Below are 113,951 nucleotides of genomic sequence, written 5' to 3'. Positions count from 1 at the left end.
GAGTTGCGGGCTCGGAGGGCATCGGCCACCGCCAACAGCGGGTTGACGTGCCCGGCAGTGCCACCACCGGCAAGAAGGTACGTCGTCACCGGGCAAGTTTACCCGTCGGCAGATGCCGGAACCCCGGTCACCGCGCGCGAGCAGGGGCGGCGGCGCGTTGCCGGCGCGCGGCCGCGCGTTCGATGGCAGCCTGCCGCCGGGCCTCCGCCGCGGGCAGGGTGCGCGCGAACGAGAGCAGCACGCCCGAGGCCAGGAGCACCGACACGAGGGATGTGCCGCCCTGCGACATGAAGGGCAGCGGCACGCCGAGCACCGGGAACACCCGCAGCACGACGCCGATGTTGATCAGCGCCTGACCGACGATCCACACCGTGATGGCGCCCGAGACGATCCGCACGAAGGGGTCGTCCGTCTTGCGGATGACGTGGAAGGCGCCGACCGCGAAGAGCGCGAAGAGGGCCAGGACGACCGCGCAGCCGATAAGGCCGAGCTCCTCGCCGACGATCGCGAAGATGTAGTCGTTGGCCGCCGCCGGCAGCCAGTCGTACTTCTCCTTGGAGTTGCCCAGACCCAAGCCGAAGACGCCGCCACCCGCCAGCCCCCAGATGCCGTGCAGCGGTTGGTAGCAGCTGTTGAAGTAGTCCGCGAGGCAATCGGGGTCCAGGAAGCTCATGATGCGCCGCATGCGGTCGGGACTGGTCACGGCGAGGGCTGCGACGGCTCCGACCGAGACGATCAGAGGCAGGATGAAGATCCGCAGCTTGACGCCGGAGAAGAACAGCGCCCCGAGCAGGATCAGGACCAGGATCATCGCGGTGCCGAGGTCGCTGCCGGCGAGGACCGTCGCGATCACGAGGGCGCCGACCGGGACGACCGGAATGAAGACGTGGCGCCACAGCCCGAGCAGCGTCCGCTTGCGGAACAGCACGTAGCCCATCCAGAGGGCGAGTCCGAGCTTGAGGAACTCCGCGGGCTGGAACTGGATGCCCGCGATCATGATCCAGTTGCGGTTGCCGTTGGCTTCGACACCCAGACCGGGCACGAAGACGAGCAGCTGGAACAGGACGGCGCCGATGAGGGCCGGCCAGGCCGCGCGCTTCCAGAAGCTGATCGGCAGGCGGCTCGCGATGAACATCATCGGGATGCCGATCACCGCGAACACGGCCTGCTTGATCGCCGCTTCGTACGGGGGGTCGCCCGCGGCGGTCGCGGTCGCCGAGGTGGCAGACAGCACCATCACCAGGCCGAAGCCGGTCAGCAGCAGCGCGGTAGAGGCGATCAGCAGGAATTCGCTCGGGACGGGAGCGAACACCCGGCCGAGGGACACCCGGGCCGCAAGTCCGCGGCGTGCGGGCTGGTCAGGCTCGATCTGCGGAGGGCGGGTCTGCTGCGGGGTCGGTCTGGGAGTCGTGGTCGTCACCGCTGCCCCTTCCGATCCGCTCTCTCACCGCGGCGGCGAATCGACGGCCACGGTCGGCGTAGGAGCTGAACTGGTCGAAGGATGCCGCGGCGGGGGCGAGCAGTACGACGTCCCCGGCACGAGCGATCCCGGCCGCCAGTTCGACAACCTGCGCCATGATCTCTTCAGTCTCATCGGGGTCCACCTCGAACAGGGGAACTGCGGGCGCGTGTCGCGAGAACGCCGCGACCACGGCCGTCCGGTCCGCGCCGATGACGATCGCGGCCTTCGCGCCGCCACCGCGCGCGGTGACGAGCTCGGAGATGTCCACACCCTTCAGCATCCCCCCGACGACCCAGACCGCGCCGGGGTACGCAGCGAGGGAGGATGCCGCGGCGTGCGGATTCGTCGCCTTCGAGTCATCGACCCAGGTCACCCCCTCCACCACCTCGACGACCTCGATGCGGTGCGGGTCGAGGCGGAATCCGCGCAGCGATTCGCGGATCGCTGCCGGGGAGACATCCAGAGACCGGGCCAACGCACCGGCAGCGAGGATGTCGGCGACGAGGTGCGGGGCCGCCAGGCCGTCCGCCGCGAGCTCGGCCACGGTGGTCAGCTCGAGCGCGCTCGTGTGCCGGTCGGCCAGGAAGGCGCGATCGATGAGGATCCCGTCCACCACGCCCAGATCGCTCGGCCCGGGCACACCGAGATCAAACCCGATCGCGCGTGCGCCCTCGACCACCTCGGCGTCCTCGACCATCGCTCGCGTCGCGGCATCCGCCTTGTTGTACACGCACGCCACGCGGGTGTGATCGTAGACGTGCGCCTTGGCATCGCGGTACGCCTCGGCCGATCCGTGCCATTCGAGGTGGTCGTCGGCCAGGTTCAGGCAGACGCTGGCGTAGGGCGAGACGGGGTCGGGGCCGGTCTGCAGCCCCAGGTACCAGAGCTGGTGGCTGGAGAGCTCCACGACCAGCACGTCGAAACCGGCCGGGTCGCGCACGGCGTCCAGCACGGGGGTGCCGATGTTGCCGACGGGGGCGGCACGCAGCCCGCCCTCGACCATCATGGTGGCAGCCAGCCGTGTCGTGGTCGTCTTCCCGTTCGTCCCGGTGATCAGAACCCACTCGGCAGGGCTGCCGTCGGGGCGCGGCACCTTGTCGCGCACGCGCCAGGCGAGTTCGATGTCGCCCCACAGGGCGATGCCGGACGCGCGCGCCCACTCGATCACCGCATGACGCGGCGCGAACCCGGGAGACGCGACGACCACCTCGGGAGCGAACGCGATGAGCTCATCGGGGACGCCGTCGAGCGGACCGACCCATGACCTGACGCCGATGACCGGCAGCAGGCGCTCGTACTCCGGGTCGGCGGACTCCGAGACGACGAGGACGTCGGCGCCCAGTTCGGCCAGGGTGTCGGCGACCGAGAATCCCGTGACCGACAGTCCGAGCACGGCGACGCGCAGACCCTTCCAGTCGGCACGCCAACTGGTGAGGGCATCCAGCCGAGGCGTGCTCATGCGCGCGAGAGCCATTCGACGTAGAAAAGTCCGACGGCGGAGATGGCCAGCATCCCCGAGATGATCCACATGCGCACGACGATCGTGATCTCGGGCCATCCGCGCATCTCGAGGTGATGGTGGAACGGGCTCATCAGGAACAGACGCTTGCCGCGGGTGAGTTTGAAGTACAGGCGCTGGGCGATGACCGAGCCGGAGGCGAGGGCGTAGGCGCCTGCGACCAGGACCAGCAGGATCTCGGTGCGGGTGAGGATCGCCATCGCCGCGACGACGCCGCCGATTCCCATCGACCCGACATCTCCCATGAAGATGCTCGCCTTCGGCGCGTTCCACCACAGGAACCCGATCAGGGCGCCCGCGAACGCGGCAGCGACGATCGCCAGGTCCAGCGGATCTCGTGTGGGGTAGCACGCGCTCAGGAATTCCGGCCCGCCCGTGCAGACCTGCTGGAACTGCCAGAAGGCGATCAGGCTGTAGGCGCCGACCATGAAGATGCCCGCGCCCGCGGCAAGGCCGTCCAACCCGTCCGCCACATTGGCGCTGTTGGATGCCGCGACCCCGATGAAGGAGATCCATGCCAGGTAGAGCAGCCAGCCGAGGATGGGCCCGAGCGCCATGAACGAGAGCGCTTGGACGTCGCGGAACACCGACACGTATGCCGCGGCAGGCGTCTGGCCGACTCTGTTGGGGAAGTTCAGCGCGATGATCGCGAAGGGCACGAGGACGATGACCTGACCGACGACCTTCCGCCAGCCGCTGAGGCCGAGGCTGCGCTGGCGGTGCACCTTCATGTAATCGTCGATGAACCCGACGGCGCCGAGTCCGACCATGAGCCAGAGCACCAGGAGCCCGGACACCGTGGGCGGATTGTTCCCCGTCCACGTGCCGACGAGGTAGCCGACGATCGTGCCGACGATGAAGATCGTGCCGCCCATGGTCGGCGTGCCGCGCTTCTCGCCATGACTGGGGTTGTGGACGTTCTCGGGGGTCCGGATCACCTGACCCCAGCCCCACTTGCGGAAGAGCCGGATGAAGACCGGCGTCAGGAAGAGACTGAATGCCAGGGAGATCGCCGCCGCCGTCAGAAGTGATCTCACGAGAACGATTCTCCCAGACGATCGCCCAGGAACCGCAGACCTGCCGCGTTCGAGGACTTCACCAGGACGCGGTCTCCGTCGCGCAACTCGCCGAGGAGATACTCGTACGCCTCGTCGTCGGTGGCGAAGAACACGGCCTCCGCGTCCCACGAGCCCTGCGCAATGGCCTCGAGGTACATGCGGCGCGCTGCGGTGCCGACCACGACGATGCGCTGGATGCCGAGGCGAACGGCGAGCAGTCCGATGCGGTCGTGCTCGTCGTCCGCGTATTCGCCCAGTTCGTTCATCGCGCCGAGAACCGCAACGGTGCGCTCTGTGGGACCGGTGATCTGTGCGAGGGTGCGCAGCGCCGCGGACATCGAGTCGGGGCTGGCGTTGTACGCGTCGTTGATGATGCGCACACGGTCCGAGCCGAGGGGCTGCATCCGCCACCGTTCGGCCAGCTCCACCGTCTCCAGGCGCGCGATGCAGTCCACGAGCGACACACCCAGGGCGGTGGCTGCCGCGATCGCGGCGAGGGCGTTCATGACGTGATGCTCCCCCAGGACGCGCAGGTGCAACGGCGCCGAGACCCCGTCGGCGGTGATCACGGAGCGGGTGCCGTCGCCGGCGACCTGGACGTCATCCGCCCGGACGTCCGCGCCGGGGCCGCGACCGAACCAGCGCACCGAGGCGGAGCGCTCGGCGGCGATCGGTGCCATCGCCGCCACGCGTGGGTCGTCGGCGTTGAGCACCGTCAAACCGCCGGGACGAATCGCCCGAACCAGTTCGGATTTGGCTTCGAACGTCGCTTCTATCCCGCCGAATCCACCGGCGTGGGCCATGCCGACCATCAGGACGACGCCGACATCCGGCTCCACCAACCCGGCGAGCCGGGCGATCTCTCCCGGCGCGCTGGCGCCGAACTCGCTGACGAGGAATCGTGTGGACTCCGTGACGCGCAGCATCGTCAGGGGCGCGCCGACCTCGTTGTTGAACGATGCGCGGGGCGCGACGGTCTCGCCCTCGTCCTCGAGGATGCGGGCGAGCAGGTTCTTGGTGGTGGTCTTGCCGTTCGAGCCGGTGATCCCGACGATCCGGAGGGCGCCGGCATCCCGCACCTGCGCAACGACATGACGTGCCAGGTCTGCCAGCGCGCCGATGGCGTCGGGGACGACGACCTGGCTGACCGGCGCGTCCACGAGGCGCTCCACGATCGCGACAACGGCACCGCGCTCGACGGCAGCACCGACGAACAGGTGGCCGTCGGTGACCTCACCCGGCTTGGCGACGAAGATGCCGCCGGGCTGGATGAGGCGCGAATCCGTGTCGACGTCGCCGGACACGACCGCGTCCGACGCGATGCCGGGGGCGAGTTCGAGCCGTCCGTTCAGGACGCGGGCCAGCTGAGCAAGAGTGAGGGCGATCATCGATTCTCCGGCCGGAAGGGATGCCGCTCGTGTGCCGGCAACGTCAGCCGAACTTCGGAAGCAGCGTCGCCGCCGTCGTTGCGGGCATCACCCGGTAAGTCTTCAGGACCTGCGTCATGGCCTTCTGGAACGCGGGGGCGTTGGCCGCAGACGATGTTACCTTGGTCGGCTCGTCGAGGGTGACGACGACGATGTACTTCGGGTCATCGGCCGGTGCGAAGCCGATCATCGTCGTGAAGTACGCGCCCGCCTTGTAACCGCCGTTGCCGTCGGACTTCTCGCCGGTACCGGTCTTGACCGCGAGGCGGTAGCCGGGCACTTCGATCTGCTTCGCGTAGTTGGCCTGGATCGCGACGTTCTCGAGGATCTCGCGGGTCTGCGCGGCGGCCTGCTCGCTGATCACGCGCGTGGGTTCCGGCAGGGTGGGCTCGACCACGGTGCCATCCGGCCTCAGGCATGACTCGACGAGCGAGAGCGGCATCCGAAGTCCGTCGTTGGCGATCGCGTCGTACGCGCCGACGAGCTCCGGCACGGTCGTGGTCAGTCCCTGACCGAACGCGGTGTTGTACGTCGTCTGGTTGTCCCATTCGGCGGCCGGCCGCAGCCAGCCGCTCTGCTCGCCCTCGAATCCCACGGCGCTGCCCGCGCCGATGCCGAACCTCTTGAGGTAGTCGAAGCGGGTGGCCGAATCGACGCGCTCGCTGAATTTGGAGATGCCCGCGTTCGAGGAATCGATGAGCACGCCGGCGAGCGTGTACGTGTATGCCTCGTGGTTGAACGCATCGCTCACGCGCGCGCCGTTCGCGAAGGTCTCACGACTGGAGGCGACCACCGTCGAGGTCGGAGTCTGGCCGCCTGCGTCCAGGACGGTCGCGGCGGTGAGGGCCTTGAAGGTCGATCCGGGCTCGAAGAAGTTGCGGAACAGGCGGCTGCCGCGGTCGGCGTCCGCGGACGCGTCGACGTTGTTGGGGTCGACGGTCGGGTACTCGGCGACGGCCCGGATCTTGCCGGTCTCCGCCTCGACGACCATGATCGAGCCGCTCTGGGCGACCATGTCCTGCACCTGCTCGGCGATCAGCTGCTGCAGGTACCAGGACAGGTCGCGGTTGATCGTCAGCTGGAGTGTCCCGCCGTTGATCGCCGGCTGCTCGAGCTCGGTCCCCGGGATCACGACCCCGTCCTTGCCCTTCTGGAACGACAGAGCGCCGTTCGTGGCGAGCAGGCAGTCGTTCTGGCTCTTCTCGATGCCGGCGAGAGGCTCGGCATCGATGCCCATGAACCCGACGAGGTTGCCGCCGACTGCCCCGTCCGGGTATGTGCGGGCCGGGTGCGAGTCGAACGTGAGGAACGGCGCGCCGATGTCGACCAGCGCCCGGTACTGCTCAGTGGTCAGCCCACGCTGAAGGTATGCGAACTGCGAGTCCGGGTCTTCTGCGCGTGCGTCGGCGACGATCTTCTGCACGTCCTGCGCCGTCTGCCCTGTGATCGCGGCGATCTCACCGGCGATCTGGGACCACGGCACTTGGACGCGTTCGCCGTCGTCGTCCGTGCGGGTGAGCGGTCCGACGTTCTTCGGATCCAGCACTCCGTCGTAGAGCAGGATGCTGCCGGCCAGGGTCTGCCCGGTCTCGTCCACGATCTCGCCCCGTGTGCCGTACAGGGTGCGGGAGGCGCCCAGCGCGACCTTCATCGAGTCCGCGATGTGGGTATCGGCGTTGACCACCTGGATGTCGACCAGCCGGATGATGAAACCGGACAGTACCGCGAGCACGACGGCGAGTGCGATCACCGTGCGACGCCGAGGGCTTCGGGTGCTTCTCGTGGTCATGTGATCAGTGTGTGCTCGGGGTGGGCAGTCCGTCGGTCAGCGGCGGCGGAGTGTTCGAGACTCCGCCGTCGGTGACCACGACCTCGGGCTCCACGGGCGCGCCCTCGATCGTGGCGCCCGGGGCGGTCACGAGCGGAGTGTCCGTGATGAGGGCATTCGGGACGGCGGCGCGGCCGATGGCATCGACCGAGGAGGCGCCGAGCGAGACCTGACCGGCTCCCAGGAGCGCGCCGTCACTGAGTCTGAGATAGCTCGGCGACTCGTTGATGACCATCCCGAGAGCGGAGGCATTGGCCGCCAGATACTGCGGGGAGCTGAGGCCGGCCACGTCGTCGAAGAGGATCTGCTTGTGCCAGGTGAGCTCGCGGGACTCCTGCGCCAGGGTGGACAGTTCGTAGGAACTCTGTGTCGTGAGGATCGACAGCGCCATCTGTGCGGTGCCGATGCTGAGCGCCCCGACAAGCGCCACGATGCCGTAGATCAGCTTCGGACGGCGGCGGCGGGAAGGCTCTTCGACGACCCGCAGTCGCCGGTTCGGTGAATCGACGGGAGTGGGAGCGACGACCGCGGCCTGTGGGAGAGCGCTCATTCGGCATCCCTCAATCGCTCGGCAGCGCGCAGCCGCACCGGCGTAGCGCGGGGGTTGCGCTCACGCTCTGCTTCGGACGCGAGCTCGGCGCCCCTCACCAGAAGGCGGAAGCGGGGCGCGTGCTCGGGCAGTTCCACGGGCAGTCCCGCGGGCGAGGTCGAGGCCGCCGCGGCTGTGAGGGCGCGCTTGACCAGACGGTCCTCGAGGGACTGGTAGGACAGCACGACGATGCGGCCGCCGACCGGCAGGATCTCCAGTGCCGCGGGAACGGCACGCTCCAGAACGGTGAGCTCGCCGTTGACCTCGATGCGCAGAGCCTGGAACACCCGCTTCGCCGGGTGACCGGTGCGCTGGGCCGCGTACGGCGTGGCCGCGATGAGGATGTCCACGAGCTGCCCGGACCGTTCGATCGGGGCGCTCTCGCGCGCCTTGATGATCGCCCGGGCGTACCGCCCGGAGAGCTTCTCTTCGCCGTATCGCTCGAAGATGCGGCGCAGTTCGCCTTCGCTGTAGGTGGCGAGGACGTAGGCCGCCATCGGGCCGCTCGTCTGGTCCATCCTCATGTCCAGCGGGGCGTCCTTCGAGTACGCGAAGCCGCGATCGGCCACATCCAGCTGCATCGAGGAAACACCGAGGTCGAAGAGGATGCCGTCCGCGGCGTCGAATCCGGCCGACTCGACAGCGGCCGCGATGCCGTCGTACACGGTGTGCACGAGGGTGATGCGGTCGGCGAAGCGCTCGAGGCGCTCCCCTGCGATCTTCAGCGCGTCCAGGTCGCGGTCAAGCCCGACCAGGTGGATGCCGGGGAACCGCTCAAGGAAGGCCTCCGAGTGTCCGCCCATGCCCAGCGTGGCGTCGACGAAGACGGCGCCGTCCCGCTCGAGGGCAGGCGCGAGCAGCTCGATGCATCGGTCGAGCATCACCGGGGTGTGGATGTCGCGCAGGTTCATGGTGTTCAGGACCCTGGTCCCCAGATCCTGATCCCCATCCGCTCTGACCTGACACCGGGGAAGTGTGTCAGGGGCGTGAGCGGCTGGGAGTCAGGGTCGGGGGCTCAGAACAGGCCCGGGATCACCTCCTGCTCGAGTTCGGCATAGCTGGATTCGTTGCCCTCGGCGTACGCGTTCCAGGAGTCGGCGTTCCAGATCTCCGCATGCGCGCCTACGCCGGTGACGACGAGGTCCTTCTCGAGCCCGGCGTAGGCGCGCAGCGAAGGGGGGATCGTGATGCGGTTCTGTCCGTCGGGCTTCTCGGCGCTCGCGCCGGACAGGAACATGCGCAGAAAGTCGCGGGCTTGCTTGTTCGACAGCGGTGTCTCGCGGATGCGCTCGTGGATCCGCTCGAACTCGTCAGAGCTGAAGACGTAGAGGCACCGCTCCTGGCCGCGGGTGATGACGATGCCGTCGCCCAGATCGTCCCGGAACTTCGCCGGCAGGATGACGCGGCCCTTGTCGTCGAGCTTGGGAGTGTGCGTGCCCAAAAGCATCAGTGCACCACCCCCTTCGTCCGGCCCCCGCGAGGTTGGTCACCACTTTACTCCACTTCCCTCCACTTTGTCACTCGATCCCGGCAGAACGAACCCCTTTTGCTCCCCCGGGCCCGTCGACGGACGTCCACAGCGCAAAACAAAAGCACCGACCCGCAGGTCGGTGCTTGGCGTTTCGTCACTGGTGACGGATCAGGACCCCCCTTGCCGCCGGTCCCACCGCTCGTTCATGCGATCCATGAACGAGGAGTTGGCACGCGGCTTCGATGCCGGCCGCGCCGACGCATCCATCGGAGCGCGCGCGAGGCCGCGGGTCGGCGTGACCGCGAGGACCACACCCCCCAGCATCACCACGAAACCGATGACGCCGACGACGATCAGCTGCGTCGACACCCCCACGACGAGTGCGCCCAGACCGACGAGAACGAGAATCGTGCCGTACACGATATTGCGGTAACTCAAGGTGCGGCCGTCGCGGGGCGCGCTGACCACATCGGCGTCATTTCGCATGAGATGGCGTTCCATCTCGTCGAGCAGACGCTGCTCCTGTTCGGAGAGTGGCATGCATCCCCCTCTGCTTGCTCGGACGCGTTGATTCTACGCGACCCCTCGATCACTAGGCTAGGCCCGTGTCACCCTCCCCGGATGCCGTTGAAGCGGTTTCCCAGCGTCTGAACATATTCCTCTCGGCCCAGGCGAGATCTGCCGTCGATCTCGGCCCAGAGGCCGAGCTCGTCGTGCGTGCCGGAGCTTCCGCGCTCGACGGCGGCAAGCGCCTGCGCGGACGGTTCTGCGTCGCCGGGTGGAGGGCAGTGGAGGATGCGTCCAGCGCGTCCGCGGTGCCGGGCGCCGACGTGGTCGCGGCGGCCGCCTCGCTCGAGGTGTTCCATGCCGCCGCGCTGGTGCACGACGACGTCATCGACAACTCCGACACGCGTCGCGGCCGCCCTGCCGCCCATCGCGCGCTGGAGGCTTCGCACCGCACGCAGGGATGGGTCGGGGATGCCGCTGCCTTCGGCCGATCCGGCGCCATCCTGCTCGGAGATCTCCTGGTGGCCTGGAGCGACGATCTGTTCGAGGAGGGACTGCTCGAGGCAGCGCCTGTCCGTGCCGCGTCCGCACGCCGGGAGTACGCGAAGATGCGCCGCGAGGTGACGATCGGCCAGTTCCTGGACATCGCCGAAGAGTCCGCGTACGCCACCGAACCCGGCGAGCGTCACGCCGAGAGGGCGCTGCGTGTCGCGTCCCTCAAATCCGCCCGGTACAGCATCCAGCAGCCCCTCCTGATCGGCGCGGCGCTCGCCGGCGCCGATGACGCCCAGCAGGCCGCCCTGGCCGCGTTCGGGCACCCGGTCGGGATGGCGTTCCAGCTGCGCGACGATGTCCTCGGTGTCTTCGGCGATCAGGCTGCCACGGGCAAGCCCTCGGGCGACGACCTGCGAGAAGGAAAGCGGACCGTGCTGGTGGCCTTCGCGCGCGAGCGGCTCGCTCCCCCGGCGCGGCGGATCGTCGACGAACTCATCGGCGATCCAGAGCTGGACGCCGCGCAGATCGCATCTTTACAGCGGACCATCATCGAGACGGGAGCGCTCGACCGCGTCGAGCAGCTGATCTCCGACTACTCGCGCGAGGCCGAGCGGGCGCTGTCCGGCGCACGTCTGGGCAACGCGGCCGTCGGCGAACTGCGCGATCTCGCGCGTGCCGCGACGATCCGCACGACCTGAGGGACGAGCTCGGCTCAGCCGATCGATTGGGCGACGCGACGGACTTCGCTCTTACGTCCGGCGCGCAGAGCCTCGATCGGGGGGATGCCGATCGATTCCTCCGAGGTCAGCAGCCAGTCGATCGCCTCGTCGTCGGTGAAGCCGGCGTCGTGCAGCACGAAGAGCGTGCCGCGCAGCGACCCGATCGGCTCCCCGTCCTGAATGAACACGGCAGGGACTTTCAGCCCTCCGTGCCGGCGCGAGCCGACCAGATGCAGCTCGTCGAGCAGCCGCCGCACGCGGCCCAGCGGTTCGCCGAGCACCTCGGTCAGGTCGGCAAGAGTCAGCCATTCGGCTTCTATCTGGGGCGTGGCGTCAGGTGTCACTCAGCAACTATCTCATTCCTGCGCCGGTCCTCGGCAAGCCCTCGGTCTCATCGATTGGAATCACTTCTGTCACATCAGAATCAACAGCCACTCCTATACCTCTAGTTGACACGAATTCACTTCCGTGACACGGTTTTCGGAGTCTATAGAGGGGGGTTCGCTTGCGACCCGACATCCGCTCAGCCCGAGCTCAGACCCGCCGCACGCTGTCGGCCGGCGTCCCCGTCGCCCTCGCAGGATCGCTCGCGATCCTGATGAGTGCGGGATCCGCGCACGCTTCCGAACCGATGCGAGGCGAGCACGCGACTCCACGGATGCAGTCTCCTTTGGACAGTTCGGGAGCAGGCCTCGCGATCGCGCAGATGCAGGTCGCCCCGACGGCGACCACCTACGCCGTCCAGGCAGGCGACACCGTGACGGCCATCGCCGCACGCCATGGCCTGCGCACGGTCGATGTCCTGGCGCTGAACGGCCTCGATTGGTCGAGCGTCATCCACCCCGGTCAGGTCCTCACTCTCGCGGCAGCGGCACCCGTCGCCGACGCGCCCGAGGCCCCGCCCGCACCTGCGCCATCCTCCGGGACCTACGTCGTGGACGGCGGCGACACCATCAGCTCGATCGCCCAACGGCACGCCGTCTCGATCCAGGACGTGCTCGCGGCGAACGGGCTCGGCTGGTCCTCGATCATCTACCCCGGCCAGACCATCGTGATCCCCGGCTCCGCGCCGGCCGTCGAAGCCGCTCCTGTCGAGATCGCGCCGCCTGTCGAAGCGGTCGCCCCCGCCCCTGGCGCTCCGGCCGCAGGCGCCTACGTCGTCGTCGCCGGCGACACCATGAGCGCCATCGCCGCACGACACGGCGTGACGACCCAGGCCGTCCTGGACGCCAACGGCCTCACCCGATCGTCGATCATCTATCCCGGCGAGACCATCGCCATTCCCAGCGCCGCCGCTCCGGTGCTCGTGGCGAACGTCACGCCGATCACATCCGGCGCCGTCAGCGGCCTCGATGCCGAGCAGGCCGCGAATGCGCAGATCATCATCGGCGTAGGACGGGAGCTGGGCGTCCCCGACCGCGGGATCGCGATCGCATTGGGCACCGCGATGCAGGAGTCGTGGTTGCGCAACCTCGACTGGGGCGACCGCGATTCGCTGGGACTCTTCCAGCAGCGACCGAGCACCGGGTGGGGCACCGAGGCCGAGGTGAGCGACCCGCACCGCGCGGCACGTGCGTTCTACGGCGGGCCGTCCGATCCGAACGGATACGTGACACGCGGGCTCCTGGACATCAACGGCTGGGAGAACCTGTCATTCGCGGATGCCGCGCAGGCCGTGCAGATCTCGGCGTACCCCGATCGCTATGCACAGTGGGAGCAGCCCGCGTCCACGTGGCTCGCCGCCCACGGCTGATGCCTCCCGCACGCGCCTCAGCGCGCGTTCGCCCGAGCAGCCCGGGGTGAGCCGCTCCGCGGCCTGGCAGGTACCCGTCCGTAGACTCAGATCGTGAGCACGAGTCAGCAGGCAGACCCGCTGATCGGACGTCTGGTCGACGGCCGATACCGGGTGCGCGCGCGCATCGCGCGTGGCGGCATGGCGACCGTGTACGTGGCGACCGACCTGCGCCTGGAACGGCGCATCGCGCTCAAGGTCATGCACGGGCACCTGAGCGATGACACGGTCTTCCAGAGCCGGTTCATCCAGGAGGCTCGCTCGGCCGCACGTCTGGCCGACCCGCACGTGGTGAACGTGTTCGATCAGGGCCAGGACGGCGACATGGCGTACCTGGTCATGGAGTACCTGCCGGGGATCACGCTGCGCGAGCTGATCCGCGAGCAGCGGCGCCTGACCGTGCCACAGACCGTCACCATCATGGACGCCATCCTGTCCGGCCTCACGGCCGCCCATCGGGCCGGGATCGTGCATCGGGACGTCAAGCCCGAGAACGTCCTGCTGGCCGAAGACGGGCGCATCAAGATCGGCGACTTCGGACTGGCCCGCGCCACGACCGCGAACACCGCGACCGGCGCGCAGCTGCTCGGCACGATCGCCTACCTCGCCCCCGAGCTGGTCACGCGCGGGATGGCCGACGCGCGCAGCGACATCTACTCGCTCGGCATCATGCTCTACGAGATGCTCGTGGGTGAACAGCCGTACAAGGGCGAGCAGCCCATGCAGATCGCCTTCCAGCACGCGACCGATTCAGTGCCCCGCCCCAGCGTGAAGAATCCCGGCGTCCCCGAGCAGCTGGACGAGCTCGTCCTGTGGGCGACCGAGAAGTCGCCGGATGATCGTCCCAACGACGCGAAGGAGATGCTGGACCGCCTGCGGGCGATCGAGCACGAGCTCGGCATCGCTCCGCAGGTCGCGCGTACGATCTCGGCGGGGATCATCCGCGACGAGAGCAGCGGCACCGGTGATGTGACCCAGGTGCTCCCCGCCGCGATGACCGCGCCGACCACTGCGGTGGAAGACGTTGACAACGCGACGCGCTTACGGACGGCGACGAAGCGCCGCGCGGTCAAGGGCGGCTGGCTGTTCGCCATCGTGATCCTGCTCGCGGCTCTCGCCGCCGGCGCCGGCTGGTGGTTCGGGTCCGGCCCCGGCTCGCAGGTCGCGGTCCCGGATGTGACGAATCGCTCCTTCGCGGAGGCCCAGCAGATTCTGGCGGAGCAGTCGTTCCAAGCCGTGCAGAAACCCGTCTTCGACCTCGAGATCCCCCCGGGCGTCGTCGTGGGCACCGATCCACCGGCGGGCGCCCGCTTGGACAAGGATGCCACCGTCGCCGTGCTGGTCTCGCAGGGTCCGCAGCCGCACGAGGTCCAGGCGCTCGCCGGGGCGAGCGCGGGCGAGGCGCGCGGCATCCTGCTCGGGCTGAACCTGCAGGTCTCGGAACCGGACGAGGCATTCTTCACCGATGCCGCGGACGGGACGGTCATCGCGGTGTCGGTCGCACCGCGCGCCGGCGGCGATGCCGTGGACTGCTCTCAGGGCTGCACCGCGCTGGAGGGAGACACGGTGACCCTCTCGGTCTCGGTCGGCCCGGTACCGGACGTGAGCGGGCTGAGCGTGGAGTCAGCCACCGCCACGCTCGGCGAGAAGGGCCTGTCGGTCGGAGGCACCGTCGAGGAATTCACCGGCGACTTCGCCAAGGGGCAGGTCATGTACATCGCCGACCGCGACGGCGGCGGCAGCTGGCGTCCGGGCGAGTCCGTCACACTGGTGGTCTCGGCGGGCCCACCGCTGTTCCCGGTGCCGAACATCGTCGGCATGACCCGCGACCAGGCCAAGGCTGCGCTGAAGAACGCGGGCTTCGAGTACGAGTACGCGACGCTGTGGGATGCGGTGCTGGACGAGATCACGAAGGTCGAGTCGCAAGTGCCCGCGGCGGGAACAGAGCGCGCCAAGGGGACCGTGGTCTCGTTCCGGATCCAGGGCGCGTTCTAGCGGGTTCGGGCGACGACCGACGGATGCCGCGACGCGGCCGGTATGGGATGCGGCCGCCCCGCGCCGGCGTTCGATGCGGCCGAGCGCGGCGCCACCGGTTGTCGGGAGCGGCGAAGCCGCGTATCGAGACATGACACGGATCGCATCACCGCGTGCTGCGCACGCAGTGATCCGATTCGCCCAGGGAGGTCTCGATACGCCGCCTACGGCGGCTACTCGACCTTGACAGGGATCGCATCAACGCGTGCTGCGCACGCATTGATCCGATACCTGTCAACGCTTGTCGAGCTCCTCGGCCACCAGGAACGCGAGCTCGAGGCTCTGCATGTGGTTCAGGCGCGGGTCGCACAGGCTCTCGTAGCGTGTCGCGAGGGTGGCCTCGTCGATCATCTCCGAGCCGCCAAGGCACTCGGTGACGTCGTCGCCGGTGAGTTCGACGTGGATGCCGCCGGGGTGCGTCCCCACCGCGCGATGTGCGTCGAAGAACCCGCGCACCTCGTCCACGACGTCGTCGAAGCGACGCGTCTTGTACCCGGTCGGGGTCGTGATGCCGTTGCCGTGCATCGGGTCGGTGACCCACAGCGGCACGGCACCCGAATCGCGGACGGCCTCCAGCAGCGGAGGCAGCGCGTCGCGGACCTTGCCGGACCCCATGCGCGTGATGAACGTCAGCCGGCCGGGCTCGCGCTCCGGGTCGAGCTTGTCGATGAGGTCCAGCACGGTCGACGGCGTGGTCGACGGTCCGAGCTTCACGCCGATCGGGTTGCGAATCTTCGAGAAGTAGTCGACGTGCGCACCGTCGAGGTCGCGCGTGCGCTCGCCGATCCAGAGGAAGTGGGCCGACGTGTTGTACGGCGTTCCGGTGCGGGAGTCGATGCGCGTCATCGGACGCTCGTAGTCCATCAGCAGGCCTTCGTGGCCCGTGTAGAACTCGACACGGCGCAGCTCGTCGAAGTTCGCGCCGGCGGCCTCCATGAACTTGATCGCGCGGTCGATCTCGTGCGCAAGGCCTTCGTACCGCTGGTTGGCGGGGTTCTCGGCGAAGCCCTTGTTCCAACTGTGCACCTCGCGCAGGTCTGCGAATCCACCCTGGGTGAAGGCGCGGATGAGGTTCAGCGTCGACGCGGCGGTGTGGTAGCCCTTCAGCAGTCGCGCGGGGTCGGCACGGCGGGAGCCCTCGGTGAAGTCGAAGCCGTTGACGATGTCGCCGCGGTAGGCAGGCAGCGTGACATCGCCGCGTGTCTCGGTGTCGCTGGAGCGGGGCTTGGCGAACTGACCGGCCATCCGCCCCATCTTCACGATCGGCATCGAGGCGCCGTACGTCAGCACGACCGCCATCTGCAGCACCGTCTTGATGCGGTTGCGGATCTGCTCGGCCGTCGCACCGGCGAACGTCTCCGCGCAATCGCCACCCTGCAGCAGGAATGCCCGACCGGATGCCGCCCGCGCCAGCTGGTCGCGGAGGTTGTCGACCTCGCCGGCGAAGACGAGCGGCGGCAGCGTCGCGATCTCAGCCGAGACCGCTGCAACAGCATCCGCGTCGTACCACGTCGGCTGCTGCTTGATCGGGAGGGTGCGCCAGTGGTCGAGGGCGTCGAGCTGTTGAAGCATCGGACCAGTCTATCGGGGCGCGAACGACGCGGCCGCCGCCGTCGGGCGTGCTCGTGCCCGCCGGCCCGCCGATGGCACGGGGCGACGGTCGGCGTCCGCGCCACCTGCGATCAGGGGAAATTCGCGATCGTGCCATAGAGGGGGTAGGCCTCACGCAGCTCCCGCGAATCGGACTCGATCGCGAGCTCATCGCCGGCCGATGCTGCGAAGTCGACCGTGCCCACGATCTCGAACGCCTCGAGGACGAACGGCAGGCTCTTGCCGACGAACAGATCCGGCTTGTCGAGCAGGCCGAAGTGCAGGTGCGGTCCCTGGGAGGGGCCGGTGTTCCCGAGCCGTGCGAGAGTATCCCCGGCCTTCACGCTGTCGCCGACCTTCACGGCGAGACTGCCCGGCTGCAGGTGCCCGTATGCCGCATAGACGTCCGGGGCGATCTCGAGGACCACCTGGTTGCCACCGAAGCCGGCCTTGGACTCGGGGGGCACGGAAGCGAACGGCGTCGACTCCTCGACGCCGTCCTGGACGGCGACGACGGTGCCGTCGGCGACGGCGAGCACATCCGCCCCGAAGCCGTAGAACGCCTCATTCGTGCTCCCGGTCCCGTCGTAGACGCGGTCCCCCTTCACCATCGCCCAGTCGGCGGCGAACGTCTCCGCAGTCGCGATGCGCAGCCCGTCAGCGGACAGTCGGAGGTCGCGGTGCACGTTGGGCGTGCAGCACGCGGACGTCGCGAGCCAGCCGTCGCCCGCGAGCGGGGGTTGGATCACGATCGCTTCGCTGGGGTCGACCGCGATCTCCGGTCCGTGCACGACACGGTCATCGATGATCACCGCGCCGGCCACGTCCGGCAGCGTGTACTCGATCCGATTCGACACCCGCGCCGGCACCTCCCCTGGCGGCAGCACCAGGTCCACCTCCACCGCAACGGCCGCGGATGCCGCGACGACCGGCGAGGGGGCGTGGGAGTAGAGCGACTGGGTGGCGGCGGCGAGCGTCTCCCCCTCCACCTGCATGAGCTCATCGCCGGCGGCATCGAGGACCGTGACTTTCGTCAACGTCACCGGATCACTGAACATGTTCACGACGAGGAGGCTGTACTCGACATGGTCCATGTCGTCGCTGCCGCGCACGACCTGGGCGGTGTTGATCGGCTGCACCAGGATCGCACTCACCAGATCTGCCGCCTCGGCTGCCGGGTCGAGCATCAACGCCACCTCCGTCGGGTCGGCCGTCGGCGACGATTCACCGGCACCAGCAAACGTGCACGCCGCGCTCGTGAACATGATGGTCACCACCGTGGCCGCGAATATCAAGCGTCGCCAATTTCGCATGTGGCCGTCCCCCGTCGTGAGCAGCCCGCCATGCCTCGTCGCTCGACCGGGCAGCCGAGCGACAGCCCCCGTGCAGCACGACAGGGCCGCCGATCGATAACGATGGGCACGTTACCGGTTCCGGAGGGAGTGCGCTACGACGCTCGGCAACGCGCTACGACGTGCGATGACACTACGGCGACGTCGGCTTGCGGTCCTTCACCGTGGAGGCGTACACGTCGTCATAGGTCTGCTCGCCGAGGCGCTGCAGCGCCACCATGATCTCGTCGGTCACGGAGCGCAGGATGTACCGGTCACCCTCCATTCCGGCAAAACGCGAGAAATCCAGTGGCTCACCGATCACGACACCCACCCGCCCCACCCGCGGGATGCTGCGGCCGATGGGCATGATCGCGTCTGTGTCGACCATGACGACCGGGATGACCGGCACGTGCGCCTCCAGCGCCATGCGCGCGATGCCGGTGCGTCCGCGGTATAGACGCCCGTCGGGGCTTCTCGTGCCCTCGGGGTAGATCCCGAGCAGGTCGCCCCGGCCCAGGACCGACAGCCCGGTGTTCAGCGATGCTTCGGAGGCTCTGCCGCCGGAACGATCGATGGGAATCTGACCGGTGGCCTTCATGAACATCCGGGTCGCCCAGCCTTTGAGGCCCTTACCGGTGAAGTAGTCGCTCTTGGCGAGGAATGACATGGGCCGATCGATCATCAGGGGCAGGAAGATCGAGTCCGACACCGAGAGGTGGTTGCTCGCCAGAATCGCGGCTCCCTCGACGGGTACGTTCCTGCGGCCGACGATCCAGGGACGGAAGATCGCTTTGACCAGCGGTCCGATCACGACGTACTTCATCAGCCAATAGAACATCGCGCTACGCGCTCGCAATCGGATCGGCGATCGCGAGGTCGGCGGCACCGATCAGTCCCGCGTCGTTGCCGAGCTCTGCGATGGCGAACGCCGCCACCGGGCGATCTCCATAGCCCGGGAGCGACGTCTCGTACGCGATCCGCACCGGTGCCAGGAGCTCGTCGCCCAACTGGGCGACTCCCCCGCCGATCACGAAGAGCTCGGGGTCGAGCACGGCCTGGAACCCGCCGCACGCCTCCCCCAGTGCCGTCGCGACCCGGCGCAGTGCCTCGACCGCGCCGGCATCCCCGGTCAATACGAGACGTGAGATCGCGGGGCCACCCAGTGTGCCCTTGTCCGCGCGTACTTCCGCCAGGGCGGCGCCGATGCCGCCGGCATCCGCGATCGCGTTCGCTTCGCGCTGCAGTGCGCGTCCGGACGCATACTGCTCGAGGCATCCATGCTGTCCGCAGCCGCAGAGGAGCCCATCGCGAGTGAACCGAGTGTGCCCGAGTTCCGCGGCGATCCCATGACCCCCGCGGAAGAGCGCGCCGTCGAGGACGACAGCGCCACCGACGCCGGTGCCCATCGTGAGCATGACCATGTTGTCGACGTCTCGGCCCGCGCCGAAGCGGAACTCCGCCCAGCCTGCGGCGTTCGCGTCGTTCTCGATCGTGACCGGGACGTCGATGCGGGCCTCGAGGATCGCCTTCAGCGGCTCATTGCGCCACGCGATGTTGGGCGCGTGGATGACGGACGCGCGGTCGCGGTCCACGAAACCGGCCGCCGCGACACCCACGGCCGAGACGTCGTGGGATGCACCGAGGTGACGTGCCATGTCGATCACGGCATCAGCCAGGGCCCCGGTGTCGACCGGCGTGTCGACGCGGAGCTTTTCGACGATGCGACCCGCCGCGTCGACGACTCCCCCGGCGATCTTCGTCCCGCCGATGTCGATCCCGACTTTGAGCACTGCACTCCCTCTCCGCCGGCGCTGCGGCGGCGGCGCCTTGCAGTCTAGTGGCGCGCGTCAGCGAGCCGGGGGTTTGGGGTGGAACCCCATCGAGTAGCGCGCGTCAGCGAGCCGGGGGTTTGGGGTGGAACCCCATCGAGTAGCGCGCGTCAGCGAGCCGGGGGTTTGGGGTGGAACCCCATCGAGAGGCGCGCGTCGGAAGTGGCGCGCGATGGGTTCCCGCTCCACGTCGTGGGAGGCGCCGCTCGGATAGACTCGGAAAGGGATCCACCCGAGAACGTAACCGGTACCGAAGGAGTTGCCGTGGTTGAATTCGAAGTACCTGCGATCGTCCCAGCTGACCCGCAGGCGAACATCACCGACCTCCTGGTCGCCCGAGTGAAGGCGACGCCGCAATTGGCCTTGTTCGCCGTCCCGGACGGCGAGGGATGGCGTGACATCACGGCCGCGGAGTTCCACCGCCAGGTCATCGCCCTGGCGAAAGGCTTCGCCGCGGCGGGGGTCGAGCCCGGAGACAAGGTCGGGTTCATCGCCCGGACGACATATGACTGGACGCTGGTCGACTTCGCGCTCTTCTTCGCGGGTGCGGTGATGGTGCCGATCTACGAGACGAGCTCGCCCGCGCAGATCGCATGGAACCTCACCGACTCCGGCGCCGTCGCGTGCATCATCGAGTCGGCAGACCACTCGGCCCGCCTCGATGAGATCCGGGCTGACGTCCCACTTGTGCGCTCGGTGTGGGAGATGCACCGTGGCGACCTCGACAAGCTGGTCGAACAGGGCGCCTCCGTCCCTGACGAAGAGATCGAACGCCGCCGGAACATCGCCAACGGCGCGGACATCGCCACGCTCATCTACACCTCGGGCTCGACCGGCCGACCGAAGGGGTGCGTGCTCACACACAGCAACTTCGTCGAGCTGATCCGCAACTCATCGAAGGCGCTGAGCGAGGTCGTCGAGACGCCTGGGGCATCGACGCTCCTGTTCATCACGACGGCGCACATCTTCGCGCGGTTCATCTCGATCCTCGACATCCACGCGGGCGTCAAGACCGGTCACCAGCCCGACACGAAGCAGTTGCTTCCCGCGCTCGGGTCGTTCAAGCCGACGTTCCTGCTCGCGGTGCCTCGCGTCTTCGAGAAGGTGTACAACTCCGCCGAGCAGAAGGCTGAGGCCGGCGGCAAGGGCAAGATCTTCCGCGCCGCGGCACACACCGCGGTCGAGCATTCCACGCTGCTGCAGGACGGCAAGAAGATCCCGTTCGGGATGAAGATCAAGTTCGCCCTGTTCGACCGGCTCGTCTACAGCAAGCTGCGCGCCGCGATGGGCGGCAACGTCGTCTACGCCGTTTCCGGATCCGCACCGCTCGGACCCCGTCTGGGCCACTTCTTCCACAGCCTCGGCGTCGTGATCCTCGAGGGCTACGGCCTGACCGAGACGACGGCGCCGGCAACGGTGAACCTCGCCACGAAGTCCAAGATCGGCACGGTGGGCCCCGCGCTGCCGGGCGTAGGCGTTCGCCTGGACGATGACGGCGAGATCCAGGTTCGTGGCGTCAACGTATTCAAGGAGTACTGGCGCAACCCGGAGGCAACGGCCGAATCGTTCGACGGAGACTGGTTCAAGACCGGCGACCTGGGCTCGTTCGACTCGGAAGGCTTCCTGACGATCACGGGTCGCAAGAAAGAGATCATCGTGACGGCGGGCGGTAAGAACGTCGCGCCCGCCGCGCTCGAAGATCCCATCCGCGCCAACCCGATCGTCGGTCAGGTCGTCGTGGTCGGCGATCAGAAGCCGTTCATCTCCGCGCTGGTGACCCTCGACGGCGAGATGCTGCCGACGTGGTTGGGCAACAACAACCTGCCGCGGGACATGTCATTGAAGGATGCCGCCAGCAACGGCGCCGTGCGCGCCGAGGTCCAGAGCGCTATCGACGCGGCGAACGCGAACGTGTCGCGTGCGGAGTCGATCCGGAAGTTCACCATCCTCTCCGACGAATGGACCGAGGCCAGTGGGCACTTGACCCCGAAGATGAGCATCAAGCGCAACATCATCATGGAGGACTTCGCGGACGAGATCACCGCGCTGTACGCCGTGCCGGTGACCACCTCGAACGTCGCGCTCAGCTGAGCTGACAGAGACGAAAGGCCCGGGGCGACCCGGGCCTTTCGTTCGAACGCGGTCGGATGCGGAACCGACGACTCCGACGAATCCGCCGGTCAGACCTGGATACGCTCGCTGGCGCTCGCTACTCGATCTTGCCACGGAGCGGACTCAACGCTGCTTCGGAGCATTGAGTCCGCTCGTGTCAAAACCAGTCGCTCTCGCGGATCTCGCGCATCGCGATGCGCCGTGTCTCCGAGGGCAGCCGGTCCAGAAAGAGCTTGCCGTCGAGGTGGTCGGTTTCGTGCTGCAGCGCCTGTGCGAGCAGGCCCTCGCCCTCGAGCCTGACTTCGTTGCCGTCCAGATCGATGCCGGTCACGGTCGCGCGAGGATGACGCAGGGCGTCGTGCCACAGCCCCGGGACGGAGAGACACCCTTCTCCGACCAGTTCGGGCTCACCGGACACCTCGACCAGCACCGGGTTGAGGATGTACCCGATGTCCCCGTCGATGTTGTAGCTGAATGCACGCAGGCCGACGCCGATCTGCGGCGCAGCGACTCCGGCGCGGCCGGGCAGCTCCACCGTGTCGACGAGATCCTTGACGAGAGCACGTACGCCGTCGTCGATCTTCTCGATGGGCGCGCTCGGCGCCCGCAGGACGGGGTCGCCGAAGATGCGGATGGGACGGACAGACACCGGCGGCCCTACGCTGCCGGAGTGAGAGCGCGCAGACCCTCGACGACGGCGGCGGCGAGGTCCCGCGCCGCGAGGCGGGTCGCCGGCTGCAGCTCGCGGAACGAGATCGCACTGCCCGCAGCGATGTGCGGGTCGTAGGGCACGCGCACGACGGAGCGCACGCGAGTTCGGAAATGGCCCTCGAGCTCATCGATCTGCACGAGCGGCGCACCGGGCCGGGCCGTGTTCAGGACGACGATGGCGTCGCGAACCTGCTCCGCGTATCCGTTGGTCTCGAGCCAGGTCAGGGTCTCGGAAGCCAGACGCGCCTCGTCGACGGTGAGGCCGGCAACGACCACGACCTGGTCGGCCAGGTCGAGCGTGGCCCCCATCACCGAGTGGACGATCCCGGTGCCGGTGTCGGTCAGGATGATCGAGTAGTAGTGTGCGGCGATGCTCGCGACATCGTGGTAATCGCGATCGTTCAGCGCCTCGGACACGCGCGGGTCGGCATCCGATGCCAACACGTCCAGCCGTGTCTCGTCGCGCGCGACGATATTCGAGATGTCGTTGTAGCCGGTCACCTCGGCACGCACCTTCACCAGGTCGCGCACCGTCTTGCCACTCGTGCGGGAGATGCGCTCGGCGAGGGTCCCCCGGTCGGGGTTCGCGTCCACCGCGATGATCCGATCGTCGCGGGCATCGGCCAGCGCCATGCCGAGGAGTGTCGTGACGGTGGTCTTGCCGACACCACCCTTTCGCGACAGCACCGGAACGAAGCGGGCGCCACCGGTGAGCGGCGCGGCGATGCGGCGGTCCAGCTCCTTGCGGGCACGGGCGCGCTTGCCGTCACCGAGGTTGATGCGGTGCCGGGTGATCGAGTACACGAAGTGCTGCCAGGCACCCTCCGGCTCGGGGCGGACGACCTGATGCGGGTCCAGCAGACGATCCGCGGTCAACAGGTCGGCGCTCTCGCGGCCCGCCTCGAACTCGCCGAACCGCTTGGAGGTCATGGTCACGTCCGCGCGCGGGATGACCCGCTCGACGGCGTGCGCACGCTGCGGGCGCTCTTCGATCTCGGGATGCTGTGCCTCGCGCCGCGTGGCCGGAACCGACCCCGTCGACGTCGGAGTCGAGCTGGCGCCGTTCGGCTGGACCGCCGCGGCTGCCGGGCTGAACGCCGGAGCCGTCTCCGGCAGCGGAATCGGGTCGGCGGCGACACCGGACCGCGTCGCCGGCGTGGGGCCGGTGATCGACATCCCCCCGCGAAGCGGAGCACCGCCTGCCGGCGAGGAGTCCTCGGCGCTCGACGCGGTGTCCCCCGAGGCCGGGGGGTGTTCGATGACGGTCTCCTCGATGACGGCATCCTCGATATTGCCGCTCTCGTCACGCGAGGCCTCGGAGTACGCCGACTCGGTCAGCTCTTCGAGTTCGCCGGTCTCGACGTTCTCCTCTTCGAAGTCCGTCGCATCCTGGGTGATCTCGTACTCCAGCTCGTCGTCCACCACGCCGTCGTCATCGACCAGGTCGTCGTCCGATGCGGAAGGCAGCTGAACGCTCACCTGTTCGGTCTGCCCGCCCAGGATGCCGAACCCCGACGTGTCCAGGTTCCCCGCGTCAGAGAGCACGCCGTGCTGCTCCGGATCAGGGTCGTCGGAATGCGTCTGGTCGGTGCGATCGGGCGTCACTGCAGTACTCCAAGAGGCTGAAAAAAGGTGCGCGGGGAAATCTCGCACCCTCCAGGCTACTGCGCGGGACGGATGACGACCAAAAGGTCCCCGGCATCGACCTGCTGGGTTTCGCCGATCGCGAGCCGTTCCACGACGCCGTCGATGGGCGAGGTGATCGCGGCTTCCATTTTCATCGCCTCGATCGACGCGACCGGCTGACCGGCGGTGACGGTGTCACCGACCGCCGTTTTCAGGGTCACGACACCGGAGAAGGGGGCCGCCACCTGGCCGGGTTTGGACGTGTCGGCCTTCTCCACCTGGCGGGTCTCGACGCTGATGCTGCGATCACGGACGTACACGGGCCGCAGCTGCCCGTTGAGCGTCGTCATGACCGTCCGCATCCCCTTGGCGTCCGCTTGACCGATCGCCTCGAGCCCGACATAGAGCTGCACGCCCGGGTCGATCTCTGCCACGTGCTCTTCGCCCGGCTTCAGCCCGTAGAGGTAGTCGGGCGTTCCGAGGGACGACAGGTCGCCGTATGCCTCGCGGTTGGCCTCGAACTCCTTGGCCGGACCGGGGAACAGCAGGCGGTTGAGCGTCTTGCGTCGCAGCGCGGCGTCGCCGGCCAGTCCGTCCCGCTCCGCGTCGGTCAGCGGCGGTACCTCGATCGAGATCTGTCGCCCGGCGAGCACCTTCGTGCGGAAGGGCTCCGGCCAGCCACCCGGCAGGTCGCCCAGCTCGCCCGCCATGAAGCCGACCACCGAGTCCGGAATGTCGTAGTTCTGCGGGTTCTCGGCGAAGTCGGCGGGATCGGCCTTGGCCGCCACGAGAGCCAGGGCGAGGTCGCCGACGACCTTCGAAGACGGGGTCACCTTGGGGATGCGCCCCAGAATGCGGTCAGCCGCGGCGTACATGTCCTCGATGAGCTCGAAGTCGTCGGCCATGCCCAGTGCGATCGCCTGCTGGCGGAGATTCGAGAGCTGTCCGCCCGGGATCTCGTGGTGGTACACGCGCCCGGTCGGGCCCGGAAGCCCCGATTCGAACGGCGTGTAGAGGTGCCGCACGCCCTCCCAGTAGGGCTCGAGGTCACTGACGGCGGCGAGGTCGATGCCGGTGTCGCGCTCGGTGTGGGCGAGTGCGGCGACGAGCGCCGACAGCGACGGCTGGCTGGTCGTGCCCGACAGCGGTGCGGCTGCGGCATCCACCGCGTCCACGCCCGCCGCGCTCGCCGCGAGCAGCGTCGCGAGCTGTCCGCCCGCCGTGTCGTGCGTGTGCAGGTGCACCGGAAGGTCGAAGCGCTCCCGCAGCGCGGTCACCAGCTTCGCGGCGGCAGCCGGGCGGAGCAGCCCCGCCATGTCCTTGATCGCCAGGATATGAGCGCCGGACTCGACGATCTGGTCCGCGAGACGCAGGTAGTAGTCCAGGGTGTACAGGGTCTCGCTCGGGTCGAGCAGGTCGGCGGTGTAGCAGAAGGCGACCTCGGCGACGGCGGTGCCGGTCTCGAGGACCGCGTCGATGGCGGGCCGCATCTGGCCGACGTCGTTCAGGGCGTCGAAGATCCGGAACACGTCGACACCTGTCGCCGCGGCTTCGCGCACGAACGCCTGAGCAACCTCGATCGGCCGCGGCGTGTACCCGACGGTGTTGCGGCCGCGCAGCAGCATCTGGATCGGGATGTTGGGGATCGCCTCCCGCATGGCAGCAAGGCGCTCCCACGGATCCTCCGCGAGGAAGCGGAGGGCGACGTCATACGTCGCGCCGCCCCACGCCTCCACCGACAGCAGTCCGGGCGTCATCCGCGCCACATGCGGTCCGACGCGCACCAGATCCCGCGTGCGGACCCGGGTGGCGAGCAGCGACTGATGCGCGTCGCGGTACGTCGTCTCAGTGACGGCGAGGGGCACCTGCGTGCGCAGCGCACGGGCGAAGCCTTCCGGGCCGAGTTCACGCAGCCGGTCGAGTGAGCCGGGCGGCGGCGGAGTCGAAAGGTCGATCTCGGGCAACTTGCTGCCGGGAGAGATCGACAGCGGCTTCTCGCCGTACGGCCGATTGACCGTGACGTCGGCGAGCCAGTTGATCAGCTTCGTGGCACGGTCCCGCGACGGGTGGCTCGTCACCAGCGCCGGGCGTTCCTCGATGAAGGCGGTGCTGAGGTCGCCCGCCACGAACGCGGGGTCGTCGAGCACGGCGCGCAGGAAGGGGATGTTCGTCGATACGCCGCGGATGCGGAACTCCGCGAGGCCGCGCTTGGCGCGTGCGACCGCGGCAGGGAAGTCGCGTCCGCGGCACGTCATCTTCGTGAGCATGGAATCGAAGTGGGGGCTGATCTGCGACCCCGCGGCGGTCGTTCCGCCGTCGAGCCGGATACCCGCGCCGCCGGGCGAGCGGTACGTCGTGATCCTGCCCGTGTCCGGCCGGAATCCCTCTGCCGGGTCCTCCGTCGTGATGCGGCATTGCAGAGCGGCGCCGCGCAGCACGATGTTCTCCTGGTTGAGCCCGAGGTCATCAAGCGTCTCTCCGGCTGCGATGCGGATCTGCGACTGCACTAGGTCGACGTCGGTGACCTCCTCGGTGACCGTGTGCTCGACCTGGATGCGGGGGTTCATCTCGATGAAGACGTGTTCGCCCGCGCGCTCCCCCGCGGTGTCCACGAGGAACTCGACGGTGCCCGCGTTCACATAGCCGATGGACTTCGCAAAGGCGACCGCGTCGCGGTGAAGGGCATCACGCAGCTCGTCAGAGATGTTCGGCGCCGGCGCGATCTCGATGACCTTCTGATGACGCCGCTGCACGGAGCAGTCCCGCTCGAAGAGGTGGACCGTGTGCCCGGTCGCGTCAGCGAGGATCTGCACCTCGATGTGACGAGGACGCACGACGGCCTGCTCGAGGAAGACGCGTGCGTCGCCGAACGCCGCCGCAGCCTCGCGCATCGCCTCGGCGATGGCGGGGGGAAGCGCCCCGGGGCTCTCGACGCGGCGCATGCCACGCCCGCCGCCGCCGGCGACGGCCTTCACGAAGATGGGGAACCCGATGTCGGTGGCCTGCGCGACGAGCGCGTCGACGTCCTCCGATGCCTCGGTGGAGCGGAGGACAGGCACGCCGGCCGCGATCGCGTGATGCTTGGCGGTGACCTTGTTGCCCGCCATCTCCAGGGCCGTGGAGGGCGGTCCGATGAACGTGATGCCGTTCTCGGCCGCGCGGGCGGCGAGCTGCGGATTCTCGGAGAGGAATCCATAGCCGGGGTAGATGGCATCCGCGCCGGATGCGAGCGCGACCCGGATGATCTCCTCGACGTCGAGGTAGGCGCGCACGGGATGACCCGGCTCTCCGATGACATAGGACTCGTCGGCCTTCTGCCGGTGGAGTGAGCCGCGGTCTTCGAAGGGGAACACCGCGACTGTGCGGGCTCCCAGTTCGTATGCGGCGCGAAACGCGCGAATGGCGATCTCTCCGCGGTTGGCGACCAGGATTTTCCGGAACATTGACACCTCACTGGACGGCCGACGAATCGGGCTGAGTGTGTTGTCAGCCTAGGGGAAGGTAACGTAGTCGCTTGTGCACGTACTCTCCGTCAGCTCGCTCAAGGGCGGGGTCGGCAAGACAACCGTGACTCTAGGACTCGCCTCCGCGGCATTTGCGCGGGGAGTTCGGACTCTCGTGGTGGATCTCGACCCGCAGTCCGACGTTTCGACCGGCATGGACATCCAAGTCGCCGGTCGTCTCAACGTCGCCGATGTCCTTGCCAACCCCAAGGAGAAGGTGGTTCGCCAAGCGATCACCTCCAGCGGCTGGGCCAAGGTGCACCCAGGCACCATCGACGTGATGATCGGCAGCCCGTCTGCGATCAACTTCGACGGCCCGCACCCCAGTGTGCGCGACGTGTGGAAGATGGAAGAGGCGCTCGCCACGATCGAGGCCGACTACGACCTGGTCCTGATCGACTGCGCCCCGTCCCTGAACGCCCTCACGCGCACCGCGTGGGCCGCCTCGGACCGCGTGATCGTCGTGACCGAGCCCGGCCTGTTCTCCGTCGCCGCCGCGGACCGTGCCCTCCGCGCGATCGAAGAGATCCGCCGCGGCCTCTCCCCCCGCCTTCAGCCGCTCGGCATCGTGGTCAATCGGGTCCGGCCGCAGTCCATCGAGCACCAGTTCCGCATCAAGGAATTGCGCGACATGTTCGGCCCGCTGGTGCTCTCACCCCAGCTGCCAGAACGCACCTCGCTGCAGCAGGCGCAGGGCGCAGCCAAGCCGCTGCACATCTGGCCCGGCGATTCGGCTCAGGAACTCGCGGCTGACTTCGACGCCCTGCTGGACCGCGTCATGCGCACCGGCCGAATTCCGGCTGCGGGCAACCCGGTCTGAGCCGCGCCGGCTCTGCGAAGACGGATGCCGCGGCATCCATCGCTGTCGACCGCGGCGTGCGCGAGTCGAGTGCGCGCCACTTCCCTGTCTGCGCGGCGCATATTCCCGTAGCGGAATCAGGAAACAGCAGCGCCGTCGGGGACCGCGACGCCACAGGAGCCGGCGAGAAGAGCTACGCGGTGCGCGCCGCGCGTCGTGCGGACAGCTCGTCCACGACCTCGGGTGCCTGCGCGTCGAAGTCGATCAGCGTCGACTCCACCTCGCGCAGCACCTTGCCCACCGCGATGCCGAAGACGCCTTGGCCGCGGCTGACCAGATCGATGACCTCGTCGTTCGACGTGCACAAGTACACCGACGCGCCGTCGCTCATCAGAGTCGTCCCAGCAAGATCACGGATGCCGGCCGCCCGCAGTTGATCGACCGCGATGCGGATCTGCTGCAGCGAGATGCCCGTGTCGAGCAGCCGCTTCACCAGCTTCAGCACGAGGATGTCGCGGAAGCCGTAAAGCCGCTGCGATCCGGAGCCGCTGGCTCCGCGCACAGTGGGCTCCACGAGCTCGGTGCGTGCCCAGTAGTCCAGCTGACGGTAGGTGATGCCTGCCGCCTTCGCGGCGACAGCTCCGCGGTATCCGACTTCGTCGTCCATCTCTGGGAGCCCGTCGGTGAACAGGAGGTCTGCGACGAACTTCGGTCCGTCCGCGTCGTGAGCGTTCATACGCTTCCTCCTTGATGATCGGACATGTCAACGCTAGATGAGGCCTGGCCGCCGGGCAACGACATCCGCGTTCCCGGGTCCGGCGTGTCGCGGCCGGTGCGCGTAATCACGCGGTTCAGGACAGCATGCGGTCCAGGGCCGCGCGCGCGAAGATCGCGCGCACCTCGTCCAGGCGCTTGGCAAGCTCCGGGGCGAGTTCGCTGGCACGGGCGCGGGATGCGGCATCCGTCCGTCGCAGCAGGGGCGAAAGAGCTGACTCGACCAGCGCGACGTCGCGCTCGGCGCTCTGCCGGAGGGTGCGCACGTGCCGCGGCTCGATCCCGTGGCGGTCCAGAGCCACCAGCGCGCGCAGGATCGCGACTGCCTGGTCGTTGTAGCCGTCCGTTCCGGTGATCACTCCGGTGCTGATCGCGTCGTTCAGCAGCTGCGGGGCGGCGCCGGACGCGGCCAGGAGCTCTTCGCGGCGATACCGACGCGGGGCGGGCACGATCGACGGCGGCGCGGCGGTCGGCTGAGCGGGGTCGCGGCCGGCGTCGATGTCGGCGAGATACTCCCGGATGACCATCAGCGGCAGGTACTGATCACGCTGCAGGGTCAAGGCCAGCCGCAGCCGCTCGAGGTCGTCCTGCGAGAACTTCCGGTAGCCCGACTCGGTGCGGGTGGGGGTGACGATTCCCTGCACCTCGAGGAATCTCAGCTTGCTGGACGTCAGGTTGGGAAACTCCGGGCTCAGCCGAGCGAGGACCTGACCGATGCTGAGAAGCCCCGCGGACGATGAACGTTCGCGGGCTGACGATTCCCCCATCAGCCGTCCGCCGGCTGAGACAGGTCAGCGGGCGAGACGAAGAAGTTGAGCCGGAATTTGCCGACGCGCACCTCGGAGCCGTTCGTCAGGACTGCGCGATCCGCGCGTTCTCCGTTGACGTACGTACCGTTGAGCGATCGCTGATCGACCAGTTCGAAGGACGTGCCGGTCCGCGTGATTTCGGCGTGACGGCGCGAAACGGTCACGTCGTCGAAGAAGATGTCGGCTTCGGGATGCCGGCCGACGGTGGTCACGTCGGTGTCCAGCAGATACCGGGCACCAGCGGTGGGTCCGGATCGCACGATGAACAGCGCGGAACGCGTCGGCAACGCCTCGATCGCATCGAGTTCGGCGTCGCTCAGATCGCTTCCGAAGGGCACGAAGGACAGGTCGGAGTCGTGTCCGAACGTCTGCGTCGTATCGACCGGGCCGTGCGAGTCACCCGCGTCGGCGCCCGCTCCTGACGCCCTCCGGATCTCGTCCGGCTCTGGTCGGCGGTTGTCCTCCACGGTGTTCCTCCTCTGAACTCCAGCGTAACGGATCGACCGCCTCCCGAAAGGTTCGGGTTCAGGGCCGGGCGCGGCATTGCGCAATGTTTCGCCTTGTGTCACCTGGGGTGACCGCCGGGGGCGCGTTGCCTAGCCTGGCGAGTACTGAACCTACTTCGAAGGAGACACCCGTGTCGAGCCCGCATCGCCATCTTCCGCCCGCTCCGGTGCGTGAGCGTGCGGCATGCATGTGCGTTCACGGGGACTCCTGCTCGAGCTTCGCGCCGGGCCATGCCCTCCACCTGATCCAGGCGCGACTTGCGTCTGCGACCCCCTCCGAGTGGGTGGACGCGATCGTCGAGTCGACGGATGCCGTTGCCGGCGTCGTCGTGTTGCGCACCGTCTCGGCGACCGAGCAGGTCGAGCTGTGGAGCGGTTCGGGCGCGGCCCACCAGGCCACGCCCGGTGCCCCGGTCGCGCTCCACGGTCGTTACGGCGTTTTGGCCGTGGGCTCGCTGCGCTTCAACGTTGCGGTGAGTCGGAGCAATGCCGCGCAGCGGCGTTGATGCGACTGCACCGCAAGATCGAGTAGCGCCGCGAAGCGCCGCGTATCGAGATCTCTCGAGTCGGAGCAATGCCGCGCAGCGGCGTTGATGCGACTGCACCGCAAGATCGAGTAGCGCCGCGAAGCGCCGCGTATCGAGATCTCTCGAGTCGGAGCAATGCCGCATAGCGGCGTTGACGCGACTGCACCGCAAGATCGCGTAGCGACGCGAAGCGCCGCGTATCGAGATATCCCCTGACGCAGGTCAGGCCATCTTCATCATGCTGTCCTTCAGCGCCATGCAGGCCTCGACGCACGCCTTGCAGGACTGAGCGCACAACCTGCAGACTTCGCTCTCGTCCGCGTGCTCCAGGCACTCGTCCATGCACAGCGTGCACATCGCGATGCACGCATCGAGCATCGACATCAGGACGGCGGGGGTCAAGCCCTGCATCCGCAGCATGGCGCGCATCATCGTGTTGCACATGTCGGCGCAGTTCATGCACGCCGGCGCGCACGACATCATCTGGGTGGAACACACCGTGCAGGCCTGCTCGCATGCCGAGCAGGCGTCCATACACGCCTGCACGAGCGACATGTCCATGGTGCTCATCCCGGCCATCGACATGCCGTCCTTGGACATCATGTCCATCATCATCGAGTCCACGAGACACTCCTTCCGATCTCCCTCGGACGGCGGCTGCCGCCCCTCGGAACGCTACTCTTCGAGCCGCCGCACGTCACGGGCATTCGCTCCCGGCCCCGCAGGAATTCCCCCACCCGTCACACACAGCGGGGCCGCGTAGCCTGGACCGGATGCGCACGACAACGACTTCCCCTCGCTCCCTCGCCCGCTCACTCACCACCGCGGCCGCGGCACTCCTGCTCGCCGCCGCCGGAATCCTGGTCGCTTCTCCGGCCAGCGCCCACGACGAATTGGTCTCGACCGATCCCGCGGCTGATGCCGCGCTCGACGCACTCCCAGCGCAGCTGACCCTGACCTTCAGCGGGGAACTCGCACCCGACCCCGGAGCGACCCAGCTGCAGGTGACGGATGCCGGGGGCACGATGCTCGCCGACGGCGAGCCCCTCGTCGAGGGCACCCTTGTGACGCAGCCGCTCACGGGCACAGCATCCGGACCCGTCACCGTGCTGTGGAAGGTCGTCTCGAGCGATGGACACCCGATCTCAGGCGAGTTCGCGTTCTCGGTGACGGCCTCCGCCACGCCCACAGCCACACCCACGCCGACGGGCTCCGCGACCAGCACGCCCAGCCAGAGCCCGACGCAGGAGCCGACGGTCGCACCGACCGAGGCGCCGGTCCCTTCGGACAGCGGCGACACGGCACTGCCGTGGATCATCGGCGGTCTGCTGCTGCTCGCGCTGGTGGGAGGCGCTGTGGCCTACCTCCTGGTGTCGCGAGCACGACGAGTCCGGGCCGAGGAGGCCCTGCGCTCGGGGTCTCCGGCGACGCCCGGCGAGGCACCTTCTGCCGGGTCCGCGCCCTCGGCCGACCGATAGGCTTAAGTCATGCCTCACTACGACGTCGCCATCCTCGGCGCCGGCCCCGGCGGTTATGTCGCGGCCGTCCGAGCAGCTCAGCTCGGCCTTTCCGTTGCGATCATCGAGGAGAAGTACTGGGGCGGTGTGTGCCTGAATGTGGGCTGCATCCCCTCCAAGGCGCTCCTGCGCAATGCCGACCTCGCGCATGTCTTCCTCCACCAGGCGGAGCTGTTCGGCATCTCGGGGGACGTCTCCTTCGACTTCGGCACGGCGTGGGATCGCAGTCGCAAGGTCGCGGATACGCACGTCAAGGGCATCCACTACCTGATGAAGAAGAACAAGGTGACCGAGTACGAGGGTCGCGGCTCGTTCGTCGATGCGAACACGATCGACGTCGCCAAAGCGAACGGCGAGACCGACCGCGTCACCTTCGACAACGCGATCATCGCCACGGGCTCGCGGGTCCGGCTGCTGCCGGGCGTGCAGCTCAGCGACAACGTCGTGACCTACGAAGAGCAGATCATGACGCGCGAGCTGCCCAAGTCGATCGTCATCGTCGGCGCGGGCGCGATCGGAATGGAATTCGCGTTCGTCATGGTCAACTTCGGCGTCAAGGTGACGATCATCGAGTTCCTCGATCGCGCGCTCCCCAACGAGGACGCGGATGTGTCGAAAGAGATCGCTCGTCAGTACAAGAAGTACGGGGTCGACATCCTCACCTCGACGAAGGTCGACTCCGTCGTGGATCACGGCGACAAGGTCACCGTCACCTACACGCCGAAGGATGGCGCGGTGGCAGAGATCGACACCGACAAGGTGCTCATGTCGATCGGTTTCGCGGCGAACGTCGAGAACTTCGGTCTCGAGAACACCGGTGTGAAGCTCACAGACCGGGGCGCGATCGACATCGACGACTTCATGCACACGAACGTTCCGCACATCTACGCGATCGGCGACGTGACCGCCAAGCTCCAGCTCGCCCACGTCGCCGAGGCGCAGGGCGTCGTCGCCGCCGAGACGATCGGCAAGGCCGAGACGATGGCTCTGGGCGATTACCGCATGATGCCGCGCGCCACGTTCTGCTCCCCCCAGGTCGCCTCGTTCGGCCTGACCGAGCAGCAGGCACGGGACGCCGGGTACGACGTCAAGGTCGCCAAGTTCCCGTTCTCTGCCAACGGCAAAGCCAACGGGCTCGGTGAACCGATCGGCTTCGTGAAGCTCATCGCGGATGGCGAGCACCTCGAACTGCTCGGCGGCCACTTGATCGGCCCCGACGTGTCCGAGCTGCTCCCCGAGCTCACGCTCGCGCAGAAGTGGGACCTCACCGCACTCGAGGCGGCCCGGAACGTGCACACGCACCCGACTCTCTCCGAAGCTGTGCAAGAGGCATTCCACGGCCTCGCCGGCCACATGATCAATCTTTGAGCCGGACCGGATCGATGCGGGCTAAGCCCGCGTCGATGCGGTCTCGACTCGAGGTCGTGTCTCGATACGCGGCTTCGCCGCTACTCGACGGCGCCGCAGGCGGCGTATCGGGACCGGGCCCACGAGTCGACTTCAGTAGCCCAGCGCCCGCGCGAGCTTGGACGTGGATGCCGCGGGTCGGCCACCGGCGGCGAGCACAGCCGCCTCGACCACGGTGAAGAAGGCGCGGGGATCCGCGGATGCTGCGGGCCCGAGTTCGATCTCCCACTCGCGCCACGAGCGGACTGCGCCGGTGCGCACGTCTGTCGCGGTGACCAGATCATCGACGAACTCGGCGACCAGAGCGCCGTCGGCCGAGAGCAGCGCGTAGGCCGTTCGCGTGTTCAGGATGCGCGCGATCGGTCGAAGATCGGCATCCGTCACCGTGGCGATGGCGGCCCGAACGCCGAGCGGCACCTCTTCGTCGGCTGCCTCGCCGAGGGGCCAGCCGAGTTCGGTGCGGCCCGCGCCGATGCGGGGGCCTTTGACATGCCAGCCCGCATCGGGCCCGCCGCTGCGCCGCCTCAGCGCGTACCCGGCGGAGGCCAGTGCATATTCCGCCGTGTCGAAGTAGCGCGCGTCGAGCTCCCGCCCTTCGGCGGCGCCGACCGACGCGACCCCGGGCAAGCGGGAGAGATCCGGCAACGGCGTCTCGTCGTCGGCGTCGAACTTGAGCTCGATCTCGACGGACCGGGACGGCTCCGAGCGCTCGGGGCTCGGCTCAGCGGCGGTCACGCGGCGAGTCGGCGTACGGGTCGATGTCGTCCTGCGCCTCGACGAACCAGAACTCCGCCTCGGTCGGCCCGTCGCTCTCGCCGGTGCGCTCCAGCTCGCCCTTGCGCAGGTAGACGACCTGCGTCTCGCTGTACGGGACGATGAGTCGGTCGAGGTCCGGGTTTTCGAGCGGCAGGAGCTGTCCGTCGAGGGGTCCGCCGTGCAGACGTGCGATAGCCATGCGCCGAGCCTAGTCCTGCGAACCCGGAATGGTCGGAGGCGGTCGGTCGCGGTTCAGTCCGTCGGCGCGAGCACCAGCAGCGAACTGGTCGCAGTCGCCACGACGCGGCCGGCGGCATCCGCGAGTTCGCCCTCGGTGAAGATCACCCTGCGGCCGGGCTTGATCACACGCCCGGTCGCTCGCAGCACTCCGGACGCGTGCGTGATCGGCCGGAGGTACCGCACGTTGAGGTCTACGGATGTGTAGCCCACACCCGCCGGCAACGTGGTGTGCCCGGCGCAGCCCAGGGCGGAATCCAGCAGGGTGCATGCGAGGCCGCCGTGCACGGCGCCGATCGGGTTGTAGTGGAACTCCGCCGGCTCGCACTCGAACAGCGCGAAGCCCTCGCTCACCTCGACGAGCGTGAAGCCCATGAGCCGGGCGATCGGCGGTGGTGGGATCGCGCCGTCGATCATCGCCTGAAGAGCTTCGAGTCCTGTACCGGCGCTGCGGGATTGCGCGAGAGCCTCTGCGGGATCTGCCCAGTCGAACGTGCGGGAGCGGCTGTCGGTCATGCACCGATCTTCCCGCACCACGAGCGACCGCGGGCGGCGACCGGCACTTGCAAGCGTTTGCAACGCGTGCAACTAGAATTCTGGCGTGAAGGCCATCCGAACGTTCACCGTCCGCCCCGTTCTCGCGGAGTCTCTCGCGCCGCTGAACCGGCTCGCCTCGAACTGGCGATGGTCGTGGAGCCGGGCGACGCACGCGCTGTTCGCGTCGATGGATCCGGACCTGTGGGAGCGCATCGGCGGCAACCCTTCGCGCATGCTCGGTGCGCTCGGGCAGGACCGCCTCGACGAACTCGCGCGCAACGACGAATTCGTTGCGCGCGTGGGCGCGGAGGACGAGCGACTGAACGCCTACCTCGGCGGGGACCGATGGTTCCAGCAGCTGGAGGGCGCGAAACCCACCGGCATCGCATACTTCTCCCCCGAGTTCGGCGTGGACGGCTCGCTTCCTCAGTATTCGGGCGGTCTCGGCATCCTCGCCGGCGACCATCTCAAGAGCGCGTCCGACCTCGGCGTACCCCTGACCGGTGTGGGCCTGTTCTATCGCGCCGGCTACTTCCGCCAGTCGATCGGAGACGACGGCTGGCAGCGCGAGAGCTATCCTCTGCTGGACCCGTACGGCCTGGGACTGACGCTGCTGCGTGACAGCGCCGGCTCTCCGGTCGAGATCACCCTCGACCTGCCTGGGGACCGGCAGTTGCACGCGCGCGTGTGGGTCGCGGACATCGGCCGGATTCCGCTGCTGCTGCTGGACTCCGAGACACCCGCGAATTCCGAGGAGATGCGCCGCGTCACCGACCGCCTCTACGGCGGCGGGGGCGAGCACCGGCTGCTGCAGGAGCTGCTCCTGGGCGTCGGGGGCGTGCGCGCGGTGCGCGCGTTCTGCGAGGTCACGGGCCGCGCGAAGCCGGACGTGTACCACACGAACGAAGGTCACGCGGGGTTCCAGGGCCTGGAGCGGATGTCGGAGCTCATCACTCAGGACCACCTCGGCTTCGACGCGGCGCTCGCCCAGGTGCGCGCCTCCACCGTGTTCACCACCCACACGCCGGTGCCGGCCGGCATCGACCGGTTCCCCCGCGACCTGATCGCCGACTTCCTCGCCAGCAACCTGTTCGCCGGCCTGGACCCCGGGCGGGCGCTCGCACTCGGGCTCGAGGACTACGACGGCGGCGACTCCGGCGTCTTCAACATGGCCGTGCTCGGGCTGCACCTCGGGCAGCACGCGAACGGGGTCTCGGTGCTGCACGGCGAGGTGAGCCGTGGAATGTTCGGCGCGCTGTGGCCCGGTGTGGACACAGACGAGGTGCCGATCACCTCGATCACGAACGGCGTGCACGCCCCCACGTGGGTGCACCCGTCGATCAAGGGGCTCAGCGAGCGTGCCTTCGGCGATGCGCACAGCGCCGCCCACGATTGGACCGACCGCGCCGCGATCAGCGACGGAGAACTGTGGGGCGTGCGTTCGCAGATGAAGAGCGAGCTGGTCGCCGAGGCCCGGCGGCGGGTCGGTGCGGCGGCGCGCTCGCACGGCAGCGGGGTGGCGCCGGCGTGGATCGAGGACTTGCTCGATCCCGACGTCCTGACCATCGGGTTCGCCCGCCGGGTGCCCACGTACAAGCGGCTGACGCTCATGCTGCGCGACCCCGAGCGTCTGACCAGGCTGCTCACCGACCCCGAACGCCCGGTGCAGATCGTGATCGGCGGCAAGTCGCACCCCGCGGACGATTCGGGCAAGATCCTCATCCAGCAGCTGGTGCGCTTCAGCCGCGACCCGAAGGTGCGCGGACGCATCGTCTTCCTGCCCGATTACGACATCACGCTCGCCAAGAGCCTCTATCCCGGATGCGACGTGTGGTTGAACAATCCGCTGCGTCCGCTCGAGGCGTGCGGCACGTCGGGAATGAAGGCGGCGCTCAACGGCGTGCTGAACCTCTCGATCTTGGACGGCTGGTGGGATGAGTGGTTCGACGGCGAGAACGGCTGGGCGATCCCCACCGCGGACACCGCCTCCAGCGACGAGGAGCGCGACGACGCCGAGGCGACCTCGCTCTACGACCTCATCGAGCATCAGCTCGTGCCGAAGTTCTACGAGCGGGAGGGCGGCATCCCCCTGGCATGGCTCGGGATGGTGCGGCACACGATGACCGAGCTCGGAAAGAAGGCCACGAGCGATCGAATGGTGCAGGAGTACGTCACCCGCCTGTACGTTCCCGCCGCCGAGCATGACGCCGCACTGCGCGCGGACGGGTTCGCCGGCGCGCGGGAGCTGTCCGCGTTCGTGACCCGGGTGAAGGAATCGTGGCGAGACGTCCGCATCGACAGCGTCGACAGTTCCGGCATTCCCGCGCAGGCGCAGGCGGGCGATGTCCTCGAGGTGAGCGCCGGCGTCCGACTGGACGGGCTCTCACCGGAGGATGTCGCGGTGGAGCTGGCGTACGGCCGCACCGACGAAGACGATGACCTCGCCCGGGACCATGCGCTCTACCGCCTCACCCCGGTGGGTGAGACGGTGGACGGAGTGACGCGGTTCACCGGCATCCTTCCCCTCACCGTGACCGGCAGTTTCGGATACACCGTCCGGGTCGTGCCGACGCACCCGCAGCTGGTCTCCCCCGTCGAGCTCGGTCTGATCACCTACGCATCCTGACCACTCGCCGATCACTCGCAGCCCGCGCCACCCGAAGCCGACCGCAAGCCCGAGGTACTCCATGAAGCCGTTCGTCCTTCTCGCAACGAGGGCTGAAGACCAGCCGGCCGACGAGGAGTACGCCCTCTTCCTGCGGTACGCGGGCCTGTCCGAGGACCAGCTCGTGCGCGTGCGCCTCGAGGCCGGGCCGATGCCGGATCTGGACCTGGACGAGCTCTCGGGGATCTTCGTCGGCGGCGGACCGTTCAACGCGTCGGACCCGCCCCAGGACAAGTCCGCCGTGCAGCGCCGCGTCGAGGCGGAGTTCGCGCGCCTGCTGAAGGAGGTCGTCGCTCGCGACTTCCCCTTCCTGGGCGCGTGCTACGGCGTCGGAACGGTCGGCGCGCACCTCGGTGCGGCGATCGACCGCACCTACTCCGAGGCCATCAGCGTGGTGCCCGTGACGCTCACCGAGGCGGGGCGGGCCGACCCGCTGCTCGAGGCGATGCCCGCGACGTTCTCCGCGTTCGTCGGCCACAAGGAGGCGATCTCGACGCTGCCCTCCCCCGCCGTGCTGCTCGCCTCGTCGCCCCTGTGCCCCGTGCAGATGTTCCGGGTCGGCACCAACGTCTATGCGACGCAGTTCCATCCCGAACTCGACCTGGCGGGCATCACGACGCGCATCCACGCGTACGCCGGCCACGGGTATTTCGGCGTCGATGAACTCGACCTCACCCTTGCCGCGGTGCATCGCGCGGCGGTTTCGGCGCCCAGCCGGATCCTGAAGACCTTTGTCGAGCGATACGCGCGTTAGGTCGTTTCCGCAGCGCAGCTGCCGAAGGTGATGTGCACTAGGTGCGGCGTACGACGCTCAGGCCTGCACGACGGCGGTGACGGATGCCGCGCCCGCCGGCTCCTGGCCGGCCAGAGCGGTCGTCAGGCCGAGGTCGACGAGCACGATCGCGCCCGTGCGCTCGGGTCCGCTCCCCGCGGTCAGTCCGGATTTGACGGCGCCGAACGTGACGGTGATGGATGCCGGCAGCACGACACCGTCGCTGGATCCGTCGTTGGGCTGCAACCCACTGGGCACATCGACGGCGATCACCCGAGGTCGTCCCGCACGCACGACCGGCAGGAGCTCTTGCACGACGGTCCGTGCCGTGCCGCGCAGAGCGGGATCGGCGGAGGCGCCGATCCCGAGGATCCCGTCCAGCACGAGGTCGTACCCGGATGCCGCGCTGATGACCTCAGGCAGGTCGACTTTGCGCGCGCCGGCGGCGATGGCCGCACCGAGTCCAGCCGCGTGAACCCGGTCGGCGGTGAGGAAGACGTCAACCACGGTGTCGCTGATCTCGGCGAGGTCGGCGGCGGCGAACAGCGCGTCGCCGCCGTTGTCACCGCTGCCGACGAGTACCAGGACGCGTCCGCCGTTCGGCCCGAGCTCGACGGCGGCGATGCGGGCGAGGGCGGCCGCAGCGCGGCGCATGAGCGGCTCCCCGGCGTCGAGCAGCGGCTTCTCCGCCGCGCGCACCTGCGCCGACGTGTACGTCGGGATGCGCTCAACCATTCGCCCCCACCCGTTCCTTCTCCTCTTCCGACCGCGCCACCGACAGCTCGTCCGTGGCCAGGCGCACCCCCAGTTCCGCGCGCTTGACGCGGCGCTGGGCGAAGGTGGATGCGCCGAACCGGGCGCGCACCCGGTCGCTCTCCTCGTCGACGCCGGTGATGATGTAGGCGCCTGCGAGCAGAATGACCTGCGCGGACAGGTTGAACCACAGCAGCAGCGCGATCAACGACGCGAACGAGGCCAGCAGCGGGTTCGAGGCTGCGCCGCCGACGAAGAGGCTCGACAGCTGCTGCAGCACCAGGAGTCCGATCGCCCCGTAGAACGCACCCGGAAGAAGCGCGCGGAGCGAGGGCTTCACGCCGGACAGAGCCCGGAACAGCACGGCGATGGCCGCGGCATCCAGAATGAAGACGAGGATGATCGAGACGGCGCGGGTGCCGATCACCGAGACGGGATTGCCTTCGGAGAGGCCGAGGAAGTCGCTGAGGGCTCCGATTCCGGCGTTCGCGAAGAAGGTGAGAAGAGCGGATGCCGCGAACGCCGCCCCGATTCCGATGGCGATCACGAAGTTGCGCAGGAGCACCCAGATCCAGAACACGTCGTCGGTGAGCTTGTCCGCGAGGGTACGGAACGCGGCGCGCAAGGATCCGATCGCGCCGATCGCGGCGCCGACGAGACCGATGATCGACAAGACGGTTGTCACGGTCAGACCGGCGGCGATCTGGATCTCCGAGGGATCGATGAGGCCGTCATCGCCGACGAGGCCGGGGATCGCAGCATCCACCGACGCGGTGAGGGCACGCAGGAGGTCGGGGTTGCCCGCCAGGAACAGGCCGGCGACGGAGAAGCCCAGCAGCACTCCCGCGAAGACGCTGAACAGCGTGCGGTAGGTGACGCTGTCTGCCAGCATCGGCCCGCGATGCTCGCTGTAGAGCAGGAACGCGCGGACGGGTTTGCGTTTCAGCGCCCACGCGATGATGCGCGCGATGAATGCGGCCATGGCTTCGAGGCTATCCGGCCGCTGGCGCGGTGCCCGTCCCCTTGACAGCGGGACCCGACCGGGTACGTCTAGCTGCCCGGAGGCGTGGGAAGCAGGGTGGGCAACGCCGCCGCGATGATCGCGACCCACGCGCCGGCCAGCATCGCCGGGCCGAAGGCGATCCGGGTCCGGCGATCCGCGCGACGCATCAGGATCATGGCGATCGCCTGGGTGCCGCCGATGAGGAAGGCTGCGGCGGTGCCGATCAGAATGGCACTCCAGCCGATCCAACCGAAGTACAGGCCCAACAGGCCCGCGAGCTTGACGTCGCCGCCGCCGAGTGAGCCTGGACTGGCCAGCCGCATCGCGAAATAGCAGGCGAACAGGATCACCATGCCCGCGACCGTCCGCAGCAGACGGCCGGGGTCGGCGGTGAGAGCGGATGCCGCGGCGAACAGCAGGAGGGCGACCACGTAGCTCGGCAGCACCACGCGATTCGGCAGCCGGTGTGAGGAGAGATCGATGACGACGAGGACGATGCTGACCCCCGCGAGGTAGGCGAAAGCGATCCCCGAGACGAAAGGGGCCAGTTCGGCGCCGGACATGACGCCAGAGCCTACGCGCTCGGTGCGGGGTGGTTCACGGAGGCCGCCTGCGCTGTGGATAATCCGTGCGAGCGGCGATCCTTCCCGCCGGATCAGCCGTCCAGGATCTCGAGGCGCACGGTCACGGGACCGCCCTCGACGAGGGATTCGGCATCCCGGACCGCACGCTTGAGCGGCACCACGTACGCACCCCCGTCGCTGGGGAAGATCGAGGTCGCCCACTGCGAGGTTCCGACGCGGGCGCGGACGCGCACCGATCCGAAGCCGCGATACGGCCGCGGGATCTCACGGATCTCGGCGCTCAGCTCGGGCGGGATCGCGACGAAGAACCAGGCTGCGTCCGCACGGGCGTCCCAGCGGAACACCTCGCCGTCGAATTCGATGATCATGCGTCGATCACGGGGCTACCGACCGAAGCCCGGCGCCCAGTCCTCGTCGATCGGCGTCCACGTGTCACCATCGCCGGTGACGGCACCCGGAACGCGCCCACCCTCGAGGTCGCGACGCTTCCAGGCCGCTCCTTCCGGCCAGCTCGCCGCGAAGGTCGGCACGACGCGCCAGACACGCCGCCACAGGCCTCGCTGCGTGACGAGCGGGCGCGCCGACACCGGCATGCGCAGTTCGGGATCGAACCGCACGCCGTCCGCGGAACGCAGCCGGATCGTCAGATCGAGGTCGTCGTGGATCCTGCCGTTCGTGCGGTCGACCTCGTCGCGGACCCGCTCCCATACGCGCGCGCGCATCGCGAAGTTCGACCCGAAGACGAGGGGGATGCCGAGCCACTTCTTGATCCAGAAATGACCACCGCCGATATACCAGTGCTCGCCGAGGTAGCTCACGACGGGTCCGGCGCCGTAGAACTCCGCTCCCCCGGTGAGAACACCCAGGTGAGGATCGGCCACGAACGCCCGCACGAGGCGAGCGATCCAGTCGGGGTGCGGGCGCGAGTCGGCATCGAGCCGCGCGATGATGTCGGTGTCAGGCAGCGCCTCGTCGTAGGCGCGCGCCGCGGCCGGCCAGATCCCGATGCGGGCCTCTTCGAACACCTCCGCGCCGTGGGCACGCGCGACCTCGGCCGAGGCATCCGTGCTGGCATTGTCCACGACGATCACTCGATCGGCCGGGTGGGTCTGGCCCGCGAGCGCCTCAAGGCATGAGCGCAGAAAGTCCGCGTCATTGCGACAAGGGATGACCACCGTGACGCGGGGCGAGAGGGACACGGCACTCACCATACTCCCGCGATGGTCCGGGTCTACTCTCATTGCATGCACCACGAAATCGGGGCGGAGCTGCGCGCTGCGGTGCGGATCGTGCCCGCCAATGAGGCGACGTGGGACGATTTGCAGGCCATCCTGACGGGACCGGCCGGACGTTGCCAATGTCAGCGGCAGCGCCTCGGCGATCACGACTGGTGGCGTATGCCGGAATCGGAACGCGCCGCCATCCTCCGCGCCGAGACGCACTGCGACGACCCGCGATCGACCGAGACGATCGGCATCGTGGCATACGTGGGCGACGAGCCCGCCGGATGGTGCGCGGTCGACGTCCGCGGCGTCTTCGGGCGTCTGCGCGGCTCGCCGGTGCCGTGGTCAGGTCGCCAGGAGGACAAGGACGATCCTTCGGTGTGGGCGATCGCGTGCCTGATCGTCGCAAAGGGTCACCGCCATCGGGGGCTGACCTACCCGCTCGTCGCCGCCGCCGTCGAGCACGCCCGCGCGCGCGGGGCGAAGGCGGTCGAGGGCTATCCGCTCCTCACCGGTGGCGCGCAGATCATGTGGGACGAGATGAACGTCGGGGCCGTCGGACCGTTCCTTGCGGCAGGGTTCGCAGAGGTGTCCCACCCGACGAAGCGGCGGCTGGTGATGAGGCTGGAGCTGTAGCAGTCGCGGCGTCGGTCGCTTCTCACCAGAGCGGGTGGACGGCCTCGCGCAGACGACGGTCGTAGACGTCGCGGACGATCGCGTCGAACGCGTCGACGTCGAATCCGCCGTCCAGCAGGGCCGCGGCATCCGCATTGGACACCGCCTGGCGAACGTTGCGGGCCCCCGGGATGACGCTCGTCACCCCGGTCTGGGACGCGATCCAGGCGAGGGTCGCGGCCGGCAGCGAAACGCCGTCGGGCACAGCGGCGGCCAGCTCCGTTGCGGCGGCGAGTCCGATCCCGTAATCCACGCCCGAGAACGTCTCCCCTCGGTCGAACGCTTCGCCATGGCGGTTGTAGCTGCGGTGGTCGTTGTCGGCGAATGTCGTCGCGGCGGTGTACTTGCCCGAGAGCAGTCCGGACGCCAGCGGCACGCGCGCGAAGATCGCGACACCGGCAGCGGCAGCAGCGGGCAGCACCTCGTCGAGTGGTTTGAGCCGGAACGGGTTGAAGATGATCTGCACGTTTGTGACGTTCGGCCGCGCGATCACAGCGAGCGCCTGCGCGCACGTCTCGACCGACACCCCATACGCCCCGATGGCTCCCTCTGCGACGAGAGCATCGAGTGCGTCGTAGGTCGCGGCATCCTCGATCACCGCAGACGGCGGACAGTGCAGCTGAACGAGGTCCAGCGTGTCGACGCCCAGGTTGGCGCGTGAGCGCGCGGTCCAGGCGCGGAAGTTCTCGAGGTTGTAGTTCTGCGGGTCCTGCGGGCCGCGCCTGCCCATCTTCGTCGCCACCGTGATGCCGTGGCCGGGCCGGTCGGCGAGGAAGCGGCCGATCAGCGACTCGCTGCGTCCATCGCCGTAGACATCGGCGGTGTCGAAGAGGGTGACGCCGCGATCGGCGGATGCCGCGAGGACAGCGAGCGCGTCATCCTCGCTGACCGAACCCCAGTCCGCGCCCAGCTGCCAGGTTCCCAACCCGATCGCCGAGACGTCGCGGCCGGTGCGGCCGAGCGGTCGCTTCTGCATGAGGATCCCCCTTCGCCCGCGCCGGTGCGCAGCCTGTCCAGCATGCCACGGGGCGAGGCGAGATCCCCAGGTCGTCAGCTGTCGCAGTTGGCGAGTTCGGTCTCGGCCAGGGGCTTGCCGTCGGGGATGACGTAAGTGACCCAGAGGATCACCTCGCTGTCGCCCTCGTTGCGCCCTTCGTGCGGGTAGCCGGCACCCTCGATGATGGACTCGCCCGCCTTGTACACGCGGACCCCGCCGGGATGCGTCTCGGAGTAGTGCGTGAGCTCGCCCGCCTGCACGACGGCGATCAGCTGTCCGTAGTGGCAGTGCTCGCCTGTTCCTGCGCCCGGCTCGATCGTGATCTCGCGGAACGTCACCCCCACCCCGGCCGCACCGCCGTCGACGGCGACCTCCACCGGCTCGGATTGGTCTCCCGTGGCGATGTCGATGGCACTGATCTTCGGTGCCATCGTCTCGGATGCCGTCGGCGCGGTGCTGCATGCCGTGATCGTCAGCGCCATCACGGCGCAGACGGCGAGCCCCGCTGCCTGTTTCAGATACTTCGTTGCCCGCTCCACAGCTAACCCCCCGGTCGTGCCTCGGCCGATGCACGACCTCTGGTGTGCCCCTTTGGACAATAGCGGGAAACGGCGGGGCGCCCGCACACGGTCCCGGGTACGGGACTGGTGAGCATAACGCTTAGGTATCGAAGAACGCGCTCACCAATTACTGAGCAGAATGCCGGTATCGCATCGATAGCATCAGCAACATGACACGGACTCCCTGGAAAGCACGAGCAGTCGGGATCGGCATCGTCGGAGCGCTCACCGCAGCGCTGACCGCCTGCGGCGGTCCGGGAGGAGTGGCCGCGCCAACCGTTCCCGTTCCCACGAACACGATGTGGACGGGCACGACGCAGCCCGACCCGGTGCCGGAGGAGAACGTCGTCCTCAGCGTGCCCGAGGACATGTACCGTCACGACGGCGCGCCCACGGAGTGGTGGTGGCACATCGGCACGCTGCGCGCCGGAGATCGGGTGTTCGGCTTCGAGATCAACGCGGCATCATTCACCGGCCAGGACTTCGCGATGACGCAGGTGTCGCTGAGTGACATCGAGAACCAGCGCCATTACCAGCGCACTCAGGTGTACGGCCCCAGTCCGCTCGGCGTCTTCGACGTCGCGAACTGGGCCGAAGGCGACCCGAAGAAGGACTGGTACGCCAGGCTCGGCGACCCCAGCTGGGCGGTCGGCGGCTTCTCCGTGACGAATGCGGGGACTGGCTATACGAAGGCTCCGGACGTGAAGATCGAGGGCGATGGGTCGGACGCCTCGGCTGTTGCGATCCTCGATTCCGACGGCGGTGTGAGCCAGATCGTGCTGCTCAAGCCGGGCACCGGTTACAGCACCACCCCGACGGTGACCCTTACGGGTGGCGATGGCACGGGTGCGACCGCGGTCGCCGTCCGCAGCTACGTCTCGATGACGGCACCGAAGGCGGACCCCACGCAGAACATCGCTGTGCAGTCGCTGCTCGTGGACAACGAGACCCTCGACGAGGTCGAGTTCGATCTCACGTTCTCTCAGCAGGGGCGTCCGTTCTACGTCTGGGGCACGGGCATCGAGCCGAGCTCGACGACCCAGGACCTCACGAAGGACAACTACTACTTCTCGTACACGAGGCTCGCCGCGTCGGGAACGATCACCATCGACGGCGAGGAGTTCGCGGTCGAAGGCACCACGTGGATGGACCACGAGTACGGATACTTCGGCGGCGGGACCTCCGACACCCGGGTGCGCTGGCTGCTGCAGGACATGCAGCTGGACAACGGCTACACGATCTCGAACGCCGGCATCATCGGCGAGGGGTACAAGCCCGAGATCGGCGTCTCGGTGGACGCCTACGCGACCCTGCAGGACCCGGACGGCAACCTCTACTACGTGGCGAGCACCGTCACGCCGGTCGGCGAGCTGTGGACGAGCCCGGACAGCGGGAACGGCTACGCCCAGCAGTTCCGGGTGGAGATCCCCTCCTTCGATGTGGACATCACCGTGACGACACGACTGCAGAACCAGGAGTTCGCCATCAGCGGCTCTCCCGTCTACGAGGGCACCGCCGAGCCCGAAGGAATGATGCTCGGAAAGCCGGTATCGGGCGACGCCTGGATCGAACAGGCGTTCTGACCGCTCGAGCGGAGGAAAGGGTCGGCCTTCGGGCCGGCCCTTTCCTCTTGCCGCGGGACGATGTTCGGTCGCTCAGATCGCGTGTGGGACGCCGGCATCCCGAACACGGATCAGTCCACGCCCCTCGACGTGTCGACTGTGTCGGAGAAGACTGGTCCGACGCCCGTCGACCGAAAGAGGAGCCCATGGCCCGCACCATCGCCGACCAACTCGTCGCCCAGCTGATCGCCGTCGGCGTCGAGCACATCTACGGTATCGTCGGCGATTCGCTCAACCCCATCGTGGATGCCGTCCGACGCTCCGGAGGCAGCGCGAAGGGCGGTATCGACTGGATCCATGTCCGTCACGAGGAGTCTGCGGCGCTCATGGCCGCCGCCGAGGCGCAACTCACCGGCAAGCTCGCGGTCTGTGCGGGAAGCTGCGGGCCGGGAAACCTGCACCTCATCAACGGCCTCTACGACGCGCACCGCTCCAAAGCCCCGGTGCTCGCCATCGCCAGCCACATCCCGACGCGCGAGATCGGAACGAGCTACTTCCAGGAGACGCACCCCGAGCGCCTGTTCGTGGAGTGCTCGAACTACTGCGAGATGGTGATGACCGCCGACCAGTCTCCCCGCACCGTGAACGCCGCGCTCCGTCACGCGATGACCGGCCCCGGTGTCGCTGTGCTGATCATCCCGGGCGACGTGGCGGAGTTCGACGCGACGGACTCCTTCCCGATGCTCGTCCCCACCGGGACGCCGCGGCTGGTGCCCGCCGACGCCGACGTTCGCTCCCTCGCCCAGGCGATCGACGACGCCGGCACGGTCGCGATCTTCGCCGGCGCCGGCGTGGAGGGCGCGCACGACGAGGTCATCGCGTTCGCCGAGCTGCTGAAGGCGCCGATCGCGCACTCCTTGCGTGGAAAGCAATGGATCCAGTACGACAACCCCTTCGACGTCGGCATGACGGGCCTGCTGGGCTATGGCGCCGCGCATGCCGGCATCCATGATGCAGATCTCCTCCTTCTCCTGGGGACCGATTTCCCGTACGAGCAGTTCCTTCCCGATCCTGACAAGATCACGATCGCCCAGATCGACACGGATGCCTCGCACCTGGGCCGCCGCGTGAGCGTGGCGCACCCGGTGCACGGTGACGTGAGGTCGACTCTGGCGCGGCTCACCGAACTTGTGGCGCCCAAGCCCAAGCGCACGTTCCTGGACCGCACCTTGAAGAGGCACGACAAACTCCTCACGAGCGTCGTGGGCACCTACACCGATGTCGGAACACGCGCGCCGATCCATCCGGAGTTCGCCATCACGGTCATCGACGAGCTCACGGCATCCGACGCGATCTTCACCGCCGACACCGGGATGGGCAACGTATGGCAGGCGCGGTACGTCACCCCCGGGCCGGAGCGGCGGATCATCGGGTCCTTCCTGCACGGCACGATGGCGAATGCGCTGCCCCACGCCCTCGGCGCTCAGGTGGCCTACCCGGAGCGCCAGGTCGTCGCGATCGCCGGCGACGGCGGGCTCTCGATGCTGCTCGGCGAGCTCATCACCGCCACGGCGTACAGCCTGCCGGTGAAGGTGTTCGTGTTCAACAACTCCACGCTCGGCCTGGTCAAGCTCGAGATGCTCGTGGATGGCATCCCTGACTTCGGCGTCGATGTGCCAAGCGCCGACTACGGTGCGATTGCCGCCGCAATCGGGTTCCACGCCGCGCGCATCGAAGATCCGACCCAGCTCCGCGATGCGGTCGCCGCGGCGCTCGCCCACCCGGGTCCGGCGCTCGTCGATATCGCCACGGACCCGCGTGCGCTGTCGTTGCCGCCGGCGATCACCGGCGATCAGGTGCGTGGTTTCGCCTTGGCGATGTCGAAGATCGTGCTGCGCGGCGGGGCGGCCGAAGCCGTGGCGATGGCTCGCTCGAACATCCGTCACCTGCCCGGGCTCTGACTCCCGCCGGGGGTGCCGCCGGGTGCCCGCCCGCAGCCGGGAGGGGACGACCGGGTCGACGGGTTGGACCGCCGTCACCCTTCAGGATGACGGCCCGAGGTAGGGGTCATCCGCACGGACGACGACAGCGAGGGCCACGGCGACGAGGCTGGAATCATGAACCACTCAGTGCTGCACGCCCGCGGACTCTTCAAGAGCTACGGATCGACGACCGCCCTCGCCGGCGTGGACCTCACCATCCTGCGCGGCGAGTCGGTGGCGGTCATGGGGGCATCCGGTTCGGGCAAGACGACTCTCCTGCACGTGCTCGCCGGCATCACCGCACCCGATCAGGGTCGCGTGGTCTTCTCCCCCGCCGCCGCCGGCCCGGTGGAGGTCACCTCGCTCAGCGAGACGGGACGATCGAAATTGCGCAGGGAGAACTTCGGGTTCGTCTTCCAGCAGGGTCTTCTCCTCCCCGAGCTGACCGCGCTCGAGAACGTCGCGATCGCGCTGATGATCACCGGACGCGGGCGCGCGGAGTCCACCGAACGCGCTGCCTCCTGGCTCGCGGCCCTCGGCCTCGCGGGGCTGGAGGACCGCCGCATCGGCGAACTTTCCGGCGGGCAGGCCCAGCGGGTCGCGATCGCACGCGCACAGGTGACGGGCGCCGAGGTCGTCTTCGCCGATGAGCCGACGGGGGCGCTCGACTCGCGCACCTCCGGGGACGTGATGGATGCGCTGCTGTGGGCGACCACCCAGCAGGGACGCACGCTCGTGGTCGTAACCCACGACGCCGAGGTCGCCGCCCGCTGCTCACGTACGCTGTCCGTGCGCGACGGTCGCCTGGTCACCGCAGGGATTCCGGCGTGAACCCCGGTGTCCTGGTGCTGCTGCTGCGGCCCACCGCGGGGCAGAAGCATGTGATCGCTCTACCGGTCGTCGCGTTCGCTACCGTCAGCGCCCTGGTACTGACCGTCGTCGGCGGCGCGCAGTCCTTCTGGACGTGGACGGACCCAGAAGCGCAGATCTACCATGTCCTGGCCGCGATGGCGCTCGTCCTGCTGGTCGTGCCGCTGGTCACGCTCGGGGGCGCCGCCGCGCGGCTGTCGGCCCGCCGACGCGATGAGCGCCTCTCCACCCTCCGGCTCCTGGGCGTCTCGCCGGCCGGCGTCGTGGCAGCAACCGTCGCCGAGTCGACCATCGTGGCCGCGGTCGGGGCAGTGGCCGGCGTCCTCGTCCACCTGCTGATCGTGCCTTTCGTCGGTCTCATCCCGTTCCGCGGTGCGGCACTGGGTGCGGGATCCGTGCTGCTGCCCGCGCCGATCGGCCTTGCGGTCGTGGCCGCGATCGTGCTGCTGGCCGCGGCCAGCGCCGCCCTCGGGCTGCGGAAAGTCGTCATCTCGCCGCTCGGCGTCCGCACCCGAGCGGTGACCGAGAAGCCCCACTGGATCCGCGCCGTCATCACGGTCATCGCGCTCGGCGCAGCGTTCGGCCTGATCTCGGTGGTTCCCGGAGCGGCGAGCGTTCTGCCGACCATCGTCGTGCTCTCCGTCGTCTTCGCGATCGCATTCGCGGTGCTCAACGTCATCGGACCGTGGGCGATCGGCCTGCAGGCGCGGCGACGACTGCGGCGCGCACAGCGGGCGGACCAGCTGCTCGCCGCCCGCACAGGCCTGGAGTCACCAAAAGCGGCGTGGCGCCAGGTGAGCGGAATCGCGATGGCGAGCTTCATCGCAGTGTTCGCCGGTGCTGCGGTCGCTGCGCTCGAGGTCATGGGCGGCGGGTCCATCGAAGATGTGATGCTTGCCTCCGACATCCGCACCGGCGTGACGATCGTCCTCGTCGCATCGTTCCTCATGGTGGCGGCCTCAGTCGGAGTGAACCAGGCAGCGGAGATCCTGGACCGTCAAGAGCTGCATCGCAGCCTGCACCGCCTGGGCATGCCGATCGAGACCGTCGAGCTCGCCCGACGCCGGGCGATCATGAGCCCGCTGCTTTTCACGGCGCTCGGGTCGGCGTTGTGCGCGGGCGTGTTGATCTTCCCGTTGCTCGGGGTCGCGCTCGTCACAGCGCCCGCCTCACTCATCACGATCGCCGCGGTCGTCGGCGCGGGCATCGGAATCGTCTGGTTCAGCACTCTCGCGACCAGGCCCATCCTCCGCCGCGCGTTCGTCGAGGGGTGAGTGACGGGTCCCCCGCCCGTCGAGCGGTGACCGCCGGCACACGGTCGGTGCGCGGCAGTTCGGGCATGTTCAAGGCCCTGGCGAACAACATGTGCACAGGCATAGGGTGACGCGGGTGGGCACCATCTTCTACGGAGAATCCGCAAGCCCGATCGTCATCGACGATCGGGCACTGGCACACCTCAAGGTCGTCATCGCCACCAAGTTGCGTCGAGGCGAGAGCTTCACGCTGTCCTGGCAGCACCCTGACGATCAGCCGCGGGGCCGCAGCACCATCTGGCTGCACCCGTCGATTCCGCTGCGTTTCGTCTTCGACGACCCTTCTCCTGCTCAGCTGAACCGGGTGTGGATCGACCAGCTCGCCCACTCCGCGAACTCCTCAGGCGGCATCATGCTGCTCCGGGAACAGGTCGACACGGATGCCTCGTCCGCGTCCGCCGAGCCCGACCTCGCAGCGCGCAAGGTCGACATGGAGGAGTTGTCGATCGGCACTCTCAGGGTGGCCGATCGCGAAGAGGCCGGGCCGGGCTGAGTTCTCACCCACGTCACCGTGGCCCGCGGGACGGCGGCGCGAGCGGATTCAGCCGCCGACCGTGCCGGCGTCGATGACTCAAGGAAGGGTCAGCTCTCGGAGTTGCCGGCGGCAGCATGTCGGAGAGAAGGTCATGGGCGGTGCGCAGTTGTTGGCGCGCGTCCTGGCAACGACCTTCGCGGCGCAGCCACTCGCCGTAGACGAGGTGGGTGCGAGCGAGGTGGCCGGGCATCCGGCAGCGCGCGAGCTGCTCGATCGCCTCACGGTACAGCGCCTCGGCGGCCGGCCCGGCGCTGGTCAACGCGCCTGAACGGGCCGCCAGCCCGAGCCCCCATGGGGTGCCGCTGGCGAGAGCGCGTGAAGTGAGCTGGTCCAGCGCCTCGGTCGCGCTCTCGGGCCGGCCGGAACGGCAGGCCGCTTCGATGAGTTCTGAGTGGGCCAAGTTGCTGTTCGTCAGCTCTGCGGATTCGAAGGCCCGGGCCGCGGCGGCCTGAGCTGCGGGGTAATCGCCGAGACCGTTGTGCAGCACCGCCATGCCGTACTGCGCCAGCGAGACCTCGGTGGTGTTCGCGTGTCCGCCCGCTTCCTCGACGATCGTCGCATAGACCTCGGCGCTCTCGTCCGGGCGACCGCGCCAGGCAGCCAGGATGAGCTGTGCGTGCAGCAGCGGCACAGCCCTGGTCGCAGCTGCGATCGCGGTCTGCTCCGCGCCACGGGCGAACTCACCGGCGAGGACGAGCATGACCGACTGGACGAGAAGGGCGGATGGAAGCGTGGCCAGCGCGCCGGTCTCGCGTACCCCGGACTCGTCAGGACACCAGTCCAAGAGCGAGCGCGTGACGCGGCAGACGTTCATCGAGGCCGTGGGAGAGCTGTACAACCGCGCCCAGATCGACGTGCTCGCACGTGCGGGCATCCTCGCAGATGAGCAGGTGCGGCACGACCGCGCAAAAGCCACGACGCCGAGCAGAGGACGTACCCGGGAACGACTTGACCTTGTTCTGGGAACACGGTTTCTACTGGGGAATGGGTCGATCGAAACTCGCTCGATTCCACAAAATCACGACAAGAAAGGAATCCGAATCATGAACTTCTTTCATGAGCTCATCAGCACCTTCCAGGATCTCGTAGCCCAGGTGCCTGACTTCGTCCAGCCGCTGGTGGTGATGCTCGCCGGAGCGATCCCCGCCGTCGAGGGGGACGTCGCAGCCGTGATCGGCATCGTCAGCGGTCTCAATCCCATCGTCGCGGCGATCGCCGGGGCTATGGGAAACTTCGTCACGGTGCTCTTCACGGTGCTCCTCACGTCGCGGGTACGCACCGCCGTGGTGAACCGCACGGCGCTGGTCGGTGCGACCGCGGGAGCGGCAGAGTCCTCGGCATTCGGAAGCGACCAGAGTGCTGCCACGGACGAGGCGACGGCATCCGTCAAGCCTGAGTCGAAGGGTCGTCAGAAGGGCCGCCAGCGCCTCAACAAGTGGTTCGTCCGCTTCGGCGTTCCCGGCGCGAGTCTCCTCGGCCCGCTGGCGCTCCCGACCCAGGTCACATCCGCGATCCTCGTCGCGGGCGGATCACCACGCGCCTGGGTCCTGCTCTGGCAGGCGGCAGCCATCGCCCTCTGGACGACGGTGGCCAGCGTCTCGGCCTGGCTCGCCCTCACCTACGTCGTGGGAGTCTGAGATGACGCAGCAGCCGGAAGCACGCCTCGTCGGAGGTCAGGCCACGACACCCGGCGAGGCGCGGAACGTCGACAACCCGACGCTTGCGGAAGATCTCCTTCTTCTGCTGTTCCAGCCCGACTCCGGCACGATCGTCGGCGAGAACACGCTCTTCTACGTCCTCGCCGGGGCCGTACTCGCAGACGTCGCGCTGGAGGAGCGTGTGACGACCACGACGACCTGGAGCGGGACGATGAATGTGCAAGCCGTCGAAGGGCGGGAGCCCGCGGACGAGATCCTCCGCTCCGCATGGAACTACGTCTCCGGCAAGCCTCGCGGCGTTCAAGACGTCCTCGCCGCGATCGGACCGACGCTTCGCGAGCCTCTGCTGGAACGACTCATCGCACGCGGCGACATCCGCGAGGTGAGCCGCAAGGTGCTCGGTCTGTTTCACACGACAGCGCTCGTGGACGGCGGAAACGGGCGCCGGGCCGGCCTTCTGAGTGGCATCCGTGCCGCACTCGTCGACCGGACAGAACCGACGCCACGCGTCGCTGCGTTGGCAGCACTGGTGTGGGCGAGCGGCGCACTCCCCCAGTTCCATCGGGACATTCCCTGGAACTCCGCCGTCATCACGCGCGTCCAGGAACTCGAGCGTGGAGTCTGGGGCGCGGGGGCCGCGACCGAAGCCGTCTCGCGCACCGTGAACGCGATCATCGTCGGCATCGTCACCGTCGCGGCGACCCTGGGCGCCCGGAACCCCTGAGGCACGGGGCCGCAGCGCACGAGGAAGGATGAGTTCTCTTCGATCGCGCGGGCGCGGCAAACGCGGCACGGTCGCGCCTGCCGCCCGCTTCTCCGTCAGGTCTCGTCCGGGAACTTCCCGCGGACGGTCCCGTCCATGGCGTCCGCCAGGGCGTAGATCACCGGCCAGGCGCCCTCCGAGCTGTTGCCGAGCACGGTGACCGTCGTGCGGGTCTCGGGGATGCGCGTGGACCGGAATGAGGCGCCGGCGTCGTAGCCCTCGAGGATCAGCGAGGAATTGCGGCGACCGAGCCACAGCCCCATCCCGTACCGCTTGTGCTCTGACGGCACGTCGAAGCGGGGACGAATCATCTCTGCGAGTGTGCCCGGCGACACGATCCGGCCGTCCAGCAGTGCGTTCCAGAACCGGTGCAGGTCGTCGGCGGTGAAGTACATCCCGCCGTCGCCGTTGCCCCGTACCGGGAGGTGCAGCACGTTCGTGCGGTTGCCCTCCTCGTCCAAGTAGCCGAGCGCGGCATCCCCAGGGAGGTCGTCGGAGCGGAGGAACGCGGAGCCGGTGAGTCCCGCCCGGTCGCAGACTTCCGTCTGGACCAGTTCATGGAAGTCGCGGCCGCTGACGCGCTCCGCGATGAGCGCGAGCACCACGTACCCGCCATTGCAATAGGAGAATCGCTCGCCGGGCGGGAACTTCTGCGGGAAGCCGTCGAGGGCGGGCAGGAACGCCTCGGTCTCGGCGAGCACATGCAGTGGCAGCGAGAAGATGTAGTCGTCGATCTCGCCGTCGCCCTCCTCGTCAAGGTAGTCGCCGACATCGTTCTCGTTCACACGCTGAGCACCCCCTCTTCATATCCGAACGAGAAGCCTGATTCCGAGTGGATATCCCGGGGCTGAATGTCTGAATCATCGCTGGAACGCGTGCCACCCGAGGTGCCATCTGGCGGCGTGGCGCGCGCGAGGCGGTGGCTCCTCGAAGGGCTGGTGGACAGTCAGGGCAGGCATCAAGGCCCGCACGCGCGAACGACCGGCAGAACGCACTCATGGTGGCAGGTGATGTGCCTGACTGGAGTGGACTACTTCTCCACCCTCGGCTACCAGCCCGCGATCGCGGCGTTGGCCGCCGGACTCCTCTCACCACTCGCGACGATCGTGCTGGTGCTCCTCACCCTGTTCGGTGCGCTGCCGGTGTACCGAAGGGTGGCTCGGGAGAGTTCTGACGGGTCCGGCTCGATCGCCATGCTGGAACACCTCTTGCCATGGTGGGCGGGAAAGGTGTTCGTACTGGTCCTTCTCGGTTTCGCGGCCACCGACTTCATGATCACCATCACTCTGTCGGCGGCGGACGCGACTGCGCACGCGGTGGAGAACCCGTTCGCACCCGAATGGTTCCAAGGCAACCAGGTGGGCATCACGCTGTTCCTCGTCACCCTGTTGGCGCTCGTCTTCCTCAAAGGATTCCGCGAAGCGATCGGGATCGCGGTGGTCCTGGTCGCCGTGTTTCTGGCCCTGAACCTGGTAGTGATCCTGGTCTCCGTCGCTCATGTGGCCGAGAACCCGCTGGTGGTGACCGACTGGTGGGCGGCGTTGAACGTGCAGAACGGTAGCCCCTGGCTCATGATCGGCATCGCGTTGCTGGTGTTCCCGAAGCTCGCGCTGGGTTTGTCCGGCTTCGAAACGGGAGTCGCCGTGATGCCCCAGATCAAGGGCGACCAGACAGATACAGCGGACAAGCCCACGGGCAGAATCATGGGCGCAGGTCGCCTTCTGACCACGGCCGCAATCATCATGAGCACGTTCTTGATCAGCTCGAGTTTTGTCACGACCCTGCTCATTCCCCAAGAGGAGTTTCAGCCGGGGGGCAGTGCCAACGGTCGCGCGCTGGCGTATCTTGCGCACGAGTATCTCGGAAACGGCTTCGGGACCGTCTACGACATCAGTACGATCTGCATCCTCTGGTTCGCGGGGGCCTCCGCGATGGCGGGGTTGTTGAACCTGGTGCCTCGATATCTGCCCCGGTATGGGATGGCGCCGCAGTGGGCCCGCGCGGTGCGCCCACTAGTCCTGGTGTTCACGGCGATCGCGTTCCTGATCACGATCGTCTTCGACGCAGACGTCGACGCCCAGGGGGGTGCGTACGCGACCGGGGTTCTGGTGCTGATCACCTCCGCGTCTGTCGCGGTAACCCTCTCGGCCCGCCGCCGGATGCAGCGGGCAGCCACCGTCGGATTCGGGGTCGTCGCACTCGTGTTCGTCTACACCACGGTGGTCAACATCATCCAACGGCCGGACGGCATCCGCATCGCTACGATGTTCATCGTCGGCATTCTGGTCATCTCGGCCGTCTCGCGGATCGGTCGCTCATTCGAGATCCGGGCGACAACGGTCACGTTCGACCGAACCGCCCTGGCCTTCATCGAGGACGACGCCGAAAGCGGTGAGATCCGGATCGTCGCAAACGAACCGGATGACGGCAGCCCGGAGGAGTACTCGAGCAAGGACGCGGCCGAGCGGCGCTATTCGCACATCCCGATCGATTCACGAATCATCTTCCTCGAGGTTCACCCGACGGACTCGTCAGAGTTCGAAGAAGAGCTCCTCGTCGAGGGCGTGGAAAAGCACGGCTACCGGGTGCTCACCGTCAACAGCGCAAACATCCCCAACACGCTCGCCGCCCTGCTGTTGCAGATCCGCGATCAGACCGGGGTGATCCCCGGCGCATACTTCGAGTGGACCGAGGGGAACCCGGTCTCCAACATGCTCAAGTATCTGTTCGTCGGCTCCGGCGAGGTCGCTCCTGTGACGCGGGAGGTGCTGCGGGAAGCGGAACCCGATGCGAAGCGACGCCCGACCATCCACGTCAGCTGAGGGCCGTCGCAGACGCATCGCAGCGCTTCCGTTCAGGTTCGATGGTCGCTGTCGTGTGTCAGTCGGCGATGAGGCGGTACCCCATGCCCTGTTCGGTCAGCAGGTACTGCGGGTGTGAGGGGTCGGCCTCGAGCTTTCTGCGCAGCTGCGACATGTACAGACGCAGGTATCCCGAATCTGACACCTGCTCGCTCCCCCACATCTCTTTCAGCAACGTCTGCCGGGTTACCAGCGAGCCGGGGTTGTTCGCGAGGAATTCGAGCATCCGCCACTCCGTAGGCGTGAGATGCACGGGTGTGCCTCCGCGGGCGACCGTCTTGGTGGACAGGTCGATCTCAACCTCCCCGAACCTGACGGCCGGGGCCGTGGAATGGGCCGCGGCCCGCCGTGCAAGGGCGCGCAGACGGGCCAGGAACTCGTCGATCTGGAACGGCTTGGTGACGTAGTCGTCCGCGCCGGCATCGAGGGCCCGGACTTTGTCCGCCGATCCGGTGCGTCCGGACACGACGACGATAGGTGCGGTGGTCCAGCCGCGGAGCGCTTCGATCACGCGCATCCCGTCCAGGCGGGGCATTCCCAGGTCGAGGAGCACAAGCTCGGGGTCCGTTTGAGTGGCCAGGGTTACGGCTGCGGCACCATCTGGAGCGCTGAGCACTTCATGTCCGTGCGCGGTGAGGGTGATGCGCAGGGCGCGGACGAGCTGCGGGTCGTCGTCGGCGATCAGGATCTTCATCGGCTTGCTTCTCCGGAGTCGGGGGCCGCGGCGCGTGCGCGGATCGGCGCGGCGATCGGTAGAGCGATGACCATGGTGAGCCCCCCGCCCGGGGTGTCTTCGGCGGTGAGTGTGCCGCCCATCCCTTCGGTGAACCCCTTCGCCAGCGCCAGGCCGAGCCCTAGCCCGGTCGTGTTATCGGTATCTCCCAACCGCTGAAAGGGAGCGAAGATCTCGTCGCGGCGTTCGGGAGAGATACCGGGTCCATGATCGACGACTCGGATTTCGGCGGTACCGCCCAACTGGCTGGTTCCGATTCGAACGCGCGCGTGATCGGGCGAATAGCGCCGCGCGTTAGTCAGAACGTTGACCAAGATCCGCTGCAGCAGCACCGGGTCTGCGCTGATCTCAGGGAGATCAGAGTCCAGCGCAAGCTCCACGTCGTCGGAGCCCAACCGCAGTTCGTCGACAGCGGCCAGGACGATTCCAGCGGCATCCACCGGGCGAAGCGCGACCGCAAGAACCCCGGCTTCAACGCGGCTGACATCGAGCAGGTCCGTCACCAGAACCGTCAGCGTGGTGAGGCTCTCATCGGCGGTGGCGAGAAGCTCCCGACGATCCTCGTCTGAGAGCCGCCCGTCCGCGGCGCGCAGCCCACCGAGCGCCGCGACGGCGGCGGACAGGGGTCGCCGCAGGTCATGGCTGACCGCGGAGAGCAGGGCGCTGCGCACCTGGTCGGTTTCTGCGAGAGCGCCCGCTTCCCGCGCTGTCTCGGCGAGGTCGCCGTGCTCGAGGGCGGCAGCCAACTGGGTGACGATGACATCGAGCAGGCGACGTTCTGACGTGTCGAGGTCCCCGCCGTGCAGCTCCAGGGTCGCACGGGGCGGAGTGCCCGCACCGACGGGGAGGCTGACGGCACGCCCGTCGCGCACGGGCTCACCATCCGCGGCGAGCACCGTCCCGTCGGCGGCGACCAGCCGAACCCCGGACAGACCGAAGGCTTCTCGAGTTCGAGCGACCAGCGCGGGCACGGCGCCCTGCCCACGCAGGACGCTGCCGGCGACGGTTGCGAGCAGTTCCGACTCCGCCGAGGCACGCTGTGCGGCGCGCGCGCGTCGGGCTGCTTGGTCGACGACGACGCTGACCAGGATCGCAATCACGACGTACAACACGAGAGACAGCGCATGGGTGGGGTCTGCGATCTCGATCGCGAACAGCGGGTCGATGAAGAGGTAGTCAAGGGTCAGCGCGGACAGGACGGCGGCGAATATCGCCGGCCAGACGCCGCCGACGAGGGCGACGACCACGATGAGGAGCTGATAGGCAAGAACGTTGGTGGTGATCGCATCGTCGCTGCTGGTTGTGAACAACAGCCAGGACAGCAGCGGGCCACCGGCCAGGGCAAGCACGATCCCGAGGATGCGTCGCTTCGCGCTCAGCGCGGGGCCCGCCATGCGCGGCAGGTGGAAGCGTCCGCCGGCGGCGGCGTGGGTGACGATGTGGACGTCGATGTCACCGGATTCGCGGATGACCGTCGCGCCGATCCCCGGCCCGGTGACGGCGGCGGCCAGCCGCCCACGCCGGCTGACGCCGATGACCAGCTGTGACGCGTTCACCGACCGGGCGAACTCCACCAGGGCGTGTGCGACGTCGTCACCGACGACCTGGTGGTAGCTGCCGCCGAGGGAGTCCGCCAGCGCGCGCTGAGCAGCCAGCGCGCCGGGGGCGTTGTCGCGGAGCCCGTCCTGGCTGGACACATGCACCGCGAGGAGCTCGCCTCCCGCGGAGCGGGCGGCGATACGGGCGCCCCGGCGGAGAAGGGTTTCTCCTTCGGGTCCGCCGGTGAGGGCGACCACGACCCGTTCCCTGGCTTGCCAGGCGCCGGTGATGCCGTGCTCAGCCCGGTAGGACTTCAGCGCCGAGTCCACCTCGTCGGCGAGCCACAGCAGCGCGAGCTCACGGAGGGCTGTGAGGTTCCCCAGACGGAAGTAGTTCGACAGCGCCGCGTCGATGCGTTCGGCCGGGTAGACCACTCCTGCGGCGAGCCGATCGCGCAGTGACTGCGGGGCCAGGTCCACAACCTCGATCTGCTCAGCGCCGCGGACGACTGAATCCGGCACCGTCTCGCGTTGGGTGACGCCCGTGATCCCCTCGACGACGTCATTGAGGGACTCGATGTGTTGCACGTTGACGGTGGTGATCACATCGATGCCCGCTTCCAGCAGCTCTTGCACGTCTTGCCACCGTTTCGGATGCCGGGAACCCGGCGCGTTGGTGTGCGCGAGCTCGTCGACGAGGGCGAGGGCCGGGCGCCGGTCCAGGAGGGCGTCCAGGTCCATCTCGTCCAGGACGACGCCGCGGTGCGCGATGGGCCGCCGCGGGATGACCGGCAGTCCCACCGCTTGTGCGGCGGTCGCCGTGCGCCCGTGCGTTTCCACAACGCCGATGACGACATCGCGCCCTTCGGCGGCGAGTCGGCGTCCTTCCTCGAGCATCTCGTAGGTCTTGCCCACGCCGGGAGCGGCGCCCAGCAGCACCCTGAGTTTTCCGCGCCCCATGTGCGACCCTCCTCAATGCTCTTTCTATCCTGACCCGACTGCCGGGTCGGTGTGGTTCCCCGGCGTCAACCGACGGCGTCCAGGGCTTGATTGAGCTGCAGCACGTTCACTCGTTCTTCGCCGAGGAAGCCGAGGTCGCGGGACTGCACGTGCTTCTCGACCAGGGCACGAACGTCTTGCTCGTCCATGCCGCGTTCGGTGGCGATGCGCGGCACTTGCAGGAGTGCGTATCCGGGGCTGATGTCGGGGTCGAGCCCGGACCCCGACGCGGTGACGGCATCGGCCGGAATCTCCTGCAGCGTTACTCCGTCCAGTTCACTGATCCTTGCCTGACGTGCGGCGACGGCGGCGATCAGGTCGTCGTTGTTGGGTCCCAGGTTGGAGCCGCTGGATGCGCCGCCGTCGTACCCATCGCCGGCCGCGGACGGGCGGGACTGGAAGTACTCCGGCAGCGGGGCGCCATCGGCGTCGGTGAATGACTGACCGATGAGAGCGGAGCCGACCAGTCCCCCGTCGCTGGAGCGGATCGGTGACCCGTTTGCCTGGAACGGAAGGGCGAGTTGCCCGATCCCGGTGACCAGCAGCATGTAGCCGACGCCGAGAACGACGGTGAAGACGAGCATCGCGCGGACAGCGACGCCGGTGGTGCGCAGGGTGGCGCGGGTAGTGGACATTGCAGAGTCTCCTTGGTGGGGCTCAGAAGCCCGGGATCAGGCTGACGGCGAGGTCGATGAGTTTGATGCCGATGAACGGAGCGATCACGCCGCCGACGCCGTATATGAGCAGGTTGCGGCTGAGGATCTTCGAGGCGCTCGCCGCGCGGTACTTCACCCCGCGGAGGGCGAGGGGGATGAGCACGATGATGACGATCGCATTGAAGATGATGGCGCTGGTCACCGCGGATGCCGGTGAAGACAGGCCCATCACGTTCAGCGCCGCCAGCCCAGGGAAGATGCCCATGAACATTGCCGGGATGATCGCGAAGTACTTCGCAATGTCGTTGGCAAGCGAGAAGGTCGTGAGCGCCCCTCGGGTGATCAGAAGTTGCTTTCCAATGCGGACGATGTCAATCAGCTTCGTCGGATCTGAGTCGAGGTCGACCATGTTGCCGGCCTCTTTCGCGGCCGATGTCCCGGTGTTCATCGCCACCCCGACATCGGCCTGCGCCAGGGCGGGGGCGTCGTTGGTGCCGTCTCCGGTCATCGCAACCAGGTTCCCGCCTTCTTGCTCCTTACGGATGAGTGCCAGCTTGTCTTCGGGGGTGGCCTCGGCAAGATAGTCGTCCACACCCGCCTCGGCGGCGATCGCCTTCGCGGTGAGCGGGTTGTCGCCGGTGATCATCACGGTACGGATGCCCATGGCACGCAACTCGCCGAATCGTTCCCGCAGCCCGTCCTTGACGATGTCCTTCAGGTGGATCACACCCAGTACGGTGCTCACGCCGTCGGTAAGAGTGGCCACCACCAGTGGGGTGCCTCCGGATTCGGCGATCGCGTCGGTCTCGCTGATCAGTTGCTCGCGAGACGTGGTCGGAACAGCAGCGCCCTCCGCTTCCAGCCATGCCATCACCGCGGATCCCGCACCCTTACGCACCCGGGTGCCATCGGGCAGGTCCAGCCCGCTCATCCGGGTCTGCGCGGTGAACGGGACCGACTCGGCACCGCGCGGCATCTCCGCCACAACACCCTGAGCCGCCGCGAGTTCCACCACCGACGTGCCCTCAGGGGTCGGGTCGACCAGCGAGGACAGCGACGCAGCGCGGATGAGATCCGCTGCGCTGACATCCGGCAGCGGCACAAATGCAGAGGCGCGGCGGTTGCCGTACGTGATCGTCCCGGTCTTGTCGAGCAGCAGCGTGGTCACATCGCCGGCGGCTTCAACCGCACGACCTGACATCGCCAGCACGTTGCGCTGCACGAGACGGTCCATCCCGGCGATACCGATCGCTGAGAGCAGCGCGCCGATCGTTGTCGGGATCAGGCAGACCAGCAGCGCAACCAGCACAGGGATGGACACCGGGGATGCCGCGTAGGACGCGATCGGGTTCAGCACGAGAACCACGGCGACGAATACGATCGACAGGCTTGCCAGGAGGATGTTCAATGCGATCTCGTTCGGGGTGCGCTGGCGGGACGCACCCTCAACGAGCGCGATCATCCGATCAACGAACGTCTCGCCCGGCTTGGACGTGATCTGCACGACGATGCGGTCGCTGAGCACGCGGGTGCCGCCGGTGACGGCGCTGCGGTCACCTCCGGACTCCCGGACCACCGGGGCGGATTCGCCCGTGATAGCCGACTCATCCACGGTCGCGATGCCATGCACGATGTCCCCGTCACCGGGAATCAGCTGTCCGGCCTCGACCAGCACCACATCTCCCAAACCCAGGTCGGCCGACGCCACCTCCTGGATCTGCGCGCCCGCCGCCGACGGGTCCCGCTTCGGGTCGTAGGAGATGACACGGCGCGCAAGGGTTGCTGTCCGGGTTCTACGCAGAGTGGCCGCCTGCGCCTTGCCGCGACCTTCCGCAACCGCTTCGGCGACGTTCGCGAAGAACACGGTCAGCCACAACCAGATAGCAATGCCCCAGGTGAACCCGAAAGGAACCGCGGTGCCGCCGGAATCCTCTGGACCGCCGAGGAATGGTTCAGCGATCGCTATCAGGGTGGTCAGTGCAGCGCCCACCCAAACCAAGAACATGACGGGGTTTCGCCACTGCGCGGCCGGGTTGAGTTTGCGCAGCGCCGCAGGCAGCGCTTCGACGATCTGATCGGCGCTGAACGCCCGTTGCGGAGCGCGATGCGGGCGATGTGTCTGCTGTTCGGTGAGGGTGAGGGATGTGGTGGACATGATCAGACGAGTCCTTCAGCGAGAGGCCCCAGAACGAGGACCGGGAAGTAGGTGAGTGCGGTGAGGATGACCGCGACGCCGGCCAGGAGTCCCGCGAACTGTGGGCGCTCGGTCGGCAGTGTGCCGGCCGAGCTGGGCACCTTGTCCTGCGCGGCGAGGGACCCGGCCAGAGCCAGGACGAAGACGATCGGGATCAGTCGGCCCAGGAGCATCGCGACACCCAGCGCAGTGTTGAACCACGGCGTGTTCGCCGTGAGTCCGGCGAACGCTGATCCGTTGTTGTTGGCCGCGGACGTGAACGCATAGAGCACCTCGCTGAGACCGTGGACACCTGGGTTCCAGATCGACGTCGACTCCACGTCGGAGCGGACCGCAGGGATGGCGAAGCTGAGCGCGGTGAACGCGAGCACCAATGTCGGTGTGATGAGGATGTAGAGGCTGGCGAGTTTGATTTCGCGCGGCCCGATCTTCTTCCCCAGATACTCGGGGGTGCGGCCGATGAGGAGGCCACCGACGAACACTGCGATCACGGCGAGGATCAGCATCCCGTACAACCCGGATCCCACCCCACCTGGCGCGATCTCACCGAGCATGATGTTCAGCATCGGCAGCATCCCGCCCAGCGGGGTGTAGCTGTCGAGCATGGAGTTGACCGCGCCGGTCGAGGTGAGTGTAGAGGTGGCGTTGAACAGAGCAGAGGCAGCGATCCCGTATCTGACCTCTTTGCCTTCCATGGCACCGCCGGCCAGCTGTGTGGCCATGCCTCCCACGGACGCTTCCAGCCAGGTGCCGACGATCACCGAGACGAGGAAGATGCCGGCCATCACACCGAGGATGGTGTATCCCTGCCGGTGATCGCCGACGATCTTGCCGAACGCGCGCGGCAACGAGAAGGGAATCACCAGCATGAGAAGAACCTCGAACAGGTTCGTCCACGGCGTGGGATTCTCGAACGGGTGCGCCGAGTTGACGTTGTAGAACCCGCCACCGTTGGTGCCCAGCAGTTTGATCGCCTCTTGGGATGCGACCGGGCCGCCGGGGATCGACTGGGTGGCACCCGCAAGGGTGCTGGCGTCGGTGAAGCCGTTGAGGTTCTGCACGACGCCGCCGATGATCAGCGCGACCGCGGCGATCACGGAGAGGGGCAGCAGCAGCCGATAGGTGCCGCGGACGAGGTCGACCCAGAAGTTGCCGATCGTGCCCGACCGGCGATAGGCGAACCCGCGCACCAACGCGATGGCGACGGCGATGCCGACTGCGGCTGAGACGAAGTTCTGTACCGCCAGCGCGGCGAACTGTGCCGTGTATCCAAGAGTGAGTTCAGGCGAGTAGGACTGCCAGTTCGTGTTGGTGACGAAGGAGATCGCGGTGTTGAACGAGAGGTGTTCGCTGGGTGCGGGCAGCCCGAGCGCATAGGGCAGGAACTGCTGTAGCCGCTGTACGGCGTACACGAAGAGGATGCCGATGAGCGAGAACAACAGCACAGCGCGGAGATACGCCTGCCAGGTCTGCTCCGACCTCGGGTCAACCCCGATGAGCCGGTAGGTGCCTCGTTCGACGGCGAGGTGCTTATGGGTGGTGTAGATCCGTGCGATGTAGTCGCCGAGCGGACGGTACAGCAGCGCCAGGACAAGGACGACGGTCGCGATTTGGAGGACCGCGAACCAGATCTGTGCGGCATCCATGTCAGAACTTTTCTGGTCGCACGAGCGCGATCACGAGGTAGACGATGGCGGCGACGGCGAGAGCCGCGGCCAGGACAGAGAAGATCACAGCTTCTCCGCCCCTTTCGCGATCAGGCCGACAAACGCGACAAGCGCGATCGCAGCGGCGATGAAGACGACATCGAGCACGGGAGCTCCTTGCTGAACGGGTGACCGCGCGACTGCTGTGACGCGGGCGTCGAGGATGCCCGACACGACTTCGAATTCAACCCGCCTCGGGAGGTCGAGGTTGTGATCCTCACGGAATCCATGCAGCTTCCGCGCGGATCCTCACGGCGACCCGCCGCGTCCCGTCTCGAGTCAGGTCCGTTCCTCGGTCCTGCGAGTACCGGGTAGAGCATCCATGCGGTGGCGGGGTTGACCATTCATTGCGGCCCGTCTAGTTCGAACCAGTCGCTCCAGCGCGAGTTCGTCCGAGCTGTTCAGCCCCGGCTCGGCGACCCATGCTCGCGCCTCCACGTGACGTCCGCCCGAGACCCTCCCCGAATTACCCGCCCGATCAGTGTGCGGTCCCGTTGAGGAAGCTGCCGAGCTGGGCGGGGCACGCTGCGGCAGGAGCTGCAGCGCGGCGTCGCACGAGCTGCGGACCGCGGACACGAGATACTGGAGCCATGTCTTCCTCCGCTGAACGCCGCTCCAATCCGGCGGCCTGGGCCGCGTTCTGGTTCGCGCTGGCCGGTCTCGTGCTCATGCCCATCCCGCTGTTCATCGGGCTGATCCTCGGCGGTGGCCTCTCGATCGTCGCTGCGATCCTCGCGGTAATCGCCCTCCTCAAGGGGCTCGCGCGCAGCGGCAAGGGCATCGCGCCCGTTGTTTTCGCCGCGATCTTCATTGCGCTCACCTGGGCCGGGATCTCGGTCGGCGGCGGCACCGTCTGGTAGGTCGGCCCGGATGCCACCGCCTGCGCGAACTCGAGTACGCCGTGGCGAACCGCGGTTCCGCCAGCGGCAAGCTGCCTCTCCTCACGCGACGACGAGGAAGCCGTCGCCGTGCCGGTCGGACCGCCGGCGTGCACCGGTCTCGCGGGGGTCGAGCTCGCCGCCGCCCGCGCCCTCACCAACCTCGAGCAGGTGCTGCCGCTACCTGCACGCCGTAACCGACGCCTGAACAGATCGAAAGGAGTGCGAGGATGAGCACCGACATCTCCGGCATCGACGAGGGCTACCTGCGGCGCTGCGTCGACCTTGCAACGCGAGCGCTCGAGAACGGCGACGCTCCTTTCGGATCCGTCCTCGTCGACGCGGCGGGAACAGTGCTGGCCGAGGCGATGAACCGGGAGAGATCCGATCGCGACCCGACCGCGCATCCCGAATTGGCGCTGGTGCGATGGGCGATCGCACACCTCACCCCCGACGAGCGCGCAGCATCGACGGTCTACACGTCGGGCGAGCATTGCCCGATGTGCGCAGCCGCCCACGGGTGGGCGGGATTGGGACGCGTCGTCGCTGCCGCGTCGGGCACACAGCTGGCCGAGTGGCGGACGGCGTGGGGACTGCCGACCGGTCCGGTGACGCCGATCCCGATCGCGGATGTCGCGCCAGAAGTCGTCGTCATCGTGCCAGTTGCACCGTTCGACGCCCAGATGCGCGAGGTGCACCAGCGGGGCGTCGAGAACGGCAGCGCGGCCGCAGCCGCCGAATCCGACTGAGCCGAAGCCAGCAGCAAAGGATCGATCTACCCCGCGATGCGGATGCGGCGTTACGATCGAGCTGCAGCGAGCAAGGGCGGTTCCGCATGAAGATGGATGAAGTCCGGTAATCCCGTGGCATCGCCCGCTGAAACGGGGAGTACGACCACCGCGAGGTGGGCGCTGGTGCCGTTGGCGCTGGCGCAGTTCATCTGCTCGTTCGCCGGCTCGAACATGAACGTGATGCTCAACGACATGAGCCGCGATCTGGACACGACCGTGCAGGGCATTCAGATCTCCATCACGCTGTTCCTGCTCGTGATGGCGGCACTGATGATCCCCTTCGGCAAGCTGACCGTGCAGCTCGGGCGGAAGTTCTGCTTCATCCTGGGGCTCGCTGTTTACGGCGTCGGCGCGATCATGAGTGCCCTCTCCCCCGGGCTGGGCATTCTCATCCTGGGCAACTCGATCCTGGAGGGCGCGGGCACGGCGCTGCTCATCCCGCCCGTCTACATCCTGGTCACCATGTACTGGACGGGGCTCGCTGCACGGGTTCGGGCATTCGGCATCGTCAGCGCCGCCGGGGGCATCGGCGCGGCCACTGGGCCCCTGATCGGCGGATGGATCACCGCAGCACTGAGCTGGCGGGCCGCGTTCGGTTTCCAGGCGCTCATCATCGTGATCATTCTGATCCTTGCCCTGCGGTTGAAGGATCCCCGCCCACCCGAACGGAACCGACCCTATGACATCGTCGGCGCGATACTGTCGGGGCTCGGCCTGATCGTCTTCGTTCTGGGCATCCTCGCCGCCGACAACAACCTGTGGCTCTGCATCGGGCTCATGCTCGTCGGAGCCGGCGTCATCGCCCTCTTCTTCTGGTGGGTGCGGCGACTGGAGCGGACTGGACGCGAGCCGCTCCTGTCGACCTCCCTGTTCCGCAGCCGCATCTCCAACCTGGCGCTGGTAACACAGAACTTCCAATGGCTGCTTCTGATGGGCACCTCTATGCTCGTCGCCAGCCACCTACAGGTCGTCCGTCAGTACGACGCGATCGAGACCGGAGTCATCTTCAGCGCCGCCACCTTCGGCATCCTGGTGTCCTCTCTCTCCGCCGGCGCACTCGTCAAGAAGTTCGCCCAACGCTCCCTCATCATGGTGGGCTTCGTCGTCACCGGCATCGGCCTGATCATGCTGCTGCTGGTCGGCGCCGTCCCCGGCGCATGGCCCTTCGCGCCGGGCCTTCTCGCGATCGGGCTCGGGCTCGGCATCATGCTCACACCGAGCGTGAACGTCGTGCAGTCCGCGTTCCCTGAGGAACAGCAGGGTGAGATCTCCGGACTCTCGCGCAGCATCTCCAACCTCGGTTCCAGCTTCGGCACGGCCATCGTCGGAACCGTCCTCGCCCTGAACGTCGCCGGACCCTCCGACGGGTACGCGCTGGCCATGGCCTCCCTGGTCGTCGTCGCCGTCGCAGGCACCATCGTCGCCGGCTTCCTGCCCGGCCGCGCGGAGTCAGCGGCATCTGCCGATGAGCAGCGCCGATGAAGCACGGTGAACGCGTCCGCCAGCCTCGCCGCGCGTAGTGGTCGATGAAAGAGACGCCCTGCGTTCTCACCCCCCGGTGAGAAAACGCAGGGCGCCTGGCCTTTGCAAGATGCGGGAGAAACGACCCGCGCCCCTCCTTCGGGTGGACGGACGCAGGGCGCCTTTCGTCATACGTTGGGGTTCATCCCTGTCCCCTATCGGGGGACAGACATGCCGGTGGCGGTGCCCAAGATTTGGCCTAGGATCCCGCCGGCGCTTTTGAAGACACCGCCTTGGGCTGTGGCTCCACCAGTTGCACAGAAGAGAAACCCCGGCCCCCCAGAGCCAGGTTCATGACTTCCTCCCGCCCAGTCGATCACAGAGCAGACTTCGCCCGCGAGCTGAGGCCCGAAAGCTAACGCAAAACTAAGGAGCCCAACAGGGGCCGGTGAACCCGAGTCGGCGAAGCAATCTGGTCGAGACTGGACGGCGAGCCACAGCGTTGCGCCAGACGACGACCGGCTTGCGAGCGCCGGTCGTGTCCTCCCTGCGCTGGTGGGCAACCGTTACACCGGCTCGGAGATGCGGAGAAAGCCACAACTCAAGCACGACCAAGCAACCAGGAATCGCTCGTCGTCGAGTATCTCGAACCTAAGCGCGTCGCCACACGTCGGGCAGACTCGCCGATCAGCGTCCCGCGCGTCCATCCCGTCAGCCTAGGGACTTCGCCTGCCGAGATGGAGCGCCCCGGGGACCCGCTACCTCATAGCCACCGCGGCGCACCCGGCCGGCCACCGCCCTCCGGGCGGGTCCGCTACGCCGACCCGATCGGGTTGACGTGCGGCGTCCGACGTGCGGGGCCCGCGTTCACTTGAGGATGCGGTCAACTCCGCGGGTGGGGACCCGCCTAAGAGACGCCGGCTGTCCGGTGATGGACGGGCTTGCCGGCCGATCGTCCGGCTACTGCGTCGTCACCCCGGTTGGAGGAGCGGACGTCAGTCGGCGTGCCCCCGCCCGTCGTGTGCACCGCGCAGCTGCTCGTGGGCGAGGACGCTCGCGCGGCCGAACACGTCCAGTTGCGCAGGGTTGTACAGCTCCACCATCACTTCGACGAACGTCTGCTGCGTGACGTGCTTGCTCTTCGATAGGTGCGCCCCCGGGTCGTCCAGCCAGGGGTAGTCGCTCAGATTCCGCGCAAGAACCGGCGCAAGCCGTTCAACGAGCTGCTGTCTGGTCTCTTCGTCCGCATCCGGCGGGAGGGCGTCGATTTCCGCGCCGATGGCGTCGGTGTCCGCCTCCACCATCTTCCGCATGTCCGCAAGCGCGTCCTCGTCGTACAGCTGCTTGTAGACGTGGATGATCGAACTGTCGGCCTCGGACAGCCGTGACGCAACGGACTCGAAGCCCGCAGGCGCGTCAGCGGGAGCGTTGTCGCGCAGGATGACCGCGATATCCGATCGCGCTTGCTCCAGGCGTTCGATCCTCGCAGCCAGCTCCGCGTCGAGATCCCGCAGGGCATCCGGCGTATTGTCCGCGCCCGCGCTGACTTCTCCGATCTGCGCCAGCGGCACGCCCAGATCCACCAGACGCCGGATGCGCAGAAGGCGGACCAGGTGCCGAACCTCGTACTCCTTGTACCCGTTGTACCTGCGCTCAGGCACGTCGAGCAGACCCAGCCGGTGATAATGCCGGATGGTGTTCACCGTTGTCCCCGCCAGGTTTGCGAGCTCACGCGTGCTCCACACCACGTCGACTCCTTCGAAGGAGACAACCGTACCGAATCGTGTTGATGCCCGTTCCCTCGCCCGGTTCCTACTCGTGGGGCGCTCTGCGGGCTCGCGCGGGCGGTAGGACACCACGCGTACATGACGGAGATCGACGGGCCGGCATCCCAGTTCGACTAGTTCGGAACGCTAGGCGGAGTCCTCGCGCCGGTTCTCATCGTCGGCGCGCTTCTCGGCTTTGCAAGTGCCATGGTGTGTGCCTGCCAACGGTTGGGCCGCCCACCTCCGCTGACGCACCGTGGGGGAACCTGTGGTTGCGAGGGAGCGCCCCGGACTTCGGGTGTCCTCGAGCGGGTCGTCAGCGTTTGCGTCGATCTTGTTCGGAGCGAACCGACTTGTGGAGCAGCAGACGTGCGAAGGCCGCCGGCACGGGCCCGGTGAGGAACATGATGAATAGGGCGAGCAGCCATGCAGCGATGGCCCACATCAGCGCCGTCGTCACCTGCCGTATCGTTCCGGGATCTCGGCGCTTCGCTGGCGTGCACCGTCGGGGTGGGAAGCGCCGCCTGGGATCGCCTCATCGGGTCGGCTCGGCCCACCGAGCTGCACCCCTTCCGTGCCGTCGAAGGAGAAAAGCACACGGCGATCTCGACGCCGGGGGATCTGCTCTTCCATATCCGCTCGGATCGCCGCGATCTCTGCTACGAGTTCGAACGACAGCTGCTGAACTCGCTCGCGGGCGCCGTGACGGTCGCGGATGAGACCGTCGGTTTCCGGTACTTCGATACACGAGATCTGCTCGGATTCGTGGACGGCACCGCGAACCCCGTCGGGCCTTCGCTTCCGGAGGCGTCACTTGTCGGGGCTGAGGACGAGCAATTCGCGGGCGGGGCGTACGTCGTGGTGCAGAAATATCAGCACCCGCTGGAGATCTGGAACGCGCTGACCACCGAAGCGCAGGAAGCGATCATGGGCCGGCGCAAGGCCGACAACACCGAACTCGACGATGCCGTCGAGGGCCAGAAGTCTCACAAGACGCTGACGACGATCGTGGACGACGCCGGCGAACACGACATCCTTCGCGACAACATGCCTTTCGCGTCACCGGGAGACGGTGTCTACGGCACCTACTTCATCGGGTACTGCCGCTACCTGTGGGTCATCGAGCGGATGCTGGACCCCATGTTCATCGGCGATCCCCCCGGTCTTCACGACCGGTTGCTGGACTTCTCGACCCCTGTGACGGGTACGGTCTTCTTCGCGCCATCCGCCGACCTGCTCGCATCCCTCGGCGACGACTGACCGCTCGGGCTCTGCCACCGGCAACCCAAGACGCTTGATCTCGCCATCAAGTTTGAAGGCTAGACGTGCCGATCGATGATCTTGAGTCATTCGACCCCAAATCCCTACGGCAGAGTGTCGACACCCTTCCGGGTCGGTCGCGAGTCATCCGACTCAAGAGAACTGCCCGGCCAAACTGCGAATCTCGAAACACAGTATCCCCGTTCGTCGTCGAGAAGCCTCGAAAGGCAACATGGCCTTGGGATTCAGCAATCGTCTCGAGTGCATCTCGGCGAGAAATCAAGATGGAGGTCGATCATGGGTTTTGTGACCACGGATGATGGCGCAGAAATCTACTTCAAGGACTGGGGGCCCCGCGACGCCCAGCCCATCATGTTCCACCACGGATGGCCCCTATCTGCGGATGACTGGGACGCGCAGATGCTGTTCTTCCTCGCCAACGGCTACCGGGTCATCGCCAACGATCGACGCGGTCACGGCAGGTCCTCGCAGATCAGCACCGGCCACGACATGGACCACTACGCCAGCGACGCCAACGCCGTGGCCGAGCACCTCGATCTGCGCAACGCGATCCACATCGGACACTCGACCGGGGGTGGCCAGGTCGCGCGCTACGTCGCCCAGTACGGAGAACCGCAGGGGCGGGTGGCGAAAGCCGTCCTTGTGTCCTCCGTTCCTCCGCTCATGCTGCAGACCAACGACAACCCGGAAGGAACACCCCTCTCGGTGCTCGACGGATTCCGCGACGCGCTGGCAGCCAACCGGGCCGAGTTCTATCAGGCGGTGGCATCCGGTCCGTTCTACGGCTTCAACCGCCCTGGCGCCACCGTCTCCGAACCTGTGGTCGCCAACTGGTGGCGACAGGGCATGCAGGGCAGCGCGCTGGCCCACTACGAAGGCATCAAGGCGTTCTCCGAGACCGACCAGACAGAGGACCTGAAGGCGATCTCCGTCCCGGTCCTGGTCACCCAGGGCGACGATGACCAGGTCGTGCCGTGCAAGGACGCGTCCCTGAAGCAGCACGAGCTGCTCAGCAACTCCACCCTCAAGATCTACCAGGGCTACCCGCACGGCATGCTCACCGTCCACGCCGACGTCATCAACCCCGACCTTCTCGCCTTCATCCAGGAGTAAATCGCCTCATCCGACAAAGAGACGGCGCACCCGAGGCAACCTCGGGTGCGCCGTCCGAATTGGGCCGCCGGCATCCGGAACATCCGCGCCGGCGACGCCACGGAAGGCGCACCCATCTGGACCGTTTGCCGCTTCGCCCGCATGCCGGATATCCTCCACCCGCAACATGGCGGATCTGGTGCTGCCCTCGTGGGAGCTGTTCCAGCTGGTCGGGTATTGCCCGACGAGTCATACGACTCATGCCCAGCATGACGCTCCCGTGCACACTGAAACCATGAGTTCTGAGTCCCTCGCGGAAGCCGACAGGGTCCTCGCCGAGCTGTCTCCGGGAAAGCGTGAAGCCGTCCGTGAAATCGTCATCGACACCATCAGGCGCGGGTGTCTCGATCCACGTGCGCGAAGATACCTCGCTACCGTGAGCGGCTCCGAGCTTGTCGGAAACGTGTTGGATGCGGTAGTTGGCGAGCAATGGGCGGCCCGCCCCTCCGCGGCAATCGAGCAGCCCAGCGTCAGCCGGCTACACGTCGGCCCAGCAGGAGAGTTGACCCGTCCTGACCCAAGAGGGTAAAGAGGCGAGGCCACGCTCGCCAGAGCTCCTTGTGCATTCGGGGCTCATACGGGATGCATCACCCTCGATACCACTCCTCGTCGATCGAAGAGAGCCGAGAGCTCTGGGCTTCGCCACCGAGGCCAAAGAACCGCTGAAAGCTCGTGATCAGTGGCCGCCAGAGCTCCGGATCGATGCGTGTCTCGTGCGTCGGCGAGCGAATCCCCTCGTGGACGTGGACGCGGACGATCTCGAGCTCAACGGCAAGAAGATCCGCACCCTCGGGATCATCACCACCCCCAAGGACGTGCAAGCCAGTCACGCGACTCTCGAGATTCACCGGGCATTCCACCACCCGCGGCGGCGACACCATGTCGGCGTCGATGGCATGCAGACTCGCCTCACCGAACTTGTCACGCACATACCGATAACCTGCGCGAGCCTTCCTTTCGGATACCGGGTGACGTCCGGTCGTGAGGGCAAGACGATCGACGGCATCGACCTCGTTCACGGAGGGCAGGTTGATGACGCATTCTCGCGTCGAAAGGAGATTGCGTCCTGTCTGGGAACGCGCGGCTATGCCGACGACGGCAGTGTGGCTGAGCCACCATACCGACGAGTTCGGTGCGAGGTTGGCATGTCCTTTCTCGTCGCGTGTGCTGAGCAGCGCGACAGAAGTGCCGAAGTATAGGATGGCAGGATCGATGACCGTGTGTCGATCGAGCCGGCTTGTGTCGGGTTGCGTGATTGTGCTCATGTTGCCTTCCGCAGGTGAATTACGAGCATGACGCGATGGCCCCAGGCGTTCTGGCGAGAATCGGACATCGCATCGGACAGCCTCGATCAGCTCCAGCCGAGGCATACGAGCCTGTCAGAGCGAAAGTTCGGGCGTGGCAGGATCACGCCGCAGGTTGACCAGGTGGCGCATCGCCGAGCCAGCGCGGCAGTTGCACGATGTGTACATGGATCGAGATGAGACAGAACCGTCGCCCACCGAGGGGGGCTTTATCGCCACTCGAATTGATGACCTCCCCACGTTCGCGGTGGCACCTGGGATCACAGGTCGAACCCTGCCCGCGACCGATTTGATACGCGCATGGGCGTACGATTTCGCACCAGGAACAAGATGGCCGACGACTGACCGCCACGTGTTCGAGGAGCGGTATTACGTTGCGTCTGGCGAGATCGACGACAACGGCACATCCTACCCCGCCGGCACGTATGTCGTCTTCTCACCGGGCACGTCGCATCGTCCAGGTTCGAGATCGGGCGGACGGATGATTGGCATGAGTGACGCACGAGACCCGGGCGACGTGGATGCCGAGTGGCGACGCCCCGAACGCGGATCCGCCCTTTCGTCTCCGGTGATCCCGCAAGGCGTCGACTAGGTCGCGGTCACGCCACGGTGGTAGCGGTAGCCGTCACTAGCGAGCGCGGGCGACCATACACCGTCACGGCACAATCACCCGGGCAGTTCGGGCTGGTCATGACGCTTCGGTCAAGTAACTAGCGCGTCCCCGACTGGTGTGCGGGAGTGTATGCGTCTAGCTCCGTCCCGGCTTGCCTGTACCAAACCAGCGGTCCGGAGGCGGGACAAGTGGTGCGACACCGTGGCCAGGGCAAGCCCGGTCTCGGCGGCCAGCTCGGATGTCGATAACGGCTCGTGCATCCGCGCGAGCAGGCGCGCTCGCCCCAAGCCCATCACGCCGGCGAGGCGCTCCTCGATCGTGCTGGGATCGAGTTCCCGCAATGGTCGGAGTCCGAGGATCGGGTAGAAGATCGTCGGCTGCGCAGGAGGCTCAGTCAAGACTGCGCATTGGCGTCCGAGGATGGACGGGATCAGCACCAGTCCGCTGCCGGAACAGTCCAGTTCTTCTCGGTGGTGCTCTAACTGAACGACCACCGCGCGGTCTCCCCAGCTAATTGCACTGTTGAGGTCGCGGGCCATTGCGCCAATCCCCGCCGAGGCAGCGGTGCGAGAGCGTACTGCGATGTCGTGGCGCAGGAGTCTCTCGAGTTGAGCCCAATGCGGACTCATTGCGCTACTCCAGAACGCACGAGCTGCCGCAACTATGAACTGGCGGGCTCTTCGTGGATCGTCGTGCAGATCCTGCAACGCCCGTCGCTGTGCGCCCGACGTGCGAGTGACCCTCTTTCTCAGGTCTACGCGCAAAGTGTCCAAATCCGCATGAGCCAACCGGTCCATCTCCATCTCCGGAGTCAAGTCCCACGATGGGTTTGAGGTGAAGAAGTCCGGTGCGTAGCCGAATTCACCGATAACGAGCCGCAGAGTCTCGAAAGCCTCGGCAGGAACGGCGCGCCCGCCCGGCGCGAGCCATGACCACGGAAGCGGGTGCCGAGTAGGACTAGCGATTGCCCGCACTGCGTGCACCAACTCGTGGCCCGGCGAGATACCGAATCTCACCGACAGCACATCCTCAGGGTCAAGTCGGAAATGCACCTCATTTCGATCCACATCGAAACGTTAGCGTGCATGGAGGGCTGCAGGCATTGTCAAGAGGTCACTAACAAAGGAGATCAAATGCCAAACATTGTTCGCGCCGAGCGGCTGCGGGCCCCCCAGTCCCAGACTCTTCGTTTTGAAGGCCGCGATCATGGAGCTGCTGTGTCTTTCTTCATGGTGAACGCGGCCCCGGGAGGCGGTCCGGGCACCCACCGACACCCCTACGCCGAGACCTGGCACGTGCTGGAGGGCGAGGCGACATTCGTCGTCAGTGGGCAGTCAACCCTCACCACCGCTGGCGACACCTTGACCGTCCCACCGCACGCGTGGCATAGCTTCCACAACAGCGGAACGCGTGGTCTCCGGGTGATGTGCATTCATCCGTCTGACGAGATTGTTCAGGAGTTTCTTTGAGACTCAAACCCAAGGCGCCTTTGCATCCGACCGATCCGCGGCCAATGGGCACTGACACCGCAGATCCAATCGAAGAAGGAACGACGATGAGCACCACCCTTTCTGTCCCGGTCCGGCTTGACATTGACGCCCTTTGCCCCGGTTTCTCCCGTGCGATGGTGCGACTCGATGCGGCAGCGACTGGCGAGTTGGACTCGGCCGAGATCGAAGGCCCCCTCCGTCAACTCGTCCGCATCCGCGCGTCTCAGCTCAACGGATGTGCGTACTGCGTCGATCTCCATACAAAGGACGCGCTCGAGGAGGGAGAATCCTTCGGCCGCCTGGCGGCGGTCAGCGTTTGGCGCGAGTCGCCGTTCTTCACTCAACGGGAGCGCAGCGCCTTGTCCCTCACCGAATCCATCACTCGTGCCGCTGATACGCACGTCGCCGATGAGGAGTGGAGCACTGCCGCGACTGACTTCCTCCCGACCGAGCTTGGCGCACTGGTCGCACTCATCGTGACGATCAACGCCTGGAACTCGATCGGAGTGACGACCCGGGCCTGGACTCCGGTGCTCGTCGGGAGCGTGCTCCCCGTCGAGACCAATCCCGTGGAGACTGCTGGCGTGGCCGAGCCGGAACCGTGCTGAAACCCCCATACGACGAGTCGCTGCTCATTCGACGTCAGTCGTCCCTGTCGACTAATGAGATAAATCAGAGGGCATCGTCTGCGGCTGTCGCCTCAACGTTGCAACGGACTCAGCTCATCATGATCGGTGACCGCCGTCGGCGAGCCGGAAAGGTACCGATCCTGCCGCGATCACTTCCGCCGAGATCACGCGCCGGCATCGGGTGGAAACGGCACGGGGTAGGTCTGACCGAAGTCCACCGAGCGACTCACGCTTCGCCACTTGGTGTCGGACTCCAGCAGCCGTTGGTCCTGGACTATGGCGAGTTCGGCAGCATTGGCTCCGAGAGCGAGCTGGGTAGGTATGTCCTGTCTCTTCGCGAGGGCGACAAGTATCTCGGCCGCGCGAGCCGGGTCTCCTTCGCGGCCCTGCGTACTGCGGATCCGGGCGTTCAGCGCACCAACCGTCGCCTGGTAGTCATCCACGACGTCGTGAATGACCATCGATGATCCGGCCCAGTCGGTCCGCAGGCCACTGGGTTCGACGATGAGTACGCGGATTCCGAATGGCGCCGTTTCCGCTCGGAGCACACGGCTAAAGCCGTCGATCGCAAACTTCGCGGCCAGGTATGGCGCCAAACCGGGACTCCCTCCTGCTCTTCCCCCGATCGAGGAGATCTGCATGATGAGCCCGCGCCTCTGCCTGCGTAGGTGCGGTATCGCCGCCTTGGATACGTTATAGACGCCCCAGAAGTTCGTCTCGAACTGCGCGCGTACGTCTGCGTCGTCCGCGTTCTCGATCGCGGCAACGTTTGCATAGCCGGCGTTGTTGACGATCACGTCGACTCCGCCAAACCTCGTTGCAGTCTGGTCGAGCGCCCCCATCGCCTCCGCAGGATCGGTTACGTCCAGACGAAGCGGAAGCGCGCGATCTCCGAATCGCTCTTTCAGATCCCAAAGGAGATCCGGCCGACGGGCGGTGACGGCCACCCGATCGCCTCGATTCAATGCGGCCTCGGCAAGTGCCCTCCCCAGCCCCCGGGAGGATCCAGTGATGAACCATGTTTGAGTCATGCCCAGTCCCTACCTCAGGGGGACGATGCCCTGGGTCTGGCGCGGGAAGAGGGCGATGACGCTTTCAGGGATGTTGAGGTGCTGCGCGACGAGCTTCGGAGGAAGGTGCGCAAGCCAATTGGCCAGAGAGACCTCTTCGTAGTGGTCGCTGCGGAACGTCTCCAGGTAGACGAGCGTTTCATCACCGGTGTTCTCTACGTAGTGGCCGAAGTTTCGCTGGACGACACCGACGTCACCAGCCTTGAAGTCCATCGTGTTCGCGTGCGGGCCAGTGTTGAACACCGTCATCCGTGCCGAGCCTTTGAGGTAGTACTGCCATTCGTCGGCATTCGGGTGCCAGTGCAGCTCGCGCATCCCACCAGGTTCCACTGTGGTCAGCGCAGCTGCGACCGTCGTGGAGGCGGGGAAATTCGCGCTGTCCGCGATCTGGATTCGTCCTCCGCTGTTCTCGTGCACCGGCACGGACTGCCCGAGACGGAAGATCACCGGTTCTGTCCCGCCCCATTGCACGCCGGCGGCGAGCTGGTCCGCTTCCAAGTCCCCGGGGACATCGCCCGGAAAGATCCAGAGGTCGTGCAGCGGGATGTCTTGGAAAACTTCCTGCGCGACTCCGAAGTTCTTGGCCAACACCTCTGGAGGTGTATGCGCGAACCAGTCGGTTAGCAGGAGCGTGTTGCTCTCGGACTGCGCACCGTCGTCGAAGGCGAGGACGAACTCCGCGCCGTCCGGGCCAAGACCTTGCAGCGAATGCGGGAGGCCGGGGGGGAAGAACCACAGGTCGCCCTCGAAGACGTCTTCAACGCTCGGCAGGCCTGCGCGGCTGAGTGTGGTCACGCGGCATCCGCCACGAGTCATCAGTGCCCACTCGGCGGTCTGATGCCAATGCAGCTCTCGGATGCCACCAGCTTCGAGATACATATTGACGCCTGCGATCTCATCAGAGATCGCGAAGTCGCTCTGCGTGAGCTCTCTCGCCCATCCGCCCCGCTGGACCCGACGCGGCGAGATGTTGAAGGACGACCAGAAGAAGGGCTGGGTGCTGATGTCCGTTGCCGGGGCCGTCAGGGCACTCGGAAACTGCCCCTCGAGGACTGGATTGCGCGGCCCCGTCATTTTCGTGCTCTCCGGGTCGCCTTCGGTGTTCACCAGCCCTTCGGGAGGAAGGTCAGGATTCCCAAAAGTCGGAACCTCGTGGTGAGGTGCTGCGGTGCCGCTCTCGTCCATCATTTGACCTCCTCTGCAGGGACGGCAGTCGTGCCTGGGCCGTCGATCCTCGCCCTTCGATCGGGCGTCGTGTAGGGCAACGGAACCATCATGACGATCCGGGTTGCTTGAGCCATCTGACTCAACTGGCTGACCATGACGGCGCGAGTCCATTGACTGGTGCGCTCACCTTCCTCGCTGAGTACGGTCGCCCTCATCGAAAGAGTTGTCCGGGGTGAGGGCCGCCTCCGCTGAATGGAAGGAATGCCATGCGCGCGATCGGATTCGAGGAGTTCGGAGGCCCGGAGGTGCTCCACGAAATCGATTATCCCGATCCCGAACCACGTTCCGATGAAGTGCGAATCCGGGTGGAGGCCGCCACAGTGAACAGTGGCGACACCTACATGCGCAAGGGACAGGTTGGCAGTCTCGGTCACCGGCCGCCGTGGGTCCCCGGCATGGAGGCGGCGGGCGTGGTCGAGCGCGTTGGCCCCGTTGCCGCCCAGCGGTTCGCGGTCGGTGATCCTGTAACCGCCTTCGTCATTCCGACCGACCCCCGCGGCGGGGCGTACGGCGAGCTCGCCGTAACCTCAGCGTCCCGCGTCATAGAAGTCCCACGTGGCGCCACTGTCGCCGAGGCCGCGACCTTGCCGATGAATGGCATCACCGCGCAGCTGCTCTTGGACGCGATGGACCTCCGTCCCCGAAGCATCGTCGCCGTCATCGGCGCAGCCGGCGCCGTTGGCGGCTATGTCGTTCAGCTCGCCCACACATCCGGTCATACCGTCATTGCGGATGCGGGTGAAAGCGATCAGGAACTGCTGGCCGGCCTAGGGGCCGATTTCCTCGTACCGCGCGGGGCCGGAGTCCTCGACGCCATCCGACTCGTGGCTGACGGCGATGTGGATGGCGTCGCCTTGGCCGCGGCGCCATGGTTGAACGCGGCCAGCATCGTGCACTCGGGTGGCGTCGTCGCTACAGCTGTCGGAATTGCAGAGAGTGCCCAGCTGTCGTCGGCGCGGCGACGGGGCGTTCGCATCGTTCCCGTCCGTGTCGACCTGGAGCCCGACCCCGCAGCGATTCTTGAGCGACTCAGAGACCTCACTCAGGCCGGTGCACTCAGATTGCGTGTGGCGGCCGAACTCCCAGCCCGCGATGCGTCAGAGGCGCACCGCCGACTTGAGGCGGGTGGGCTACGGGGACGCCAGGTCCTTCGTTTCTAGTTCGTCCCACTCGAGCGAGCGCGTTCCGCGACGGCGCAAGTCAACCGAGGAGATCAGCGTCATCGTCGACGACCCAGTTCGCCAGCGGATCCATGCGGAACCGAGTGAGGACGAGGCTGGCTATGAGCCACTCGCCCGCTGCCCGTCGATAGGTTTCGCGGTACTGGCCATAACCGATGTGCCCCTCTGGCGCGTCATCCGCCGCCGGGAAGGTGAGCAGATCCTGCATCGCCCAGATCCCAGACGCGGAGTCCCCGGCAACGTCGATCTCTGGCATGTGGCCATGATGCACGGAGGGTGCGGCGCCTGTCAGGTTCCGGACGGTGGATGCCATTTCCTGCGGCGAGGACCATTCAATTCCGTCAGTGATCAGGACAGCATCCGGAGTGAAGAGCGCAGCGAACTCGTCGTGCCTCTTCTCGTCGACGAAGCGGAAGTACCGAGCCTTCAGCTTCTTGATCTGCTCTATCGACTCCAGCGTCTCAACGCGACGGCGGACATCTTCGAGGTCGGTCATCTTTGCTCCTTCACCTTCTTGCCCGTTCGGGCGCGTGCGGACGTAGGAAGAGGGGTCGGAAGGTCGCGCCAGCGATGACCGCGCCGATGGTCGGCGCGACGATCGACAGCCACAGTTGGGCCAGAGCGATTCCCCCGCCCCAGACCGCTGTCGCGATAGATCGGGCGGGATTGAAGGATCCGTTGGATACAGGTATCGCGACGAGGGCGACCAGGGTCAGGGTCAACCCGATTGCGAATGGCGCAATCGCCCGGGTGGTCGTTGATGACGTGACACCGAGAATGACCCAAACGAACAGACAGGTCGCGACGATCTCGACAAGGAGCGCCGAGAGCATGGTGAATCCACCGGGCGAGAGCTGACCCCAGCCCGTCGAGGCGAATCCCGTCGCTCGCGCTTTTTCAAGCGTGCCATCCGGCTCGCCCGCCTCGATCGCCACGACAACGGAGGATGCGGCGACGCCGCCTACTATCTGAGCGGCAATGTACCAAGGCGCATCGCGCCAACGGAACCGCCCGGCGACGGCCAGCCCCACGGTAACCGCCGGGTTGAAGTGAGCCCCAGACACGCCGGCAAATGCCGACGCCGCGACCAGGACGGCAAGTCCCAGAGCGAGCGCGACGCCGAGAAAGCCGATGTTCAGATTGCCCGAGCCGGAGTCGAAATCCGCGGCCAGCACGGCGGCGCCGACGACGCCGAACACGAGAATGAACGTTCCCACCGCCTCAGCCGCGAACCGCGCAGCAATGCCGGGAGACGCTGTGGTGGAAACGGCGGAGCCCATCGAACGAGTACCAGCCATGGTCTGTCCTCTCGTCGGTTGTTCACAGCGTCTACGCCACGTGTGGCGAGCGCTTGGGCGAAATGACGCGTCTTCTCGCCCGCCAAACCCCAAGGCGGGTTGGGTCGCTTGACTCATTCAGGGCCTGCGTGTTCACCAGCAGGGTTGACGGCAACGGGGGACGTGTCCCTCCTCCTCGCACGTGACACCCGCGCCGCTTCTGGCCGCTGCTGTTGTCAGGCCTATCCGATGACTCCTTCAAGAAGGGTTCGAGTCATGTCAAGCTCTTCACGATCGCTCGGTACCCCAACAGCACCGCCACAGGACTTTCGCGACTGGCGGCTGATCGCACTAGTCGGTCTGGGCGGAGCGGTGGGAACGGCCCTGCGCCTCGGCGTCACCGCAGTTATCCCAGTGGACGGGCAGCTCCCTCTCGCCGTCATCGCCGTCAATCTATCCGGCGCATTCGTCCTGGGCTGGCTCCTCGAAACGCTCATTCAGCGCGGTCCGGAGACGGCTGTTGGGCGCGGGATCCGGCTAGGGGTCGGAACCGGCGTGCTGGGCGGCTACACAACGTACAGTGCGCTCGCCGTTGGAGCGGACGGTCTCATTGCCACCGACAACCTGACTGTCGGACTGCTGGTTGCTGTGCCGACCGTTGTCGCCGGAGTCATTTTGGCCTGGCTAGGAGCTGTCGTCGCAAGGGCGATCACACCCCGAGGACAAGGTCAATGATCTGGCTCGTCGCGGCGACCGGCCTTGCGGGAGGGCTGGGCGCCATGGCCCGCTTCGTCACCGATGGCATTGTGACTGCCCAAAGTCGCCTACCCATCCCGCTCGGAACCCCAGCGGTCAACATCACCGGCTCGCTCTTGCTAGGTGTCATCACCGGGCTGGCCGTCGGTGTCGCGCCGACGGAATTGCGCACGATCGTCGGCGCCGGCTTCCTGGGGGGGTACACCACGTTCAGCACGGCCAGCACCCAGAACGCCGATCTGCTGCGCAAGAGGCACCCGTATCTCGCACTGCTGTACGGGGCGGGAATGCTCGCGGGGTCCTTATCGGCCGCTGCGGCCGGACTATGGATAGGAGTATCGCTGTGATTGTGGCAACGAAGAAGACCAGGTCAGCAAACCACCCGTACCCGCTCATGGAGCGCCCGGCGATGGCGCTCGCTCTTGCGACGATTTCCGGTGCCATGAACGCCTGGACGCTCGGCAACGCCGGATCATTTGCAACTGTGCAGTCCGGGAACATCGTCTCCGCCGGCTTCTACGGTGCGCAGGGCGACTGGGGCCGAGTCATCCCGGTGCTGTCGTCGGTCCTTGCATTTGGTGTCGGAGCTGCCCTGAGCGCGATATTCATCACAGTCGTCCTTCGCCGCGATCAGATGTATTCGGGATGGGTTCTGGGCTTCGAAGCTGTCGTGCTCGCGGGATGCGTCGCACTGGTCAGCACGGAGGTCGTTCCGGCGATGCCCATTGCCCTCACCGTGAGTTTCATCGCCGGTTTGCAAGGCAACGCGTTCCATCGGGACAGCGGCATGCTCTACGGCAATACCGCCGTGACGTTCGTCGTTCAGATGACATTTAGTCTGGTCGGCCGCGCCGTCGTCTCACGAGGCGTAAGCGACGTCAACGGGAACCTTCGAAGCGCCGGGATATACGGCTCGGTGCTTCTTGCGTTTGCACTGGGGGCTGCGGCAGGGTTCGGGCTGGACAAACTCTGGGCGGCCGGATCACTCGCCGCGGTATCGCTCACACTCGCAGCGTTGGCTATCGTCGCGGTGCTCGAGCGCGGGATGGTTGACCCGCAGCAGAACACGCCCGCACCCTGAACATGTTCTCGAGGTCTCATCGTTCGGATCCGCACCGATCGAGCCGCGAGTGAGGTGGCCAACGATCACAGGGCGCTGTTCATTCGAGGCGGTCCACGACTGTGGTCCGCGTCTCGGGACCACCAGTGGGCGGCACCGCCATGAGAGCGTCGCGCAGGCCGGCGCGACTGCTGACTCCCAGTTTCGGGAACACGCGGTAGAGGTGCCCGCTCACTGTTCGCGCTGACAGGAACATGCGCTCACCGATCTGTTTGTTGCTCAAGCCGCTAGCGGCCAGTCGCGCAACTTCCTTCTCCTGGGGCGTGAGGTCGGTCGCCTCTTGTGAGAACGAGCGCCGCCTAACCTGCCCCGTAGCGCGTAGTGCGGCCGCAGCACGCTCTGCCCATGGCAGTGCGTTAAGCGCGGAGAAGATCCCCGCCGCCCGCTCGAGGTGTGGTCGAGCGCGGCGCATTTCACGATGATGGCGAAGTCTGTCGCCGTAGGCCAGTTCCACACGGGCCAAGTGAAACGGCCAGGTGTCCGACAGTGGAGAGGCAAGCACCGTCTCGAATGCCTGCTCGTAGGACTCATCGGGCGCAGCAAACGCCGCCGCGGCGTCACAAAGCAGACGCAGCCTCGGCGAGATCTCGCGAAGACCGAGATTGGAGGCTGCGTGCACATGCAACTGAGCTTCGTCGAGCAGGCCGCTACCGACGCACGCTTCGACAACATCCAGCACCGTCCACATGGTCACTTGTTCATGAACGGGAAAAGTGCCCGGCTTCCCGATGGTCAGATAGTGCTCATATGCATCCCGGAACCGTCCTTCCCCGAGGGCCAAGAGTCCGTCGGCGTTTGCGACGAAGGTGGGAACGGCGCCGGCGCGCCGCGGCAGAGCCCAGTTGCGCATCTGTTCGTGGGCGTACGCGAGGAAGCCTTTGTCACCCCTGCCTGCAGCGACCAACATCCGAGGGCTCATCCCGCCCCACTGGATCGTCTTCAGCCCGTGCTCTTCACACATGGCGATGCACTCGTCGGACAGATGGCGCGCCTCGTCCCATCGACCCTCAAAGAACGCGTCCGCAGCGAGCATGATCAGGCAGGTGGCGCCTGCAGCTACCGCACCCCCTGCGCGGGCATCGTTGATCACGCGCTCCACGGCACGTTTCGGCATCCGATTGACGTAGTGCCCCGCGACCGCCACTTGCAGCACACGAACCGGATTCACGTCGTTGTCCGTCATTGCGACGATCGAATCGAGCTCCCGCAGTTCAGACGGTGCGCTCCGCGCAGGGTCGCCGAAAGTGATGTTGCTCAGGGACAGGGCTCGAGGTAGTTCGCCCGCAAATCGTCCAACGATGTCTTCGAAGCCTGCCCACAGTTCCTCCCGCCCGCCGAAGGCGCATATGAACAACATCGTGGTGACCGCAGCTTCCAAGGCGCGGGGCTCGCGCTCGGCACGCGGTGTCGCATCAAGGGCTGCCGTAAGCATGCGGTGCGCAGAGTCAACGCCACCTTCGCTATTCGCAAGGTGGGATGCTGCGGCAGTTGCGCTCTCCAGGGTGCTCACTGCGTCCGGGTTGGCAAGGCGCGCCCGGTGCAGCATGGCCTGTGCACCGTCCATCCGGCCCGTGACGTGCGAGCCGAGATACGCTGCCTCGGCAAGTCGTCGAGACCGGCGCGGAAGATCGGTTGTGAGCTCCGCTGCTCGAATCATGACGGTGATAGCCCGGACAACGTCGCCCCGTCCCAGCGCAGTGATCGCCGCATCGTCGAGGTCACGGGCAACGTCATCATCGAAGCCGACCGTGGATTCGGCACGGTGCAACGCCCGAGCGAAGGGGTTCGATGCGAGTCGCGCAAGCCGCGCATGGGCTGATCTCCGGTCGCCGGGTGTAGCCATCTCGACTATGGCGGCACGGGTCAAGGGGTGCCGGAACCTCAGGTGCTGGCCATCGCGCGCCACGTGGACGAGTCCCGTGCTCTCCGCTCGAACAAGGTCATCGGCGGCTGCCGCGATAAGCGGGGCGAACGACGCATCATCGACGCCGTGTAGTGCTGCGAGCAGCAGGAGCTCTCGGGTCGAGTCGGGAAGTTCCTCCACCCGGTCAGCAAACAGTCGGCGAAGTCGCTCTGTGAGGGGCGTCGATTCGGGCAGCATCTCGCTCCCGACCTCTTGTCCCGTCGAGAGTCCGCGAGGCAGTTCGACCAGCGCGAGCGGATTCCCGGCGGCGACGTGCTCGATGCGTCGGCGAACCGCCGGGTGGAGGTGAGGGCTGTGCTCACGAAGCAGAGCCTCTGAGGCAGCCGCATCGATCGGTGCGAGTTCGAGTTCGACGACATGTCTCCGATCTAACGGCGACCCTTCGCCCGTGCGCTGCGAGACCACCAGTGCCACCGGCATACCTTCGAGTCGACGTGCGACCAGACTCAGAATCCGTGCAGTCGCGGGATCCGTCCATTGGATGTCGTCGAAGATCAATGCAACTGGCTCCTCTGCGGCGAGCTGCCGCAGCCAGACGAGAAGGCTCGTCGTGAGCATGATGTGGTCCGGCGGGTCGCCTACGTCCATCCCCAGTGCTGTGTTGAGAGCCGTGCGGTGGGGCTCCGCAACGCCCTCGAGCGTGTGGAGGACAGGCAACATGAGCTGGTGCAGGCCCGCGAAGCTGAGCTTGGCCTCGAACTCGAAGCCGGCACCTCGCAGTTGGCGGGCATGCAGATCATGGGCCGCCTGCCGAGCGACCTGATTGAGGAGCGCGGTCTTGCCGACGCCTGGCTCACCGACAACAACCAGGGCGCCGCCCGTCCGCGTGGCAAGCTCTAGGAAGTGCGCGAGTTGGGCGAGTTCGTAATCCCTTCCCCACAGCTGTTCCCGCGCCGAGCGACCATCGGCGAACCGGTGTGGAGGTGGGGACGACGCCATCGGATTTGCCGGCGCTTGCCCGGCGACAGGATGATCGCCGAACGACGGTGAGTTCGGGAGGCCAATGAGCGAGGACCGGGCGGATCTGGGATAGTCCCCCCTAGTGCCAACGTGTTCGTTGCTCGATCGGCCGTCCCAATACGCCGTCGTCTTCTCGGTGAGCGGATGTGATGCGTTCATGATCTTCTTCCCCCAACGGCGAGTCTGGCCACTCGGAGCCTCCTCTACCGCTCGCCTCTGAACATCTGTCGGGGCATCCGTAGTACCCCAGTGGCCGCTACCAGGGTGCGTGACATGCGAGCGCGCATTCCCTGGTGCTGCACCGCAGGGGTGATCAACGCGAGTCATTCGGCGTGGGTTGCTGCTCACCGGCGAAGGCGCCATTCGAGTCATCCGACCGAGGATGCCGGCCGACAGGGAGGCAATCGTTGAAACAAGAAGGGAGGAGTTCACGAGCATGCGACGGATACTTCGACAAGACGCCATTTGGGCAGCCTTGCTCTCCTCTCGCGATAACCGAGTTGCCGTAGTCCGCGTCCCCGACATACGAGCCGGGGTGAGCTGGTGGAAACGAATGGCGCGCTTTCGGGTCCGCACGCGCGTTCGGTTCGGAGACCTGTGCGTGGTCATGGGTAGGACCAGTGACCACACCAACCTGCTCATCGTCGGGGGTCCCGGCGCCCTCGAGATCCCGTCGGCGGACCTACCCAGCCAATTTCCACCCCTCCGCACGAGAGCCATCGTCGATCCGTGGGGGAACACGGTCATCCTGACAGGGGAATCCGTACGAATCGGTGCCGCAGCATGAGCCGGTCCGATCTCAGCATCCGGCATCGGCGGGGCATCTTGGCCATCTGCTGCCTCGGCCTGCTCCTCATCTCGGTGGATAACACCATCGTGAACGTCGCACTTCCGCAGTTGCGAGAGGAACTGGGCGCCAGTCTGCAAAGCCTGCAATGGGTGGTCGGCGGCTACGTCCTCGTGCTTGGCAGTTGCCTTCTGCTCGCCGGTTCGTTTGCTGACCGGTTCGGTCGCAAACGCATTTTCCTCGCAGGAGTCGTCGCATTCACATTGTTCTCCGCGCTGTCGGCTGTCGCTCCGAACGAATCTCTTCTCATCGTCTTTCGATCTGCCCAAGGAGCGGGCGGTGCGATGATGACTCCGGCTGCTCTCGCGATCATCGCTAATTCCTACGCGGTCCCCGCCGAGCGCGCTCGCGCGATCGGTTGGTGGGGGGCCGTCAGCGGTATCGGTATCGCCATCGGTCCACTCGTAGGTGGCCCCCTCGTTGACGCCTTTGGGTGGCGGGCGGTGTTCTGGATCAACGTTCCTGTCGGGGTGATCACGCTCGCGTTGGGTGCCGCTTTCATCCCCGAATCCAAGGCGCGGCACCCGAGAGCTCTCGACCCGATAGGTCAGTTGTTCGTGATCGGCCTCTTCGGATTCACCGCATTCGCGATCATCCAGTTCCCGACGAGTGGAGTTGCATTCGATACGGTCGGCGCGACGGTGCTGTCAATCACCAGCTTCATCGCCTTGATCAGGTGGGAGAGCGGTCGAAGAGAACCGCTCGTCGATCTCGAAGCGTTTCGCGACCCGCCCTTCGCTCGCTCCTTCCTGACCGCGCTCATCGCGTTTTTCGCGTTCGCGGGATTTCTGTTCGCGAACACGTTCTACTTGCAGGACGTCATTGGGATCACCGCGACGCAGGCGGGGCTGATAACCCTTCCTCTCGCTCTCGCGATAATTGTCGCTGGACCGGTGTCGGGGCGCCTCGTGGCAGCGGGCCGAAGTCGTCTTGCCCTCACGACCGGTGGACTCGGCATCACGCTCGCCGGCGTGCTTCTGGTCTCGATGTCGGAATTGCCAGTTTGGTTCATCGGGGTTCCATTGCTTCTCATCGGTGCAGGTTTTGGTCTTCTGAATGACCCCATCAACGTCGTCGCCATCTCTGATCTGCCGCCCGCACGCGCCGGTGTCGGCGCTGGGCTCATGTCCTCAGCCAAGCAATTCGGACAGCTGCTCGGCGTCAGCGTGATCGGAGCCCTCGTCGCCAGTGCCGAGATCGCTTCCAGCCCGAACACCGGCTCGACTCCGTCATCGCTGCTCATCATGAGCGCGACACTCATATGCGGCGGCACCGCGACCGCCATCATCGCTGCGAGCATGCGTCGCACGAAGAGCGAGACGCCGATCGACCGCCCGCTTCCCGTCGCGTTCCTGCGTGACCAACGAGACATGCCCTGAGGAGGACTCGTGCCGCAGACCTATCGCGGCATGCTGACGAGCGTCGAACGCCTCGAGCTCGAGCTCATCGTCCGAGACTTCACGACTGTACTGAACGAGGGGGAACAGTTGCGACTTGGCCCCGTTCCTGCACGAGCAGGTCCTCTATCGGGCGTCTTCCAAGCATTGTGTCAGAGGGCGCGCGTCAGTGATGGAACTCATGCGCGACATCCGCGCGACCTTCGTCCTGATGGAGATCACCCTCGAGAGTATCGGCGTCGCGGACGATGTTGTGATGGTGGAGCAGGTCGTCACTCTTGCGCTGCCTGGGACGCTGCGTCAACGAGTGATGGGATTCGCGAGTTTTCGATTTCGCGAGCTTCAGATCGCAGAATGGCGTCAGTTGCACGCATGAGCAATCAGCAGATGAAGTCATTTGTCTCTCGCAATCACGGCCGCCCGGTGGTGGTATCAGAGCGGACCGAGGAGGTAACCCGTGGGCCTGAAATCCGTGAGCGTACGCCGGATCTACGATGACCCACTCCCGACGGACGGCGCGCGTGTCCTCGTCGACCGCCTGTGGCCCCGAGGTGTGAGCAAGGGAGCCGCGAAGCTCGACGAATGGGACAAGACGATCGCGCCCTCGACGGCACTGCGGGAATGGTATAGCCACGTCCCCGAACGTTTCGACGAGTTCGCCTCCCGATACAGGATCGAACTCCAGGAACCCGAACGCGTCGTGCAGCTCGAGGCTCTGAGACGCATGGCCCAAAGCGGACCTCTGACCCTACTGACGGCAGCCAAGAGGTACGACATCAGCGAGGCCACCGTGATCGCACAGGTACTCCGCGGCGTGCCCGCGGGCTCCCCCACCGCCTGAGCCGGCGACGACTCAATCATGACTCGCCTGCACTGACCCTGATCGCCCGCTCCGGAATGAGGTCATTTGTCGCTAGGACGTCGCGCGTCGATTTCGAAGGATGTCAGACATACCGCAGTGGGGTTCGCCTTTGCACCCCACTGTTCCCTCAACGAAAGTGAGCGTGCCGTGTCGCATCATCTCGACTCTCCTCTCGCGCGGCAGGACGTGCGTTTGGATACAACCGATCTCTATGTCTTCCGGGGCGAAATAGGCACCACGCTCATCATGAATGTCTGCCACTCCTTGGGTGGCGGTAAACCCGCCGTCGGGTACCACCCAGAAGGAATGTACGAGCTCAAGGTGGATCTGGACGGCGACGACGTCGAGGACCTCACGTATCGCTTCGTCTTTGCTGAGCTTGCATCGGATGGTTCCCAGCGCTTCTTGCTTCATCGCGTTGACGGCAACGACGCGGCGGACCCGTTCGCGCCGGGAACGGTGGTCGCCGAAGGCGCAACGGATGCGGTTGTGACCGGTTCCGACGGTGTCCGGGTGTGGGCCGGTAAAGCCGGTGACCCGTTCTGGATCGACCCGACGGTGCTACACGCGGTGGGACATGCGGTGCAGGACGGCACGACCGCGCACCTCGAAGACTGGGCTCCCTCAGGGGCGGTCAACGTATTTGCTGGTCACAGTGTCTACGCCATCGTCATCGAAGTTCCCGACGAAACTTTCAACCGCCGTGCGGGCGAAGCGAACCGGATAGGCGTGTGGGCGGTGGCGAGTCTGCAAACCGACGCGGGCGGATGGCGCGCGATCAATCGCATCGGCTATCCGATGATCCACCCCTTGTTCACGCAGTTCGATGAGCGACTTGGCGAGGATCTCAATCTCGGACGCCCCCTCGACGACGCGGCCACCTACGCTCGGACCCTCAAGGAGAGGATCGCGGGGCTCGTCCGCGCGTACGATACCGCCGAGGATCCGGACGCTCACGCGGAGCGGTTCGTGAGCCGGTTCTTGCCGAACATCCTGCCCTACACTGTGGGGTCGCAGGCCGAGTTCGGGTTTCTGGGGATCAACGGGCGCACGCTTACCGACAACGTCTCGGATGTGATGTTCACCCTCGCGGCCAACACACCCCTGGGGGTGGGACTCGGGAAAGGTTCGGTCACCGATCGGCCGTCTTCGACGTTCCCCTATGTCCCTTCCGTCCCTGCCGGTCGCTGACCGCGCTCGGCCAATGAGGCGACGAAATTGACCCCGCAAAACGTTCCTAGCCATGCGCCGCCGAGATCGGACCGTCGTCGAACGGTCTTGGCATTCGCGGGCGTCAGCAGCACGGTCATCATCCTGCACGTGGTGGGCTTCGTGTTGCTCGTCTCCCCTCCGGCGGCGACCGAGGGATCCACGGGCGTGCTCGGCATCGGCGTCGGCCTGACCGCGTACACCCTCGGGCTCCGGCATGCCTTCGATGCGGACCACATCGCGGCGATCGACAACACCACCCGCAAGCTCATGAGCGACGGCAAGTCACCGATCTCTGTGGGCTTCTGGTTCTCTCTGGGTCACTCTTCAGTGGTTCTCGGCCTTGTGGTTCTGCTGGCGATGGGGGTCAGCGCCCTTGCCGGACCTCTCGGCGATGAGAACTCGGCCCTGCAACAGGTGACCGGCATCGTCGGAACCACCGTGTCAGGACTCTTTCTTTACGCCATCGCAGCGGTCAACATCGTTCTTCTCGTCTCGACCTGGAGGACATACAAGCGTGTGCGCGAAGGTGCGACCAATATTGTGGCTGGGGAAGCGGCGTCCGTGGCCAAAGGTCCGATGACGAAGCTCTTCGGTGGGGCCATGAAGGCGATTAGCGCACCCTGGCAGATGTACCCGCTCGGCGTGCTGTTCGGGCTTGGGTTCGACACCGCCACCGAGGTCGGCCTCCTGGTTCTCGCGGCGACGAGCGCAGCATCCGGCCTGCCCTGGTATTCGCTTCTCGCGCTTCCGATCCTCTTCGCTGCGGGCATGTCGTTGCTCGATACGGCAGACGGCGTCGTCATGCGTTACGCATACGGCTGGGCCTTTGCAGAGCCGACACGAAAACTCCGCTACAACCTGACCATCACCGGTGTCTCCGTGGTTATCGCCCTCGTCGTCGGCACAATCGAACTGCTCGCGATGCTCGGCGATCGCCTACGGCTACCGGACGCGCTGTGGCAGTGGACATCGCACGTCGACCTGAACACGATCGGGTTCAGCATTGTCGCACTCCTGATCATTGTTTGGTTTGTCGCTCTCGCCATCTGGCGGCGACGAAGCGCACACGCGTCGTTCGCTGTTCGGGACAGTTGAACGGCCCTCTCCCGTGCGCCGGAGGGTGTGGGATGCGGCGTCGGGCGGCATCCCACACCTTTCGATCTGGCGGAACAGGGCGAGACACAGTTCCAAGTCTTCGGCAGACGAATACACCCAGACTCATCCCGGAGATCGTCGGCCCTCACCTCATACACAACGCGGTCACTCTGAACAGCATCTTCGTGAATGTCGGGCGAGCCATCGGACCCATCATCGCGGCCGTGCTCATCTCCACGCTCGGGGTGGCCTGGTGCTTCTACATCAACGCCGGCAGCTTCATTGCCGTCGTGATCGCGCTCCTGTCATTACGGGTCTCCGCGCTGATGCCCGCACACCGAACGTCACCCGCCCGCGGGCAACTTATCGCCGGATTTCTGTATGCGCGCAGAGTCCCGCTCACCCTTGCGCCTGTCGCCATGATGGCGGTCGTCGGAACATTCACGTGCGAGTTCGAAGTGAGCCTCCCTCTGTTCGCCAAGGGTGCACTCGGGGACGTGGATGCCTCCTACCCATGGCTCATCGGCGCGTTCGGCGCCGGCTCAGTCATCGGTGGGGTCTATTGCATGTTGCGACCTGAAACGGGGATGCGCCGGCTGATCCGTGCGTCCGCCGCCTACGCCGTCAGCATGGCAGGGTTGGCGGTCGCACCGAGCGCCGCGGTCGCCGTTGCGATCCTGGTCGTAATGGCGAGCATCACATTTCTCACGACGGGTAACAGCACCATTCAAATCGCTTCCGCTCCCGAGTACCGCGGAAGAGTCACCGCGCTGTGGTCGACAGCCTTCTTAGGTACCACGCCGATCGGCTCGGCGACCATCGGGGCGATCGGTGGTATCGACCCACGCCTCGCAGTCGGCGTCGGGGCCTGCGCGTGTGTGGTCGCGGCCCTGATTGGACGGACGCTATCACGGTCGACGCGGACGTCACTTTGATGGCTCGCTTATCGAACTCAAACATCCGGGCTGACCGTCGCAATCTGGTGGCGGGAGTTGATGTGCAGTTTGTTGAATATCTTGCCGAGGTGATATTCCACCGTTCGCGGGCTGAGGAACATCCGTGCGGCCACGTCGTTGTTGCTGAGGCCTTCACTTACCAGTCGCGCTATTTGAGCTTCCTGAGAGGTGAGTAGCGGCCGGCCGACACGACCGGGCTTCCGCACCTGCGAACCCGCTGCCTGGAGCTCAGCAGACGCTCTACGCGCAAAGGCTGTGGCCCCGATGTCCTCGAACAGTTGCTGAGCTCGGGTGAGCCGGTCACGGGCATCGGCGAGGCGTTTCTGTCGACGGAGCCATTCGCCGTACACAAGGTACGCACGGGCAGCGTCGAGACGGGCGCGGCTGGAATCCAGGCGACGGAGTGCTTCGACGTAAAGCGCCTCCGCCTCAGTGTCTGTGCTGATCAGTGCGCGAGACCTCGCGAGCACGCCTAGGGCCCAATCCGTGCCGCTGAACTTTGCGGCGGTCTCGAGCTGGTCCATTGCGGTGCCGGCGTCCGCCGAACCGTTCAACCGACTCGCGGCCTCGATCAGTTCAACCAATGCCCACGCGCTCGTCGCGTGCAATGAGTGGTGGAGAGGGACGGCACGCGATGCCGACGCGAGCGCCTCGTCGTAGCGACCCAGCCCGTTGTTCAATATGGCCGATGCCCAGTAACCGATCGCGACACCCGTGGCATCGGTTCGTGCTTCAGCCGCGGGGACGGTGGTCTCGATCAGAGCGGCGAGGTCTGCCTCACGCCCCTGCAACGCGGCAACTCCGATCGCACCGTATGGACTCACCTCAGCACCTGTGGCGGAGGTAATCGTCGCCATCTCGCCGACTGTGTCGCTCGCAGTCGAAAGTTCACCGGCGAACAGGTGCACGAACGCGAGGGAACTGAGCGCCATCGGGAGCTCGCTGTAGTCACCTCTGGCGCGGCTGAGTTCGACAAGTTGACGCGAGACGTATTCCCAGGCGTCGAGATCCCACGCGGCCGCGGTCGCCGAGAAGGCCACGCGCAACCATGGCACGGCAGGATATTGCTGGTCACCGTCACTCTGGAGGGCGACAAGTGCCGCGTGCATCTGGTTCCATGCCCGATCGTCGCCGTCGCTAATGACGGACACGAACGCGTCTCGAAGCAGGTCAACGGGCCGGTGGCCGGGCGGGGCACCGGAAGCGCGCCACCTCAACGCCACCTGAGTGAGATCCGCGGACTGCGCCAGGTTTCCGGCGAAGAGCGCGGCAGAGAGCGCTTCGAGGTATGCGGCCTGCGCCGCTCCCGGATCGACCTTCGCCAGTTGGTCGGCTGCTTCCAGGAACAGCGGGATCGCCGCTCCGCCGCGTTCCCGCACGAACGCGAGCCTCGCTTCCGTGAGTCTGGCCTCGGCGCGCATGACTGGCCGAAGGCTAACGGCGGACACCACCCCGAGATCTTTGGCGGCGTCGGCGAACTGCCCAGCCGCCAGCTCGATTTGAGCGAGCTGCAGCGACCACTCCGCTCTCAGATCGTCGCTGGCTGTCAGCTCTAGCGCCTGCCGCAGGAGTACGGCGGCGAGGGCGAGGGCACCACGCGCCGTCGCCCGCGCTGCTGCATGCGCCAACTCGGCGGCGGTGTCTTCGTCTTTCCCTTCGCTCGCGCGCGCGCGATGCCAGGCGAGAAGGTCGGGCTGCACGATGGCGGGGTCGGCCGCAGCGAGAGCTGAGTGCGCAGCCCTGACTGAGGCTGGTGAAGCAGTGCGATAGACCGTGGAACGGACGAGGGGATGACGGAACCGAATGCCCACGCCAGGTTCGCAAAGCCCCGCCTCGATCGCGGACCGGACCGCAGCGGTGTCAATGCCAGACTTTGCAGCCGCAAGCTGGATTGCCCGCGCGTCTCCCAACGGCTCGGCCGCTGCGATGAGGAGCAGTTGCTGGGTGTCCGGTGGCAGCAGAATCACGCGCTGCCGGAACTGCTCTTCGATTCGAGTGAGCTGAGACGGTGCATCAGCAAGCAGGATCCCAGTTGCAAGCTCCTCGCGAGTGAGAGCGCGAACGGACTCCATGAGGACGAGCGGGTTTCCGTCTGCCTCGTCGAGGATCCTGTGCAGGGCCCCGGGGTCAGTCGCTCCGTGTGCGAGGGACAAGAGTAGCTCGTGCGCGTCTTTCCTCTCCAAACCGGTGAGGGCCAGACGCGCAACGCCCTCCAGCCCGGGAATGTGGTGGGGGGTGCGGGCCGCGAATGCCATCCCGACGCCCTCAGCGTCCAGTCGCCGAGCGACGAATCCGAGCACTTCGGCCGAGACGCTGTCCAGCCACTGCGCATCATCCACGACGCAAAGGATAGGTCCAGCACGAGAGGCGTCGGAAAGCAGGCTGAGCGTGGCCAGGCCGAGCAGGAACTTGTCCGGGAGTGAGCCTCCGCGCATGCCGAATGTGGTTTCAAGCGCGTCCTGCAGTGGATCGGGCAACGAGTCGATCGTGCTCATCAGGGGTCGGCAAAGTTGATGTAAAGCCGCGTAGGGCAACTCGATCTCGGACTGGATGCCGGTGACGCCGAGAATCTGGACTCCGGCTGAGTTCTGGACGAGATAGTTGAGCAGGGTTGTCTTTCCGACGCCTGCGCCTCCGCTGAGGAGCAGTGTCGAGCTGCGGCCGTCGCGGATGCTCTCCAGGAGCTCATCGAGCCGGGTTCTTTCGGGGTGCCGGGCAAGCACCGCTCCAGAGTATCGGCGTCGCTCCACATAACACTAGGGATAACACTGGGGAAATACGGATACAGACGGGCCTCAGGTCCTGCTGCGGGCGCAGCGCGGGCACGCGTACTTGCCACCGACCACGCGCAGGCGCCCGTGGCAGCGTCGAGCCCCGAGTCAACGAAAACGACGCCCGAGTCAGAGCGACTGATCGGTCACGTCGTGACCGGAAGCTGAGGAAGCTGGTGTCGCGAGCTGATCTGCAACTTGTTGAACACATTGCCCAGGTGATAGGCGACGGTCCTCGGGCTGAGGAACATGCGCGTCGCGATTTCGCTATTCGTGAGTCCCTGCCCTGCGAGTTGTGCGATCTGGGACTCCTGCGAGGTGAGTGCGATGCCTCCGCCTTCCCCGCGCGGGCCACCGCGTACCCCCGTTGCCTGCAGTTCACGGGTCGCGCGATCAGCAAACGCGGCGGCGCCAATCGCCTCGAAGAGCTGCTGGGCGCGGCTCAGCTCGATACGCGCGTCTGACAGCCGCTTCTGACGACGGAGCCACTCCCCGTACACGAGTGTTGCGCGCGCGAAGTCCAGGCGGCTGGGGGTGGACTCAAGAAGTCTGAGTGCCTCGAGGTAATGCGCTTCGGCGTCATTTTCGGCGCTGAGGAGCGCCTTCGAACGCTCGTAGAGTCCGCTCCCCCATGCCGAGTCATACGGCGATGTCGCTGCTTCGAGCCGTGACAACTCTGGAGTCGCATCAACACCATTCAGTCGACTCGCCGCCTCGATCGACTCAACAAGCGCCCAGTTGGTGATGGAGTGAAGCGGATTGTGCAGCGCGCCGGATCGTGTCGCCCAATCGCGAGCAACCTCGTAACGTCCCATGCTGTTGTTCAAGATGGCCTCCCCCCAATAGGCATTCGCGAGGCCGCTGCCGTCCGAGCGCTCGCTTGCATCGGCCTCGATCAGACGTACCAATGAATCGAGGTCTTCGACCCGGCCCTGGAGGGCGGCCGTCCCGACAGCGACAGAAGGATTCATGGCTCCGTCCGTCGCCGACCTGATCACCGCCATCTCGCGCGACGCGTCGATTGCGGTGGACATGTTGCCGCGGAATAAGTGCGTGTACGCGCGCGCAGTCAGGGCGATGGGCAACTCGCTATAGTCACCGGCCGCCCGCGCAAGAACAAGGTGTCGGTGCGACACCGCATCCCACGTCTCGAAGTCCCATGCGGCGAGTGCAGCGATAGTGCCGTGCCACATCCAATGGACGTGCGTGCGCTCGTCCGCGATCTCGTGCCTGAAGGGCACGAGCGCATCCTGCATATTGCGCATCGAGGAGGGGTCAGTGTGCGCGATCACGCGCGCCATCGCGTCAAGAAGGAGGTGTGCAGGTCGATCGCCGGCAGGAACTCCGGACGAAAGCCAGCGGTCTGCCACTTTCCGGACGTCCGTGTCAGCGAGCGAAGCTCCGAACATCGCTGCGGAAAACGCCTCGAGGAACGCTTCGCGGGCACCATCGAGACCGATAGGGACCAACTCGTCGGCGGCGTTCAACAGGAGGCCGACCGCGGCACCGCCCCGCTCGCGCGCGAATGCGACTCTCGCTTTGGTGAGCGCCAGCTCTGCTCGCAGCGTGGGACTGTTGTTTCCAGTTGTCGCTACCTTGAGGTCATCCAGCGCGAGGTCATACTCACCCGCTGCAAGTTCAGCCTGTGCGATCCTCAGCGACCATTCGGCTTTCTTCACCCGGTTCGCGGTGACCTGCAGCGCCTGACGGTAGAGCGCGGCCGCAGCCGTCGCGCCTCCACGCGCCAACACCCGTCCTGCGGCCGCCGCAAGTTCAGCTGCGGCATCCTCGTCGGTGCCCTCCTGGGCACGAGCATGGTGCCACGCGAGAAGGTCGGGGTCGGAATCGTCGGGGCTGACCGCTGCCAATGCTGCGTGCGCGCTTCTCACTGAACTCGGCGACGCCGTCCTGTACACGGCCGACCGGACTAATGGATGCCGAAACTGGACGGACGGGCCCGAGACGCACAGTCCCGCGTCGATCGCCGGTTCAGCCGCCTGCAGCGAGATTCCCAGGACTCCGGCGGCCGCCTCGACAACGCGAGGATTCGCAAAGGGCTCGGCAGCGGCGATCACCAGCAGCTGTTGTGTCGTCTCCGGCAGCAGCACAACACGACGTCGGAATTGCTCCTCCAGCTCACTCGGTCGAGCCGGAAGCGTGGAGATGATCAATCCGGTCGCAATCTCGGCGCGACTCAGCGCTCGAGCCGACTCGACGATCACAAGCGGGTTCCCATTCGCCTCGTTGATGACCCTCGCCATAGCGTCCGGGTCTACGGGGCCTAGCGCGAGCGAGGAGAAGAGACGCTCTGCGTACGGCTTCTCAAGGCCTGTCACGAGAAGACGAGGTATCCCGCCCAACCCTGGATCTTTGGTACCGGTACGCACAGCGAATACCATCCCGATGGCTTCGGCCTCCAGCCTCCTTGCGACGAACCCGAGCACCTCCGCGGACGCCTGATCCAGCCACTGCGCGTCGTCGATCACGCAGAGAAGAGGTTCGTCTGTGGAGTACTCCGACAACAGGCTCAGAGTGGCCAGGCCGATGTAGAACTTATTCGGGTACGGACCCACGCGTAACCCGAATGTGGTTTCAAGTGCCTCTCGCTGAGGTGCCGGCAATGACTCTAGCCCCGCCATTAGTGGACGGCACAGCTGATGCAACGCGGCGTAGGCGAGCTCCACCTCGGACTGAATGCCCGTGACGTTGAGGATTCGGATCCCCTCGCTCTGCTGGACCAGATAATCGAGCAAAGTGGTTTTCCCGACACCCGCGCCACCGTCGAGGAGAAGTGTCGAGCTATGGCCTTCGCCGATGCGCTTGACGAAATCGTCAAGCCGGGCACGCTCAGAGCGCCGGTTCAGCACCGCACCAGGCTACTTGTTCTGCCTTGTGGGTCGCGACGTCCCGGCCAGCCCCGCCTGCGGTGGTTCCTCTCCGCACAGGATTGCTCGGCCATTCCGAGCAATCGGCCGCCCAGGCCCTGTCCGCGATGGTCGCGCCGGGTGAAGACCTTCGTCAGCTCGGCAAATCCGTCCCCAAAACGCACACCTGCACAGCCGACCGCTCTGCCATCCTCCACAGCGGCGAGGAAGACGCCACTGGCTCCCTGGAGGTCGTCGTATGGCTCGCCGTGAAGGGCTTCGTCGACTTCGTCGGGGGTCGCCTGCCGCCCGTACCACCGTGAAGCGACGTCTGACATGTACTCCCTGACGATCTCGTCGGCGAGGAACGTCCGAGGCAGGACGACTTGAAGGGCAATCACGTTAGAAGCGTAGAGGGATCGTCGTCCGGGCGGACGTCTGGATCATCGAAGCTGTTCGAGCGGATTCTCCTCGAGCCGCCTCACGACGCCGCCGTCTATCGAGCAGCGGTCGTGGGCTTCCGCTCGGCCTGTTCGATCACACACGCACCAAACTCTCGCGCGAGGGCTCCGCGGGGATGTGCATCGAGCACTTCACGAAGGAATTCCTCAGGAAGCACATCCGACCTGACGCCGGAGATGTCTAGGCCTGTGGCCACTTACTGCACACCGGGGCGGTCGCCTATAGACGATCCCTACCCGGGCACTGATCCCGAGAGCGGTGCCGATGATCTCGCGGAGGGGGCGTGGGTCGCGGATCTGTCGGCGATCCGGTCCTTCGCGCGACGCGTGAGCCGATGGGCAGCGTGGCGTGTCACGGCCGGAGACCGATCGCTCCAGAAGGTAGGGGAGGCTATTTGCTCATCATCGACGGCAGTCGCAGTATGTAAAGGTGACCCTCTTTGACCACCTCGGTATCACCGTCGATGACCTGACCCGATCGACCTCGCAGTTCGACCCGGTGATGCGTGCGCTCGGTTGCACCCGACTGGACGCTGACGACGGCGTGTCTTGGTACCGGGGCGAGGAGGAGCTGATCCTCTTTTCGGCTCGGGAGGCGGGCAGTGGACCGCACCGGACAGGCCGCGTGGGATGGCAGCACCTTGCCTTCGCCGTCGGATCACCCGAGGAGGTGGATCGCCTGCACGACATTGCGATGGAGGCGGGCTGGACTGCGGTCCGCGAGCCGAAGCTTTACCCGCGGTTCAACGACAGCTACTACGCATCCTTTGTCGAGGACGACAACGGCATCCGCCTTGAGTTCATGTTTAACCCACCGCGCGCCTGAGGGCAGCGGCAGAGACAGCTCGTTAACCGATCGCGGCGCCGCCACGTGGGCGAGTGATTGTCGCGTTGGCCGATCGGGCTACGGCCACCCGATGCGCCGCCATTGCGTGACGCGACTCATTGAGCGGCAACGAGATCAGAGCGGAATGTCGGGCGTCCGCTTCGCAAGATCCGACGTCAGCCACTGGAAGACGGCGAGCGATGAGGCCTGAGACACGGCACTGCGACGGAGGTAGCCGGCGCTCGCTACCTCGAGAGCGCGGCGGCGCGGCTCCGTGTACACATCAAGCGGGAGCAGCCCTGCGCGGAAGCGCGTCCGCGAGATCTCGGCGACACGCGCCCGGAGTTCGAGTTCGTGCTCGGTGAAGTAGACGTCAGCGACGGCCAGAATCTGACGAACAACGCGACGGCTCTCTGACCGCTGCTCGAGCGCGTGCACTAACTCCGGTGGAGTGGGGAGGTCCTGCTCTCGAATCCGAGCAACCTCCCCCCGACTGCGCTTCCTTGCGAAGAACGCATCGGCGGCGGCGGCGTTGTGACGCCGCTCTGCAGCCAGCACCCGATGGAGCCGTCGGTCCGGCAGCCCGGCGCTGGCCCGGCGACGCTGCCGACGCCGCGCTTCATTCTCTCGCTGGCGGTATGACTCCTGCTGAGAGGGACTGGGGGACCACTCGGAGACGCGCCCGACCCCGCGTGCGCGGGCGACCGCGCGATTGCGAACTTCGTTCGCCTTGACGGGATCGGCGGCCTCTCGCGCCCGCCGGCGCTCGGCGATCGCGTCGCGGTTCCGGTGGTAATAGTCGCGCTGAGCCTGCTTGTACGTCTCCGGGTGCTCTTGCTTGTAGCGCTCGCGCGCTTGCTGACGCTCCTCCGGGTGCGCCGCAGCCCACGCCGTCGCGCGATCGATCCCCTTCTGACGCCGCGCCTTCTCCTCCCGCTCGCGCTGAGCCCGCTCCCGCTCCCGCTCACGGTTCTTCCGGCGGATGTCCTCACGGTTCCGCTCACGGTACTCCGCGTAGTAGGTCGGGTGCGCGTCGTTCCATACCTTCCGATGCGCAGCCAGACGCGCCGCACGCTCGTCCTCGCTTCGACGCGCGTCACTCAGGATGATCCGCTGCGAGAACGCCGTCGAGCTCAACGAGAGCCGTGAACAACTCCTCGCGCGCCGCGGTGGGGTCCGTGATCGCTCTTTCGAAGAGCGCACGCATCCGTTCCCGCTCGACGTCGGTCACATCGCCCAGCCGCGCGAGACACCAGTCGATGTCGTCGGCGAGGCTGTAGCTCGGATCATCCACCTCGATGCCGGGGTAGTACAGGAACGCGAGCACAGCCACGTGCTCCAGGACAGCGTCAGCGCGCTCACGATCGCTCATGGCAGGAAGGTGCGCATCCAGCTCCCAACAGCTCGCGCGGCGATGTCTGTTGGTCGGTCTACTCTCATGCGTGTTCGGCCGGAGGAGGATGCCCAATGGCCGAACCGCACCGATGGCACCCGCTGCTCGCAGCGCAGGAGGGTCCGACGGGCACGTGGACTTTGGCGGACGCGTTCGACCGCGTGTACGGCACCATCGAGATCCGCCGGATGAGCGCCGACGACGTTCGCTACCGTGTCAGCTTCCGCGGCGAAGTCATCGGCTGGTCAAACACCCTCCGCCTCGCCTGCGAGCGGGTCCACGGCGAGTTCCTCCGGAACCACGGCCCGAACGGCGGGCCGATCGCGAGTTGGGGCCCGACGGAGCAAACGTGGTGACCACAGGCATCCTTCTCAGATCGGCTGATCCTTGGCGAACGCGCGGTCGAGCATCTCGGCGGTGGAAGGGTTCACCATCTCGTTGCGCCGGATGTAGTGCTGGACGGTGATCTTGGGATCCGTGTGGCCCAACAACTCTGCAGCAAGCTCCACGCCCGCCTGCTCGTTGATAGCTGTCGCGACCGTGCGGCGAAACGCGTGCGGCGTAACTCCCGTGATGCCGGCGATCTCCATGACTCGTCGAAGCTGGCGCCTCACATTGTTCGTGGTCAACGGTGTGCCCTCCCGACTACAGAAGAGCAGCGCGTCCAGCGACGGCTCGCTGAGACTAGCCAGACGCCGGCGGACGGCCTCGGCTGTGAACGTCGGAATCGCGATAGTGCGTCGCGACTTCGCGGTCTTCGGGTGATCCTGCCGCTGGGTCGGCTCACCACTGTTGCTGACGATCGTGCCCGCGATGCGAATCGACGGCACCGCGCTGGTGATGTCAACGTCGCGACGTCGAATCGCGAGCACCTCACCGATTCGGGCGGATGTTCCAAGCATGACCTCGACGATTCCACCGAGTTGTCCATCCGGCTTCGGCCCTGAGATCACGCGTCCGCTCTCCCAGACGGCGATCGCCGTGCGGATCGCCGTCACCTCGACCGGGGTGAGTGCGTCGGGCATACTGATCTGCCGATTCAGTCGTGCGACATGGTCCATCGGATTACGCGACAGGACCTCGTGGCGCACAGCGAGGCCGAACGCCAGGCGAAGTACGACGCGAGCATGCTTTGCTCGGCTGTAGCTCCGCTTGTTCAGCTGCTTGAGGAGTTGGTCGCAGCGCGCGACGCCGATCTCCCGCAGCGTCAGATTGCCGATCGCCGGTATGACGAGGGTTCGGATGTTGCGCTCGTACAGCTGCCGTGTCGTTGTGGAGAGCCGGCCCTCCTGATCCAGGTCTTCAAGCCAGTAGTCGACGAGATGGGAGAACAGGCTGTCGGGAGTGAGCGTCGTTATCGTGTGCTGGAACGAGCTCCGCGTTGAGAGCTTCACCTTCAGTGCGCGCTCGGCGAGCGCGCGCGTCTCTGCGGTGGCCTGCACGAGCCTGGTCCGGCCATCCCAATCGCGATATCGTGCGCGGGCAATCACGCGACCGGGTGCGGCGGCAAGGAACCCGATCTCGCCGAAAGTCCCGATCGCGAGGCGCACGCGACTCATCGCGTCACCGAGGGTTGACGGGTGCCGGAGCGCACGGCTCCCTGTGGGCGTCGACCCAAGCCCGCACATCCGCGGCCGCGAATGTCAGATGCTTGCCGTAGCGATGCGCGAGAGGCGCCTGCCCCTTCGTACGCCACTCGTAGATGGTCGACACGGGGACGCGGAGATAGGCGGCGAGCTCGTTGATATTGAGGAGTCTTTCCAGCCCCCAGAGCTCGAGCGTCAGGTTGTCTACCGCGTTTATGCCTACTAGGTGCGCAGGTCGTCGCCCCACCGTTCGGAGGCAACCGGAGCGAAGTAGAGTCAGTCGAGGCTTCGCGCCGCGAGAGAGCGCCAGAGCGGTCAATTCGATGGCATTGCGATGACGTGGTCAAGTTTCACCAACTAAGAAGTCCCGGGAACCCTCAGGTTCCCGGGACTTTCCAGTCGGGATGACAGGATTTGAACCTGCGACCCCTTGACCCCCAGTCAAGTGCGCTACCAAGCTGCGCCACATCCCGATGCCCGCACGCGGACAACTCCCCCATCCTACCCGCTCACCGCGAGCGCCGCGAACGGGCGACGCCCGCACGGCCGGCATCCTGAGTCGACTCTTTCCCGTGTCGGCCGCAGTCGCTAGCGTCGAGGGATGGCCGAGATCGTTCTCTCCCCCGTTACTGCCGACCGCTTCGACGATGCTGAGCACGCTCTGACCGGTGGTGGCGATGGACAGGCCTGCCAGTGCCAGTGGTGGATGCTCACAAGAGCGCAGTTTCAGAGAACGACGCAAGATGAGCGGCGCGAGATGCTCCGGACCGAGATCGAACAAGGCGCCACGCCGCCCGCACTGATCGCCTATGTCGATGGTGAAGCCGCGGGCTGGGTTCGCATCGGACCGCGTGCTTCGCAGATCCGGGTCCTGCGCACCCGGGCGATCGCGGCGAACACCGACGTGCCGCTCGATGATGAGGATGTCTGGGCAGTGACCTGCTTCGTCGTGCGGCGCGAGCATCGTGGCAAGGGGTTGAACGCCGAGCTCCTCTCCGCGGCCGTCGACTTCGCCCGCAGTCACGGGGCCCGCTCCGTCGAGGCGTACCCGCTCGACACGAGGGTGGCGACGCACCCCACCAACGACCTGTATCACGGCATCCTGTCGGTGTTCGAGAGGGCGGGCTTCCGCGAGGTCGCGCGCCCGAGGTACGACCGGACCATCGTCTCGCTCGACCTGAGCACCTGACTTCGAGGACCCGTGGGCGGCCCTACGGCGTCCGTGCCGGGCCCGCGGGAATCGAGTCCTTGACCGCCGCGACCTCCAGCACCACGACGATCCCGCTCAGCAGCAGCGCAGAGACCGCGTACTCCCCCACCGGCAGCAGGCCGCTCGCCGCGATGAGACCGGCAGCCACGACGACCACGGCCGATGCCGCGCGCGACAGCGTCGGTTGCAGCAGGATCGCCCACGCGCTCAGCACGAACAACGCGATCGGAAGGGTGAGGGAGAGTCCGGCGGTCGCGTGGGCGATCTCGGTGTGGCCGGTGATCTCATCGATCTCGACCTCCACCCCCGACGACACCGCGCCCGCCGCCGCGAAGATCACATAGTGCAGGTAGCCGAACGTGAAACCCGCGCGAAGGCTCCGCAGCCGCCCGTGCTGCTCCCGGGCGAAGTACAGCCACCAGATCCCGGCGGTCACAACGATGCCCGACGCCGCGAGTCCGAGCAGCTGTGGAATCTGCTCGCCCTCGCCGAGCGCGTCGATCATCGCGTTCGAGGAGGCGAGCAGACTCTCGCCCAGCAGCAGCAGGGTGAACAGCCCGAAGCGCTCGGCGATGTGGACGGGGTGCCAGCTGGTGCGGCGCCGGGACTCCGCCCACACCGGCACGATGAATTCGGCGGCGACGAGCACGAAGAACGACCAGAACTGTGCGGTCTCATCGAGCAGATACATCCGCGCGACCCAGAGCACCTGCACGAACGTGATCCCCACGGCGAACCGTACAGCGGTGGGCCGTGAGGCGGGATCGGATGCCGCGGCCCGCAGCCACTGACCCACCATCGCAAGCCGCATGAGTACGTAGCCCCACGTGACCGTCAGGTAGTCCAGGTCCACCATCGCCGCGTGGACGCCGGCCGCCAGCACGAGCACGCCGGCCATCTGCACGATCGTCATCACGCGGTAGAGCCAGTCGTCCGTGTCGAACGCCGACGCGAACCACGTGAAGTTCATCCACGCCCACCAGATCGCGAAGAACACCATCAGGTAGGAGAGCACTCCCTGCCCGACGTGGCCGTCGCTGATGAGGTGGTGCAGGTTCTGCGAGGCCTGCGACACGGCCACCACGAACACCAGGTCGAACAGCAGCTCGAGCGGGGTGGCCACACGGTGCGACTCGTCAGGGTCCCGCCCCGTCATGCGCCGGAGGCCGATCCTGCTGAGCGCGTCGGTCATGCGACGATTATGGTGCCCCGCCCGCTCGATGAGGAGAACAATGCCCCGGCTCTGGATCGGATTCGCGCCGTTCGCCCTGGTTTCGGTTGTCCACGTCATCGCGCTTGCCGTCGACGCCGAGGCGGTCGCCGGCCCGACGAAGCTGTTCCTGATGCCGCTCCTGGCCGTAGCGGTGCTCTGGGGTGGACGGGGATCGCGCGGGGGGCTGCCGTACACCTTGCTGTTCGCGGCGATCGCCTTGTCGTGGCTCGGCGACGGTGCCGGCACATTCTTCCCGGCGGCGCCGACCGTGCCGATGATGCTCCTGTTCTTCGGCCTCGCGCACGTCTGTTACATCTGGCTCTTCTGGCGGCTGATCCCGGCGCGGCGCGTGCCGGCGTGGGCGGCGGTCTACGGGTTGTGGTGGATCGCGCTCCTCGCGGTCCTCTGGCCCCACCTCGGAGGTCTGCTGATCGCCGTCGCCCTCTACGGACTCATCCTGGGCGGGACAGCGGTCGCGGCATCCCGATGTCACCCGCTCGTGGCCTGGGGCGACGCGCTGTTTCTCGCCTCCGACACGATTCTCGCGTTCCGCCTCTTCCTTCCGGACGCGACCCCCGAGTGGACGAGCCCGCTCGTCATGCTCACCTACTGCCTCGGGCAAGGGCTCCTCGCGGCCGGTGTCGTGGTCGCGGACCGTCTGCGGACCCTCGCCGCGACGAGCGGACGAATGGGCGACGCCGGATGACGACGACCGCACGGGTGGACGCATGGCTCTGGGCCGTGCGGGTGTACAAGACGCGGTCCGCGGCGACCACGGCGTGCCGTGCGGGACACGTGCGCGTCAACGGCGACCGGGCGAAGGCCGCCCAGCCGGTGCGGCCGGGGGATGAACTGCGGGTGCGGATCGCAGGGTTCGATCGCATTCTTGTGGTCAGGCTGCCGATCTCCAAGCGCGTCGGCGCGGTGCTCGCGGCGGAGGCGGTCGAGGACCGGACTCCCCCGCCCCCACCCGTCGAGGAACGCGCGTTGGTGCCTCTGCGCGACCGCGGTGCGGGGCGTCCGACCAAGCGGGAGCGACGCGACATCGACAGACTGCGCGGCCGAGACGCCGAATCAGACGAGGACGACGGCTACGACAGCTGATCGAGCAGCCAGCGCGCGCCACGCACGGCGGCCCCGGCATCCGTCACCCGGCGCGCGAGCTCGCGGTCGCTCGTCACGACCGTGACCGCGCGTCCGGCGGACACGAGCCGTGCGGTTTCGGCGACGATCGCGTCGTCGCCGGATGCCGTGGCCCGCACGACATCGACGCCACCTGCTCCGTCGCCCGCCGCACGGGCCTGACCTTCGACGACGACCATCCATTCCGGAAACCAGGTGTGCTCCGGCAGATCCAGCTCGGCGGCAGGGATGCCGCCCGCGGCGAGGAATCCGATCCGGGCGATCAGACGGCGGGCGGCCGCCGGGCGGTCGTGCCACCAGCCGTCGGGCACCGAACCGACCACGTTCGCGGCGTCCACGACGACCGCGGGGCGGACATCGAGCAGGGGCTGGAGATGTGCCCACGATGTCGCGAAAGCGGGATGCAGCGGCTTGTCGGCGACGGCCTCGGGTGGGATCCAGGCGAGCTCGCGACTTTCGGGGTCGCTGATCGTCGGCTCGAAGGGATGTGTGACATCTCCCACCAGGGTCGTGTACGTCCAGTAGCCCAGGTCGAGCACACTGAGCAGCCGCGGCCGGATCGCGAACTCCGGCACGCCCGCCTCCTCGGCGGCTTCGCGCAAGGCACCATCGGATGCCGACTCACCCTCGTGCCGCGCGCCGCCCGGTAGCGCCCACGTGTCGCCGTGATGCGACCAGGACACGCGATGCTGCAGGAGCACGCCACGGTCGGGGTCCAGCGCAAGCAGCCCCGCGGCACCGAAGACGCCCCAGTATCGTTCACCGGTAGGCGCGACAACCCACGCGTCGCCGGGATCCCGCGGACCGGACGGGCGGCGTGGTTCACCGGGTGCGGGGGGCTCGATCGTCACCTGTCCACCCTGTCACACGCACGTGCCACAGCTCCGCGATCGGACCGCATCCACGGCCGCTCCGACAGGTGGGCGCGGGCAAGAATAACGGAATGGGAACCGACGACTACGAGCTTGACGACAACCCCGCGCGCATCTCCCGCGACGCGGTGTGGGCGTGGCTGTCCCGCGAAGCGTACTGGGGCCGCTGGCGCACACGCGACGACGTCGACACCCAGATCGAGAACGCCTGGCGGGTGGTCGGCGCGTATCGCGCGGGCACGGACGAGCTCGTCGGCTTCGCGCGAGCAGCCTCTGACGGCGTGGGATTCGCCTACCTCGCGGACGTGTACGTGGTTGACGGGCACCGAGGTCACGGGCTCGGAAAACGCCTCGTCCACACCATGATCGAAGACGGCCCGGGGAGCGACTTCCGCTGGTCGCTGTTCACCGCGGACGCCCACGGTCTGTACGAGCAGTTCGGCTTCGCCGCGCCTGACGCCACGGCCATGGTGAGGCCCCCGAAGAAGCCGCCGATCGGCTAACGGGTCCGCTTCTCGCGCACCCGCATGTTGATGACGATGGGTGTGCCCTCGAAGCCCCAGATCTCGCGGAGGCGGCGCTGGATGAACCGGCGGTAGCCCGGGTCGAGGAACCCGGTGGTGAAGAGCACGAACGTCGGCGGCCGCGTCGAAGCCTGGGTTCCGAACAGGATGCGCGGCTGCTTGCCACCGCGCAGCGGGTGCGGGTGCTCGGCGACGAGTTCCGAGAGGAACGCGTTGAACTTGCCGGTCGGGATACGGGTGTCCCACGAGTTCAGCGATGTCTCCAGCGCCGGTACCAGCCGTTCCAGGTGGCGACCCGTGCGGGCGGAGATGTTCACCCGCGGAGCCCATGCCACGTGGGCGAGGTCCTGCTCGATCTCGCGCTCCAGATGGCGGCGCCGCTCGAGGTTCTCGAGGTCTTCGTCGTTGAGGCGGTCCCATTTGTTGAACGCAAGGACCAGAGCCCGCCCTGATTCGAGGACGAGGTCGATGATGCGGACGTCCTGCTCGCTGACCGGCTCGCTGACGTCGATGACGACGACCGCGACTTCGGCCTTCTCCAGCGCCGCCGACGTGCGCAGCGACGCGTAGAAGTCAGCGCCCTGCTGCAGGTGCACGCGGCGACGGATGCCGGCTGTGTCGACGAAACGCCACAGTTTGCCGCCGAGGTCGACGATCTCGTCGACGGGGTCGCGTGTGGTTCCGGCGAGCTCATTGACGACCACGCGCTCTTCGCCTGCCGCCCTGTTCAGCAGCGAGGACTTGCCGACGTTCGGTCGCCCGAGGATGGCCACCCGGCGAGGGCCGCCGATCTCCTGCTTGGCGACAGCGGACACCTCGGGAAGGACCTTCATGACGTCGTCGAGCAGGTCGGCCACGCCGCGGCCGTGGATGGCCGATACCGGGTAGGGCTGGCCGAGGCCGAGACTCCAGAGCGGAGCCGCCTCCGGCTCGTGCCGCGCGTCGTCGATCTTGTTGGCGACCAGGAACACCGGCTTGCCGCTCTTGCGCAGCAGCTTGACGACGTGTTCGTCGGTCGAGGTTGCACCGACCATCGCGTCGACGACGAACAGGACGACATCGCACAGGTCGATCGCGATCTCGGCCTGGGCGGCCACGGACAGGTCGATGCCTCGCGCGTCCGGTTCCCACCCGCCTGTGTCGACGATCGAGAACCGGCGGTCCATCCACTCCGCCTTGTACGTGACACGGTCGCGCGTGACACCGGGGGTGTCTTCCACGACCGCCTCACGACGCCCGAGGATGCGGTTCACCAGCGCCGACTTGCCGACGTTGGGCCGACCGACGATGGCCACCACCGGCAGCGCCGGGAAGTACTGGATGCCGTCCTCGCCGAGGGCGACGCCCTCGAGGAGCGCGGCATCCTCGTCGTCGAGTTCATAATCGGAGAGACTCGCGCGCAGGGTCGCAGCGCGCGCCTCGGCAAGTTCCTCATCGAGGTCGGCGAGGGATTCGGCGATCTTGTCGTCGCCACCTTCGTATTCGTCGTCAGCGCCCATCGTGCGCTCCCGTCTGTGTGGGTACGACCGTATGGATGACGTCGAGGACGGCACCCACGGTCTGTTCGAAATCGAGATCGGATGAGTCGACCACCACGACGCCGGGGGCGGCGGAGAGGAAGTCGACGACAGTGGAATCAGAGGCGTCGCGGCGGTGCAGCGCCTCGGCGACGGTCACGGAGTCGTGCCCGGTCAGCTCTGCACTGCGCCGCGCGGCGCGGACCGCAGGCGCCGCGGTGAGCAGGATCCGCACGGGCGCGTCGGGCGCGACGACGGTGGTGATGTCCCGCCCCTCCACCACCACTCCGGGCAGGCCCGACCCGGTGATGAGGGCACGGAACAGCGTGTTGACGGTGTGGCGCACGGCCGGAACCCGCGCGACGCCGCTGACGGCGTCGGTGACCCGCGGCTCCCGGATCGCATCGGTGACATCGGTCCCGCCGACCCGCACCCAGTAGTGGTCGGGGTCGAGTGAGATCGCGAAGTCGAAGTCGCCGGTCGCGTCGAGCACCGATGACGCGTCGGAGGTGTCTGCGCCGTGGCCCAAGGCGTGCCAGGCGAGCGCCCGGTAGGCCGCTCCGGTGTCGAGGTAGCCGTAGCCCAGCCGCCGGGCGACCTGCTTCGAGACGCTCGACTTGCCGCTGCCGGCCGGACCGTCGATCGCCACGACCGTGGTGTCGCGGTCAGTCATTGGTGGTGCTCGCAATCTTCCAGCCGCGGGCTTCGAGCCCGTCGACGGCGCGACGCAGCGCGCTCGGAACGACGCTGATCTCGGCGAGTCCGAACTGCGCGCCCGGTGAGTGCTCGAGACGCAGATCCTCGACGTTGACCTCGAGTTCGCCGAGCTCGCCGAAAAGTCGTCCCAGCTGGCCGGGGGTGTCATCCACCATCACCACGACCTGCTCGAAGCGCCGGTTCTGCCCGTGCTTGCCAGGGAGCCGTTCGACCCCGTCGTTGCCCCGCCGGATGGTATCGGCGACCGCCCGCCGGGAACCCGGCGCCTCGGGGTCGCGCAGAGCCGCGGCGACCGAGCTCAGGTCGGCGGCGAGGGCGTCCAGGACATCGACGACCGGTTCGGCGTTGGCGCCGAGGATCTGCACCCACAACTCCGGGGCGGATGCCGCGATCCGTGTCGTATCGCGGACGCCCTGCCCCGCCAGGCGCAGTGATCCATCTGGTGCGTCGACGAAACGCCCGGCGAGCAGGCTGGCGATCAGCTGCGGAACGTGAGAGACGAGCGCGACGGCGCGGTCGTGGTCCTCGGGGGTCATCTCGACCGGCGTGGCGCCGAGTTCCAGGGCCAGTCCCTCGACGAGGGCGAGGTCCGCCGCAGAGGTCTGTTCGTCCCGGCACACGACCCAGGGCCGCCCGACGAAGATGTCGGCGCGGGCCGAGATCGCCCCGCCGCGTTCCCGCCCCGCGAGGGGGTGCGAGCCGATGTAGTGGGTGAGGTCGATGCCGCGTCCCTGAAGGGTGCGAAGCGGTTCGAGCTTCACGCTTGCGACGTCCGTGACGACGGCGTCCGGATGCTGCAGCAGCTCACGTTCGATGACGTCGGCGGTGACATCCGGCGGGACCGCCACGACGATCAGCGACGGATCGTCGTCCGGGCGCGGTCGACGGCCGGCGCCGTAGTCGATCGCGAGTCGCAGCTGCGACGGCGAGGCATCGTCGAGGCAGACGTCCACACCGCGGGAGGAGAGCGCATGGCCGATGCTCGAACCCAGCAGCCCCGCGCCGACGATGCGGACGGTGCCGTGGACGCGCGCAGCCAACGGACTGGCGGCACGCGTAGGCGTGCCCGTCGATTCGCTCACTCGTTCTCCTGGTGATCCCTCTGCGCGGCACCGATGACTCGGTGCCGATGTTCCGACGCTGTGCTGCTAGTCGGATTCGTTCTCGCTGCTCGCGGGCGGCGGTTCCTCGGCCGCGCGACGCGCGAGTGTCAGCAGAGCGCCCCGTTCAACCTTAGTCAACTCGCGTGCCCGGCCCACTGGGAGGGTTCCCAGGTGCAGTGGGCCGAACTGGCGCCGCACCAGTTCGATGACCGGGTGCCCGACGGCCGCCATCATGCGGCGCACGATGCGGTTGCGGCCCGAGTGAAGCGTGAGCTCGATGAGCGACTCGCCGCCTCGACCCCCGGCCGACCCGCTGGGGGATGCCGACAGCAGCCGCGCCTTGTCCGCGGCGATCGGGCCGTCCTCGAGCTCGAGGCCGCGCGTCAGGGTGGCGATGGTCTGGGCGCTCACCCTCCCCTCCACCTTCGCGACGTACACCTTGGTCACTCCGAACGACGGATGTGCGAGGACGTGCGCGAGCTCCCCGTCGTTGGTGAGGACGAGCAGACCGCTGGTGTCGGCATCCAATCGTCCGACGTTGTACAGCCGCTCGGGCCAGTCCTCGACGAATTCGCGCAGGTCGGGGCGACCGCGTTCGTCGCGCATCGAGCTGACCACGCCGCGGGGCTTGTTGAGCACGACGTAGCGCTTGCTCTGATCGAGCTGGATGGCGGTCCCGTCCACGTCCACGAGGTCGGCTTCGGGATCGATGCGCGAGCCGAGCTCGGTCACGATGACCCCGTTGACGCGCACCCGGCCTTCGACGATGAGGTTCTCTGCCACGCGACGTGAGGCCACGCCGGCGTTGGCGAGGACCTTCTGCAGGCGTACGCCGTCCGTCGAGCGGGTCTCGGGCTGCTCGTCGGACGATTCGGAGGAGGCGGTGTCGTCGCTCATGCGCGGATCATCTCATCGAAGCCGTCTGCGCCGTCATCGAGCAGCGGCGAGATGTGCGGCAGCTCGTCGAGCGAGTTGATCCCGAGATTCACCAGGAGCGCGTCCGTGGTGCCGTAGTGGATCGCCCCGGTCTCGGCGTCGGTGAACTCCTCGGTGATCAGCCCGCGCGCCAGAAGCGTGCGCACCACCGAGTCCACGTTGACGGCCCGGATCGACGCGACCTGACCGCGCGTGACCGGCTGCTTATAGGCGATCACGGCGAGCGTCTCCAGCGCGGCCTGGGACAGCCTCGACGGGGCCTGCGTGTTCACGAACTCGGTGACCAGATCGTCGTGCTCCTCGCGGACATACAGGCGCCAACCGCCGCCCACCTCGCGCAGTTCGAATCCGCGGCGCGGTCCGCCGGCGAGCCCGTCGTAATCCTCGACCAGTCCCTCGATCGCCTGTCGCACGGCGGGCACGGGTGCACCGACGGCGGTCGCCAGGCTCACGAGACTCTGCGGCTCTTCGACGATCAGCAGGATCGCCTCGAGTCGTCTGGCCACATCGGTCGGGGGTGCCGTGCGCCCCTCCCCGGCGATATCGGGATCATCGGTCATAGTCGGCTCCTAGGCTCGCAAGGTTCTCATCGGACCACCGCTCGGCGGTCCAGCGCAGGGTCAGCTCGCCGAGCGGCTCGAGCTGTTCGAACGACATGGCTCCGTGCCGGTACAACTCCAGCACGGAAAGGAAGCGGGCGACGACCACGCCCGGCTGCGTCGCGCCGGCGACGAGTTCGCGGAAGCTGAGGGTGCCGGCATTCCGCAGCAGGGCGACCACGATCGCCGCCTGCTCGCGGATGCTCACCAGCGGCGCGTGCAGATGGTCGAGCCCGACATGCGGGATCTCCTTCGGCGACAGTGCGAGGATCGCGAGCGCCGCGAAATCATCCGGTGTCAGCATCCAGACCAGCTCGGGCACCGCCCGGCGGAACCTTTCGTCCAGACGCACGGCGCGGGTGTGGCGGCGGTCCTCCGCCTGAAGACGCCCGGCGAACCAGCCGGAGACCTCCTTGAACGCGCGGTACTGCAGTAGACGGGCGAACAGGAGGTCACGCGCCTCGAGGAGCGCGACGGATTCGGCATCCACCAGCTCGCCCTGCGGGAGCAGCCCGGCCACTTTCATATCCAGCAGTGTCGCGGCGACCACGAGGAACTCCGATGCCTGTTCCATCTCCTCGTCGGGGTCCAGCCCGCGCAGGTAGGAGATGAACTCGTCGGTCACCCGGCTGAGCGAGACCTCGGTGATGTCGAGCTCGTGCTTGGAGATCAGTGTCAGCAGCAGATCGAACGGTCCGTCGAACACACCGAGAGTGACACGGAACCCCTCAGTCGCGATGCCGGTCGCTGGGCTCGTCGACGCGTCGTCGCCCGATCCCTCGACGGGCTCGGGAACTGACGGGACCGATGAGCGTGCGGTGTGCGCTTCGTCAGGCGACGGCACCACGCGCGACCAGCTCTCGCGCCAGCCGCAGGTACGCCTGCGCCGCCGCGTGCTCGGGCGCGAAGTCGGTGATGGGCATGCCTGAGACGGAGGCATCCGGGAATTTCACCGTGCGGCCGATGACGGTCTCCAGCACGTCGTCTCCGAATGCTTCGACGACGCGTTCCAGGACTTCGCGCGAGTGCAGCGTGCGCGGGTCGTACATCGTGGCCAGCACGCCGTCCAGTTCGATGGTCGGGTTGAGTCGGTCGCGCACCTTGTCGATCGTCTCGATCAGCAGAGCGACGCCGCGCAGGGCGAAGAATTCGCACTCCAGCGGGATGACGACGCCGTGGCTCGCGGTGAGCGCGTTGACGGTGAGCAGCCCGAGCGACGGCTGGCAGTCGATCAGGATGACGTCATAGTCGGCGGTGACCTTGCGCAGGACACGGGCGAGGATCGTCTCGCGGGCGACCTCGTTGACCAGATGCACTTCGGCCGCGGAGAGGTCGATGTTCGCGGGCAGGATGTCCAGCCCCTCGACCGCCGTCGGAATGATGACTTCGCGCGGATCGCGCTTGGTGTCCAGCAGCAGATCGTAGATGGTCGGCACGTCATGAGTCTGGATGCCGAGACCTGCCGACAGGGCACCCTGCGGATCGAAGTCCACGGCGAGCACCTTGCGGCCGTACTGCGCCAGCGCGGCGGCCAGATTGATCGTCGTCGTGGTCTTGCCGACGCCGCCCTTCTGGTTGCAGAGGGCGATGATCCGAGCCGGACCGTGACTGGGTAGCTTCGGCGGGGTCGGGAAGCCGTGGTACGGGCGACCCGTCGGACCCATCGTCAGATCGCCCTCGTCCTTCTTCGGCCGCGGTGAGGTTTTCGCGTGTGCCGTCTTCTTCGGGGTCGTGCCCCTGGTCGCGCTGCCAGCCACCCGGTCTCCTGCCGTTACTTCCTGCTTGGTCGATTGTAGCGACCGGCCCGGCGCACGCTCGGCGCCTCGCGGCGGGATGCCCGGTCTGATGCCCTCAGCGCGCCCGCGGATGCGACGTCGCGTACACGTCGCGGAGCGCGTCGACCGAGACGTGCGTGTAGATCTGCGTGGTGGCCACCGACGCGTGGCCGAGCAGCTCCTGCACGACCCGCACGTCGGCGCCGCCCTGCAGCAGGTGGGTCGCGAACGAGTGACGGAGCGTATGCGGGGACACATGCGCGCTCAGCTGTGCGCGTTCCGCGGCGTGTTGGATGACCAGCCACGCGCTCTGGCGCGAAAGAGGTGCGCCGCGCGCGCCGAGGAACAGGCGCGGAGTGGCCCGTCCGCGCCGGGAGAGTTCGGGCCGAGAGCGGGTGAGATAGGCCTCCAGCGCCGCCCGGGCGTAGGAGCCGACCGGGATGATCCGCTCCTTGGACCCCTTGCCGCGCACCCGCACGACATCGCCCTGGGCCATGTCGTCCACATCGAGCTGCACGACCTCGGACACGCGTGCTCCGGTGGCGTACAGCAGCTCGAGCAGGGCGCGGTCCCGCAGGCCGATGAGTTCGCCGCTCTCGGCCGCCGGCACGGCGTCGCCGGACGGGTCCGCTTCGGGCCCCGATGCGTCCAGCAGCCGCTCCACCTGGTCGACCGTGAGCGCCTTCGGCAGCCGACGCGCCGCCTTCGGCGGCCGCAGACGCCCCGTCGGGTCGTCGGCCTCGATGCCCTCCCGCGCGAGGAATCGATGAAACCCCCGCACCGAGGACTGCAGACGGGCAAGGCTGGATGCTGCCGGCGGGGGTTCAGCGGAGGCCCGCTCCCCCGCGAACTCGGCCACGAGCGCGCTGGTCACCTCGTTCGAGTCGGAGATGCCGCGCTCCGTGAGCCATTCCAGGTATCCGGTGAGGTCCCGCCGGTAGGCGGAAACCGTGTGGGCGGAAAGCCCGCGCTCGATCGAGACGTGCCGCAGATACGCGTCCACCGCTCGTTCGAGCTGCACGTCACTTCCCCGCGGCTCCGGGGCCGCGCCGGATCGCCTCGGCCGCGGCGAGGACGCCGACCGCGAGGATGCCGTTGCGCAGGCGCCCTTCGAG

Annotated in this window: 108 protein-coding genes, 1 tRNA gene and 3 pseudogenes (2 of these 112 only partly in view); 43 read left to right on the top strand and 69 right to left on the bottom strand. The window is 67.1% G+C overall.

Annotated features, from left to right (window positions below):
- The 10 genes from ABD655_RS07735 to ABD655_RS07690 all read right to left on the bottom strand — a co-directional run.
- On the bottom strand, positions 1-89 hold the start of the coding sequence (locus ABD655_RS07735) for a UDP-N-acetylglucosamine--N-acetylmuramyl-(pentapeptide) pyrophosphoryl-undecaprenol N-acetylglucosamine transferase (RefSeq protein WP_344712942.1). The gene continues 991 nt to the left of window position 1, outside the view; the window shows 89 of its 1,080 coding nt (coding positions 1-89); it begins with the start codon at positions 87-89; its stop codon lies off the left edge, out of view.
- 38 nt (positions 90-127) lie between these two features.
- Complete coding sequence (gene ftsW / locus ABD655_RS07730; RefSeq protein WP_378721396.1) at positions 128-1,420, bottom strand: putative lipid II flippase FtsW; 1,293 nt, start codon at positions 1,418-1,420, stop codon at positions 128-130.
- Positions 1,359-2,921 (bottom strand): UDP-N-acetylmuramoyl-L-alanine--D-glutamate ligase, encoded by a 1,563-nt coding sequence (murD, locus tag ABD655_RS07725; protein ID WP_344712940.1) that lies wholly within the window; start codon positions 2,919-2,921, stop codon positions 1,359-1,361. Before murD ends, ftsW begins: the two co-directional genes overlap by 62 nt.
- Positions 2,918-4,018 carry a phospho-N-acetylmuramoyl-pentapeptide-transferase gene (gene mraY, locus ABD655_RS07720; protein WP_344712937.1) on the bottom strand — a complete coding sequence of 367 codons (1,101 nt, stop codon included), beginning with the start codon at positions 4,016-4,018 and terminating at the stop codon, positions 2,918-2,920. Before mraY ends, murD begins: the two co-directional genes overlap by 4 nt.
- The gene (locus tag ABD655_RS07715; protein WP_344712935.1) at positions 4,015-5,427 is read right to left on the bottom strand and encodes a UDP-N-acetylmuramoyl-tripeptide--D-alanyl-D-alanine ligase; all 1,413 of its coding nucleotides are present in this window, start codon (positions 5,425-5,427) and stop codon (positions 4,015-4,017) included. Before ABD655_RS07715 ends, mraY begins: the two co-directional genes overlap by 4 nt.
- A 43-nt stretch (positions 5,428-5,470) precedes the next feature.
- A complete protein-coding gene (locus ABD655_RS07710) occupies positions 5,471-7,255 on the bottom strand; it encodes a peptidoglycan D,D-transpeptidase FtsI family protein (protein ID WP_344712933.1) in 1,785 nt (594 codons plus the stop codon).
- A gap of 4 nt (positions 7,256-7,259) precedes the next feature.
- A complete protein-coding gene (gene ftsL / locus ABD655_RS07705) occupies positions 7,260-7,844 on the bottom strand; it encodes a cell division protein FtsL (protein WP_344712932.1) in 585 nt (194 codons plus the stop codon).
- Positions 7,841-8,794, bottom strand: a complete 954-nt coding sequence (gene rsmH, locus ABD655_RS07700) for a 16S rRNA (cytosine(1402)-N(4))-methyltransferase RsmH (protein WP_344712930.1) — start codon at positions 8,792-8,794, stop codon at positions 7,841-7,843. Before rsmH ends, ftsL begins: the two co-directional genes overlap by 4 nt.
- Positions 8,795-8,898: 104 nt before the next feature.
- Positions 8,899-9,330 carry a division/cell wall cluster transcriptional repressor MraZ gene (gene mraZ, locus ABD655_RS07695; RefSeq protein ID WP_257501797.1) on the bottom strand — a complete coding sequence of 144 codons (432 nt, stop codon included), beginning with the start codon at positions 9,328-9,330 and terminating at the stop codon, positions 8,899-8,901.
- A gap of 192 nt (positions 9,331-9,522) precedes the next feature.
- On the bottom strand, positions 9,523-9,894 hold the full coding sequence (locus ABD655_RS07690) for a DUF3040 domain-containing protein (RefSeq protein ID WP_344712928.1): 372 nt from the start codon (positions 9,892-9,894) through the stop codon (positions 9,523-9,525).
- 65 nt (positions 9,895-9,959) lie between these two features.
- Here ABD655_RS07690 and ABD655_RS07685 point away from each other — a divergent pair, with 65 nt between their 5' ends.
- A complete protein-coding gene (locus tag ABD655_RS07685; protein WP_344712927.1) occupies positions 9,960-11,054 on the top strand; it encodes a polyprenyl synthetase family protein in 1,095 nt (364 codons plus the stop codon).
- A gap of 14 nt (positions 11,055-11,068) precedes the next feature.
- Here ABD655_RS07685 and ABD655_RS07680 read toward each other — a convergent pair whose 3' ends face one another.
- Positions 11,069-11,419: an Rv2175c family DNA-binding protein gene (locus tag ABD655_RS07680; protein ID WP_344712925.1), complete on the bottom strand. Its 351-nt coding sequence runs from the start codon at positions 11,417-11,419 to the stop codon at positions 11,069-11,071.
- A 314-nt stretch (positions 11,420-11,733) separates the two neighbouring features.
- On the opposite strand from ABD655_RS07680, the gene ABD655_RS07675 reads away from it, so the two are divergent.
- Together ABD655_RS07675 and pknB are read left to right on the top strand one after the other, a co-directional pair.
- Positions 11,734-12,828 carry a LysM peptidoglycan-binding domain-containing protein gene (locus ABD655_RS07675; RefSeq protein WP_344712923.1) on the top strand — a complete coding sequence of 365 codons (1,095 nt, stop codon included), beginning with the start codon at positions 11,734-11,736 and terminating at the stop codon, positions 12,826-12,828.
- Positions 12,829-12,921: 93 nt separating this feature from the next.
- A complete protein-coding gene (gene pknB, locus ABD655_RS07670) occupies positions 12,922-14,862 on the top strand; it encodes a Stk1 family PASTA domain-containing Ser/Thr kinase (RefSeq protein ID WP_344712922.1) in 1,941 nt (646 codons plus the stop codon).
- A 273-nt stretch (positions 14,863-15,135) separates the two neighbouring features.
- Here the strand turns inward: pknB and ABD655_RS07665 are convergent, their stop codons facing one another.
- The 4 genes from ABD655_RS07665 to ABD655_RS07650 form a co-directional block, all read right to left on the bottom strand.
- The gene (locus ABD655_RS07665; protein WP_344712921.1) at positions 15,136-16,473 is read right to left on the bottom strand and encodes a class II 3-deoxy-7-phosphoheptulonate synthase; all 1,338 of its coding nucleotides are present in this window, start codon (positions 16,471-16,473) and stop codon (positions 15,136-15,138) included.
- Positions 16,474-16,583: 110 nt separating this feature from the next.
- Positions 16,584-17,678: a M23 family metallopeptidase gene (locus tag ABD655_RS07660; protein WP_344712920.1), complete on the bottom strand. Its 1,095-nt coding sequence runs from the start codon at positions 17,676-17,678 to the stop codon at positions 16,584-16,586.
- 298 nt (positions 17,679-17,976) lie between these two features.
- Positions 17,977-18,663 carry a lysophospholipid acyltransferase family protein gene (locus tag ABD655_RS07655; protein ID WP_344712918.1) on the bottom strand — a complete coding sequence of 229 codons (687 nt, stop codon included), beginning with the start codon at positions 18,661-18,663 and terminating at the stop codon, positions 17,977-17,979.
- 4 nt (positions 18,664-18,667) lie between these two features.
- Positions 18,668-19,615: an ROK family protein gene (locus tag ABD655_RS07650; RefSeq protein ID WP_344712916.1), complete on the bottom strand. Its 948-nt coding sequence runs from the start codon at positions 19,613-19,615 to the stop codon at positions 18,668-18,670.
- A 303-nt stretch (positions 19,616-19,918) separates the two neighbouring features.
- On the opposite strand from ABD655_RS07650, the gene ABD655_RS07645 reads away from it, so the two are divergent.
- Positions 19,919-21,745 carry an AMP-dependent synthetase/ligase gene (locus ABD655_RS07645; protein WP_344712915.1) on the top strand — a complete coding sequence of 609 codons (1,827 nt, stop codon included), beginning with the start codon at positions 19,919-19,921 and terminating at the stop codon, positions 21,743-21,745.
- Between the two features lie 178 nt (positions 21,746-21,923).
- Here the strand turns inward: ABD655_RS07645 and def are convergent, their stop codons facing one another.
- Genes def through ABD655_RS07630 form a run of 3 tightly spaced genes read right to left on the bottom strand, consistent with a single transcriptional unit; the run spans position 21,924 to position 27,546 of the window.
- Positions 21,924-22,415 carry a peptide deformylase gene (gene def / locus ABD655_RS07640; RefSeq protein ID WP_344712914.1) on the bottom strand — a complete coding sequence of 164 codons (492 nt, stop codon included), beginning with the start codon at positions 22,413-22,415 and terminating at the stop codon, positions 21,924-21,926.
- An 8-nt stretch (positions 22,416-22,423) separates the two neighbouring features.
- Positions 22,424-24,082, bottom strand: a complete 1,659-nt coding sequence (locus tag ABD655_RS07635) for a MinD/ParA family ATP-binding protein (protein ID WP_344712912.1) — start codon at positions 24,080-24,082, stop codon at positions 22,424-22,426.
- 56 nt (positions 24,083-24,138) lie between these two features.
- A complete protein-coding gene (locus ABD655_RS07630; RefSeq protein ID WP_344712910.1) occupies positions 24,139-27,546 on the bottom strand; it encodes a pyruvate carboxylase in 3,408 nt (1,135 codons plus the stop codon).
- A gap of 73 nt (positions 27,547-27,619) precedes the next feature.
- Here ABD655_RS07630 and ABD655_RS07625 point away from each other — a divergent pair, with 73 nt between their 5' ends.
- Positions 27,620-28,426, top strand: a complete 807-nt coding sequence (locus ABD655_RS07625) for a ParA family protein (RefSeq protein WP_344712908.1) — start codon at positions 27,620-27,622, stop codon at positions 28,424-28,426.
- A gap of 172 nt (positions 28,427-28,598) precedes the next feature.
- On the opposite strand, the gene ABD655_RS07620 is transcribed toward ABD655_RS07625, so the two are convergent.
- The 3 genes from ABD655_RS07620 to ABD655_RS07610 form a co-directional block, all read right to left on the bottom strand.
- Complete coding sequence (locus ABD655_RS07620) at positions 28,599-29,141, bottom strand: MerR family transcriptional regulator (protein ID WP_344712907.1); 543 nt, start codon at positions 29,139-29,141, stop codon at positions 28,599-28,601.
- 115 nt (positions 29,142-29,256) lie between these two features.
- Positions 29,257-29,946: a transcriptional regulator FtsR gene (gene ftsR, locus ABD655_RS07615; protein ID WP_344712905.1), complete on the bottom strand. Its 690-nt coding sequence runs from the start codon at positions 29,944-29,946 to the stop codon at positions 29,257-29,259.
- Entirely contained in the window at positions 29,946-30,455 is a 510-nt protein-coding gene (locus ABD655_RS07610) for an FHA domain-containing protein (RefSeq protein ID WP_344712903.1), read from the bottom strand. The genes ftsR and ABD655_RS07610 overlap by 1 nt, the downstream gene beginning before the upstream one ends.
- Before the next feature lie 170 nt (positions 30,456-30,625).
- Between ABD655_RS07610 and ABD655_RS07605 the strand changes: the two genes are divergently transcribed.
- Complete coding sequence (locus ABD655_RS07605) at positions 30,626-31,000, top strand: hypothetical protein (protein WP_344712900.1); 375 nt, start codon at positions 30,626-30,628, stop codon at positions 30,998-31,000.
- Positions 31,001-31,243: 243 nt separating this feature from the next.
- Here the strand turns inward: ABD655_RS07605 and ABD655_RS07600 are convergent, their stop codons facing one another.
- Entirely contained in the window at positions 31,244-31,636 is a 393-nt protein-coding gene (locus ABD655_RS07600; protein WP_344715745.1) for a four-helix bundle copper-binding protein, read from the bottom strand.
- A 158-nt stretch (positions 31,637-31,794) separates the two neighbouring features.
- Here ABD655_RS07600 and ABD655_RS07595 point away from each other — a divergent pair, with 158 nt between their 5' ends.
- Together ABD655_RS07595 and lpdA are read left to right on the top strand one after the other, a co-directional pair.
- Positions 31,795-32,499, top strand: a complete 705-nt coding sequence (locus tag ABD655_RS07595) for a copper resistance CopC family protein (RefSeq protein ID WP_344712898.1) — start codon at positions 31,795-31,797, stop codon at positions 32,497-32,499.
- A gap of 9 nt (positions 32,500-32,508) precedes the next feature.
- Positions 32,509-33,906, top strand: coding sequence for a dihydrolipoyl dehydrogenase (gene lpdA, locus ABD655_RS07590; protein ID WP_344712896.1), 1,398 nt, complete (start codon positions 32,509-32,511; stop codon positions 33,904-33,906).
- 132 nt (positions 33,907-34,038) lie between these two features.
- Here the strand turns inward: lpdA and ABD655_RS07585 are convergent, their stop codons facing one another.
- From ABD655_RS07585 to ABD655_RS07575, 3 genes are read right to left on the bottom strand one after another with little or no spacing between them, the layout of a single operon-like run.
- Entirely contained in the window at positions 34,039-34,680 is a 642-nt protein-coding gene (locus ABD655_RS07585; RefSeq protein WP_344712894.1) for a CYTH domain-containing protein, read from the bottom strand.
- Positions 34,667-34,900, bottom strand: coding sequence for a response regulator (locus ABD655_RS07580; protein WP_344712892.1), 234 nt, complete (start codon positions 34,898-34,900; stop codon positions 34,667-34,669). Before ABD655_RS07580 ends, ABD655_RS07585 begins: the two co-directional genes overlap by 14 nt.
- Positions 34,901-34,953: 53 nt before the next feature.
- Positions 34,954-35,454 carry a PaaI family thioesterase gene (locus ABD655_RS07575; RefSeq protein WP_344712890.1) on the bottom strand — a complete coding sequence of 167 codons (501 nt, stop codon included), beginning with the start codon at positions 35,452-35,454 and terminating at the stop codon, positions 34,954-34,956.
- Positions 35,455-35,539: 85 nt separating this feature from the next.
- Between ABD655_RS07575 and glgP the strand changes: the two genes are divergently transcribed.
- Both glgP and ABD655_RS07565 read left to right on the top strand, forming a co-directional pair.
- Positions 35,540-38,101 carry an alpha-glucan family phosphorylase gene (gene glgP / locus ABD655_RS07570; RefSeq protein WP_344712888.1) on the top strand — a complete coding sequence of 854 codons (2,562 nt, stop codon included), beginning with the start codon at positions 35,540-35,542 and terminating at the stop codon, positions 38,099-38,101.
- Between the two features lie 61 nt (positions 38,102-38,162).
- Positions 38,163-38,894 carry a glutamine amidotransferase gene (locus ABD655_RS07565; RefSeq protein WP_344712886.1) on the top strand — a complete coding sequence of 244 codons (732 nt, stop codon included), beginning with the start codon at positions 38,163-38,165 and terminating at the stop codon, positions 38,892-38,894.
- A 57-nt stretch (positions 38,895-38,951) separates the two neighbouring features.
- On the opposite strand, the gene ABD655_RS07560 is transcribed toward ABD655_RS07565, so the two are convergent.
- From ABD655_RS07560 to ABD655_RS07540, 5 genes are all read right to left on the bottom strand, one after another.
- Positions 38,952-39,647, bottom strand: a complete 696-nt coding sequence (locus ABD655_RS07560) for an NAD(P)H-hydrate epimerase (RefSeq protein ID WP_344712884.1) — start codon at positions 39,645-39,647, stop codon at positions 38,952-38,954.
- Positions 39,640-40,647: a YihY/virulence factor BrkB family protein gene (locus tag ABD655_RS07555; protein WP_344712882.1), complete on the bottom strand. Its 1,008-nt coding sequence runs from the start codon at positions 40,645-40,647 to the stop codon at positions 39,640-39,642. Before ABD655_RS07555 ends, ABD655_RS07560 begins: the two co-directional genes overlap by 8 nt.
- A gap of 68 nt (positions 40,648-40,715) precedes the next feature.
- Positions 40,716-41,231 (bottom strand): prepilin peptidase, encoded by a 516-nt coding sequence (locus ABD655_RS07550; RefSeq protein WP_344712881.1) that lies wholly within the window; start codon positions 41,229-41,231, stop codon positions 40,716-40,718.
- A 92-nt stretch (positions 41,232-41,323) separates the two neighbouring features.
- Positions 41,324-41,620, bottom strand: coding sequence for a DUF1905 domain-containing protein (locus ABD655_RS07545; protein WP_344712878.1), 297 nt, complete (start codon positions 41,618-41,620; stop codon positions 41,324-41,326).
- A gap of 15 nt (positions 41,621-41,635) precedes the next feature.
- The gene (locus tag ABD655_RS07540) at positions 41,636-42,451 is read right to left on the bottom strand and encodes a glycosyltransferase family 2 protein (RefSeq protein WP_344712877.1); all 816 of its coding nucleotides are present in this window, start codon (positions 42,449-42,451) and stop codon (positions 41,636-41,638) included.
- A gap of 45 nt (positions 42,452-42,496) precedes the next feature.
- Between ABD655_RS07540 and ABD655_RS07535 the strand changes: the two genes are divergently transcribed.
- Positions 42,497-43,111 carry a GNAT family N-acetyltransferase gene (locus tag ABD655_RS07535; protein ID WP_344712875.1) on the top strand — a complete coding sequence of 205 codons (615 nt, stop codon included), beginning with the start codon at positions 42,497-42,499 and terminating at the stop codon, positions 43,109-43,111.
- A 22-nt stretch (positions 43,112-43,133) separates the two neighbouring features.
- On the opposite strand, the gene ABD655_RS07530 is transcribed toward ABD655_RS07535, so the two are convergent.
- Both ABD655_RS07530 and ABD655_RS07525 read right to left on the bottom strand, forming a co-directional pair.
- Positions 43,134-44,126, bottom strand: a complete 993-nt coding sequence (locus tag ABD655_RS07530; RefSeq protein ID WP_344712873.1) for an aldo/keto reductase — start codon at positions 44,124-44,126, stop codon at positions 43,134-43,136.
- Positions 44,127-44,200: 74 nt separating this feature from the next.
- Positions 44,201-44,686: a cupin domain-containing protein gene (locus ABD655_RS07525; RefSeq protein WP_344712871.1), complete on the bottom strand. Its 486-nt coding sequence runs from the start codon at positions 44,684-44,686 to the stop codon at positions 44,201-44,203.
- 191 nt (positions 44,687-44,877) lie between these two features.
- Between ABD655_RS07525 and ABD655_RS07520 the strand changes: the two genes are divergently transcribed.
- From ABD655_RS07520 to ABD655_RS07500, 5 genes and pseudogenes are all read left to right on the top strand, one after another.
- On the top strand, positions 44,878-46,290 hold the full coding sequence (locus ABD655_RS07520) for a lipocalin-like domain-containing protein (RefSeq protein WP_344712869.1): 1,413 nt from the start codon (positions 44,878-44,880) through the stop codon (positions 46,288-46,290).
- A 185-nt stretch (positions 46,291-46,475) separates the two neighbouring features.
- On the top strand, positions 46,476-48,230 hold the full coding sequence (locus tag ABD655_RS07515) for a pyruvate dehydrogenase (RefSeq protein WP_344712867.1): 1,755 nt from the start codon (positions 46,476-46,478) through the stop codon (positions 48,228-48,230).
- A 156-nt stretch (positions 48,231-48,386) separates the two neighbouring features.
- On the top strand, positions 48,387-49,082 hold the full coding sequence (locus ABD655_RS07510; RefSeq protein WP_344712865.1) for an ABC transporter ATP-binding protein: 696 nt from the start codon (positions 48,387-48,389) through the stop codon (positions 49,080-49,082).
- Positions 49,079-50,395 carry a permease gene (locus ABD655_RS07505; RefSeq protein ID WP_344712863.1) on the top strand — a complete coding sequence of 439 codons (1,317 nt, stop codon included), beginning with the start codon at positions 49,079-49,081 and terminating at the stop codon, positions 50,393-50,395. Before ABD655_RS07510 ends, ABD655_RS07505 begins: the two co-directional genes overlap by 4 nt.
- 115 nt (positions 50,396-50,510) lie before the next feature.
- Positions 50,511-50,819, top strand: a pseudogene (locus ABD655_RS07500) (DUF7882 family protein); the annotation flags it as partial.
- 121 nt (positions 50,820-50,940) lie between these two features.
- Here ABD655_RS07500 and ABD655_RS07495 read toward each other — a convergent pair.
- On the bottom strand, positions 50,941-51,843 hold the full coding sequence (locus tag ABD655_RS07495; RefSeq protein ID WP_344712861.1) for a hypothetical protein: 903 nt from the start codon (positions 51,841-51,843) through the stop codon (positions 50,941-50,943).
- Positions 51,844-52,012: 169 nt separating this feature from the next.
- Here ABD655_RS07495 and ABD655_RS07490 point away from each other — a divergent pair, with 169 nt between their 5' ends.
- A complete protein-coding gene (locus ABD655_RS07490) occupies positions 52,013-52,606 on the top strand; it encodes a small multidrug efflux protein (protein WP_344712860.1) in 594 nt (197 codons plus the stop codon).
- A 1-nt stretch (position 52,607) separates the two neighbouring features.
- A complete protein-coding gene (locus ABD655_RS07485; protein WP_344712859.1) occupies positions 52,608-53,351 on the top strand; it encodes a GOLPH3/VPS74 family protein in 744 nt (247 codons plus the stop codon).
- A 95-nt stretch (positions 53,352-53,446) separates the two neighbouring features.
- On the opposite strand, the gene ABD655_RS07480 is transcribed toward ABD655_RS07485, so the two are convergent.
- Positions 53,447-54,175, bottom strand: a complete 729-nt coding sequence (locus ABD655_RS07480; protein ID WP_344712857.1) for a serine hydrolase domain-containing protein — start codon at positions 54,173-54,175, stop codon at positions 53,447-53,449.
- Positions 54,176-54,241: 66 nt separating this feature from the next.
- On the opposite strand from ABD655_RS07480, the gene ABD655_RS07475 reads away from it, so the two are divergent.
- Positions 54,242-56,212: an APC family permease gene (locus tag ABD655_RS07475; RefSeq protein ID WP_344712856.1), complete on the top strand. Its 1,971-nt coding sequence runs from the start codon at positions 54,242-54,244 to the stop codon at positions 56,210-56,212.
- 58 nt (positions 56,213-56,270) lie between these two features.
- Here the strand turns inward: ABD655_RS07475 and ABD655_RS07470 are convergent, their stop codons facing one another.
- From ABD655_RS07470 to ABD655_RS07440, 7 genes are all read right to left on the bottom strand, one after another.
- On the bottom strand, positions 56,271-56,945 hold the full coding sequence (locus ABD655_RS07470; RefSeq protein ID WP_344712855.1) for a response regulator: 675 nt from the start codon (positions 56,943-56,945) through the stop codon (positions 56,271-56,273).
- Positions 56,942-59,482: an ATP-binding protein gene (locus ABD655_RS07465; RefSeq protein ID WP_344712853.1), complete on the bottom strand. Its 2,541-nt coding sequence runs from the start codon at positions 59,480-59,482 to the stop codon at positions 56,942-56,944. Before ABD655_RS07465 ends, ABD655_RS07470 begins: the two co-directional genes overlap by 4 nt.
- 65 nt (positions 59,483-59,547) lie before the next feature.
- Positions 59,548-60,156, bottom strand: coding sequence for a potassium-transporting ATPase subunit KdpC (gene kdpC, locus ABD655_RS07460; RefSeq protein ID WP_344712851.1), 609 nt, complete (start codon positions 60,154-60,156; stop codon positions 59,548-59,550).
- A gap of 22 nt (positions 60,157-60,178) precedes the next feature.
- Positions 60,179-62,332, bottom strand: coding sequence for a potassium-transporting ATPase subunit KdpB (gene kdpB, locus ABD655_RS07455; RefSeq protein WP_344712850.1), 2,154 nt, complete (start codon positions 62,330-62,332; stop codon positions 60,179-60,181).
- Positions 62,333-62,334: 2 nt separating this feature from the next.
- Entirely contained in the window at positions 62,335-64,017 is a 1,683-nt protein-coding gene (kdpA, locus tag ABD655_RS07450) for a potassium-transporting ATPase subunit KdpA (protein ID WP_344712848.1), read from the bottom strand.
- A 1-nt stretch (position 64,018) separates the two neighbouring features.
- On the bottom strand, positions 64,019-64,105 hold the full coding sequence (locus tag ABD655_RS07445; RefSeq protein ID WP_344715742.1) for a potassium-transporting ATPase subunit F: 87 nt from the start codon (positions 64,103-64,105) through the stop codon (positions 64,019-64,021).
- Positions 64,102-64,251, bottom strand: coding sequence for a hypothetical protein (locus tag ABD655_RS07440; protein WP_344712847.1), 150 nt, complete (start codon positions 64,249-64,251; stop codon positions 64,102-64,104). The genes ABD655_RS07445 and ABD655_RS07440 overlap by 4 nt, the downstream gene beginning before the upstream one ends.
- 416 nt (positions 64,252-64,667) lie before the next feature.
- Between ABD655_RS07440 and ABD655_RS07435 the strand changes: the two genes are divergently transcribed.
- From ABD655_RS07435 to ABD655_RS07425, 3 genes are all read left to right on the top strand, one after another.
- Entirely contained in the window at positions 64,668-64,937 is a 270-nt protein-coding gene (locus ABD655_RS07435; protein WP_344712846.1) for a hypothetical protein, read from the top strand.
- A gap of 248 nt (positions 64,938-65,185) precedes the next feature.
- Complete coding sequence (locus ABD655_RS07430) at positions 65,186-65,704, top strand: nucleoside deaminase (RefSeq protein ID WP_344712844.1); 519 nt, start codon at positions 65,186-65,188, stop codon at positions 65,702-65,704.
- Positions 65,705-65,818: 114 nt separating this feature from the next.
- The gene (locus tag ABD655_RS07425) at positions 65,819-67,228 is read left to right on the top strand and encodes an MFS transporter (RefSeq protein WP_344712843.1); all 1,410 of its coding nucleotides are present in this window, start codon (positions 65,819-65,821) and stop codon (positions 67,226-67,228) included.
- Between the two features lie 974 nt (positions 67,229-68,202).
- Here the strand turns inward: ABD655_RS07425 and ABD655_RS07420 are convergent.
- Entirely contained in the window at positions 68,203-68,955 is a 753-nt protein-coding gene (locus ABD655_RS07420; protein WP_344712842.1) for a helix-turn-helix domain-containing protein, read from the bottom strand.
- Between the two features lie 334 nt (positions 68,956-69,289).
- A complete protein-coding gene (locus tag ABD655_RS07415) occupies positions 69,290-69,433 on the bottom strand; it encodes a hypothetical protein (protein WP_344715895.1) in 144 nt (47 codons plus the stop codon).
- Here ABD655_RS07415 and ABD655_RS07410 point away from each other — a divergent pair.
- Both ABD655_RS07410 and ABD655_RS07405 read left to right on the top strand, forming a co-directional pair.
- On the top strand, positions 69,400-70,233 hold the full coding sequence (locus ABD655_RS07410; protein ID WP_344712840.1) for a Dyp-type peroxidase: 834 nt from the start codon (positions 69,400-69,402) through the stop codon (positions 70,231-70,233). The two genes, ABD655_RS07415 and ABD655_RS07410, sit on opposite strands and share 34 nt — an antisense overlap.
- Before the next feature lie 297 nt (positions 70,234-70,530).
- Complete coding sequence (locus ABD655_RS07405; RefSeq protein WP_344712839.1) at positions 70,531-71,367, top strand: alpha/beta fold hydrolase; 837 nt, start codon at positions 70,531-70,533, stop codon at positions 71,365-71,367.
- A 626-nt stretch (positions 71,368-71,993) separates the two neighbouring features.
- Here the strand turns inward: ABD655_RS07405 and ABD655_RS07400 are convergent.
- A complete protein-coding gene (locus ABD655_RS07400) occupies positions 71,994-72,671 on the bottom strand; it encodes a flavin reductase family protein (RefSeq protein WP_344712838.1) in 678 nt (225 codons plus the stop codon).
- Between the two features lie 205 nt (positions 72,672-72,876).
- Between ABD655_RS07400 and ABD655_RS16950 the strand changes: the two are divergent.
- A pseudogene (locus ABD655_RS16950) lies at positions 72,877-73,164 on the top strand (cupin domain-containing protein); the annotation flags it as partial.
- Between the two features lie 248 nt (positions 73,165-73,412).
- Here the strand turns inward: ABD655_RS16950 and ABD655_RS07395 are convergent.
- Entirely contained in the window at positions 73,413-73,616 is a 204-nt protein-coding gene (locus ABD655_RS07395) for an ArsR/SmtB family transcription factor (protein ID WP_344715740.1), read from the bottom strand.
- 840 nt (positions 73,617-74,456) lie between these two features.
- Here ABD655_RS07395 and ABD655_RS07390 point away from each other — a divergent pair.
- Both ABD655_RS07390 and ABD655_RS07385 read left to right on the top strand, forming a co-directional pair.
- Positions 74,457-74,792 (top strand): cupin domain-containing protein, encoded by a 336-nt coding sequence (locus ABD655_RS07390; RefSeq protein ID WP_344712836.1) that lies wholly within the window; start codon positions 74,457-74,459, stop codon positions 74,790-74,792.
- Between the two features lie 86 nt (positions 74,793-74,878).
- Positions 74,879-75,421 carry a carboxymuconolactone decarboxylase family protein gene (locus ABD655_RS07385; RefSeq protein WP_344712834.1) on the top strand — a complete coding sequence of 181 codons (543 nt, stop codon included), beginning with the start codon at positions 74,879-74,881 and terminating at the stop codon, positions 75,419-75,421.
- A gap of 185 nt (positions 75,422-75,606) precedes the next feature.
- Here the strand turns inward: ABD655_RS07385 and ABD655_RS07380 are convergent, their stop codons facing one another.
- Positions 75,607-76,473 carry an SDR family NAD(P)-dependent oxidoreductase gene (locus ABD655_RS07380; protein ID WP_344712833.1) on the bottom strand — a complete coding sequence of 289 codons (867 nt, stop codon included), beginning with the start codon at positions 76,471-76,473 and terminating at the stop codon, positions 75,607-75,609.
- Positions 76,474-76,482: 9 nt separating this feature from the next.
- On the bottom strand, positions 76,483-77,700 hold the full coding sequence (locus tag ABD655_RS07375) for a cupin domain-containing protein (protein WP_344712832.1): 1,218 nt from the start codon (positions 77,698-77,700) through the stop codon (positions 76,483-76,485).
- A 245-nt stretch (positions 77,701-77,945) separates the two neighbouring features.
- Between ABD655_RS07375 and ABD655_RS07370 the strand changes: the two genes are divergently transcribed.
- Positions 77,946-78,899, top strand: coding sequence for an NADP-dependent oxidoreductase (locus tag ABD655_RS07370; protein WP_344712830.1), 954 nt, complete (start codon positions 77,946-77,948; stop codon positions 78,897-78,899).
- A gap of 40 nt (positions 78,900-78,939) precedes the next feature.
- Here ABD655_RS07370 and ABD655_RS07365 read toward each other — a convergent pair whose 3' ends face one another.
- Positions 78,940-79,416 (bottom strand): nuclear transport factor 2 family protein, encoded by a 477-nt coding sequence (locus ABD655_RS07365; RefSeq protein ID WP_344712829.1) that lies wholly within the window; start codon positions 79,414-79,416, stop codon positions 78,940-78,942.
- 10 nt (positions 79,417-79,426) lie between these two features.
- Entirely contained in the window at positions 79,427-80,200 is a 774-nt protein-coding gene (locus tag ABD655_RS07360; protein ID WP_344715738.1) for an aquaporin, read from the bottom strand.
- A 273-nt stretch (positions 80,201-80,473) separates the two neighbouring features.
- Between ABD655_RS07360 and ABD655_RS07355 the strand changes: the two genes are divergently transcribed.
- From ABD655_RS07355 to ABD655_RS07345, 3 genes are read left to right on the top strand one after another with little or no spacing between them, the layout of a single operon-like run.
- The gene (locus ABD655_RS07355) at positions 80,474-80,932 is read left to right on the top strand and encodes a fluoride efflux transporter FluC (protein WP_344712828.1); all 459 of its coding nucleotides are present in this window, start codon (positions 80,474-80,476) and stop codon (positions 80,930-80,932) included.
- Positions 80,929-81,300: a fluoride efflux transporter FluC gene (locus ABD655_RS07350; protein ID WP_344712827.1), complete on the top strand. Its 372-nt coding sequence runs from the start codon at positions 80,929-80,931 to the stop codon at positions 81,298-81,300. Before ABD655_RS07355 ends, ABD655_RS07350 begins: the two co-directional genes overlap by 4 nt.
- A complete protein-coding gene (locus tag ABD655_RS07345) occupies positions 81,297-82,034 on the top strand; it encodes a YoaK family protein (RefSeq protein WP_344712826.1) in 738 nt (245 codons plus the stop codon). Before ABD655_RS07350 ends, ABD655_RS07345 begins: the two co-directional genes overlap by 4 nt.
- 79 nt (positions 82,035-82,113) lie before the next feature.
- On the opposite strand, the gene ABD655_RS07340 is transcribed toward ABD655_RS07345, so the two are convergent.
- Positions 82,114-85,116, bottom strand: a complete 3,003-nt coding sequence (locus ABD655_RS07340; protein ID WP_344712825.1) for a helix-turn-helix transcriptional regulator — start codon at positions 85,114-85,116, stop codon at positions 82,114-82,116.
- A gap of 624 nt (positions 85,117-85,740) precedes the next feature.
- On the opposite strand from ABD655_RS07340, the gene ABD655_RS07335 reads away from it, so the two are divergent.
- The 6 genes and pseudogenes from ABD655_RS07335 (at position 85,741) to ABD655_RS07310 (ending at position 91,305) form a co-directional block, all read left to right on the top strand.
- Positions 85,741-87,183 (top strand): MFS transporter, encoded by a 1,443-nt coding sequence (locus ABD655_RS07335; RefSeq protein WP_344715735.1) that lies wholly within the window; start codon positions 85,741-85,743, stop codon positions 87,181-87,183.
- 112 nt (positions 87,184-87,295) lie between these two features.
- Positions 87,296-87,577: pseudogene (locus ABD655_RS07330) on the top strand (nuclear transport factor 2 family protein); the annotation flags it as partial.
- Between the two features lie 81 nt (positions 87,578-87,658).
- On the top strand, positions 87,659-88,042 hold the full coding sequence (locus ABD655_RS07325) for a DUF488 domain-containing protein (protein ID WP_344712824.1): 384 nt from the start codon (positions 87,659-87,661) through the stop codon (positions 88,040-88,042).
- 168 nt (positions 88,043-88,210) lie between these two features.
- Positions 88,211-89,254, top strand: a complete 1,044-nt coding sequence (locus ABD655_RS07320; RefSeq protein ID WP_344712822.1) for a DUF4331 family protein — start codon at positions 88,211-88,213, stop codon at positions 89,252-89,254.
- Positions 89,255-89,281: 27 nt separating this feature from the next.
- A complete protein-coding gene (nicT, locus tag ABD655_RS07315; RefSeq protein ID WP_344712820.1) occupies positions 89,282-90,370 on the top strand; it encodes a Nickel transporter NicT in 1,089 nt (362 codons plus the stop codon).
- 32 nt (positions 90,371-90,402) lie between these two features.
- The gene (locus ABD655_RS07310) at positions 90,403-91,305 is read left to right on the top strand and encodes an MFS transporter (protein ID WP_344712818.1); all 903 of its coding nucleotides are present in this window, start codon (positions 90,403-90,405) and stop codon (positions 91,303-91,305) included.
- Between the two features lie 17 nt (positions 91,306-91,322).
- Here ABD655_RS07310 and ABD655_RS07305 read toward each other — a convergent pair whose 3' ends face one another.
- From ABD655_RS07305 to ABD655_RS16945, 3 genes are all read right to left on the bottom strand, one after another.
- Positions 91,323-94,049 carry an AAA family ATPase gene (locus tag ABD655_RS07305; RefSeq protein WP_344712816.1) on the bottom strand — a complete coding sequence of 909 codons (2,727 nt, stop codon included), beginning with the start codon at positions 94,047-94,049 and terminating at the stop codon, positions 91,323-91,325.
- A gap of 194 nt (positions 94,050-94,243) precedes the next feature.
- Positions 94,244-96,964 (bottom strand): helix-turn-helix transcriptional regulator, encoded by a 2,721-nt coding sequence (locus ABD655_RS07300; protein WP_344712814.1) that lies wholly within the window; start codon positions 96,962-96,964, stop codon positions 94,244-94,246.
- On the bottom strand, positions 96,958-97,299 hold the full coding sequence (locus ABD655_RS16945; RefSeq protein ID WP_425561675.1) for a GNAT family N-acetyltransferase: 342 nt from the start codon (positions 97,297-97,299) through the stop codon (positions 96,958-96,960). Before ABD655_RS16945 ends, ABD655_RS07300 begins: the two co-directional genes overlap by 7 nt.
- A 553-nt stretch (positions 97,300-97,852) precedes the next feature.
- Here ABD655_RS16945 and ABD655_RS07295 point away from each other — a divergent pair.
- Positions 97,853-98,248, top strand: a complete 396-nt coding sequence (locus ABD655_RS07295) for a VOC family protein (RefSeq protein WP_344712812.1) — start codon at positions 97,853-97,855, stop codon at positions 98,246-98,248.
- 135 nt (positions 98,249-98,383) lie between these two features.
- Here the strand turns inward: ABD655_RS07295 and ABD655_RS07290 are convergent, their stop codons facing one another.
- Positions 98,384-99,385, bottom strand: a complete 1,002-nt coding sequence (locus tag ABD655_RS07290) for a hypothetical protein (RefSeq protein ID WP_344712809.1) — start codon at positions 99,383-99,385, stop codon at positions 98,384-98,386.
- Positions 99,345-99,620, bottom strand: coding sequence for a hypothetical protein (locus ABD655_RS07285; protein ID WP_344712808.1), 276 nt, complete (start codon positions 99,618-99,620; stop codon positions 99,345-99,347). The genes ABD655_RS07290 and ABD655_RS07285 overlap by 41 nt, the downstream gene beginning before the upstream one ends.
- A gap of 95 nt (positions 99,621-99,715) precedes the next feature.
- On the opposite strand from ABD655_RS07285, the gene ABD655_RS07280 reads away from it, so the two are divergent.
- Entirely contained in the window at positions 99,716-99,997 is a 282-nt protein-coding gene (locus ABD655_RS07280) for a hypothetical protein (protein ID WP_344712806.1), read from the top strand.
- A 15-nt stretch (positions 99,998-100,012) separates the two neighbouring features.
- Here ABD655_RS07280 and ABD655_RS07275 read toward each other — a convergent pair whose 3' ends face one another.
- From ABD655_RS07275 to ABD655_RS07265, 3 genes are all read right to left on the bottom strand, one after another.
- Positions 100,013-101,200 carry a tyrosine-type recombinase/integrase gene (locus tag ABD655_RS07275; RefSeq protein ID WP_344712804.1) on the bottom strand — a complete coding sequence of 396 codons (1,188 nt, stop codon included), beginning with the start codon at positions 101,198-101,200 and terminating at the stop codon, positions 100,013-100,015.
- Between the two features lie 4 nt (positions 101,201-101,204).
- Positions 101,205-101,474 (bottom strand): helix-turn-helix transcriptional regulator, encoded by a 270-nt coding sequence (locus ABD655_RS07270; protein ID WP_344712802.1) that lies wholly within the window; start codon positions 101,472-101,474, stop codon positions 101,205-101,207.
- A 152-nt stretch (positions 101,475-101,626) separates the two neighbouring features.
- Positions 101,627-101,700, bottom strand: a tRNA-Pro gene (locus tag ABD655_RS07265).
- 128 nt (positions 101,701-101,828) lie between these two features.
- Here ABD655_RS07265 and ABD655_RS07260 point away from each other — a divergent pair.
- Positions 101,829-102,416: a GNAT family N-acetyltransferase gene (locus ABD655_RS07260; RefSeq protein ID WP_344712800.1), complete on the top strand. Its 588-nt coding sequence runs from the start codon at positions 101,829-101,831 to the stop codon at positions 102,414-102,416.
- A 22-nt stretch (positions 102,417-102,438) separates the two neighbouring features.
- Here ABD655_RS07260 and ABD655_RS07255 read toward each other — a convergent pair whose 3' ends face one another.
- The gene (locus tag ABD655_RS07255) at positions 102,439-103,629 is read right to left on the bottom strand and encodes a low temperature requirement protein A (RefSeq protein WP_344712798.1); all 1,191 of its coding nucleotides are present in this window, start codon (positions 103,627-103,629) and stop codon (positions 102,439-102,441) included.
- A gap of 40 nt (positions 103,630-103,669) precedes the next feature.
- Between ABD655_RS07255 and ABD655_RS07250 the strand changes: the two genes are divergently transcribed.
- Both ABD655_RS07250 and ABD655_RS07245 read left to right on the top strand, forming a co-directional pair.
- The gene (locus ABD655_RS07250) at positions 103,670-104,356 is read left to right on the top strand and encodes a lysoplasmalogenase (protein WP_344712796.1); all 687 of its coding nucleotides are present in this window, start codon (positions 103,670-103,672) and stop codon (positions 104,354-104,356) included.
- A complete protein-coding gene (locus tag ABD655_RS07245; RefSeq protein WP_344712795.1) occupies positions 104,353-104,754 on the top strand; it encodes an RNA-binding S4 domain-containing protein in 402 nt (133 codons plus the stop codon). The genes ABD655_RS07250 and ABD655_RS07245 overlap by 4 nt, the downstream gene beginning before the upstream one ends.
- Here ABD655_RS07245 and ABD655_RS07240 read toward each other — a convergent pair.
- A complete protein-coding gene (locus ABD655_RS07240) occupies positions 104,742-105,644 on the bottom strand; it encodes an NUDIX domain-containing protein (RefSeq protein WP_344712793.1) in 903 nt (300 codons plus the stop codon). The genes ABD655_RS07245 and ABD655_RS07240 overlap by 13 nt on opposite strands.
- A 92-nt stretch (positions 105,645-105,736) precedes the next feature.
- Here ABD655_RS07240 and ABD655_RS07235 point away from each other — a divergent pair, with 92 nt between their 5' ends.
- Positions 105,737-106,168, top strand: a complete 432-nt coding sequence (locus tag ABD655_RS07235; protein ID WP_344712791.1) for a GNAT family N-acetyltransferase — start codon at positions 105,737-105,739, stop codon at positions 106,166-106,168.
- On the opposite strand, the gene der is transcribed toward ABD655_RS07235, so the two are convergent.
- The 9 genes from der to ABD655_RS07190 form a co-directional block, all read right to left on the bottom strand.
- A complete protein-coding gene (gene der, locus ABD655_RS07230) occupies positions 106,165-107,688 on the bottom strand; it encodes a ribosome biogenesis GTPase Der (protein WP_344712789.1) in 1,524 nt (507 codons plus the stop codon). The genes ABD655_RS07235 and der overlap by 4 nt on opposite strands.
- Positions 107,678-108,379: a (d)CMP kinase gene (gene cmk, locus ABD655_RS07225; RefSeq protein ID WP_344712787.1), complete on the bottom strand. Its 702-nt coding sequence runs from the start codon at positions 108,377-108,379 to the stop codon at positions 107,678-107,680. Before cmk ends, der begins: the two co-directional genes overlap by 11 nt.
- The gene (locus ABD655_RS07220; RefSeq protein WP_344712786.1) at positions 108,372-109,505 is read right to left on the bottom strand and encodes a prephenate dehydrogenase; all 1,134 of its coding nucleotides are present in this window, start codon (positions 109,503-109,505) and stop codon (positions 108,372-108,374) included. The genes cmk and ABD655_RS07220 overlap by 8 nt, the downstream gene beginning before the upstream one ends.
- 66 nt (positions 109,506-109,571) lie before the next feature.
- Complete coding sequence (locus ABD655_RS07215; RefSeq protein ID WP_344712785.1) at positions 109,572-110,423, bottom strand: pseudouridine synthase; 852 nt, start codon at positions 110,421-110,423, stop codon at positions 109,572-109,574.
- Entirely contained in the window at positions 110,420-111,022 is a 603-nt protein-coding gene (gene scpB, locus ABD655_RS07210; protein ID WP_344712784.1) for an SMC-Scp complex subunit ScpB, read from the bottom strand. Before scpB ends, ABD655_RS07215 begins: the two co-directional genes overlap by 4 nt.
- Positions 111,012-111,908: a segregation and condensation protein A gene (locus ABD655_RS07205; RefSeq protein WP_378721360.1), complete on the bottom strand. Its 897-nt coding sequence runs from the start codon at positions 111,906-111,908 to the stop codon at positions 111,012-111,014. The genes scpB and ABD655_RS07205 overlap by 11 nt, the downstream gene beginning before the upstream one ends.
- Complete coding sequence (locus ABD655_RS07200; protein ID WP_344715731.1) at positions 111,892-112,725, bottom strand: ParA family protein; 834 nt, start codon at positions 112,723-112,725, stop codon at positions 111,892-111,894. Before ABD655_RS07200 ends, ABD655_RS07205 begins: the two co-directional genes overlap by 17 nt.
- A 187-nt stretch (positions 112,726-112,912) precedes the next feature.
- Entirely contained in the window at positions 112,913-113,857 is a 945-nt protein-coding gene (gene xerD / locus ABD655_RS07195) for a site-specific tyrosine recombinase XerD (RefSeq protein ID WP_344712782.1), read from the bottom strand.
- 1 nt (position 113,858) lies between these two features.
- Positions 113,859-113,951, bottom strand: the 3' portion of a protein-coding gene (locus ABD655_RS07190) for an NUDIX domain-containing protein (RefSeq protein ID WP_344712780.1). The gene runs 513 nt beyond the window's last position; the window shows 93 of its 606 coding nt (coding positions 514-606); its start codon lies beyond the right edge, outside the window — the gene reads right to left on this strand; the stop codon is at positions 113,859-113,861.

Source organism: Microbacterium terregens (genome assembly GCF_039534975.1).
In the GTDB taxonomy this organism is placed as follows: Bacteria; Actinomycetota; Actinomycetes; order Actinomycetales; family Microbacteriaceae; genus Microbacterium; species Microbacterium terregens.
This window is presented reverse-complemented; position numbering and strand designations above follow the sequence as displayed.

Excerpts from the sequence above, each read along its gene's own strand:
- murD (WP_344712940.1), bottom strand. The coding sequence starts at position 2,921 with ATGAGCACGCCTCGGCTGGATGCCCTCACCAGTTGGCGTGCCGACTGG.
- ABD655_RS07715 (WP_344712935.1), bottom strand. The coding sequence starts at position 5,427 with ATGATCGCCCTCACTCTTGCTCAGCTGGCCCGCGTCCTGAACGGACGG.
- ABD655_RS07710 (WP_344712933.1), bottom strand. The coding sequence starts at position 7,255 with ATGACCACGAGAAGCACCCGAAGCCCTCGGCGTCGCACGGTGATCGCA.
- ftsL (WP_344712932.1), bottom strand. The coding sequence starts at position 7,844 with ATGAGCGCTCTCCCACAGGCCGCGGTCGTCGCTCCCACTCCCGTCGAT.
- rsmH (WP_344712930.1), bottom strand. The coding sequence starts at position 8,794 with ATGAACCTGCGCGACATCCACACCCCGGTGATGCTCGACCGATGCATC.
- mraZ (WP_257501797.1), bottom strand. The coding sequence starts at position 9,330 with ATGCTTTTGGGCACGCACACTCCCAAGCTCGACGACAAGGGCCGCGTC.
- ABD655_RS07690 (WP_344712928.1), bottom strand. The coding sequence starts at position 9,894 with ATGCCACTCTCCGAACAGGAGCAGCGTCTGCTCGACGAGATGGAACGC.
- ABD655_RS07675 (WP_344712923.1), top strand. The coding sequence starts at position 11,734 with ATGCAGTCTCCTTTGGACAGTTCGGGAGCAGGCCTCGCGATCGCGCAG.
- ABD655_RS07665 (WP_344712921.1), bottom strand. The coding sequence starts at position 16,473 with ATGCTTCAACAGCTCGACGCCCTCGACCACTGGCGCACCCTCCCGATC.
- ABD655_RS07660 (WP_344712920.1), bottom strand. The coding sequence starts at position 17,678 with ATGCTCGACCCGGCAGCCGAGGCGGCAGATCTGGTGAGTGCGATCCTG.
- ABD655_RS07655 (WP_344712918.1), bottom strand. The coding sequence starts at position 18,663 with ATGTTCTATTGGCTGATGAAGTACGTCGTGATCGGACCGCTGGTCAAA.
- ABD655_RS07630 (WP_344712910.1), bottom strand. The coding sequence starts at position 27,546 with ATGTTCCGGAAAATCCTGGTCGCCAACCGCGGAGAGATCGCCATTCGC.
- ABD655_RS07620 (WP_344712907.1), bottom strand. The coding sequence starts at position 29,141 with ATGAACGCTCACGACGCGGACGGACCGAAGTTCGTCGCAGACCTCCTG.
- ftsR (WP_344712905.1), bottom strand. The coding sequence starts at position 29,946 with ATGGGGGAATCGTCAGCCCGCGAACGTTCATCGTCCGCGGGGCTTCTC.
- ABD655_RS07600 (WP_344715745.1), bottom strand. The coding sequence starts at position 31,636 with ATGATGATGGACATGATGTCCAAGGACGGCATGTCGATGGCCGGGATG.
- ABD655_RS07595 (WP_344712898.1), top strand. The coding sequence starts at position 31,795 with ATGCGCACGACAACGACTTCCCCTCGCTCCCTCGCCCGCTCACTCACC.
- lpdA (WP_344712896.1), top strand. The coding sequence starts at position 32,509 with ATGCCTCACTACGACGTCGCCATCCTCGGCGCCGGCCCCGGCGGTTAT.
- ABD655_RS07580 (WP_344712892.1), bottom strand. The coding sequence starts at position 34,900 with ATGGCTATCGCACGTCTGCACGGCGGACCCCTCGACGGACAGCTCCTG.
- ABD655_RS07575 (WP_344712890.1), bottom strand. The coding sequence starts at position 35,454 with ATGACCGACAGCCGCTCCCGCACGTTCGACTGGGCAGATCCCGCAGAG.
- ABD655_RS07565 (WP_344712886.1), top strand. The coding sequence starts at position 38,163 with ATGAAGCCGTTCGTCCTTCTCGCAACGAGGGCTGAAGACCAGCCGGCC.
- ABD655_RS07560 (WP_344712884.1), bottom strand. The coding sequence starts at position 39,647 with ATGGTTGAGCGCATCCCGACGTACACGTCGGCGCAGGTGCGCGCGGCG.
- ABD655_RS07555 (WP_344712882.1), bottom strand. The coding sequence starts at position 40,647 with ATGGCCGCATTCATCGCGCGCATCATCGCGTGGGCGCTGAAACGCAAA.
- ABD655_RS07550 (WP_344712881.1), bottom strand. The coding sequence starts at position 41,231 with ATGTCCGGCGCCGAACTGGCCCCTTTCGTCTCGGGGATCGCTTTCGCC.
- ABD655_RS07545 (WP_344712878.1), bottom strand. The coding sequence starts at position 41,620 with ATGATCATCGAATTCGACGGCGAGGTGTTCCGCTGGGACGCCCGTGCG.
- ABD655_RS07535 (WP_344712875.1), top strand. The coding sequence starts at position 42,497 with ATGCACCACGAAATCGGGGCGGAGCTGCGCGCTGCGGTGCGGATCGTG.
- ABD655_RS07530 (WP_344712873.1), bottom strand. The coding sequence starts at position 44,126 with ATGCAGAAGCGACCGCTCGGCCGCACCGGCCGCGACGTCTCGGCGATC.
- ABD655_RS07520 (WP_344712869.1), top strand. The coding sequence starts at position 44,878 with ATGACACGGACTCCCTGGAAAGCACGAGCAGTCGGGATCGGCATCGTC.
- ABD655_RS07515 (WP_344712867.1), top strand. The coding sequence starts at position 46,476 with ATGGCCCGCACCATCGCCGACCAACTCGTCGCCCAGCTGATCGCCGTC.
- ABD655_RS07510 (WP_344712865.1), top strand. The coding sequence starts at position 48,387 with ATGAACCACTCAGTGCTGCACGCCCGCGGACTCTTCAAGAGCTACGGA.
- ABD655_RS07495 (WP_344712861.1), bottom strand. The coding sequence starts at position 51,843 with ATGCCCGCACGTGCGAGCACGTCGATCTGGGCGCGGTTGTACAGCTCT.
- ABD655_RS07490 (WP_344712860.1), top strand. The coding sequence starts at position 52,013 with ATGAACTTCTTTCATGAGCTCATCAGCACCTTCCAGGATCTCGTAGCC.
- ABD655_RS07485 (WP_344712859.1), top strand. The coding sequence starts at position 52,608 with ATGACGCAGCAGCCGGAAGCACGCCTCGTCGGAGGTCAGGCCACGACA.
- ABD655_RS07475 (WP_344712856.1), top strand. The coding sequence starts at position 54,242 with ATGTCTGAATCATCGCTGGAACGCGTGCCACCCGAGGTGCCATCTGGC.
- ABD655_RS07470 (WP_344712855.1), bottom strand. The coding sequence starts at position 56,945 with ATGAAGATCCTGATCGCCGACGACGACCCGCAGCTCGTCCGCGCCCTG.
- ABD655_RS07465 (WP_344712853.1), bottom strand. The coding sequence starts at position 59,482 with ATGGGGCGCGGAAAACTCAGGGTGCTGCTGGGCGCCGCTCCCGGCGTG.
- kdpC (WP_344712851.1), bottom strand. The coding sequence starts at position 60,156 with ATGTCCACTACCCGCGCCACCCTGCGCACCACCGGCGTCGCTGTCCGC.
- kdpB (WP_344712850.1), bottom strand. The coding sequence starts at position 62,332 with ATGTCCACCACATCCCTCACCCTCACCGAACAGCAGACACATCGCCCG.
- kdpA (WP_344712848.1), bottom strand. The coding sequence starts at position 64,017 with ATGGATGCCGCACAGATCTGGTTCGCGGTCCTCCAAATCGCGACCGTC.
- ABD655_RS07435 (WP_344712846.1), top strand. The coding sequence starts at position 64,668 with ATGTCTTCCTCCGCTGAACGCCGCTCCAATCCGGCGGCCTGGGCCGCG.
- ABD655_RS07430 (WP_344712844.1), top strand. The coding sequence starts at position 65,186 with ATGAGCACCGACATCTCCGGCATCGACGAGGGCTACCTGCGGCGCTGC.
- ABD655_RS07410 (WP_344712840.1), top strand. The coding sequence starts at position 69,400 with ATGCAGCGATGGCCCACATCAGCGCCGTCGTCACCTGCCGTATCGTTC.
- ABD655_RS07405 (WP_344712839.1), top strand. The coding sequence starts at position 70,531 with ATGGGTTTTGTGACCACGGATGATGGCGCAGAAATCTACTTCAAGGAC.
- ABD655_RS07400 (WP_344712838.1), bottom strand. The coding sequence starts at position 72,671 with ATGAGCACAATCACGCAACCCGACACAAGCCGGCTCGATCGACACACG.
- ABD655_RS07395 (WP_344715740.1), bottom strand. The coding sequence starts at position 73,616 with ATGGGCTTGGGGCGAGCGCGCCTGCTCGCGCGGATGCACGAGCCGTTA.
- ABD655_RS07390 (WP_344712836.1), top strand. The coding sequence starts at position 74,457 with ATGCCAAACATTGTTCGCGCCGAGCGGCTGCGGGCCCCCCAGTCCCAG.
- ABD655_RS07385 (WP_344712834.1), top strand. The coding sequence starts at position 74,879 with ATGAGCACCACCCTTTCTGTCCCGGTCCGGCTTGACATTGACGCCCTT.
- ABD655_RS07380 (WP_344712833.1), bottom strand. The coding sequence starts at position 76,473 with ATGACTCAAACATGGTTCATCACTGGATCCTCCCGGGGGCTGGGGAGG.
- ABD655_RS07375 (WP_344712832.1), bottom strand. The coding sequence starts at position 77,700 with ATGATGGACGAGAGCGGCACCGCAGCACCTCACCACGAGGTTCCGACT.
- ABD655_RS07370 (WP_344712830.1), top strand. The coding sequence starts at position 77,946 with ATGCGCGCGATCGGATTCGAGGAGTTCGGAGGCCCGGAGGTGCTCCAC.
- ABD655_RS07365 (WP_344712829.1), bottom strand. The coding sequence starts at position 79,416 with ATGACCGACCTCGAAGATGTCCGCCGTCGCGTTGAGACGCTGGAGTCG.
- ABD655_RS07360 (WP_344715738.1), bottom strand. The coding sequence starts at position 80,200 with ATGGGCTCCGCCGTTTCCACCACAGCGTCTCCCGGCATTGCTGCGCGG.
- ABD655_RS07355 (WP_344712828.1), top strand. The coding sequence starts at position 80,474 with ATGTCAAGCTCTTCACGATCGCTCGGTACCCCAACAGCACCGCCACAG.
- ABD655_RS07350 (WP_344712827.1), top strand. The coding sequence starts at position 80,929 with ATGATCTGGCTCGTCGCGGCGACCGGCCTTGCGGGAGGGCTGGGCGCC.
- ABD655_RS07340 (WP_344712825.1), bottom strand. The coding sequence starts at position 85,116 with ATGAACGCATCACATCCGCTCACCGAGAAGACGACGGCGTATTGGGAC.
- ABD655_RS07335 (WP_344715735.1), top strand. The coding sequence starts at position 85,741 with ATGAGCCGGTCCGATCTCAGCATCCGGCATCGGCGGGGCATCTTGGCC.
- ABD655_RS07310 (WP_344712818.1), top strand. The coding sequence starts at position 90,403 with ATGCGGCGTCGGGCGGCATCCCACACCTTTCGATCTGGCGGAACAGGG.
- ABD655_RS16945 (WP_425561675.1), bottom strand. The coding sequence starts at position 97,299 with ATGTCAGACGTCGCTTCACGGTGGTACGGGCGGCAGGCGACCCCCGAC.
- ABD655_RS07285 (WP_344712808.1), bottom strand. The coding sequence starts at position 99,620 with ATGAGCGATCGTGAGCGCGCTGACGCTGTCCTGGAGCACGTGGCTGTG.
- ABD655_RS07280 (WP_344712806.1), top strand. The coding sequence starts at position 99,716 with ATGGCCGAACCGCACCGATGGCACCCGCTGCTCGCAGCGCAGGAGGGT.
- ABD655_RS07275 (WP_344712804.1), bottom strand. The coding sequence starts at position 101,200 with ATGAGTCGCGTGCGCCTCGCGATCGGGACTTTCGGCGAGATCGGGTTC.
- ABD655_RS07260 (WP_344712800.1), top strand. The coding sequence starts at position 101,829 with ATGGCCGAGATCGTTCTCTCCCCCGTTACTGCCGACCGCTTCGACGAT.
- ABD655_RS07255 (WP_344712798.1), bottom strand. The coding sequence starts at position 103,629 with ATGACCGACGCGCTCAGCAGGATCGGCCTCCGGCGCATGACGGGGCGG.
- ABD655_RS07250 (WP_344712796.1), top strand. The coding sequence starts at position 103,670 with ATGCCCCGGCTCTGGATCGGATTCGCGCCGTTCGCCCTGGTTTCGGTT.
- ABD655_RS07245 (WP_344712795.1), top strand. The coding sequence starts at position 104,353 with ATGACGACGACCGCACGGGTGGACGCATGGCTCTGGGCCGTGCGGGTG.
- ABD655_RS07235 (WP_344712791.1), top strand. The coding sequence starts at position 105,737 with ATGGGAACCGACGACTACGAGCTTGACGACAACCCCGCGCGCATCTCC.
- der (WP_344712789.1), bottom strand. The coding sequence starts at position 107,688 with ATGGGCGCTGACGACGAATACGAAGGTGGCGACGACAAGATCGCCGAA.
- cmk (WP_344712787.1), bottom strand. The coding sequence starts at position 108,379 with ATGACTGACCGCGACACCACGGTCGTGGCGATCGACGGTCCGGCCGGC.
- ABD655_RS07215 (WP_344712785.1), bottom strand. The coding sequence starts at position 110,423 with ATGAGCGACGACACCGCCTCCTCCGAATCGTCCGACGAGCAGCCCGAG.
- scpB (WP_344712784.1), bottom strand. The coding sequence starts at position 111,022 with ATGACCGATGATCCCGATATCGCCGGGGAGGGGCGCACGGCACCCCCG.
- ABD655_RS07200 (WP_344715731.1), bottom strand. The coding sequence starts at position 112,725 with ATGGGTCCGACGGGTCGCCCGTACCACGGCTTCCCGACCCCGCCGAAG.